Below are 112,767 nucleotides of genomic sequence, written 5' to 3' on the forward strand. Positions count from 1 at the left end.
GAGACATTAGCCAGTACCTGATGCATCACTACAACTGGATCCGACCTCATCAATTTAACGATGGATTGGCCCCAGCGAAAACGGAAGAAAAACTCAAAACCGTGTCCGGGATGAGTTGACCACTACATTGTGACCCCATTGGTAGCGCAAAACTCAACCTTCGAAGTGAAAGCGTTGAAAAGCGCTTGCCTGGCTCCGTTCCAACTCGGGCCCTCTAATCCGATATAGAGACCGACGATCATGCCGGAAAAGCTATCAATGACGACGTACACAACCGGCCGTCCAATGAGCATTCGCCTGGAGTATCCGTTCACGAGATAAATGTCCGCAATGGTGGCATCGATCTCAAACTGATGGCAGGGGCCACGAAGCCAGTCACGGACGGTTCCAGAAAGGGGGCGGCAATCTTTTAGCCACTTACGCATTCCCTTACGGCCACGTTCAGTTTCAACCTCGTCGAAATATTGCTTTCCCCAATAATCGAACTGTCTAAAGGAAGGAATTTCCGATTCGGGTAGCAAACGACCGCCTGATTCTGGATTTTTCGACAGGTCTTTCGCGGTATAGAACCTCCTGAGCATCTCAACATAGGCGTTGGTTATCGTAGAAGTCTTATCCCCGACAAATAACGAGTAGCCGATACGGATACAGCGCTTATCCACTGCATCGATAACCTTGGTCGGTGAAACGGCAATACCTTGATACCTTGGCTTCCTACCCGGGGGCTTTGCGGGATCATACTTGCGCTCAGGAACTCCGACGCCCGCATAGTTTTTCAAGAGCGCATTTCGAACTTGGCCGTTGATCCAGTAACGGTACAGAAGCCGATAGATGCTCTTGCGCTGTATACCGAGCTCAACAGCTCTAGCGCCGACCATTTGACCCATCTCACCAGGAGCGAATATCTGACCTGGATAACCTGAGTCGATCAGGGGTGCGATGATGTTCCACTTTTCATCCCTTTCCCGCTTCTTTTTCTCATCCAAGTCATCCTCTAACACTAAGAGAAACTCAGGCGTAACGACCTTGGCTAGCTTCGTATCACCTGCAATGACGGATCCGCGAAGCTCCTCCAGGCCTAAACCAATCGGTTGGCGGGGCGGATCCGTTAATTGGATCAAAACGACCGCATCGTATCGCTCATTGAGGTACAAGACCCTAACGAAGCCCGGCACGACGGAAAACTCAGTAAGCGGTTCGAAACAATCATTGACTTGGACTTTCATGATAGGCCCTCCGCCGTCAGTGAAATTTTCATTGGTTTCTCAATGATTTCAAATGTTGGTAGTGGTGCAGTCATTTGAATGGGAGTACCAACCAAATCTACCTTGATCGACTTAGCCCATATCAGGTGATGATATAAAGCCCGAGAGTCTTGATAGGAGATAAATAAACGTGCGGCAATCTTTCGCAGAGATTCAGCAGTACTCCACGGGTAGGGACGACAGCTCGCTAAGTGCCCCAGAAAATCTGTGTGTAATGATGGCTCTGCCAAGGCGCGCGGCAGTTGAGCGAACCTCCTGAGTAAGCCTAAATTTTTGATCAAATCGGGGCTGAACATTTCTTCGGTGACAATGGCCCAATCAACGTGTTGGCCAGTCCAGAAACGCTTTTCGATCTCAAATTTTTCCAACGTCCTCCTGGCTTTTTTGCCTTCGAGGTCACTGCGGTATTTGATTGTTCTGGCTACGGATTTAAAGCTGCCATCGGGCTTTTTTATCGTTAATAAAAAATCCGTGGTCATAACGTAAGGAAGCACTGTCTTCGGATACTTCGGGTATCGCACTCCCATAGAGCTCGCGATTGCTTGAGCACTTTCTCGCGGTAGCAGTGGATACTGTTCGCGTATATCCACAACATTTTCCGAAAATTCACATACCAAAAAATAAGCGCGTTCGAGGTCAGAAAAGAGGTGGTGGAGACGATCGATCTTCACACCTTGGATCTTGTGGGAGCGTCCTCTGGAAGGCACGTCTTGGACGCGCAGCCACGGCAGATAACTGGCACCAGCTCCGCTACCGAATCCATTCGAAATATGCCGCTGAATATCTGTCTCAGACGAAAACCTACGACCGCGCAATGCTACCTCCTTCGTCCGCCGGGACCGCCTCTCCTCGCCCTGAAAAATAGTTATAGGAAAAAATCGCCCACCACCTGTTCATGGTACAGCCCTCTTTAGCCTACTCCCGGAGCGTGGCGAAGCGGAGAATCTAGACCGATGGCTCAGCCAAAAAATGGAAACCCCCGTAAATACGGGGGTTTCGGCCTTGTGTCAATCTATGTTACGGCGTGTCAATCTTTATTGTTAAGTGTCAATCTTTATTGTTAGAAGCCACACCCTTTCTCGTTACCGCTAAACATTACTCAACCGTCACCGACTTGGCCAAGTTACGCGGCTGGTCAACGTCCGTGCCCTTGAGCACCGCCACGTAGTACGACAGCAACTGCAGCGGGATGGTGTAGAGGATCGGCGACAGGGTGTCGTGGATGTGCGGCATGTTGATCACGTGGGTGCCTTCGCCGTTGGTCATGCCGGCCTTTTCGTCGGCAAACACGATCAGTTGACCACCACGAGCGCGTACTTCCTGCAGGTTGGACTTGAGCTTTTCCAGCAGTTCATTGTTCGGCGCCACGGTGACCACAGGCATGTCGTCGTCCACCAGGGCCAATGGGCCGTGCTTCAGCTCGCCGGCAGGGTAGGCTTCGGCGTGGATATAGGAGATTTCCTTGAGTTTCAGGGAGCCTTCCATTGCCACTGGGTATTGCGCGCCACGGCCGAGGAACAGGGTGTGGTTCTTGTCGGCAAACAGTTCGGCGACTTTCTCTACGGTGCTGTCCATGGCCAGTGCTTCGCCCAGGCGGGTGGGCAGGCGGCGCAGTTCTTCTACCAGGGTGGCTTCTACACCTGCGGCCAATGTGCCGCGCACCTGGCCAAGGGACAGGGTCAGCAGCAGCAGGCCCACCAATTGTGTGGTGAAGGCCTTGGTGGAGGCTACACCGATTTCGCGGCCGGCCTGGGTCAGCAGGGTCAGGTCGGACTCGCGCACCAGGGAGCTGATGCTGACGTTGCAGATCGCCAGGCTCGCCAGGTATCCCAGTTCCTTGGCATTGCGCAGGGCTGCCAGGGTGTCGGCGGTCTCGCCGGATTGGGAAATGGTGACGAACAGGGTGTCGGGCTGCACCACCACCTTGCGGTAGCGGAACTCACTGGCTACTTCGACCTGGCACGGGATGCCGGCCAGTTCTTCCAGCCAGTAACGGGCGACCATGCCGGCGTGGTAGCTGGTGCCACAGGCGACGATCTGCACATTGCGCACTTTGGCGAACAGCTCGGCGGCTTGCGGGCCGAAGGCGTTAACCAGGACTTGCTTGTCGCCAAGGCGGCCTTCCAGGGTGCGTTGCACCACGGCCGGTTGCTCGTGGATTTCCTTGAGCATGAAGTGGCGGAACTCACCCTTGTCGGCAGCTTCGGCGCCGTCGCGGTACTGCACGGCTTCGCGCTCGACGGAGTTGCCATCGACGTCCCAGATCGCCACGCTTTCACGGCGGATGTCGGCGATATCACCTTCTTCCAGGTACATGAAGCGGTCGGTGACCTGACGCAGGGCCAGTTGATCGGAAGCGAGGAAGTTCTCCCCCAGGCCCAGGCCAATCACCAATGGGCTGCCACTGCGAGCGGCAACCACACGGTCCGGTTGGCTGGCGCTGATCACGGCCAGACCGTAGGCGCCATGCAGTTCCTTGACCGTGGCCTTGAGGGCGGTGGTCAGGTCACTGTGGTCCTTGAGCTTGTGGTTGAGCAGGTGGGCGATGACTTCGGTGTCGGTGTCCGAGGTAAAGACGTAGCCCTGGCCCTTGAGTTGTTCACGCAGCACTTCGTGGTTTTCGATGATGCCGTTGTGCACCACCGCAATATCACCGGAGAAATGTGGGTGTGCATTGCGCTCGCACGGTGCACCGTGGGTCGCCCAGCGGGTGTGGGCGATGCCCAGACGGCCCGCCAGGGGCTCACCGGCCAGGGCCTGTTCCAGTTCGCTGACTTTGCCCGGGCGACGCATGCGCTCCAGCTTGCCCGCGTTGCTGAAGACCGCCACGCCGGCACTGTCGTAGCCACGGTATTCCAGGCGCTTGAGGCCTTCGAGCAAAATGGCGGTAACGTTTCGTTCAGCGACTGCGCCTACAATTCCACACATGGTTTCTCTCCTAGATGACTGCCGCGCAAATCAGCGTAATGCCGCGGGCTTGAATCTGGTCGCGGGCCTCAAGCGGCAGGCGATCATCGGTAATAAGGGTATGGACGCTGCTCCAGGGCAGTTCCAGGTTGGGGATCTTGCGGCCGATCTTGTCGGATTCGACCATCACCACCACTTCACGGGCGACTTCGGCCATCACTCGGCTCAAGCCCAGCAATTCATTGAAGGTGGTGGTACCGCGCTGCAGGTCGATACCGTCAGCGCCTATAAAGAGTTGGTCGAAGTCATAGGAACGCAGCACTTGTTCGGCGACCTGCCCCTGGAACGAGTCCGAGTGCGGGTCCCAGGTGCCGCCGGTCATCAACAGCACCGGCTCATGCTCCAACTCACTCAGGGCACTGGCCACATGCAGGGAGTTGGTCATCACCACCAGGCCGGGCTGATGGCCCAGCTCCGGGATCATCGCGGCGGTGGTGCTGCCGCTGTCGATAATGATCCGTGCGTGTTCACGCAAGCGCTTGACCGCCGCACGGGCGATGGCGCGCTTATGCACAGAAATCGGTTGGGCAGGATCGCCGACCAGTTCCTGGGGCATGGTGATGGCGCCACCGTAGCGACGCAGCAGCAAGCCGTTGCTTTCCAGCGCGGCCAGGTCCTTGCGGATGGTCACTTCGGAGGTTTCGAAACGTTTGGCCAATTCGTCCACGCTCACTTCGCCCTGCTCGTTGAGCAAGGTGAGGATGTTGTGACGTCGTTGTGGTGTATTTCGTTTCGACATGGTGATGATAAGTTTCGTTTCGAAAGATAACGAAGGCAATCAAAACCTATTGACGGGAAATCGTCAAGCGGCGGGTGCACTTTTTTGAAAACAACATAGATCCAATGTGGAAGCGGGCTTGCTCGCGAAGGCGGTGCATCAGATACACGTTCAGTGACTGAAACTCCGTCTTCGCGAGCAAGCCCGCTCCCACAATGGAATGGCGTTGCTAATGAGGTTGTGGATAACTCAGGTCTTTTTGATTTTGACCGGGCGTTTCCAGCCGTCGATGTTGCGTTGGCGGGCGCGGGCTACTGCCAATTGCGACTTATCCACATCCTGGTTGATGGTTGAGCCTGCCGCGGTGTTTGAACCATCGCCAATGGTGACGGGCGCAATCAGTGAATTGTTGGAGCCGATAAAGACGTCCTCACCAATCGTCGTCTGATACTTGTTGGCACCATCGTAATTGCAGGTAATGGCGCCGGCGCCAATGTTGCTGCGGGCCCCAATCACTGCATCGCCGAGGTAGGCCAGGTGCCCTGCCTTCGCATCGTCGCCCATCCGTGCGTTTTTCAGCTCAACAAAGTTACCCACATGGGCCCTGGCGCCCAGCACGCTGCCCGGGCGCAACCGCGCAAATGGCCCCGCATCGCTGGCCTCACCCATCACCGCACCGTCGATATGGCTGTTGGCCTTGACCACCACGCCTTTGCGCAGGGTGCTGTCCTTGATCACGCAGTTCGGGCCAATCACCACGTCGTCTTCGATGATCACGCGGCCCTCGAGGATCACGTTGATATCAATCAGCACGTCACGGCCCACGGTGACTTCGCCCCGTACGTCGAAACGCGCCGGGTCACGCAGCGTCACGCCCTGCGCCATCAGGCGGCGGCCTTCGCGCAGTTGGTAGTGCCGCTCCAGTTCTGCCAGTTGCTTGCGGTCGTTGGCGCCCTGCACTTCCATCGGGTCGTGGGGCTGCTCGGTGGCAACCACCAAGCCATCGCTGACGGCCATTTCAATCACGTCTGTCAGGTAATACTCGCCCTGAACATTGTTGTTCGACAGGCGGCCCATCCAGTCCGCCAGACGATCGGCCGGTACCGCAAGGATGCCGGTGTTGCCTTCAGTAATCGCCCGTTGTGCTTCGCTGGCATCTTTATGTTCGACGATGGCTGCAACCTTGCCGTCGGCATCGCGCACGATACGGCCATAACCGGTCGGGTCGTCCAGCTCGACGGTGAGCAGACCCATCTGGCCCGGTACCACGCGCTTGAGCAGGCGCTGCAGGGTTTCCACTTCGATCAGCGGCACATCCCCGTAGAGGATCAGCACGGTGTCGGCCTTGATGAACGGCACAGCTTGCGCGGTGGCATGACCAGTGCCCAGTTGCTTGTCCTGCAATACGAAATTCAAGTCGTCGGCTGCCAGACGTTCACGCACCGCATCGGCCCCGTGGCCAATCACGACGTGGATACGCTGTGGCTCCAGTTGCCGGGCGCTGTGGATAACATGGCCAAGCATGGAGTTACCCGCAACCGGGTGCAGCACTTTGGGCAGGGCAGAACGCATGCGGGTGCCCTGACCTGCGGCGAGAATGACGATTTCAAGAGACATGAATGGCTACCAATCCTGGGCGGTCCGGCTTCAGACCAAAGAAGTGTTTTGCAAAAAAAGAAAAAGGGTAGCCGAGGCTACCCTTTTTAATCAATCGCGCATGAAGCATGACGGCTTGGCCGCTTACTTCTTGCGGATCTGCTGGAGCGTGCGCAGCTGGGCTGCAGCCTCGGCCAGACGTACAGCAGCAGCGCTGTAGTCGAAGTCCGCACCTTTTTCGTGCAGAGCCTTCTCGGCAGCCTTGACGGCTTCCTGAGCGGAGGCTTCATCCAGGTCGCCAGCACGTTGCACGGTGTCGGCAAGAACCTTGACCATGTTCGGCTGAACTTCGAGGAAACCACCAGAGATGTAGAACACCTCCTTTTCCCCGCCCTGCTTGGTCAGAGTAATCGGACCGGGCTTCAAGCTGGTGATCAGCGGTGCGTGGCCCAAGGCAATACCCAGGTCACCCAACTCGCCGTGTGCAATTACCATCTCTACCAGACCGGAGAAGATTTCCCCTTCCGCGCTGACGATATCGCAATGGACTGTCATAGCCATCTGATTGCCTCAACCTGATGAGCGCCCGTTTCCGGGCGCCTGGATTACAGTTTCTTGGCTTTCTCGATCGCTTCTTCGATGCCACCGACCATGTAGAACGCTTGTTCTGGCAGGTGGTCGTAGTCACCGTTGAGGATGCCTTTGAAGCCAGCAATGGTGTCTTTCAGGGAAACGTATTTACCCGAGGCACCGGTGAAGACTTCAGCCACGAAGAACGGCTGCGACAAGAAGCGCTGGATCTTACGAGCGCGGGATACCAACTGCTTGTCGGTTTCCGACAGTTCGTCCATACCCAGGATCGCAATGATGTCCTTCAGCTCTTTGTAACGCTGCAGCACGTACTGAACGCCGCGAGCGGTGTCGTAGTGCTCCTGGCCGATCACGTTCGGGTCCAGCTGGCGCGAAGTCGAGTCGAGTGGATCGACCGCTGGGTAGATACCCAGGGAAGCGATGTCACGGGACAGTACGACGGTGGCGTCCAAGTGGGCGAAGGTGGTCGCTGGCGACGGGTCAGTCAAGTCATCCGCAGGTACGTATACCGCTTGGATCGACGTGATCGAACCTTCCTTGGTCGAAGTGATACGTTCTTGCAGAACGCCCATCTCTTCAGCCAGGGTCGGCTGGTAACCTACTGCCGAAGGCATACGGCCCAGCAGTGCGGATACTTCAGTACCGGCCAGGGTGTAACGGTAGATGTTGTCGACGAACAGCAGAACGTCGTTACCTTCGTCACGGAACTTCTCGGCCATGGTCAGGCCAGTCAGTGCTACGCGCAGACGGTTACCCGGCGGCTCGTTCATCTGACCGTAGACCAGTGCCACTTTGTCCAGAACGTTGGAGTCCTTCATCTCGTGGTAGAAGTCGTTACCCTCACGAGTACGCTCACCCACACCGGCGAACACGGAATAACCGCTGTGCTCGATGGCGATGTTACGGATCAGTTCCATCATGTTTACGGTCTTGCCTACACCGGCACCACCGAACAGACCGACTTTACCGCCTTTGGCGAACGGGCAAACCAGGTCGATAACCTTGATGCCGGTTTCCAGCAGGTCGTTGCCGCCAGCTTGCTCGGCGAACGAAGGTGCTGGGCGGTGAATGCCCCAACGCTCTTCGGTATCGATCGGGCCAGCTTCGTCAATCGGGTTGCCCAGTACGTCCATGATCCGGCCCAGGGTCGCTTTACCGACCGGTACGGAGATGGCAGCGCCAGTGTCGACAACGTCCAGACCGCGCTTCAAGCCTTCGGTGGAACCCATCGCAATGGTACGAACTACGCCGTCGCCCAGCTGCTGCTGAACTTCCAGAGTAGTTTCCGCGCCTTGTACTTTCAGCGCGTTGTAGATGCTCGGTACGCTGTCGCGTGGGAATTCCACGTCGATAACGGCGCCGATGATTTGAACGATACGTCCGCTACTCATAGCTGGATCCTCTGAATATTTGAACCGTTAAACCGCGGCAGCGCCGCCGACGATTTCCGAGATCTCTTGGGTGATCGCAGCCTGACGCGCCTTGTTGTAGATCAGCTGCAAATCGCTGATCAGATCACCGGCGTTGTCGGTAGCGTTTTTCATCGCGATCATCCGCGCCGCTTGTTCAGCTGCGTTGTTCTCGACCACCGCCTGGTACACCTGCGACTCCACGTAGCGCACCATCAAGCCGTCAAGCAGCTCTTTGGCGTCTGGTTCGTAGAGGTAGTCCCAGTGGTGCTTGAGTTCCTGATCCGGGGTCGCCACCAGTGGAATCAATTGCTCCACGGTTGGCTGCTGGGTCATGGTGTTGATGAACTTGTTGGATACCACGGACAGGCGGTCGATCCGGCCTTCCAGGTACGCATCCAGCATCACCTTCACACTGCCGATCAAGTCATTGATCGACGGCTCTTCACCCAGGTGGCTGATAGCTGCAACGACGTTACCGCCGAAGTTGCGGAAAAAGGCCGCACCCTTGCTACCAACAACACACAGATCAATCTCGACGCCGTTTTCGCGGTTTACCGCCATGTCCTTGACCAGGGCCTTGAACAGGTTGGTATTCAAACCACCGCACAAACCACGGTCACTGCTCACTACCACATAACCTGCACGCTTGACGGCGCGCTCGATCATGAACGGGTGGCGGTATTCCGGGTTGGCGTTGGCCAGATGCCCAATTACCTGGCGGATACGCTCCGCATAAGGACGGCTAGCCGACATGCGCATTTGTGCCTTGCGCATTTTGCTGACCGCCACTTTCTCCATGGCGCTGGTAATTTTTTGCGTGCTTTTGATGCTCGCAATCTTACTGCGAATCTCTTTTGCGCCTGCCATGTAACACCTATCAGGTTAGCAAGCGGGAGCCTTGCGGCTCCCGCTGCGGCTTACCAGGTTTGGGTGGCCTTGAACTTCTCGATACCGGCCTTCAGGCCAGCGTCGATTTCGTCATTGAAGTCACCCTTCACGTTGATCTTGGCCATCAAATCGGCATGATCTCGGTTGAAGTAAGCAATCAGCGCTTGTTCAAAGCTGCCGACCTTGGCGATTTCGACGTCAGTCAGGAACCCACGCTCAGCGGCATACAGCGACAGCGACATGTCAGCGATCGACATTGGCGCGTATTGCTTCTGCTTCATCAGCTCGGTAACGCGCTGACCATGCTCAAGTTGCTTACGGGTCGCTTCGTCCAGGTCAGAAGCGAACTGGGCGAATGCCGCCAGTTCACGGTACTGAGCCAGAGCGGTACGGATACCACCGGAGAGCTTCTTGATGATCTTGGTCTGAGCGGCACCACCCACACGGGATACCGAAACACCGGCGTTCACAGCAGGACGGATCCCGGAGTTGAACATGGCCGATTCCAGGAAGATCTGACCGTCGGTGATGGAAATCACGTTGGTCGGAACGAACGCGGAAACGTCGCCAGCCTGGGTTTCGATGATCGGCAGTGCGGTCAGGGAACCGGTTTTGCCGGTCACTGCGCCGTTGGTGAACTTCTCTACGTACTCTTCGGAAACGCGGGATGCGCGCTCCAGCAGACGGGAGTGGAGATAGAACACGTCGCCTGGGTAGGCTTCACGGCCTGGTGGACGGCGCAGCAGCAGGGAAATCTGGCGGTAAGCCACTGCTTGCTTGGACAGATCGTCATAAACGATCAGCGCGTCTTCACCGCGGTCGCGGAAGAATTCACCCATGGTGCAACCGGAGTACGGTGCCAGGAATTGCAGCGCAGGAGATTCCGAAGCACTGGCAGCCACGATGATCGTGTTGGCCAGGGCGCCGTTTTCTTCCAGCTTGCGAACCACGTTGGCGATGGTCGATTGTTTCTGACCGATCGCTACGTAGACGCAGAAAATGCCGCTGTCTTTCTGGTTGATGATCGCGTCGATCGCCAGAGCGGTCTTACCGATCTGACGGTCACCGATGATCAGCTCACGCTGGCCACGGCCGACTGGGATCATGGCATCGACAGCCTTGTAGCCAGTCTGTACAGGCTGGTCTACCGACTTACGCCAGATCACGCCTGGAGCAACTTTCTCGACCGCGTCGGTCTCGGTGTTGCCCAGTGGACCTTTACCGTCAACAGGGTTACCCAGTGCGTCGACAACGCGACCCAGCAGTTCCTTACCAACCGGAACTTCCAGGATGCGGCCTGTGCACTTGGCGCTCATGCCTTCGGCCAGACTGGTGTACGCGCCCAATACAACGGCACCTACGGAGTCTTGCTCCAGGTTGAGGGCCATACCGTAGACGCCGCCCGGAAACTCGATCATCTCGCCGTACATTACGTCGGCCAGACCGTGAATCCGCACGATGCCGTCAGATACGCTGACGACAGTGCCTTCGTTACGGGCTTGGGAGGTCACATCGAGCTTGTCGATGCGGCCCTTGATAATTTCACTTATTTCGGAAGGATTGAGTTGCTGCATTGCTCTGCTGCCCCTTCAAACTCAAGATTTCAATGCTTCGGCAAGATTCGCGAGTTTGCCGCGAATCGAGCCATCGATAACCAGGTCGCCGGCGCGGATGACAACACCCCCAATAAGGGATGGGTCTTCCGCAACTTGCAGGCGCACTTCCCGGTCGAGTCGTGCACTGAGAACCTTGGCGAGTTTGTCTTGCTGTTCTTGGTTCAATGCAAAAGCACTGGTCACTTCAACGTCTACCGACTTCTCTTGCTCGGCCTTGTACAGGTCGAACAGAGCGGCAATCTCCGGCAAAAGCGGGAGACGGTCGTTTTCGGCAACGACGTGGATGAAGTTCTGCACTTTCACATCAAACTTGTCGCCGCACACGTCAATAAACGTGGCGGCCTTGTCTGCGCTCGTCAGTCGCGGGGCCTTGAGCACGCGCTGCATGGTGTCGTCTTGCGACACTGCTGCAGCCAGGCCGAGCATGGCTGACCAAGAGGCCAGCTGCTGGTGGGCCTGGGCGTGCTCGAAGGCTGCCTTAGCGTAAGGTCGGGCCAACGTGGTCAATTCTGCCATGATCGCCCTCGCTTAAATTTCAGCAGCCAGTTTGTTTACCAGCTCCGCGTGCGCGTTTTGATCGATTGTGGCACCCAGGATCTTCTCAGCACCGCCGACGGCCAGAGCACCCAGTTGGGCACGCAGCGCATCTTTGACACCGTTCAATTCCTGTTCGATCTCGGCCTGAGCCTGAACCTTCACACGGTCAGCGTCGATACGGGCTTTTTCAACAGCCTCTTCAACAATCTGGTTACCGCGTTTCTTGGCTTGCTCAATGATTTCAGCTGCCTGAGCCTTCGCTTCGCGCAGTTGCTGACCCGCTTTATCTTGGGCCAACTCCAGGTCGCGAGCTGCTCGTGCGGCAGCGTCCAGTCCATCCGCGATCTTCTTCTGACGTTCGTGCAAAGCCGCGATGACCGGAGGCCATACGAACTTCATGCAGAAAACAACAAAAATCAAGAACGCTAAGGACTGACCAATAATGGTTGCATTAATGTTCACGCCAATACCTCGCTCGTTCGTTGCACAACACACCAATCACTCGAAAAAACGAGTGATTAACCGGCGAGTTGACCAACGAAGGGGTTCGCGAAGGTGAAGAACAGAGCGATACCAACACCGATCATGGTCACGGCGTCGAGCAGGCCGGCAACGATGAACATTTTAACCTGCAGCATTGGAACCATTTCTGGCTGACGCGCGGCGCCTTCCAGGAACTTGCCGCCCAACAGGCCGAAACCAATGGCAGTACCCAGGGCGCCCAGGCCGATCAACAGTGCAACAGCGATAGCGGTTAGACCAACTACAGTTTCCATCTTTCCTCCCGACTTTTACGTCGTATGGTTTAGGTTTTTTAGATTTTAAAGCGGTAAAACAAATCGTTTCATAGCCCTGGTGGGCCACCTTCCCGTTTCACCGGGAAGGACATCAGACTAGTCGAGACTGGTCTTAATGGTTCTCTTCGTGCGCCATCGACAGGTAGACGATGGTCAGCATCATGAAGATAAACGCCTGCAGGGTGATGATCAGGATGTGGAACACAGCCCACGCCCACTGCAGAACAATGCCCAGGCCGCTAAGCCAGAGCAGGCCGCTGCCGAACATCACAGCGATCAGGATGAACACCAGCTCGCCGGCATACATGTTGCCGAACAGTCGCAGAGCCAGGGAAATCGGCTTGGCGATCAGGGTGACAAATTCCAGCAGGAAGTTCACCGGGATCAGCAGGGCTTGAACGAAGATGTTCTTGCTGCCGAACGGGTGCAGGGTCAGTTCGCCGATGAAGCCGCCGATGCCCTTGATCTTGATGCTGTAGAAAATGATCAACGCGAATACCGACAGGGCCATGCCCAGGGTAGCGTTAGGGTCAGTGGTCGATACCGCGCGGAATGGGATGTGCGGGTCGCCGGAGATCAGGATGGCCAACTGAGGAATCCAGTCGACCGGGATCAGGTCAACGGCGTTCATCAGGAACACCCAGACGAAGATGGTCAGTGCCAGCGGTGCAATCACCGGGCTACGGCCATGGAAGCTGTCTTTCACGCTGCCATCGACGAATTCGACCAATACTTCAACGAAGTTCTGCAAAGCACCTGGCTGACCGGAAGTCGCCTTCTTTGCCGCCATGCGGAAAATCAGGACGAAGATCAGACCCAATGCGACCGACCAGCCCAGAGTATCCAGGTGGAAAGCCCAGAAGCCCATTTCTTTGGCCTCTGCTGCGGAGTGGGCAAAGCCCCAGCCGCCGTTGGGAAGCTGACCGAAGGTCAGGTTCTGCAAGTGGTGCTGGATATAGCCCGAAGCGGTTGTTTCTGCCATGGTTGCCTCAAACGCCCTAAGGTTTCGAAAGTCTTGTTTTCATCAGCAGGGGAGCGAACCAGCTGACCAGTTGGGTCAACACGAAGACGCCGAATACAGCTAGCGGCGCCAATGGCTTCACACCTGCAAAGGTCAGTGCAAACAGCACTGCCGTCAAAATCAGTTTCCCTGCCTCGCCGGCATAAAAGGACCGGACGATAGCCTGGGCTGCCCGGGCGCCGGAAAACCGAAAGGCCCTGTGAGCAAAATACATATTGGGCAGCAAGGCTATCAGGCCTCCGCAGAGTCCTGAATATCCGGCTACGACCCCATGCCAGTACCAAAGCGCCAATGCGGCGATCAGCAAAATGACAAATTGGGCCAATAAAACCGGAAAAACGGCCAAGCGATGGAACGGCAACGTGTTTGGCGTGCGGGTTTCCATCACTCTTGCTCCTCAATGGTCGGCTGCCGGAAATCAATAACTTGGCATAATTTGTGCCGACAAAATGCGCGCAGAGTATAGGGGCGGTTCTGCCCCTATTCAACTGCCAGGTAGTGATTTCCGACTGCGCGCTACATAAGCAAATGTTTCAGCGGATGTGGGAAAGAACGCCCTGAAGCTCATCAAGGGAGTTATATCCGATAACCAATTGCCCTTTACCCTTCTTGCCGTGGCGAATTTGCACCGCAGAGCCCAGCCGCTCGGCCAGGCGCTGCTCCAGGCGCGCGATATCCGGATCAGTTTTGGTGGGTTCGACCGGTGCAGGTTTACCACTGAGCCACTGCCGAACCAGAGCCTCGGTCTGACGAACGGTGAGACCTCGTGCGACAACGTGTCGCGCCCCTTCAACCTGTTGATTTTCCGGCAACCCGAGCAAAGCGCGGGCATGACCCATTTCCAGGTCGCCATGGGACAGCATGGTCTTGATCACTTCCGGAAGCGCGATCAGGCGCAGCAGGTTGGAAACCGTGACACGGGATTTACCCACCGCGTCGGCCACTTCCTGCTGGGTCAGCTTGAATTCCTGCTGCAAACGCTGCAGGGCAATGGCTTCCTCGATCGGATTGAGGTCCTCACGCTGGATATTCTCGATCAGTGCCATGGCGATGGCCGTTTCATCCGGCACATCGCGCACCATCGCCGGGATGGTTTCCTGGCCGGCCTGCTGGCTGGCGCGCCAGCGGCGTTCACCGGCGATGATTTCAAACCGACCGCCGCCAATGGGGCGTACGACAATCGGCTGCATCACGCCCTGGGCCTTGATCGAGTTCGCCAACTCCTCCAGCGCCTGCGGGTCCATGTCTCGGCGCGGCTGGTACTTGCCACGCTGGATCAGGTCCAGGGGCAGGTGCTGCAGCTCACGGGAGTCGGCCTGCACCGCCTGCTCTTCCAGCGAAGTGACAGTCGGACCACTCAGCAGTGCATCCAGTCCACGTCCGAGACCTCGTTTCTTGACGGCCATGGGGATTCCTTAAGTTGGCTGGGCTGCAGCGGTGCGTGAGTTGCGACGTTGGCGACGAACCATCTCGCCGGCCAGCGCCAGGTAGGCAATGGCACCACGCGATGACTTGTCGTACGCCAGCGCGGGCATGCCATAGCTTGGCGCTTCGGCCAGGCGGATGTTACGCGGGATCACTGTGTCGTAAAGCTGGTCGCCAAAGTGTTCCTTGAGTTGCGCCGACACGTCGTTCATCAGGCTCAGGCGCGGGTCATACATGGTCCGCAGCAGGCCTTCGACCTTCAGGTTCGGGTTGAGCAACTCAGCGATACGCTTGATGTTATCCACAAGGTCGCTCAAGCCTTCGAGGGCGAAGTACTCGCACTGCATGGGGATGATCACCCCATCGGCGGCAACCAGTGCGTTGAGCGTCAGCATCGACAGCGACGGCGGGCAGTCGATCAAAATGTAATCGTAATTCTCGCGGATCGGCGCCAGGGCGCTGCGCAGACGGCTTTCTTTCATCTGCATTTCCAGCAGCACCACTTCCGCCGCGGTCAAATCGCGGTTGGCCGGCAGCAACTGATAACCGCCGTGCTCGGAATAGTGCATGGCCTGGGCCAGGTCGCACTCGCCTATCAGCAAGTCGTAGACCGAGTTTTCCAGGCCGTGTTTATCCACACCGCTACCCATGGTGGCGTTGCCCTGTGGATCGAGGTCGATCAACAGCACCCGACGCTTGGTAGCGACCAGGGATGCTGCGAGGTTGATGCAGGTGGTGGTTTTACCCACGCCACCTTTCTGGTTCGCTATCGCGAATACCTTAGCCATTCTTGCTTGTGTTCCCAATCATGCCGTGCGGCGCAGTATCAGCAGATGGCGTTGGCCTTGGCAACCGGGTACGGCCAAGGCGTGTTCGCTATCGAGGTGGAAGTCTGCCGGCAATGCTAACAGCTCGTCGCTTGGATGAACGCCCTTCATTGCCAGCCAACGGGTGTTCAGGTCGCCCAAGTGGCGGGTCCAGTTGCTGAAGTTCTCCATGCTGCTGAAGGCCCTGGAAACAATTCCGTTGAAGGGCAGTTCAGGCGTGAAGGCTTCGACCCGGCTGTGGATAACTTGCAGGTTGTCCAGCTTGAGTTCGAGTTTGACCTGGGTCAGGAAACGGGTTTTCTTGCCGTTGCTGTCCAGGCAGGTCACTTGCGACTCGGGAAACAGGATCGCCAACGGGATGCCTGGCATGCCACCACCACTGCCGACGTCCAGCCAGCGGCCGTTTTCGATAAATGGCATCACGCTCAAGCTGTCGAGCAGATGCCGCGAAACCATTTCATCGGGATCGCGCACCGCAGTGAGGTTGTAGGCCTTGTTCCACTTGATCAACAGGGCCAGGTAGCCCAACAGCAATTCGTGCTGGGCTTCGGTCAAGTGCACACCCAACTGGCGTGCACCTGTGGATAACTCTTCGGCGTGTTGCGAGGTGACCAACGAACTCAAGCGCTTTGCTCCAACTGACGGCCCGCGCCGCGTTTTTTCAAATGAATCATCAACAGCGAAATGGCTGCCGGGGTGACTCCCGGGATACGGGAGGCCTGGCCCAGGGTCTCGGGGCGAGTTATCCCCAGCTTGCTTTGAATCTCTTTCGACAGCCCGGAAATACCGGTGTAGTCGATATCCACAGGCAGCTTGGTGTCTTCACTGGCGCGCAGCCGAGCGATCTCGTCCTGCTGGCGGTCAATGTAACCGGCATATTTGGTCTTGATTTCGACCTGCTCGGCCACCTGTGGATCTTCTGCGCCGCCGCCCGTCACTTCGACCAGACCAGCGTAGTCGATTTCCGGACGGGACAGCAGGTTCAGCAGGTTGTACTCGTGGGTCAGTGGCGTGCCGAATTTTTCGGCAATGGCATCGCCCTGCTCCGTGCCCGGGCGGACCCAGGTACTTTTCAGGCGCTGCTCTTCCAGTTCGATGCTTTCGCGTTTTTTGCAGAACGCTTCCCAGCGCGCGTCATCGACCAGGCCCAGCTCACGACCTTTTTCGGTCAGGCGCAAGTCGGCGTTGTCTTCGCGCAGGATCAGGCGATATTCGGCCCGGGAGGTGAACATCCGGTACGGTTCCTGGGTACCCAGGGTAATCAGGTCGTCGACCAACACCCCGATGTACGCTTCATCGCGACGCGGGCACCAGCTGTCTTTGCCCTGGGCGCGCAATGCGGCGTTGGTCCCGGCCAGCAAACCCTGGGCGCCGGCTTCTTCGTAACCGGTGGTGCCGTTGATTTGCCCGGCGAAGAACAGGCCGCCGATCACCTTGGTTTCCAGGCTGTATTTCAAGTCCCGTGGATCAAAGTAGTCGTACTCGATGGCGTAGCCCGGACGCACGATATGAGCGTTTTCCATGCCGCGAATCGACTGCACGATCTGGATTTGCACGTCGAACGGCAGGGAAGTGGAAATCCCGTTCGGGTACAGCTCGTGGGTCGTCAAACCTTCCGGCTCGATGAAGACCTGGTGGCTTTCCTTGTCGGCAAAGCGGTGGATCTTGTCTTCGATCGACGGGCAGTAACGCGGGCCGATACCTTCGATCACCCCGGAATACATCGGCGAACGATCGAGGTTGGCGGCGATGATTTCGTGGGTACGCGCATTGGTGTGGGTAATCCAGCAGCTCACCTGTTTGGGGTGCTGCTCCTTGGAACCCATGAACGACATTACCGGGATAGGCGTATCCCCGGCCTGTTCGGTCATCACCGAGAAATCCACAGAACGCCCGTCGATACGCGGCGGGGTCCCGGTTTTCAGGCGACCGACACGCAGTGGCAGTTCGCGAAGGCGATGAGCGAGGGCAATCGACGGCGGATCACCGGCGCGACCACCGGAATAGTTCTGCATTCCGATGTGGATAAGTCCACCGAGGAAGGTCCCCGTGGTCAGCACCACGGATTCTGCGAAGAAACGCAGACCCATCTGGGTGACAACACCGCGCACCTGGTCCTGCTCGACGATCAGATCATCCGCTGCCTGTTGAAATATCCACAGGTTGGGTTGGTTTTCCAGGGTTTCGCGTACCGCCGCCTTGTACAAAATGCGGTCGGCTTGTGCCCGAGTAGCACGCACGGCCGGGCCTTTGCGGCTGTTGAGCACGCGAAATTGAATACCACCTTTGTCGGTAGCCATGGCCATCACACCGCCAAGGGCGTCGATTTCCTTGACCAGGTGGCTCTTGCCGATCCCACCAATGGCGGGGTTGCAACTCATGGCACCGAGGGTTTCCACGTTGTGCGTCAGCAATAGGGTTTTGACCCCCATGCGGGCTGACGCCAGTGCTGCCTCGGTACCGGCATGACCGCCGCCGATGACGATCACTTCAAAACGGGAAGGGAAATCCACCACGCACCTCGTGCCTGCTTATGTAGGTAATTAGGAATTGATTGGTTGAGCTGGTTTTAGAGCTTTGGCGGCAAGTATAGGGACTTAGCCCTTCCTAAAGAACCCTTTGCACAAAATTTAACCAGCTGTGGATGAATCACAGACAATAGAAATTAAAAGAGAGAAATTTATTAAATCTTTGTTTTTATGTTTATTTCTACTGAGCCTACTTTCTGTGGATAGATTGCTACAGCCCGTTATTTACGATGTGTACAGAGATTCAAAAGTCTGTGGTTAGGTGGCAAGGAGGCCCTTGGATAAGTGCTTTAAGCCTGTGGATTAAACAGGTGGTTATCCACAGAGGGGTTTTTACTCAGGTTTAGAGCCCTGTTATCAACTGGGCACAGGGGCGGTTATTCACAGGGCTTAATCCACAGAAAAGCTTCAGCAGCGGTAAATTTCGCCCACGGCAAGGCCACCTCGGGGCGAGGTTATTGTCAGAAAATACGCGGGAGTGTCCTGAAACGGACAAAACAGACAGGCACGAATGGCCTGTCTGTGAACAACGAAGGGCTATTTACCGATGCAGAAACTGGAAAAGATCCTGCCGAGCAGGTCATCGGAACTGAATGCCCCGGTAATCTCCCCCAGAAGCTGCTGTGCCTGACGCAAATCCTCGGCCAGAAGCTCTCCTGCCCCTGCCAGGGTCAACTGCGCACGGCCGTGCTCAAGGGCGGCACTGGCATGGCGCAGGGCTTCCAGATGCCTGCGGCGAGCACTGAAGCTGCTTTCCGAGGTCTGTTCGTAGCCCATGCAGGCCTTGAGGTGATCGCGCAGCAGCTCCAGGCCATCACCGGCAGACTTGGCACTGAGGCTGATGGTGACATGGCCATCTTCGCTGACCTCCAGGGCAATCGCCTCACCCGTGAGGTCCGCCTTGTTGCGAATCAGCGTGACTTTGGCCGGATCAGGCCGCTGTTCAAGGAATTCTGGCCACAGGGCAAAAGGATCGACGGCTTCCGGCGCGGTGGCATCCACCACCAGCAGCACCCGATCCGCTTCACCGATAGCCTTGAGCGCCCGTTCTACACCGATTTTTTCCACCTGGTCATCGGTATCACGCAAACCGGCGGTATCGACCACGTGCAGTGGCATGCCATCAATGTGGATATGTTCGCGCAGGATATCCCGGGTAGTACCGGCAATCTCGGTCACAATCGCCGCCTCACGCCCTGCCAGGGCATTGAGCAGGCTGGACTTGCCAGCGTTGGGCCGGCCGGCAATCACCACGGTCATGCCGTCGCGCAGCAGTGCGCCCTGCCCGGCTTCCTTCAAAACTGTGGATAACTCGTCCCGCACTTTGTCCAGCATGGCCAGGACATGGCCATCGGCAAGAAAATCGATTTCTTCTTCCGGGAAATCAATCGCCGCCTCGACATAGATGCGCAAACTGATCAATTGCTCGGTGAGGTTATGCACACGCAGGGAAAACGCCCCCTGCAATGAGCGCAGGGCATTGCGCGCAGCCTGTGCAGAACTGGCCTCGATCAAATCGGCAATCGCCTCAGCCTGGGCCAGGTCGAGCTTGTCATTGAGAAACGCGCGCTCGCTGAATTCACCAGGCCGGGCAAGACGGCAGCCCAACTGCAGGCAACGCTGTAGCAGCATGTCGAGGACGATAGGCCCGCCATGTCCCTGCAGTTCCAGCACATCTTCACCGGTGAACGAGTTTGGGCCCGGGAAATACAGGGCCAGGCCCTCATCCAGTACCTCAAGATCCTCGCCGAAGAAAGGCCCGTAATGCGCATACCGGGGTTTGAGCTCACGGCCACTGATCGCTTTAGCGGCAATGCCGGCAAGCGGCCCGGAAATTCGAACGATACCGACACCGCCCCGGCCCTGAGCGGTGGCGACGGCAGCGATGGTTTCACGAGGAGCGCTCATCAGCGGTTTCCCAGACAAAAGTGACAGAATGCAAAACGCCCCACGAGGGGGCGTCTTGAGTGGTTATCCACAGAGTAAGTTACGCCTCGGCTTTTTTGGCAGCCGCTTCGATCTTACGTGTGATGTACCACTGTTGAGAGATCGACAACACGTTGTTGACCACCCAGTACAGAACCAGACCAGCCGGGAACCACAGGAAGAAGAAGGTGAAGATGATTGGCATCATTTTCATCACCTTGGCCTGCATCGGATCCGGAGGTGTTGGGTTCAGACGCTGCTGGATGAACATGGTGGCGCCCATGATGATCGGCAGGATAAAGAACGGGTCTTTGATCGACAAGTCAGTTATCCACAGCATGAACGGCGCCTGGCGCATTTCCACGCTTTCCAGGAGTACCCAGTACAGCGACAGGAACACCGGCATCTGCACCAGAATCGGCAAGCATCCACCCAGCGGGTTGATCTTCTCTTTCTTGTACAGCTCCATCATGGCTTGCGACATTTTCTGCCGGTCATCGCCATGTTGCTCTTTCAACGCAGCCAGTTTCGGTGCAACGGCACGCATACGGGCCATCGATTTGTAGCTGGCGGCCGACAGCGGGAAGAAAATCCCCTTGATCAGCATGGTCAGGAAGATGATCGACCAGCCCCAGTTACCGACGATGCTGTGGATATGTTGCAGCAACCAGAAGATTGGCTGGGCAATGAACCACAGGATGCCGTAATCCACAGTCAGTTCCAGACCTGGGGATAACTCCTTGAGGACGGCCTGGCTTTTCGGGCCGGCATACAAGGTGGCGCTGGTTTCAGCCTTGGCACCTGGCGCAACGGTCAACGCCGGGCCAGTGAAACCAATGATGTAGTTACCCTGGTTGTCCTTGCGGGTCTGGACCAGGTTGGCTTCGCCCCTGTTCGGGATCCACGCGGTTACAAAGTAGTGTTGCAGCCAGGCTACCCAACCACCTTGTACTGTTTCTTTCAGCGCGCCCTTGTCGATGTCTTTCATCGACACTTTTTTGTACGGCTCGTTACTTGTCCACAGGGCGGCGCCCAGGTAAGTCGCGGTGCCGGTGGCAGTGCTGGAAGACGGATCGGAGCTGCCATCACGCTTGAGCTGGGCAAACAGGTTGCCTGTCCAGGCCTTTTCGCTGGTGTTGTCGATCAGGTAAGTGACTTTCAGATCGTACAAACCGCGCGTGAAGCTGAAGCGCTTGATGTAATTGACGCCGTCGTGACTGAATTTCAGGTCGACGTTCAACTGGTTTTGGCCATCAGCCAGTTGATAAGTCTTCTGTTCGGTCGAATAAACCGGACGACCGGTAGCACGAGCATCAGGACCATCAGTGCCAGTCAGGCCGCTTTGTGCCAGATAAACACGCTCGCCACCATTGTCGAACAACTGGAAAGGAACATCCGGATGGTCTTGGCGACGTGGGTACAGTGGCAATTTCAGCTGGGCGATATCGCCACCCTGTGGATCGATCGCCAGGTCCAGTACATCCGTTTTGACGTGGATGAGGTCTTTATTGGTGATGACCGCGTTATCTACAGGGGTGCTGGTATCGGCATTCGCGCTGGGTACATCGGCACTGGCGGAAGCATTGTTACCCAACGGTGCATCTGCAATAGCAGGAGCAGACTGATTGGTAGCAACATTCTGAGTCGGCAGGGCAGCCTGGCCATAGTCCTGGTTCCATTTCAGAACCATAACGTAGGACACGATTGCCAGGGCGACGATCAGGATCGTGCGTTTAATATCCATGATTACTCGGCCATCGAAGAAGAACGGGAGGTAGGGATAGGCGGAACCGGGTCATAACCACCGGGATTCCACGGATGACAGCGACCTAAACGACGAAAGGTCAGCCAGCCACCGCGCAGAAGGCCATGATTTTCTATGGCTTCATACGCGTAGCAGGAACAACTGGGGTAGAAACGACAGTGGCTGGCCATCAGCGGACTAATGGCATAGCGGTAAAACTGGATCGGAACGAGGGCCAGTTTACGCATCAGTGCTGTCTACCCCTACAGTTTCGGGGCTGACTGCTGGAGTCGGCTTGCTGGTGCGAGCCAAACGTTTCCAGAGCTTGCCGAAATGCTGAATCAATTCGGGGTTTTCTACGTCCCCCAAGCCTTTGCGCGCGACGATAACAATATCCCAACCAACCAGAGTGTCCTGGTGGAGGCGAAACGATTCGCGCATCAGACGCTTGAGGCGATTGCGCTCAACGGAGAGCTTTACGCTCTTCTTGCCGATCACCAACCCGAGACGGGGGTGATCCAGATCGTTGTTACGCGCAAGGAGCAGGAGATTTTTCCCCGGAACCTTGCCGGTGGGGGAGTCAAAGACTGCCTTGAAGTGCCGGGGGGTTAGCAGACGCTTTTCCCGACTGAAGTCCTGACTCACCACCAGTACCGGATTATCAAACTGCCAGACGCGCACGACCTTTGGCGCGGCGACGCGACAGGACAGCACGGCCGTTCTTGGTAGCCATGCGAGCACGGAAACCGTGGGTACGGGCGCGTTTGATGGTGCTTGGTTGGAAAGTACGTTTCATGGCGTGTTACCTGGTTCGTCCACAACGGGCCGGAATGGCCCCCGTTTTAAGAGACCGGGGATTCTAGAGAAAGCAAGCCTCTAGGTCAATTTCCAACCAGCTATTCCTTCAATTAGATATCTGAGGGCATCAAGACCGATTCCGGGCGGTTCGACTTTGACGAGCAATGCCATAGATATAAAAATAAAGAAGGAAGTTATTTAAAGCTTTTCTGTAAAGCTTATAAAAGCTAGGGACGCGATCTTCTGTGGATAACTGACTTGAGGCCATATTCCACGTGCTGTACAGAGAATGACAACACGGGGGAGAAACGGTGCTCTGCCTGTGCTGCGCTGTCGGATAAGCTGTGTGTGGAATGGGTAGTTATCCACAGGCCAGTTACCCACAGACTTTCGCCCCCACTTGTACAACGAGCTTAGGGGCGCTTATCCACAGAGCTTATGCACAGACCATTTGTCGCCTTTTTTACGCTTAAGGCATTGATTCTTGGCGGCCTCTGAGCAAGCTACATGTGGATAAGTGGACCGCTCGCCGCTACAATGGCGGCTGTTTTTGCCTCACCGGCTTTCAACTTAGGGGATATCCGTGTCAGTGGAACTTTGGCAGCAGTGCGTGGAGCTTTTGCGCGATGAGCTGCCTGCCCAGCAATTCAACACCTGGATCCGTCCACTACAGGTCGAAGCCGAAGGCGACGAGTTGCGTGTCTACGCACCCAATCGTTTTGTTCTCGACTGGGTCAACGAGAAGTACCTGAGCCGCGTTCTCGAGTTGTTCGACGAACACGGCAACGGGATGGCTCCAGCACTCTCCTTACTAATAGGCAGCAAACGCAGCTCCGCCCCTCGCGCCGCGCCTAATGCGCCGCTGGCCGCCGCTGCATCGCACGCCCAGGCCGCTGCGGCGCCGGTTAACCACGCCCCCGCCCCCGCTGCGCCCGCCCCGAGCAAATCCGTGGCGCAAAAAAATGCGCCAGTGAGTGAAGAGCCGTCCCGAGACAGCTTTGACCCGATGGCGGGAGCCAGCTCGCAGCAGGCGCCGGTACGCGCCGAACAGCGTACGGTCCAGGTCGAAGGCGCGCTCAAGCACACCAGCTACCTGAACCGCACCTTTACCTTTGAAAACTTCGTCGAAGGTAAATCCAACCAGCTGGCCCGCGCTGCGGCCTGGCAGGTGGCCGACAATCCCAAGCACGGTTACAACCCGCTCTTCCTTTATGGCGGCGTTGGCTTGGGTAAGACGCACTTGATGCACGCTGTGGGTAACCACCTATTAAAGAAGAACCCGAATGCCAAGGTCGTGTACCTGCACTCGGAGCGCTTCGTGGCCGACATGGTCAAGGCGTTGCAACTCAATGCAATCAACGAATTCAAACGCTTCTACCGCTCCGTCGACGCACTGCTGATTGATGACATTCAATTCTTCGCGCGCAAGGAACGTTCCCAGGAAGAGTTTTTCCACACGTTCAACGCCCTGCTTGAAGGTGGCCAGCAGGTCATCCTCACCAGTGACCGGTACCCGAAGGAAATCGAAGGTCTGGAAGAGCGCCTCAAATCGCGCTTCGGCTGGGGCCTGACCGTTGCGGTAGAGCCGCCGGAACTGGAAACCCGGGTCGCGATCCTGATGAAGAAAGCCGATCAGGCGAAAGTCGATCTGCCTCACGACGCGGCGTTCTTCATTGCCCAGCGCATTCGCTCCAACGTGCGTGAGCTCGAAGGCGCGCTCAAGCGGGTCATCGCTCACTCGCACTTCATGGGCCGCGACATCACCATCGAGTTGATTCGCGAATCCCTGAAAGACTTGTTGGCGCTACAAGACAAGCTGGTCAGTGTGGATAACATTCAACGCACGGTGGCCGAGTACTACAAGATCAAGATTTCCGACCTGCTGTCCAAGCGCCGCTCGCGTTCGGTAGCGCGTCCCCGTCAGGTGGCCATGGCGCTCTCCAAGGAGCTGACCAACCACAGCCTGCCGGAAATTGGCGATGTGTTTGGTGGTCGCGACCACACCACGGTCTTGCACGCGTGCCGCAAGATCAACGAACTTAAGGAATCCGACGCGGATATTCGCGAGGACTACAAGAACCTGCTGCGTACACTGACAACGTGATGAACACCAGCGCAGCTTATTAAGGCAAGGGACTAGACCATGCATTTCACCATTCAACGCGAAGCCCTGTTGAAACCCCTGCAACTGGTCGCAGGCGTCGTCGAGCGCCGACAGACCTTGCCGGTACTTTCCAACGTATTGTTGGTTGTCGAAGGCCAGCAGCTGTCGTTGACCGGTACCGACCTGGAAGTCGAACTGGTTGGTCGTGTACAGCTAGAAGAACCCGCCGAGCCCGGTGAGATCACCGTGCCTGCGCGCAAGCTGATGGATATCTGCAAAAGCTTGCCCAACGACGCGCTGATCGACATCAAGGTCGATGAGCAGAAGTTGGTGGTCAAGGCCGGCCGCAGTCGTTTCACCCTGTCGACCTTGCCGGCCAATGACTTCCCGACGGTGGAAGAAGGTCCAGGTTCGCTGACCTGCAGCCTGGAGCAAAGCCGCCTGCGCCGTTTGATCGAGCGCACCAGCTTCGCCATGGCCCAGCAGGACGTGCGTTACTACCTCAACGGCATGCTGCTGGAAGTCTCCGAAGGCATCATCCGTGCTGTGGCCACCGACGGTCACCGCCTGGCAATGTGTTCGATGAAGGCCGATATCGGCCAGCCGGACCGCCACCAGGTGATTGTGCCGCGCAAAGGTATCCTCGAACTGGCGCGCCTGCTCACCGAGCCGGACGGTAACGTCAGCATCGTCCTGGGCCAGCACCATATCCGTGCCACCACGGGCGAGTTCACCTTCACCTCCAAACTGGTAGACGGCAAGTTCCCGGACTACGAGCGCGTGTTGCCCAAGGGTGGCGACAAGCTGGTGATCGGTGATCGCCAGGCGCTGCGTGAAGCGTTCAGCCGTACAGCGATTCTTTCCAACGAGAAGTACCGGGGTATTCGCCTGCAATTGGCCAACGGCCAGCTGAAAATCCAGGCCAACAACCCGGAGCAGGAAGAAGCGGAAGAAGAAGTGGGCGTCGACTACAACGGCGGTTCCCTGGAAATCGGCTTCAACGTGAGCTACCTGCTGGACGTGCTGGGTGTGATGACCACCGAGCAGGTGCGTCTGATCCTGTCGGACTCTAACAGCAGCGCCCTGGTGCAAGAATCCGATAACGACGACTCGGCTTACGTTGTTATGCCGATGCGCCTGTAATCATGCTCAGCAGAAGCTAGATGTCCCTCAGTCGCGTCTCGGTCACCGCGGTGCGCAATCTGCACCCGGTGACCTTCTCCCCCTCCCCCCGCATCAATATCCTCCATGGCGCCAACGGCAGTGGCAAAACCAGCGTGCTGGAAGCCATTCACTTGCTGGGGCTGGCTCGTTCCTTTCGCAGCGCCCGCCTGTTACCCGTGATTCAGTACGAACAATTGGCGTGCACCGTGTTTGGCCAGGTTGAACTGGCGCAAGGCGGGCATAGCAGCCTGGGGATATCCCGTGATCGTCAAGGGGAGTTCCAGATCCGTATAGATGGGCAGAATGCGCGCAGTGCCGCACAACTGGCGGAAATCTTGCCCCTGCAATTGATCAACCCTGACAGCTTCCGCTTGTTGGAAGGTGCACCAAAAATCCGCCGGCAGTTCCTCGATTGGGGAGTGTTCCACGTGGAACCGCGGTTCATGGCCACGTGGCAGCGCCTGCAGAAGGCCCTGCGGCAGCGGAACTCATGGCTGCGGCATGGTACACTTGACGCCGCTTCGCAAGCGGCCTGGGACCGTGAACTGTGCCTGGCCAGCGACGAAATAGATGAATACCGCCGCACTTATATCAAAGCCTTGAAACCAGTCTTTGAACAGACCTTGAGTGAGTTGTTGGAACTCGAGGGCCTGACGCTGAGTTACTACCGTGGTTGGGACAAAGAGCGTGACTTGAGTGCAGTACTCGCCACCTCTTTGCAACGGGATCAGCAAATTGGCCACACCCAGGCAGGACCACAACGGGCTGATTTGCGCCTTAGGTTAGGCGCACATAATGCCGCGGATATCTTGTCCCGTGGCCAGCAGAAGTTGGTGGTGTGCGCGCTGCGTATCGCTCAGGGGCACTTGGTTAGCCAGGCCCGGCGCGGTCAGTGTATTTATCTGGTGGATGACTTGCCGTCCGAATTGGATGAGCAACACCGCCGCGCGCTATGCCGCTTGTTGGAAGACTTACGCTGCCAGGTATTTATTACCTGTGTAGACCACGAATTATTGAGGGAAGGCTGGCAGACGGAAACGCCAGTCGCTTTGTTCCACGTGGAACAAGGCCGTATCACCCAGACCCACGACCATCGGGAGTGAAGGCATGAGCGAAGAAAACACGTACGACTCGACCAGCATTAAAGTGCTGAAAGGTTTGGATGCCGTACGCAAACGTCCCGGTATGTACATTGGCGACACCGATGATGGTAGCGGTCTGCACCACATGGTGTTCGAAGTGGTCGACAACTCCATCGACGAAGCGCTCGCCGGTCATTGCGACGACATCAGTATCATCATCCATCCGGATGAATCCATCACCGTACGCGACAACGGTCGCGGCATTCCGGTAGATGTGCATAAAGAAGAAGGCGTATCGGCAGCAGAGGTCATCATGACCGTGCTGCACGCCGGCGGTAAGTTTGACGACAACTCCTATAAAGTCTCCGGCGGTTTGCACGGTGTAGGTGTGTCGGTGGTAAACGCCCTATCGGAAGAACTGATCCTCACCGTTCGCCGCAGCGGCAAGATCTGGGAACAGACCTACGTGCATGGCGTGCCTCAGGCACCGATGGCAATCGTCGGTGATAGCGAAACCACCGGTACCCAGATTCACTTCAAGCCCTCGGCTGACACGTTCAAAAATATCCACTTCAGCTGGGACATCCTGGCCAAGCGAATTCGTGAACTGTCCTTCCTCAACTCCGGTGTGGGTATCGTCCTCAAGGATGAGCGCAGCGGCAAGGAAGAGCTGTTCAAGTACGAAGGTGGCCTGCGTGCGTTCGTTGAATACCTGAACACCAACAAGACTGCGGTCAACCAGGTGTTCCACTTCAACATCCAGCGTGAAGACGGCATCGGCGTGGAAATCGCCCTGCAGTGGAACGACAGCTTCAACGAGAACCTGTTGTGCTTCACCAACAACATTCCTCAGCGCGATGGCGGTACTCACCTGGTGGGTTTCCGTTCCGCACTGACGCGTAACCTGAACACCTACATCGAAGCTGAAGGCTTGGCGAAGAAGCACAAAGTCGCCACCACCGGTGACGATGCCCGTGAAGGCCTGACCGCGATTATTTCGGTCAAGGTTCCGGATCCGAAGTTCAGCTCCCAGACCAAAGACAAGCTGGTTTCTTCTGAAGTGAAGACCGCCGTCGAACAGGAAATGGGCAAATACTTCTCCGACTTCCTGCTGGAAAACCCCAACGAAGCCAAGCTGGTCGTCGGCAAGATGATCGACGCGGCACGGGCTCGTGAAGCGGCGCGTAAAGCCCGTGAAATGACCCGCCGTAAAGGTGCACTGGATATCGCTGGCCTGCCGGGCAAACTGGCGGACTGCCAGGAGAAGGACCCTGCCCTTTCCGAACTGTACCTGGTGGAAGGTGACTCTGCTGGCGGTTCCGCCAAGCAGGGTCGCAACCGTCGCACCCAGGCCATCCTGCCGTTGAAGGGTAAGATCCTCAACGTTGAGAAAGCCCGTTTCGACAAGATGATTTCCTCTCAGGAAGTCGGCACCTTGATCACCGCCCTGGGCTGTGGCATTGGTCGCGACGAGTACAACATCGACAAGCTGCGCTACCACAACATCATCATCATGACCGATGCTGACGTCGACGGTTCGCACATCCGCACCCTGCTGCTGACCTTCTTCTTCCGTCAGTTGCCGGAGCTGATCGAGCGTGGCTATATCTACATCGCTCAGCCGCCGTTGTACAAAGTGAAAAAGGGCAAGCAAGAGCAATACATCAAAGACGACGACGCCATGGAAGAGTACATGACGCAGTCGGCCCTGGAAGACGCCAGCCTGCACTTGAACGACGAAGCCCCGGGCATCTCCGGTGGGGCGCTGGAGCGCCTGGTAAACGACTTCCGCATGGTGATGAAGACCCTCAAGCGTTTGTCGCGCCTGTACCCTCAGGAGCTGACCGAGCACTTCATCTACCTGCCGGCCGTGAGCCTGGAACAGCTGGGCGATCACGCAGCCATGCAGGATTGGCTGGCCCAGTACGAAGTGCGCCTGCGCACCGTCGAGAAGTCGGGCCTGGTGTACAAAGCCAGCCTGCGTGAAGACCGTGAACGTAATGTCTGGCTGCCAGAGGTCGAACTGATCTCCCACGGTCTGTCGAACTACGTCACCTTCAACCGCGATTTCTTCGGCAGCAATGACTACAAGACTGTGGTTACCCTCGGCGCGCAGTTGAGCACGCTGTTGGACGACGGCGCTTATATTCAGCGTGGCGAACGCAAGAAACAGGTCAAAGAGTTCAAGGAAGCCCTGGACTGGTTGATGGCAGAAAGCACTAAGCGTCACACCATCCAGCGATACAAAGGTCTGGGCGAAATGAACCCGGATCAGCTGTGGGAAACCACCATGGACCCAGCCCAGCGTCGCATGCTGCGTGTGACCATCGAAGACGCCATTGGCGCGGACCAGATCTTCAACACCCTGATGGGTGATGCGGTCGAGCCACGTCGTGACTTCATCGAGAGCAATGCCTTGGCAGTGTCCAACCTGGACTTCTGATAACGCCATTGCGAAACCAAAAAAGGCCAACGTTTAACGTTGGCCTTTTTTATTGCCCAGATTTCGGGCGCTTCCAAAATGCTCCACGTGGAACATCGGCTATGCCGTAGCTGCGGTTACGCTCTCCAACCGGTAGCCATATCCATAGATGGTCAGCAACTGCCAACCCCGCTCTGGCGTAAGCCCCAGCTTGTTCCGCAGCCGATAGATATGGGTATCCAACGGTCGTGAAGACACCATCTCTTCATGGGTCCAGAAGCGTTCGTAGAGGTATTCCCGGGACAGCGGGCGAGCCAGGTTGGCAAACAGACAGCGTGCCAGGCGGTACTCCCGTTCGGTCAGGTTGATGGGACTGCCGGCGCGGGTGACGGTCAGTTCGGCATCGTCGAAGGTCAGGTCATTGAAGATCAACACTTCAGTGGCCGCAGATTTCTGCAGGCCGTGACGACGCAACACTGCACTCACCCGTGCTTTCAGTTCGTTCGGCCGAAATGGCTTACTGACATAGTCATCTGCGCCACTGTTCAACGCCTGGACGATATCGCTCTCGGCATCGCGGCTGGTGAGCATGATCACGGGAGGCGGCGCTTCCATGTGTTCACGGGTCCAGCGCAGGATGGCGATACCACTCAGGTCCGGCAGTTGCCAATCGAGCACCAAGAGGTCGAAGGTTTCCCGACGCAACTGGCGCAGCAGGTCTTCGCCGCGCTCGAAGCAATGCAGCGTCCATGGCTGCTCCGAGGCACTTGGGATTTGTCGCAGTGTCTGTTCCACCCGCCGCAATTCGGCAGGTTCGTCATCCAGTATCGCGACACGCATGGCAGGGTCCTTTCTTCTTGAAGAGTATTGCAACGGTTGAGGAGAGCGTACTGGTTCACCATTGAATCTGAACAATTATGGCCAGTTTCTCATGCCCCTCGCATCTCTCGGTACGCTGATATCAGATAGCCCTAAGGCCGTTAAACATCGTGTACCCAGCTGGAAAGATACCGGCTCAAGCCCCTCAGGAAAAGGATCAATGGCAATCAGGTTTTATGCACTGTCGGGACACGTGAGTCTCGTGCAGAAGGTCAGAGTGTGGGGAAAGATGTTGATACTGGTTGCGGCAACGGGTTTTGGGACGGAAATGGTAGATGCGTGCAGTCCGGCACAGTCTGCGCCACTTGACGAAATTTCAGTGTACGCCGAGCCCGTAGACGGTCTTGGTTACGCGGGGCTCAGAGAGGTGGACGCCCCTCAGGCTTTTCAACACGGAAGTGTGCTCGACCAGGACCAACGTTGGATCTTCTGAATCTGAACAAATATTGCGCTACCGCCCTATGCACCACTCTTGTAGGTAAATTCTCTTTCGCTGAGTGACACACAGGGAGGGCGTGCGCGGGAAGCGCGCTCGATACAGGGACGTATTATCTGTAGACCGTGGTTCGCTACGGGCTGCTGTCGGAGGGATGTGAGGGACAGTATTTCTTCGATGTACATCCGGTTCGGCATCGTCGATCCGGCAGACACAGGGATGTGTCACCCTTCCTATTGCCTCATCCCTTCTACTACGGCTTTTCTACTACGGCTTTCGAGTTCGATGCGTCATCGGGTATCGTAGGCAAGCTTCAAGGTCCTGCCGCCGCAAGACGCTTTCTGAACGTACAGTCTGACGGACTTTTAGAACTAGAACCTTGATGAGTGCCATGACCCTCTTTCCTCGCCACTATTCCCTTTCTTCCCTGCTGGGCTCAAGCCTGGCCCTGGCGCTGGTTATCAACAGCCCGCAAATTCTGGCCAAGCCTGCACCTGTGCGTGCGCCCTACATTGATGACAACCTGATGTGCCGGGCACAACCGCTGCCGGCAGTGGTCCAGCACCTCAACGGTGAAGCCTGGAAGCTGGATGCCAAGGGCCGCCCCAGTGTGCTGGAAGAAGGCATGCTGATTGATGAACAGGAAAGCGTAAAAACCTCGCCGTCGGCGTTTGTCAGCCTGTTGCTGGGCGATGGTTCGCGGATTGTCCTGCCTTCCAGCTCGGAGGTGCGTTTGCACCTGGTGGAAGAACAGGCGATTCCCCAGGTGATCCTGCAACAAGGCCAGGTCGAGGCCTACGTGCTCAAGCGTACCAGCGACTATGACCGTTTTCAGATCGTGACACCCGTCGGCGTGCTCGGCGTGCGCGGCACGCATTTTCGTGTGCGTAACGACGATCAGCAATCGGTTGTAGAGGTGCTCAACGGCCAAGTGGCCGCCAGCCGCACCGAGCCGCTGCCCGTGGGCCGACAGGCCAAGAAAAAACCGCAGACGGGCCCGATTGAAGGTGAACTGAAGGTCGGTGCCCGACAAGGGGTTTTGCTCAAGCAGCAGGGCGAGTTGAAGACCATCGACCTATTGCCCGCCCCGCGTCTGATGGGCCAGGACGGCCAGAAAGGCGATGCGCCGGTCTGGACATTGTTCCTGCACCCGCAACCGGGTGCCCAGCGCTACCGTGCGCAAGTGGCCACCGATAAAACGTTCATGAATATCAAGCAGGAAAACTTCTCCAGTGAACCGCGCTTGAGCTTCACTGGACTCAAGGCCTCGTTTTATCACGTGCGCGTGTCGGCCTTTGATGAACAAGGACTGGAAGGAGAGGCAGGCGTTTATGACATCTTCTATTACCCCCCTGCCACCCGTGTGCAGTAGTACGCGGTGAAGTGGTGGCGCCGGGCTGAACAACGTCAGCCGACCCAGGCCCAACGCCTGTTCAACGGGTTGGTCCGGGAATGGCTGTGGATCAGCCTGCTGCTGCTACCAATGACGGCCCTGCTGTCCCTGAGTCCTGGGCTTTCCTTCAATAACCCGCTGTATGACAGCCTGCGGCGTCTGACGCCGTTGCCGGTGGACTCACGCATTCTGCTGGTGACCATTGATGACATGAGTCTCAAGGCGCTTGGCCAATGGCCGTGGTCGCGCCACCTGCATGCTGACCTGATTGACCGACTGAGTGCCGCCAAACCCGCCGGGATCCTGCTCGATGTGATCTTCAGCGAACCTGCGCGCGAGCCTGCCAATGATCAACGCCTGGCCCAGGCCATCTGCAATGCCGGCAATGTCCTGCTGCCGTTGATTCGCGAAGGCACGCCGCGCCTGGGGCAACCCCTCACGCAAATCCTCCCCGTGCAGCCCCTGCGTGATTGTGCCAGGGGGGTCGGCCATATCAACGTGGAAGCTGATAGCGACGGCATTGTGCGCAGCCTTTACTTGCGTGAGGGGCCGCCGGGGCAATTGGTCCCGCAGTTGGCGTGGCTGGCCTTCGAGCTGACTGGCCAGCCTGCGGATATGCCGGGGCTGTCAGTATCTTCTGATGCAACCGATTGGCAGCGGGACAACGCCATCCGCATTCCGTTTATCGCCGCCGACCATGGCTTTCCCAGCGTGCCGTACGTCAGCGTTCTGCGTGGCGAGGTCCCGGCTCAATTGCTGCGTGATCGGATCATCCTGGTGGGAGCGACCGCGCCGGGCATGGGCGATCGCTATGTGACGCCGCTTTCGGCCAGTGTCGGCACCACACCGGGCGTCGAGATCCAGGCCAATATCCTCAACGGGCTGCTGCAGGATCGCAGCATTACCGTCTTGCCTGGCTGGTTGGCCACCCTGCTGTCCACCTCGTGGGTGGCCTTACTGTTGGGCCTGCTGTTGTTGCGCCCGCGTTATGCCCTGTGGCTGACCCTGGGCTGCATGGGAGGTGCCCTCCTCGCTTCCTGGGGCATGTTGCGCCTGGGGCTCTGGTGGTCGCCAGCGGCCACGCTGATCGGCATGCTGCTGGGCTATCTGGTCTGGAACTGGCGCCGCCTGAGCGTAATCCTTGCCTACTTCGGCTGGGAACTGGCGCGCCTCGACAGCGAGCCCAAGGTGCTGCCGGAACGTCGTCGTGCCGCCGTCAGCAAGGGGGACGTGTTGCAGGGTCGTATCGTGGCCCTGGAGCAAGCCGTCAGCCGTACCCGCGATACCCGGCGTTTTATGGCCGATGGCCTGGAATGCCTGCCCGTGGCTACGCTGATTACCGATCCCGCAGGGGAGATCCTGCTGGCCAATCGGATCGCCCGTGATGTGTTTGGCAACGAGCTGATTGCCGAGAACCTGCTGGAGCAATTGACGGCATTGGGCTATCCACCGCTGCAGGGGCAGGTACGCCCGCCGCTGTCGGCCCTGGAAATTGTCGAGTTCCGCGATATTCAGCAACGCAGCCTGCGCCTGGAACTGGCCCCGCTGTTACCCGCTGACGGTGATGTGGCGCTGGGTTGGCTGTTGAGCCTGACCGACCTGAGTATCGAACGCGACGCCCAGCAGCAGCGCGAAACCCTGCTGCGGTTTCTCTCCCACGACTTGCGTGCACCCCATTCGGCAATCCTCGCGTTGCTGGATGTGCAGCGTCATGAAGCCTCAGACGTTGCGCTGGTATTTACCCAGATCGAACAGCAAGTGCGACGGGCATTGAATTTGACCGAATCGTTCGTTCAATTGGCCAAGGCCGAGTCCGATGGTTATCAGTTGGAGCCCAGCCTGTTTGCCATGTTGGTGCTCGACGCGTTTGACCAGGTGGTGCTGCTGGCCCAATTGAAAAATATCCAATTGGTTCATGACCTGGACGCGGCCGGTGAGGAAATGGTCCTGGCGGATCAATCGTTACTCACCCGTGCCTTGTTCAACCTGATGGAGAATGCGATCAAGTACAGCCCAGCCGGCACCACGGTGACGGTGCGCCTCGAACGCAACGAGCAATGGCTGACCTGTCACATCCAGGATCAGGGCTCCGGTATCGCGGCCGAGGAGCTTCCTGAACTGTTCAGCCAATACCGGCGGTTTGTTTCGGCTCAGGGCAGCGAAGGGTTGGGGTTGGGACTGAGCATGGTCAAGGCGGTAGTGGACCGCCATGGCGGCCGGATCGACTGTGAGAGTGTGGTCGGTCAAGGCACGGTTTTCAGTCTGCGACTGCCGTTGTGGGAAGAGTCAAACGGCTGTGCATAAAAAACCGGCCACGAGGGCCGGTCTTCAACGGTCGAAAAAACTTATGCACGTTTTTCGGTGTTTTATTAGCTTAAGAAATATGTAATAAAATCATAGGCCTACAAGCTAAAAAACGCACTTTGCCAACAAACCGTACACAGGTTATCCACAGAACGTCAGGTCACCGGCTGGTCTTCTGCAACCGGCACTGGCGGCAGCGAACCCATGGCCCGTTGCTGCGCTTCATTCCAGGCGGCAGCGCGGTCATTGAGTGCCGCGATTGCACGCGGTCCTTCCCCTTCGGCATACATCGGTTCGCCGATCACCACGGTGATGGTGCCTTTACGCTTGGCCCAGCCTTCCTTGGGCCAGAACTTGCCGGCATTGTGAGCAATCGGCAGCACTGGCAGGTTGGCGTTGACCGCCAATGCCGTACCGCCCCGGGAGAACTTGCCTACAGTGCCAAAGGGCACGCGGGTGCCTTCCGGGAAGATCAGTACCCACACCCCATCCTTGAGCAGCTCGTCACCCTTCTTCGCCACATGCTTGAGCGCGGCCTTGGGGTTGTCGCGGTCGATGGCAATCGGTCGCAGCATGGCCATGGCCCAGCCAAAGAACGGTACGAACAGCAACTCACGCTTGAGCACCTGGCTCAGGGGCGAGAAATACGCAGAAAGGAAGAACGTCTCCCAAGTGCTCTGGTGGTTCGACAGGATCACGCAGGGCTGGTCCGGGACATTCTCGGCACCCTTGACCTCGAAACGGATGCCCAGAAACACCTTGCTCAGCCACAACGCACAGCGGCACCAATAGACGTTGATAAAGCGATAGCGCGCCTTGAACGGCAAAAAGGGCGCAATAAAAAAGCTCAGGGTGCACCAGAGAAACGAACTGGTGCCCAGCAGCAGGTAAAAGAAGAAGGTTCTGATGGCCTGCAAAATCGACATGGCAGCATTTACCGTTGCGGGACAACGCCCGCCTGTTAAAAGTGCACTCCCGAACAATCCTTGGTCAGGAAGTCGAGGGCGACTAGTTGTTGATAAGTTCTGCGGCAACCGCCGCCAGATCGTCAAAAATCAAGGTGCCTACCGGCAGGTTTTTCGCCTGGGTCTTGTCGCCTTTCCCGGTCTTTACCAAAACTGGCTGAGAGTCGACGGCTTTGGCCGCCTCCAGGTCACCGAGACTGTCCCCGACGAACCATATCCCAGCCAGGGGCACCTTGTAATGTTCTGAAATGATTTTCAACATGCCAGGCTTGGGTTTGCGGCAATCGCAGCCCTCATCCGGCCCGTGGGGGCAGTACACCACCAGCCCCACCTCACCGCCCTGCTCCGCCACCAACGCGCGCAGGCGCGCATGCATGGCGTCCAGGGTGGCGATGTCGTAGTAGCCGCGGGCAATGCCGGACTGGTTGGTAGCAATGGCTACCGTCCAGCCGGCCTTGCTCAACTGCGCGATGGCCTCGATCGAGCCGGGCAGTGGGATCCACTCCTCCACCGACTTGATGTAGGCGTCGGAGTCGTAGTTGATCACCCCGTCCCGATCGAGAATCAGCAGTTTCAACATGATCAGCTCAGCGTCGAAATGTCAGCGATATTGACGAACAAGCCGCGCAGGCGCGCCAGCATGGCGTAGCGGTTTTTCCGCACGCTGGCATCTTCGGCATTGATCATCACCGCTTCGAAGAACGCATCCACCGGCTCACGCAAGGTAGCCAGGCGCGCCAGTGCTTCGGCGTAGTTGCGCTCGGCGATCAGCGGCTTCACGGCGTTTTCTGCCTTGGCGATAGCCGAGTTCAGCGAGAACTCCTTGGCATCGGCAAACAGGCCAGGGTCGACATCCGCATTGCCCAGGCCTTCGGCCTTGCTCAGCAGGTTCGACACGCGCTTGTTCACGGCAGCCAGGGCGTCGGCTTCCGGCAGCTTGCGGAACGCTTGTACGGCTTGCACACGCTGGTCGAAGTCCAGTGCCGAGCCGGGTTGCAGGGCACGTACCGACAGGTAGACGGAAACGTCCACGCCTTCGTCTTCATAGCGCGCACGCAGGCGGTCGAATACGAACTCCAGCACTTGCTCGGCCAGGCCGGCTTGCTTGACCTTGCTACCAAACTGGCCGACGGCAAATACCACGGCCTGGGTCAGGTCGAGGTCCAACTGCTTGTCGATCAGGATGCGCAGCACGCCCAGGGCCGCACGGCGCAGGGCATACGGGTCTTTGCTGCCGGTCGGCAACATGCCGATGCCGAAGATACCGACCAGGGTGTCCAGCTTGTCAGCGATGGCCACCGCGGCACCGGTCAGGGTGGTCGGCAGATCGGCGCCAGCACCGCGCGGCATGTACTGCTCGTTCAGGGCCAGGGCGACGTCTTCAGGCTCGCCGTCATTGAGCGCGTAGTAGTAACCGGCAACGCCTTGCATTTCCGGGAACTCGCCGACCATCTCGGTAGCCAGGTCGCATTTGCACAGCAGGCCCGCACGTGCCGCCAGGGTAGCGTCGCCGCCAATGCGTGGCGCGATATAGGCCGCCAGCTTGGAAACCCGCACAGCCTTGTCGTATACGCTGCCCAGCTTCTCTTGGAACACCACGTTCTGCAGGCGCAGGTTGAAGTCTTCGAGCTTCTGCTTCTTGTCTTGCTTGAAGAAGAACTCGGCGTCAGTCAGGCGCGGGCGCACGACTTTCTCGTTACCGGCGATGATCTGCTGCGGGTCCTTGCTCTCGATGTTGGCCACGGTGATAAAGCGCGGCAGCAACTTGCCGTCCACATCCAGCAGGCAGAAATACTTCTGGTTGTCCTGCATGGTGGTGATCAGGGCTTCTTGCGGCACATCGAGGAAGCGCTCTTCGAACGAGCACACCAGCGGTACCGGCCATTCAACCAGCGCGGTCACTTCGTCGAGCAGGCTTGGCGGCACGATGGCCGTGCCTTCCTGCAGGCGGGCCAGCTCTTCGGTGCGCTTGCTGATCAGCTCGCGACGCTCGTTGGCATCCGCCAGCACATAGGCTGCACGCAGGTCGTTGAGGTAGTTGGCCGGCGAAGTGATGCGCACGTTTTCCGGGTGGTGGAAGCGGTGGCCACGGGAATCGCGGCCGGCCTTCTGGGCCAGGATAGTGCAGTCGATGACTTGATCACCGAGCAGCATCACCAACCATTGGGTCGGACGTACGAATTCTTCCTTGCGTGCACCCCAGCGCATGCGCTTGGGGATCGGCAGGTCATTGAGGGAATCTTCAACGATGGTCGGCAACAGGCTGGCGGTTGGCTTGCCCTTGATGACCTGGCTGAAACGCAGTTTCGGGCCGCTCTGGTCGATCTCGCTCAGCTCGACGCCACACTTCTTGGCAAAACCAAGGGCTGCCTGGGTCGGGTTGCCTTCGGCATCGAAAGCGGCCTGGCGTGGCGGGCCGTCGAGGTTGATGTTGCGGTCCGGCTGCTGGGTTTCCAGCGCGGTCAGCAATACCGCCAGGCGACGTGGCGCGGCGTAGACCTTCTTGGCTTCAAACTTCAGGCCGGCAGTCTGCAGGCCTTTTTCGATACCGGCCAAAAATGCATCGGCCAGGGTGTTCAGGGCCTTGGGTGGCAGCTCTTCGGTGCCCAGTTCAACCAGGAAATCTTGAGCACTCATTGTGCAGCCTCCAGCTTAGCCAACACTTCATCACGCAGGTCCGGGGTTGCCATCGGGAAGCCCAGCTTGGCGCGAGCCAGCAGGTAGGCTTGGGCGACGGAACGCGCCAGGGTGCGTACACGCAGGATGTATTGCTGGCGCGCGGTTACCGAGATGGCACGGCGGGCGTCCAGCAGGTTGAAGGTGTGGGATGCCTTCAGGACCATTTCGTAGCTCGGCAACGGCAGCGGCTGATCCAGTTCGATCAGGCGCTTGGCTTCGCTTTCGTAGAAGTCGAACAGTTCGAACAGCTTCTCGACGTTGGCGTGTTCGAAGTTGTAGGTCGACTGCTCCACTTCGTTCTGGTGGAACACATCGCCGTAGGTCACTTTGCCGAACGGGCCGTCAGCCCACACCAGGTCGTAGACCGAGTCCACGCCTTGCAGGTACATGGCCAGGCGCTCGAGACCATAAGTGATCTCGCCGGTCACCGGGTAGCACTCGATGCCGCCCGCTTGCTGGAAGTAAGTGAACTGCGTGACTTCCATGCCGTTGAGCCAGACTTCCCAGCCCAGGCCCCAGGCGCCGAGCGTTGGCGACTCCCAGTTGTCTTCGACGAAACGAATGTCGTGGACCAGCGGGTCCAGGCCGACATGTTTCAGCGAGCCCAGGTACAGCTCCTGGAAGTTGTCCGGGTTTGGCTTGAGGACGACCTGGAACTGATAGTAGTGCTGCAGGCGGTTGGGGTTTTCGCCGTAGCGGCCGTCAGTCGGGCGACGACTGGGCTGCACATAAGCGGCGTTCCAGGTTTCCGGGCCGATGGCCCGCAGGAATGTTGCGGTGTGGAAAGTGCCGGCGCCTACTTCCATATCGTAGGGCTGAAGTACCACACAACCTTGCTCGGCCCAGTATTGCTGGAGGGCGAGGATCAAGTCTTGGAAGGTACGCACGGCTGGCGTAGGCTGGCTCACAAAATTCACCTGTTACTTGGGCTGCGATTTAAAGGGCGGGAGTATACCCGATTCGGCCCCGCCACCACTCCCTGGAGCCTTATGCCACGCTGCTTTTGGTGTTCTGAAGATCCGCTGTACATGGCTTATCACGATCAAGAGTGGGGAACGCCGCTGCGCGATGCGCAGGGTTTGTTCGAGTTGCTTTTGCTCGAAGGGTTCCAGGCGGGCCTGTCCTGGATCACCGTTTTACGCAAACGCGAGCATTATCGAAAGGTCTTGTTCGGTTTTGATCCAAAGCGCCTGGCGCAGTTGAGCGATGCCGAGATCGAGCAGTTGATGCTCGACCCAGGCATTGTGCGCAACCGCTTGAAACTCAATGCCACCCGGCGCAATGCCGCGGCCTGGCTGGCGCTGGAGGATCCGGTGGGGTTGCTCTGGTCGTTTGTCGGCGGCGTGCCCAAGGTCAATCATTTCAAGGATCGCAGCCAGGTCCCGGCGATTACGCCAGAGGCCGAAGCCATGAGCAAAGCCCTCAAGAAAGCCGGTTTTACGTTCGTCGGCCCGACCATCTGCTACGCGTTCATGCAGGCCTCAGGCATGGTCATGGACCACACCCAGGACTGCGACCGTTACGCGGACTTGGTCAACGCCGGTTAGAATGGCCGCTTTGCGCACCACACACGATCAGGAGTGACCTGTGGAAAAGTTAAAAGGCGCCTTGCTGGTAGGCGCTCTGCGATTGTTTGCCCTGCTGCCCTGGCGCGCTGTGCAAGCCGTGGGCTCGGCGATTGGCTGGATCATGTGGAAAACCCCCAACCGCTCCCGCGACACGGTGCGGATCAACCTCTCCAAGTGTTTCCCGGACATGGACCCGGCCGAGCGTGAGCGCCTGGTGGGCCAGAGCCTGATGGATATCGGCAAGTCCCTGACCGAAAGCGCCTGCGCCTGGATCTGGCCGGCCCAGCGCTCCATCGACCTGGTGCGCGAAGTCGAAGGCCTGGAAGTGCTGCAGCAAGCCTTGGCCTCGGGTAAAGGCGTGGTCGGCATCACCAGCCACCTGGGCAACTGGGAAGTGTTGAACCACTTCTATTGCAGCCAGTGCAAACCGATCATTTTCTACCGCCCGCCCAAGCTCAAGGCAGTGGATGACCTGCTGCGCAAGCAACGCGTGCAACTGGGCAACCGAGTGGCGGCGTCGACCAAGGAAGGCATCCTCAGCGTGATCAAGGAAGTGCGCAAGGGCGGCCAGGTGGGGATTCCTGCAGATCCGGAGCCGGCGGAATCGGCCGGGATTTTCGTACCGTTCTTCGCCACCCAGGCGCTGACCAGCAAGTTCGTGCCGAACATGCTCGCCGGCCATAAGGCAGTGGGTGTGTTCCTGCATGCCCTGCGGCTGCCGGACGGCTCGGGCTACAAAGTGATCCTGGAAGCGGCGCCGGAAGACATGTACAGCACCGACACGGCCACCTCTTGCGCGGCGATGAGCAAGGTGGTGGAGCGTTATGTCGGCGCCTACCCGAGCCAGTACATGTGGAGCATGAAGCGCTTCAAGAAACGCCCGCCGGGCGAGGCGCGTTGGTACTGATTCGCGACTGACTCAAGGTCGATGCAAAACCAATGTGGGAGCGGGCTTGCTCGCGAATGCGGTGTATCAGCTACACACTCAGTGACTGAGACTCTGCATTCGCGAGCAAGCCCGCTCCCACATTTGTGATCTCCATTCAGGCTTGGCGGTCGAGTTTCTTCAGGAACACCGTCATCTCTTTCTCGGCCTGCTTGTCGCCGTGGGCCTGGGCCGCTGTAATCCCCTGCTCCCATGCCTGGCGTGCTGCGCTTTTATCGCCCAGCGCAGCGTGTGCCTTGCCCAGCAGCTTCCACGCCGCCGAATACTTCGGGTCAAACCCGACGCACCTCTGCAAATGCTCGGCCGCCTTGGCGTTGTCTTTCAGGTCCAGGTAACCCTTGCCCAAGCCAAAGCGCAGCAGCGAGTTATCCACACCCTTGGCGAGCATTTTTTCCAGGGATTCGAGCATGTCGGTCTCTCCGTCAGATCAGAAAAAGCTCAACCCCACGTGGAACAGCTTCTCCACATCGCGGATATGTTTTTTATCCACCAGGAACAGAATCACATGGTCACCCGTGGCGATTACCGTGTCGTCATGGGCGATGATCACTTCTTCATCGCGGATGATCGCGCCAATGGTGGTGCCCGGTGGCAAGCCGATATCGCGAATCGCCCGGCCGATCACCTTGCTCGACTTGGAGTCACCATGGGCAATCGCCTCGATGGCTTCCGCCGCGCCGCGGCGCAATGAGTGCACGCTGACGATATCGCCGCGCCGCACGTGGGCCAGCAAGGTGCCGATGGTGGCCAGTTGTGGGCTGATGGCAATGTCGATGTCGCCGCCCTGGATCAGGTCCACATAGGCCGGGTTGTTGATGATGGTCATCACCTTCTTCGCCCCCAGCCGCTTGGCCAGCAGCGATGACATGATGTTGGCCTCGTCATCGTTGGTCAGGGCCAGGAAGATATCCGCGTCGGCGATATTTTCTTCCATCAGCAGGTCACGATCCGACGCGCTGCCTTGCAGCACCACGGTGCTGTCGAGGGTATCGGACAAGTAGCGGCAGCGCGCGGCGTTCATCTCGATGATCTTCACCTGGTAGCGGCTTTCGATGGCCTCGGCCAGGCGTTCGCCAATCTGCCCGCCGCCGGCGATGACAATGCGCTTGTAGCTCTCGTCGAGCCGGCGCATTTCGCTCATCACGGCACGGATATTGGCCTTGGCGGCGATGAAGAAGACTTCGTCGTCGGCTTCGATCACCGTGTCGCCCTGGGGCAGGATCGGCCGGTCGCGGCGGAAAATCGCGGCTACGCGGGTTTCCACATTCGGCATATGTTCGCGCAGCTGGCGCAGTTGCTGGCCCACCAGCGGCCCGCCGTAGTAGGCCTTGACCGCCACCAGTTGCGCCTTGCCTTCGGCAAAGTCGATCACCTGCAGCGCACCGGGGATTTCGATCAGGCGCTTGATGTAGTGGGTGACCACCTGCTCCGGGCTGATCAGCACGTCCACCGGAATCGCGTCGTTGTCGAACAGCCCGGCGCGGGTCAGGTAGGCCGCTTCACGCACCCGGGCGATCTTGGTCGGGGTGTGGAACAGGGTGTGAGCGACCTGGCAGGCGACCATGTTGGTCTCGTCACTGTTGGTCACCGCCACCAGCATGTCGGCATCGTCGGCACCGGCCTGACGCAACACAGTGGGGAACGAGGCGCGGCCCTGGACCGTGCGGATATCCAGGCGGTCACCCAGGCCACGCAGGCGTTCGGCGTCGGTGTCGACCACAGTAATGTCGTTGGCTTCACTGGCCAGGTGCTCGGCCAGCGTACCGCCGACCTGCCCTGCGCCGAGGATGATGATCTTCATCCGGTCACTCCCTTAAAAATCATTCAACCGCGAGCAGCGGCAATCTTGATCAGCTTGGCGTAATAGAAGCCATCGTGCCCGCCTTCCTGCGCGAGCAACTGGCGACCGTGGGGCTGCTTGATGCCGGCGGTGGTGGCAATGTCCAACTCCCGCGCGCCGCTGGTGCGGGCGAGGAAGGCTTCGATCACTTCGGTGTTTTCGGTCGGCAACGTCGAGCAGGTGGCGTAGAGCAGGATGCCACCGACCTCCAGCGTCGGCCACAACGCGTCCAGCAACTCGCCTTGCAGCACAGCCAGGGCGGCGATATCGTCGGGTTGGCGGGTCAGCTTGATATCCGGATGGCGGCGGATCACGCCGGTGGCGGAACATGGCGCGTCCAGCAGGATGCGCTGGAACGGCTTGCCATCCCACCAGGTGGCGGTGTCGCGCCCATCGGCGGCAATCAGCTCGGCGTCCAGGCCCAGGCGCGCAAGGTTTTCGCGCACGCGTACCAGGCGCTTGGCTTCCAGGTCGACGGCGACGACGCCGGCCAGGCCGGGCTCGACTTCCATGATGTGACAGGTCTTGCCGCCCGGCGCGCAGCAGGCGTCCAGCACCCGTTGGCCCGGCGCCAGGTCAAGCAGGTCGGCTGCCAGTTGCGCGGCTTCGTCCTGCACACTGATCCAGCCTTCGGCAAAGCCTGGCAGGCTGCGCACATCGCCTGCGGTCTCCAGCACGATACCGTCCTGGCTGAACACACAGGCGCTGGCATTGATGCCGGCCTCTGCCAGTAATTGGAGATAGGCATCGCGGCTGTGATGGCGGCGATTGACCCGCAGAATCATTGGCGGGTGGGCATTGTTGGCAGCGCAGATGGCTTCCCACTGCTCTGGCCAGAACGCCTTGAGGGATTTTTGCAGCCAGCGCGGGTGCGCAGTGCGCACTACCGGGTCGTGTTCGAGCTCGGCCAGCAACCCCTCGCTTTCGCGCTGGGCGCGGCGCAGCACGGCATTGAGCAAGGCCTTGGCCCAGGGCTTTTTCAGCTTGTCGGCGCAGCCTACGGTTTCGCCGATGGCGGCGTGGGCCGGCACCCGGCTATAGAGCAATTGGTACAGCCCCACCAGCAGCAACGCCTCGACGTCGGCATCGGCGGCCTTGAACGGCTTTTGCAGCAGCTTGGCCGCCAGCGCCGACAGACGCGGCTGCCAGCGGGCGGTGCCAAAGGCCAGGTCCTGGGTGAAGCCGCGATCACGGTCTTCGACTTTATCCAGTTGCACCGGCAACGAGCTGTTCAGGGAAGCCTTGCCGCTGAGCACGGCGGCCAGGGCCTTGGCGGCGGCCAAACGCGGGTTCATCAAGCGTCCACTCCGAGGATGATGCCGGGGGCAAATTTCTCACGACGGCTGTTGAACAAATCACTGAAGTTCAGCGCCTTGCCACCGGGCAATTGCAGACGGGTCAGACACAGTGCCTGTTCGCCGCAGGCCACCAGCAGGCCTTCCTTGCTGGCGCCGATGATTTCACCGGGGGCGCCGCTGCCTTCGGCCAGGGCGGCGGCGAGGACTTTCAAGGCTTCGCCATTGAGGGTGCTGTGGCAGATCGGCCACGGGTTGAAGGCGCGTACCAGGCGCTCCAGCTCCACGGCCGGGCGGCTCCAGTCGATGCGTGCTTCGTCCTTGTTCAGCTTGTGGGCGTAGGTGGCGAGGCTGTCGTCCTGCACTTCACCCTGCAAGGTGCCAGCAGCGAGACCGGCAATCGCCTCTACCACCGCAGGCGGGCCCATCTCCGCCAGGCGGTCGTGCAGGCTGCCGCCGGTGTCCTGTGCGGTGATGGGCGTGGTGACCTTGAGCAGCATCGGGCCGGTGTCCAGGCCGGCTTCCATGCGCATCACGGTCACGCCGCTTTCGGCGTCACCGGCTTGCACCGCGCGCTGGATCGGCGCCGCACCGCGCCAGCGCGGCAGCAGCGAGGCATGGCTGTTGATGCAGCCCAGGCGCGGGATATCCAGCACCGCCTGGGGGAGGATCAGGCCGTAGGCCACCACCACCAGCAGGTCCGGCTGCAGCGCGGCCAGTTCAGCCTGGGCCTCGGCATTGCGCAGGGTTGGCGGTTGCAGCACGACAATGCCGTGTTCCAGGGCAAGCTGCTTGACCGGGCTGGGCATCAGTTTTTGCCCACGGCCGGCCGGGCGATCCGGCTGGGTGTACACCGCGACGATTTCATAAGGGCTGGCAAGCAGGGCCTTGAGGTGTTCGGCGGCAAATTCAGGGGTGCCGGCAAAAACGATGCGCAGTGGCTCGGTCATGGGAAACGTCTCACAAAAGAAAAAGGCTTGCCGGAGCAAGCCTTTGAAAGAAGGGAATCAAGCTTGCTGGCGATGCTTCTTTTCCAGTTTCTTCTTGATCCGGTCGCGTTTGAGCGTGGACAGGTAATCGACAAACAGCTTGCCGTTGAGGTGGTCGCACTCATGCTGGATGCACACCGCCAACAGGCCTTCGGCAATCAGCTCGAAGGGTTTGCCATCGCGGTCCAGGGCCTTGATCTTGACGCGCAGCGGGCGCTCGACGTTCTCGTAGAACTCCGGCACCGACAGGCAGCCTTCCTGGTATTCGCCCATCTCGTCGGTCAGCGGCTCGAACTCCGGGTTGATGTACACCCTCGGTTCGCTGCGGTCTTCGGACAGGTCCATGACCACCACGCGCAAGTGCACGTTGACCTGGGTGGCGGCGAGGCCGATGCCCGGTGCTTCATACATTGTTTCAAACATGTCATCGACCAACTGACGAACCTTGTCGTCCACTACGGCCACCGGTTTGGCGATAGTGCGCAGGCGCGAGTCCGGGAATTCGAGGATGTTCAAAATAGCCATAAGCGTAATTGCTGCACATGTGAGGTAAAGGCAAATCGGCGTCGGGACACCCGCACGGCCGGTGTGAAACGCTCGCAGGCCGCGAAGGCCAGGCATTTCACGCGAACCCACATAATAAAGGAGATTGCCCCCATGAGGAAATCGCTACTCGTCTTCAAAACAGGCGGCCCGGTTGGGCGGCAATAACCAGTTGCAATAATTAGCCTGCTAAAGAAGTTACCAACAGAGTTATCCACAGCTTGTTCCTGATCAAGGATGATCATATGTCAGTCATTCATACTCCGAATATTTCCCCTGCCGAGCTCGAAGCCCGCCTGCGTTTGCACCGTATGCCGGAGCTGGGGCCAAGGCGTTTTAAAACATTGATCGAGGCCTTTGGCTGCGCCTCAAAAGCCATCGGCGCGCCAGCCAGTGCCTGGCGCTCCCTGGGGTTGCCGGCGGCCTGCGCCGAAGCCCGGCGCAGTGCGCAAGTGCGCGATGGCGCCAGCGCCGCATTGGCCTGGCTAGAGCGCCCGGCCCAGCATTTGTTGATGTGGGACCAGCCCGACTACCCAGCCTTGCTGGCCGAACTGGACGATGCGCCGCCGTTATTATTCGTGGCCGGCACGCCCACGATCCTGGAAAAACCGCAGTTGGCCATGGTCGGCAGCCGACGCGCTTCGCGCCCCGGAATGGACACGGCGGCAGCCTTTTCCCGCAGCCTGGCGAGCGCCGGTTTTGTCATCACCAGTGGGTTGGCCCTGGGAATTGATGGGGCGGCCCACCAGGCGGCATTAGATGTCGGGGGGCAGACTATCGGGGTGCTGGGCACCGGCCTGGAAAATTTTTATCCACAGCGCCACCGCCGGCTCGCCGAGGCAATGATTGCCCAGGGCAGCGCGGTGGTTTCCGAGTTTCCGCTGGACGCCGGGCCTCAGGCTGGAAACTTCCCACGACGCAACCGCATTATCAGTGGTCTGTCCCTGGGCGTGCTGGTGGTGGAAGCCAGCGTTGCCAGTGGCTCGCTGATTACTGCGAGGCTGGCCGCCGAGCAGGGGCGCGAGGTGTATGCGATACCGGGTTCGATTCATCATCCGGGGGCCCGGGGCTGCCATCAGTTGATCCGTGACGGTGCGGTGTTGGTGGAAACCATCGAACACATTCTTGAAGGGTTGCGCGGCTGGCAGGCGTTGTCGCGGCCCGCGCCGGTGGCGGTGACCCACCCGCTGGTGGCGCTGCTGCACGCGGCGCCCCAGACCAGTGAAAGTTTGGCCATTGCCAGCGGGCAAAGCCTGTCCCAGGTGTTGGTGAGCCTTACCGAACTGGAGCTGGAGGGCCGGGTGATCTGTGAAAGCGGCCGCTGGCTCGCGCGCAGTTAGGTTTTGTTACGAAGATCGGTAAACTGCGCAGAGCTTTAGTCCGGAGAGTGAGTAATGGTCAACAGGTGGCGTGTGCAACAAGCCGCACGAGAAGTTCGCGCTGGCGCGGTGATTGCCTATCCGACCGAGGCCGTGTGGGGCCTGGGCTGCGACCCGTGGAACGAAGAAGCGGTAGATCGCCTGCTGGCGATCAAGGGCCGCTCGGTGGATAAGGGCTTGATCCTGGTCGCCGACAATATCCGGCAATTCGATTTTCTATTCGAAGACTTCCCGGACACCTGGATCGACCGCATGGCCAGTACCTGGCCGGGGCCCAACACCTGGTTGGTCCCCCACCAGGATCTGCTGCCGGAATGGATTACCGGTAAGCACGACACGGTAGCGTTGCGGGTCACTGATCACCCGCTGGTGCGGGATTTGTGTTCGCTGGTGGGGCCACTGATCTCCACCTCGGCCAACCCCCAGGGCCGGCCGGCGGCGCGCACGCGGATCCGGGTAGAGCAGTATTTCCGGGGGCAGGTAGACCTGGTGCTGGGTGGGCGCCTGGGTGGGCGCAAGAACCCTAGTTTGATTCGGGATCTGGCGACGGGCGAGGTTCGGCGCCCGTCCTGAGACCCAGGCGTGGCTATCGCGAGCAAGCTCGCTCCCACATTCGACCGATTTCCAGCATGGGAATGCGCTCGAATGTGGGAGCGGACTTGCCCGCGATAGCGGTCTGCCAAACCATCGAGATCCTATGGCAACAAAATGGTCGACCCCGTCGTCCGCCGCCCCGACAACTCCACCTGCGCCTTCGCCGCATCCGCCAGGGAATACCGCTGGTTGATATCAATGCGCACCTTGCCGCTTTCGATCATGCCAAATAGATCGTCAGCCATGGCCTGCAGGTTCTGTGGTGTATTGGCGTAGGTCGCCAGTGTTGGCCGGGTGACATACAGCGAGCCTTTGGCGGCCAGAATCCCCAGGTTCACCCCCTCCACCGCGCCCGACGCATTGCCGAAACTCACCAGCAGGCCACGGGGCGCGACGCTGTCCAGCGAGGCGAGCCAGGTGTCCTTGCCGACGCCGTCGTACACCACCGGGCACTTCTTGCCGTCGGTCAGTTCCAGCACCCGTTGTGGGACATTTTCCTGGCTGTAGTCGATGGTTTCCCAGGCGCCGAGGGATTTGGCCAGGGCGGCTTTTTCCGGCGAACTGACCGTTCCGATCAGCTTCACGCCCAGGGCCTTGGCCCATTGGCAAGCCAGGGAGCCGACGCCACCGGCAGCGGCGTGGAACAGGATGGTTTCGCCGCCTTTCAACTCATAGGTCTGGCGCAGCAGGTACTGCACGGTCAGGCCCTTGAGCATGGCGCCGGCGGCTTGCTCGAAGCTGATGGCGTCCGGCAGGTGCACCAGGTTGGCCGCCGGCAACACATGCAGCTCGCTGTACGCACCCAGAGGGCCGCTGCCGTAGGCCACGCGGTCGCCGACCTTGAACTGGCTGACTTCGCTGCCCACCGCATCCACCACGCCCGCGCCTTCTGCGCCCAGGCCCGAGGGTAGGGCCGGCGGTGCGTACAAGCCGCTGCGGTAATAGGTGTCGATGAAGTTCAGGCCAATGGCCTTGTTCCGCACCCGGACCTGCTGTGGGCCTGGTTCCGCTGGCGTGTAGTCCACATACTCAAGTACTTCGGGGCCGCCATGGGCGCTGAACTGGATACGTTTGGCCATCTGCTCTCTCCTCAAGTCTGTTTCGCCAAAGGCTCCTATCGGACTCTTATGCTTGATCTTCGTCAACTGTGGCAGCGCCCGGCGCGGTGGTATCCTGTGCGCCCTTTGCCGCCGACGCCCAATGGCCTCGCGTAGCTTTGCCCGATTCAAGGTGATGCCATGACTACCCGCACCGAGGCTGTAAAAGCCTACCTGCTCGACCTGCAAGACCGCATTTGCAGCGCCCTGGAAACCTTCGAGGCCGATACGCGCTTTATCGAAGACGCCTGGACGCGCCCAGCCGGCGGCGGTGGCCGCACGCGGGTAATCGAGAACGGGAGCGTGATCGAAAAAGGCGGCGTTAACTTTTCCCACGTGTTCGGCAGCGGCCTGCCACCGTCCGCCAGTGCCCACCGCCCGGAGCTCGCCGGTCGCGGTTTTGAGGCCCTCGGCGTGTCCCTGGTGATCCACCCGCATAACCCCCATGTGCCGACGTCCCACGCCAACGTGCGATTTTTCATCGCCGAGAAAGAAGGCGAAGAGCCGGTGTGGTGGTTCGGTGGCGGCTTCGACCTGACGCCCTACTACGCCAACGAAGAAGACTGCATCCACTGGCACCGCGTGGCCGAGCAGGCCTGTGCGCCATTTGGCGCGGACGTTTACCCGCGCTACAAGGCCTGGTGCGACAGCTACTTCCACATCAAGCACCGCAACGAGCCCCGGGGCATTGGCGGCCTGTTCTTCGATGACTTGAACGAGTGGGACTTCGACACCTGCTTCGCCTTTATCCGCGCCATTGGCGACGCCTACAGCGACGCTTACCTGCCGATCGTCCAGCGTCGCCAGGCGATGGCCTACACCGAGGAGCAGCGCCAGTTCCAGGAATTCCGCCGTGGGCGCTACGTGGAATTCAACCTGGTCTACGACCGTGGCACGCTGTTCGGCCTGCAATCGGGCGGGCGTACCGAGTCGATCCTGATGTCGCTGCCACCGCAAGTGCGCTGGAGCTATGACTGGAAGGCCATTGCCGGCAGCGAAGAAGCGCGCCTGACCGACTACTTCCTGCAAGACCGTGACTGGCTCGGCCTTGCTGCGCCCAAGGCGGCCAGCTGATGGATCGTTATGTGGTGTTCGGCAACCCCATCGGCCACAGCAAGTCGCCGCTGATTCATCGCCTGTTTGCCGAGCAGACCGGCGAGGCGCTGGACTACAACACGCTGCTGGCGCCGCTCGAGGATTTCACCGGCTGTGCCCGTGAATTTTTCCTGCAAGGGCGCGGTGCCAACGTCACCGTGCCATTCAAGGAAGAGGCCTACCGCCTGGCCAACGCCCTGACCGAGCGTGCGCAGCGCGCAGGCGCGGTGAACACCCTGAGCAAGCTGGCCGATGGCAGTCTGTTGGGCGACAACACCGATGGCGCCGGCCTGGTGCGCGACTTGACCGTCAACGCCGGCCTGAGCCTGGCGGGCAAGCGCATCCTGCTGCTCGGTGCCGGCGGCGCGGTACGCGGCGCCCTGGAACCACTGCTGGCGCAACAGCCGGCCTCGCTGGTTATCGCCAACCGCACCGTGGAAAAAGCCGAGCGGCTGGCCGAACTGTTCGATGACCTGGGGCCGGTGTCTGCCAGCGGTTTCGATTGGCTGAGTGAACCGGTGGACCTGATCATCAACGCCACTTCGGCCAGCCTGTCAGGCGATGTACCGCCGATTGCCGGCAGCCTGGTCGAACCGGGCAAGACCTTTTGCTACGACATGATGTACGCCAAGCAGCCGACCGCATTCTGCCGCTGGGCCACTGAACACGGTGCGGCGGTGGCAATGGATGGCTTGGGCATGCTGGTGGAGCAGGCGGCGGAAGCCTTCTACCTGTGGCGCGGGGTGCGGCCGGATTCGGCGCCGGTGCTGGCTGAACTGCGCAAACAACTGGCGGCTAACTGATTCTAATGTGGGAGCTGGCCAGCCAGCTCCTACAGTTTTTGACCGTGTTCAGTCTTCGAAAAGGATCGGGCACTTGTCGGCCCCTTCCAGCTTCCTCAACTCCTCCACCACTTGCGGCCGCGCCCGGCGCAACGTCAGGCTGCGCCCCAGGCCCCGCAATCGCCGCGCCTCCTGGTGCAGCATCTCCACCCCGGAATAGTCGATAAAGTTGATCTGCTGCGCCTCGATCACCACCCGCAGGCCTTGCAGGCGCTGCAAGCGCACTTGCAGGTAATGGCTGGCGCCAAAGAAGATCGAGCCACCGACCCGCAGCACATCGTCCTCCCCATCGCGCCATTGCTGGACCCGTGGCTGCGAGGTGCGCTTGAGGTAGAAGAACAACGATGCCAGCACGCCGGCATAGATTGCCGTTTGCAGCTCCAGCAGCAAGGTAGCCAGGCAGGTCAGGCCCATCACCACACACTCGGCACGGCTGACCCGCCACAGTGCGCGGATGCCACGATGGTCCACCAGGCCCCAGCAGATCAGCAGAATGCTGGCGGCCATACTCGGGATAGGGATATGCGCAATCAACGCCGCGCCAAACAGCGCAAACAGTGCCACCCATAACGCCGAAAACACCCCCGCCAGCGGCGAACAGGCGCCCGCCTCGTAACTCAGGCCCGAGCGGGTGAAGGAACCAGCCGACAGGTAGCCGGAGAAAAATCCGCCGACGATATTGGATAACCCCTGGGCGCGTACTTCCTGATTGGCATCGAGCAGTTGTTGCGAGCGCGCCGACAGCGAGCGGGCAATCGACAGGCTGGTCACCAACCCCAGCATGCCCACCGCCACGGCACTGGGTAGCAGGCGCAGGATCATGTCCAGGTCCAGCGGCAACGGGCTGAACGGCGGCAGTTGGCCAACAAATGAGCTGACCCGCGCCACATGCCCGAACATCGCCGGCCACGCCCACGTCGCCAGGCTGCCCAGGGCCAGGGCAATCAACAAGTTCGGCCAGCGCGGTACGCAGTATTTAAGCAGCGCTCCCACCAGCAAGGTGCCCAGGCCAAGGGCCAGTGACGGGCGATCCCACTCGCCGCCGTGGTCGATCAGCGCCAGCAGGCTGTTGATCGCCGTGGCCTGGCTGGGCAGGTCGAGCCCCAGCAGGTTTGGCAACTGGCCCAGGGCGATGACCACTGCCGCGCCGAGGGTGAAGCCGAGGACGACGGAATGGGAGACGAAATTGACCAGCGCACCAAAGCGCAATATGCCCAATAGCCATTGGAATACGCCGGCAAGCAAGGTCAGTAACAGAATCAGGGTGATGTAGTCCTGCGAGCCCGGCACCGCCAGCGGACTGATGCTGGCGTAGAGCACGATGGAAATCGCCGCCGTCGGACCGCAGATCAAATGCCAGGACGAACCCCACAGGCAGGCAATCAGCACCGGGATGATTGCCGCATACAAGCCGTATTCGGGGGGCAGGCCGGCGATCAGGGCGTAGGCGATGGATTGCGGCAAGGCCAGCACCGCGCCGCTGAGGCCGACCAACGCATCCCGGCCGACGCTGGCGCGGGTCTGGCGCGGCAGCCAGCGCAGGAAGGGGAAGAGTGTATGGGGCCGGGGCATTGGGCAGCTCAGGTCAAAAAAGTTTGAGTCAGGGTATCAGCACAAACACTGCCCTGTGGGCGCTGGCTTGTGTGGGCGCTGCTAAAGCCTGGCCTTGACCGCCGCCAATGCCTCCTGGCCATCCAGTGTTTTGACTCCCTCCAGCCACTGCTCCAGCACCGCCGGATTGGCCTTGATCCATGCCTTCGCCGCGTCGGCATTGCTGACCTTGTTGTTCGCTACCTCGGCCATGATGCTGTTCTCCATGTCCTGGGTAAACGTCAGGTTGGTCAGCAGTTTCGCCACATTCGGGCAGGCTTGTGCATAACCCTTGCGAGTCAGGGTGTACACGCTGCCGGTGTCGCCGAAGTATTTTTCGCCGCCCTTGAGGTAGCGCATCTTCAACTGCACGTTCATCGGGTGGGGCGTCCAGCCGAGGAAGGTGACGAAACGCTCGCGCTTCACCGCCCTGGACACCTCGGCGAGCATCGCCTGCTCACTGGATTCGATCAGCTTCCACTGGCCGAGGTCGAAGTCGTTTTTCTTGATGATCTCTTGCAGCGACAGGTTGGCCGGCGCGCCGGAGCCGATGCCGTAGATCTTCTTGTCGAACTTGTCGGCGAATTTATTCAGGTCGGCAAAGTCACGCACGCCGGCCTCCCACACATAGTCCGGCACCGCGAGGGTGAACTCGGTGCCTTCGAGGTTTTTCGCCAGTTGCACCACGTCGCCATTGGCCACGAACTTGTCGTAGAAGCCCTGCTGCGCCGGCATCCAGTTCCCCATAAACACATCCACCTGGCCGTCCTTGAGCCCGCCAAAGGTGATCGGCACCGCCAGGGTATCGACCTTGGCCTTGTAACCCATGCCGCTCAGTAAAAAACCAGTGATGGCGTTGGTGGCGGCAATGTCGCTCCAGCCGGGGTCGGCCATTTTTACCGTCTCGCAACGGGCGTCGGCGTACACCTGGCTAGCACTCAATAACAGTACGGTACTCACGGCTGTGGATAACTTTTTCATGGCCTTCCCCTCACTGGATTTATTGGTTTTGGCAGGGTTGTGGATAACGTGCCTTGCGCTCCAGATCGTCGAGGTCGATATGGTTGCGCATGTACTGCTGGCTGGCGTCTACCAGCGGCTGGTGATCCCAGCTCTTGAGTTTGCCCAGCGTCAGCGCCTCGTATACCAGGCGCCGGCGGCGCTGGCTGGCGAGCACTTGCTGGTGGATCGCGGGCATGTCCCATTTGGCTCGCGCCTCGACCAGGAAGGCGTCGAACAGCGCACGGTGGGCCGGCGACTGGCTGAGTTCTTCCTGCTCACGGGGGTCGTTGTGTACATCGAACAGCAGGCAAGGATCGTCCTCGCTGTAGATGAATTTGTAGGCGCCCCGGCGAATCATCATCAGCGGGCCGATGGTGCCTTCGGCCATGTATTCGCCGAACACCTCGTCATGCCCGCCCTGCCCTTGCAAGTGCGGGACCAGCGAGCGGCCATCCAGGGGCAGGCTGGCGTCGAGCTCACCGCCGGCCAGCTCCACCAGGGTCGGCAACAGGTCGGCAGTGGACACCGCCGCACTCACCCGCCCGGCCTGGAATTGCCCCGGCGCACAGACCAGCAGCGGCACCCGCGCGGCCATTTCAAACCAGTGCATTTTGTACCAGAGCCCGCGCTCGCCGAGCATGTCGCCGTGGTCGCCGGAGAACACAATGATGGTGTCCTCGGCCAGGCCAGTGTCCTGCAGGGTTTGCAGGAGTTTGCCGACATTGCTGTCGATGTAGCTGCAGGCACCGAAGTAGGCGCGCCGTGCATCGCGGATCTTATCCACAGGCAGCGGTTTGTCCCACAGGTCGTAGACCTTGAGCAGGCGCTGGGAATGGGGGTCCAGCTCGGTCTGGGCCGGGGTTGTAGGCATTGGGATGTCACTGTCGTCGTACAGCTCCCAGAACGGCTTGGGAATGGTGTACGGGTCATGGGGGTGGGTCATGGACACCGTGAGGCAGAACGGCTGGTCGCCGTCCTCGCGAATATGGTCGAACAGGTACTGCTGGGCCTTGAACACCACCTCTTCGTCGAAATCCAGCTGGTTGGTACGCACACACGGGCCGGCTTGCAGCACCGACGACATATTGTGATACCAGGTGGGGCGCACGTCGGGCTCATCCCAGTTCACCGCCCAGCCGTAGTCGGCGGGGTAGATATCGCTGGTGAGGCGCTCTTCATAGCCGTGCAACTGGTCGGGCCCGCAGAAATGCATCTTGCCCGACAGCGCCGTGCGATAGCCGAGGCGGCGCAGGTAGTGGGCGTAAGTCGGGACGTCGGCGGGGAAATCCGCCGCGTTGTCGTAGGCGCCGATCTTGCTCGGCAACTGGCCGCTGACCAGGGTAAAGCGCGACGGCGCGCACAGCGGGCTGTTGCAGTATGCAGCGTCGAACACCACGCCCTGGGCGGCGAGGCGGCTCAGGTTGGGCAGTTTGATCGGCGAAGGACCGTAGAACGGAAGCAACGGCGCGGCCATTTGATCGGCCATGATGAAAAGAATGTTCTTGCGCTTCATGGTCTCTCGGCATTCCATAGTCAGTGTTTATGCGATTGAGCATGCAGGCCATGGAAACCGTGGTAAAGCCCATGAAAAGCAATGTCTAGGATAAGCACCGCTTATGTATAAAGCCCTGGGTAACCTGTCGCTGGATCTGTTGCGGGCCTTTGAAGCCGCCGCCCGTCATCGCAGCTTCACCGCGGCGGCCATGGAGCTGGGCACCACCCAGCCGGCTGTCAGCCAGCAGATCAAGCGCCTGGAAGAACAACTGGCGGTGCGCCTGTTTGATCGCATCTACCGTGGCATCGAACTGACGGACGCGGGCATGCTGCTGTTCGAACATGTTCAGGCCGGGTTGCAGAGCATTGATACGGGCCTGGGCGCGATCACAGAGCAGGACCAGCATGAAGTGTTGCAAGTGGCGACAGACTTCGCCTTTGCTGCCTACTGGCTGATGCCACGTCTGCATCGCTTTCACGAAGCCAACCCACAGGTGGATGTGAGCCTGGTCACCAGCGAGCGCAACCACGCGACCTTGCGCAGTGATATTGATGTGGCGGTATTGTTTGGCGATGGACGTTTTCGCCAGGGCCACAGCCAGTGGTTGTTCAACGAGGAAGTGTTCCCGGTGTGCAGCCCGCAACTGCTCAAGGGCCGCACTGCACCACTGTCGCTACAAAGCCTGCAGGAACTGCCGCTGTTGCACCTGCGCCAGGAAAACAACAGCCAGTGGTTCGACTGGAACGGGGTGTTTCGCGAACTGGGGATCACCGCCGCACCAACCCCGGGGCCGCTGCGTTTCGACAATTACACCCTGCTGATCCAGGCGGCGATTGCCGGCCAGGGCGTGGCCATCGGCTGGCGCCATCTGGTGGATAACCTGCTGGAGCAGAAGTGGTTGTGCCGGCCGATAGGCGACACGGTGATCTCGCGCTTTGGATATTACGTGGTGTTGCCCCAGCGCAAACGCCGCGGGCAGCTGATCGAACGGTTTGTCGAGTGGCTGGCGGCGGAGCAGGCCAGCAGCGCGCAGCCCCTGGCCGGGCTGGCCCTGCCGTCGATTGCGGTCTAGGATCGGCCGATCAACGAGTCCGGAGCCTGTCATGCAACGTATCAAGGGCTACCACGCCCATATCTACTTCGACGCCAGTACGATCGACCAGGCGCGCACGCTGTGTGAAGACGCGGCGGCCATCTTCCCGCTGCGCATGGGGCGCATGCATGAGCGCCCGGTGGGCCCGCACCCGGATTGGAGCTGCCAGCTGGCGTTCGACCCGCAGTACATCGGCGTGGCGCTGCCGTGGCTGGCGCTCAATCGCAATGGGTTGGTGGTGTTTCTGCACCCGGATACCGGCGATGACCTGAAGGACCACACCGACTACGCGATCTGGATGGGGGCCATGCGCCCGTTGGATCTGTCGATTTTTTAACCAGTTGCTGTCAGCTGAATCCTCACGTTCCTGTGCGATGAAAAGTACGGGGGCGTGGGGATTTTCTTTATCTTGTTCCACTATATGGGATTGATATTTATATATTGAGATATTTCAAGCCTTAGGTTTATAGTCGGCCATCTGTCACATTCCAGGTGAAGCGATGCCGGCGCAATTGATCGCGCTCGATTGGGGTACCAGTTCCCTTCGTGCTTATAAGCTCGGCCCCGGTGGCCAGGTCCTCGAACAGCGCTCGCTGGCGTCGGGGATCATGCATTTGCCCTGCGAACCACGGTTGATTGCCGGCGTTCACTGCTGCGATGGGTTTGAACTGGCGTTTGATGACGTCTGTGGCGACTGGCTGGCTGCCCAGCCCGATCTGCCGGTGATTGCCTGCGGCATGGTCGGCAGCGCCCAGGGCTGGGGCGAAGCGGCCTATCGCAAGACGCCGGTCGACGTCGCCAGCCTCGGCCAGGCCCTGCACAAGGTACGCAGCCTGCGCGGTGTCGATGTGCATATCGTGCCCGGCGTGATCGAGCAGGTCGGCTTGCCCAACGTGATGCGCGGCGAAGAAACCCAGGTGCTCGGCGTGCTGCAAAGCCTGCCAGCCTGCGCTGAGTTATTGATCGGCCTGCCCGGCAGCCATTCCAAATGGGTCGAGGTGGTCGAAGGCCGCATCACCCACTTTGACACCTTCATGACCGGTGAACTGTTCGCGGTGCTGAGCACGCACAGCATTCTGGGGCGTACGCAAAAGAGCGCCGGGCAGTTCCAGGCCCAAGCGTTTGACCGAGGCGTGCACGTGGCGCTTTCAGAGGATGGCCAGCGTGGGGTGCTGTCGACCCTGTTCAGCGCGCGCACCCTCGGGTTGACCGCTGAACTGACCCCTGAGCAGCAACCCGACTACCTGTCCGGCCTGCTGATCGGCCATGAACTGGCCGGCTTGCCCGACCGTGCACGCACCCCGCCGATCATCCTGGTCGGCGCCAACGCCCTCTGCGCCCGTTACCAGCGCGCCCTCGCCCTGTGTGGTTTCAGCCACGTCAGCCTCGCGCAAGAAGCAACTCAGCGCGGCCTGTGGCAACTGGCACTGGCCGCCGGGCTCATTCAACCTGCAATCGAGGCCTGACATGCTCAAGCAAGCACTCACTCAAAACGGTTTGATCGCGATCCTGCGGGGCCTGCGCCCGGATGAGGCCGCAGCTGTCGGCCAGGTGCTGTACCAGGCCGGGTTCCGGGTGATCGAAGTGCCGCTCAACTCGCCCGATCCCTACACCAGCATCCGCACCCTGCGTGAGACGTTGCCCGCCGATTGCCTGATCGGTGCCGGCACCGTGCTGACGCCCGAGCAGGTGGAGCGGGTGAAGGCGGCGGGTGGCCAGGTGATCGTTATGCCCCACAGTGATGCCAAGGTGCTGCGCGCCGCAAAAGCCGCGGGCCTGTACCTGTCGCCCGGGGTCGCGACGCCCACCGAAGCTTTCGCCGCCCTGGCCGAAGGTGCCGATGTGCTGAAGCTGTTCCCGGCCGAGCAAATGGGCCCGGCGGTGGTCAAGGCCTGGCTGGCGGTGCTGCCGGCCGGCACGGTCCTGCTGCCGGTGGGCGGGATTACCCCGGACAACATGCAAGTGTTCGTCGACGCCGGGGTCAAGGGCTTTGGCCTGGGCTCCGGGCTGTTCAAGCCCGGCATGAGTGTCGAGCAGGTGGCGAGCCGTGCCCAGGCGTATGTCGCTGCCTGGAACGCCTTGAACTGAGTGTGCCTGGCGCCCAGGCGCTGCATCCGACAAGAGAGATAAGCAGATGAAAATCACCAAACTGACCACCTTTATCGTGCCGCCGCGCTGGTGCTTCCTCAAAGTGGAAACCGACCAGGGCGTGACCGGTTGGGGCGAGCCCGTGGTTGAAGGCCGCGCCCACACCGTGGCAGCCGCGGTCGAGGAGCTGTCCGACTATTTGATCGGCAAAGACCCACGCAATATCGAAGATATCTGGACCGTGCTGTATCGCGGCGGCTTCTACCGGGGCGGTGCGATTCATATGAGCGCCCTGGCCAGCATCGACCAGGCGTTGTGGGACATCAAGGGCAAGGCCCTCGGGGTGTCGGTCAGCGACCTGCTGGGCGGCCAGGTGCGGGACAAGATCCGTGTCTATTCGTGGATCGGCGGCGACCGCCCGGCTGACACCGCCCGTGCGGCCAAGGAAGCCGTGGCCCGTGGGTTTACGGCGGTGAAGATGAATGGCACCGAGGAGCTGCAGTTTCTCGACACCTTCGACAAGGTCGACCAGGCCCTGGCCAACGTCGCCGCCGTGCGCGATGCGGTCGGCCCGAATGTTGGCATCGGCGTGGACTTCCATGGCCGCGTGCACAAGCCCATGGCCAAGGTGCTGATGAAAGAGCTGGACCCGTACAAGTTGATGTTTATCGAAGAACCGGTGCTCAGCGAAAACTACGAAGCGCTCAAGGAGCTGGCGCCCCTGACCAGCACTCCGATTGCCTTGGGTGAGCGGCTGTTCTCACGCTGGGATTTCAAGCGCGTGCTCAGCGAAGGCTACGTCGACATCATCCAGCCGGATGCGTCCCATGCCGGCGGCATCACCGAAACCCGCAAGATCGCCAACATGGCCGAAGCCTACGACGTGGCCCTGGTCCTGCACTGCCCGCTGGGGCCGATTGCCCTGGCGGCGTGCCTGCAGCTGGACGCGGTTTGCTACAACGCGTTTATCCAGGAGCAAAGCCTGGGCATTCACTACAACGAGAGCAATGACCTGCTCGACTACGTGCGCGATCCGGGGGTTTTCGATTACGACCAAGGCTTCGTGAAGATCCCCAACGGGCCGGGCCTGGGGATTGAGATCAACGAGGAATACGTGATCGAGCGCGCGGCCATTGGTCACCGCTGGCGCAACCCGATCTGGCGGCATGCCGATGGCAGCTTTGCCGAGTGGTGATTTTCACCTGATGGCACGTGGTCAGTGTGGGAGATGGCTTGCCTGCGATAGCAATCTTGAATGTTCCGCCGCCATCGCAGGCAAGCCAGCTCCCACTTTCAACCCGGTAGCCGTTAACCGACCTCAATAAACATAATAAGAGGCTCCCCCATGCACCCTGAAACCCTCACCGGGCAGGCGTCTTTAGTCACGCCCAGCCGCAAGCGTTACTTCATCATGGTCCTGCTGTTTATCACGGTGGTGATCAACTACCTGGACCGCAGCAACCTGTCGATTGCCGCGCCAGCCCTGACCAGTGAGCTGGGCATCGACCCGGTGCATGTCGGGCTGATTTTTTCGGCGTTCGGCTGGACCTATGCCGCCATGCAAATCCCCGGCGGCTGGCTGGTGGACCGGGTGCCGCCGCGCATTCTGTACACCGCCGCCCTGCTGTTGTGGTCGATTGCCACGGTGATGCTGGGCTTTGCTGCGAGCTTTATCGCGTTGTTCGTGTTGCGCATGGCGGTGGGTGCCCTGGAAGCGCCGGCTTATCCGATCAACAGCCGGGTCGTCACCAGTTGGTTTCCCGAGCGTGAGCGTGCCACGGCCATTGGTTTCTACACGTCCGGGCAGTTCGTCGGGCTGGCGTTCCTCACCCCGGTGCTGGCCTGGTTGCAGCACCACTATGGCTGGCACATGGTGTTTATCAGCACCGGCGCGGTGGGCATCCTCTGGGCGCTGGTGTGGTACGCGGTGTACCGCGAGCCGCGGGACTTCAAAGGGGTCAATAGCGCAGAAATCGAGCTGATCCGCGCAGGCGGCGGCCTGGTGGACCTGGACGCACAAACTGCCAAGCGCAAGGCGCCCTTCAGTTGGGTCGACCTGGGGATCGTGCTGAGCAAGCGCAAGCTGTGGGGCATCTACCTGGGCCAGTTCTGCCTGAACTCGACCCTGTGGTTTTTCCTGACATGGTTCCCGACCTACCTGGTGAAATATCGCGGCATGGACTTCATCAAGTCCGGCCTGCTCGCCTCGCTACCCTTCCTCGCGGCCTTTGTCGGGGTGTTGTGTTCCGGGCTGTTTTCCGACTGGCTGATCCGCCGTGGCACCTCGGTGGGATTTGCGCGCAAGTTGCCGATCATCAGCGGCCTGCTGATTTCCACGGCAATCATTGGCGCCAACTTCGTCGATTCGACGCCACTGGTGATTGCGTTCCTGGCGGTGGCGTTTTTCGGCAACGGCCTGGCGTCGATCACCTGGTCGCTGGTCTCGACCCTGGCGCCGGCGCGGCTGTTGGGGCTGACTGGGGGGGTGTTCAATTTCATCGGCAACCTGGCGGCGATTACCACGCCGATCGTCATTGGCTTTCTGGCCACGGGCGATTCGTTTGCGCCGGCGATTACCTACATTGCGGTGCTGGCGCTGCTGGGGGCGCTGTCCTACATACTGCTGGTGGGCAAGGTCGAGCGCATCGAGCTCAAGGAATAGATACCTATCCGCTAGGGGCCTGTGGCGAGGGAGCTTGCTCCCGTTGGGGCGCGAAGCGGCCCTAAAATGGGACTGCTACGCAGTCCAACGGGAGCAAGCTCCCTCGCCACAACAGCCCGATTGCCCAGAGCAAGAATCTTACTTGCGAGCGTTACGCACACCTTCCGACAGCGCTGCACACAGGCTCAACACCCCGTCAATCGCTTGCTGGTCGTTGCTGGCGTTGGCGATGTGGTCGATCAGCGCCGACCCCACCACTACACCGTCCGCCAGGCGGGCGATGGCGGCGGCTTGTTCCGGGGTGCGGATGCCGAAGCCGATGCTGATCGGCAGGTCGGTATGCCGGCGCAGGCGGCCGACGGCTTCTTCCACGTGCTCCAGGGTGGCGGCACCGGCACCGGTCACACCGGCCACCGACACGTAGTACACAAACCCGGAGCTGCCGTTGAGCACGGTGGGCAGGCGCACATCGTCAGTGGTTGGCGTGGTCAGGCGGATAAAGTCGATGCCCGCGGCCTGGGCCGGGTCGCACAGTTCGCTGTTATGTTCCGGTGGCATATCGACCACGATCAGGCCATCGACGCCGGCCTCTTTTGCGTCACTGATAAACCGTGGCACGCCGTACATGTGGATCGGGTTGAAGTAGCCCATCAGCACCAGCGGTGTATCAGTGTTGCCCTTGCGGAACTCGCGCACCATCTGCAGGGTTTTCGCCAGGTTCTGCTTGGCGCCCAACGCACGGATATTGGCCAGCTGGATCGCCGGGCCATCGGCCATGGGGTCGGTGAAAGGCATGCCCAGCTCGATCACATCGGCGCCGGCTGCCGGCAAGCCCTTGAGGATCGCCAGGGAAGTGTCATACCCCGGGTCGCCAGCGGTAACGAAGGTCACCAGGGCGGCGCGGTTTTGTTCCTTGAGTTGCGCAAAGCGGGTTTGCAGGCGGCTCATCAGTGTTTCTCCTGCTTGGCGGTTTCCATATGGTGCATAACGGTCTGCATGTCCTTGTCGCCACGGCCTGACAGGTTGACCACCATCAGGTGATCCTTGGGCAGGGGCGGGGCGCGCTTGAACACTTCGGCCAGGGCGTGGGCGCTTTCCAGTGCCGGAATAATCCCTTCCAGGCGGCAGCATTTGTGGAAGGCGTCGAGGGCTTCGTCGTCGGTTACCGAGGTGTACTGGACGCGGCCAATGTCGTGCAACCATGCGTGCTCAGGGCCGATGCCGGGGTAATCGAGGCCCGCAGAGATCGAGTGGGCGTCGATGATCTGGCCGTCGTCGTCCTGCAACAGGAAGGTACGGTTGCCGTGCAGCACACCCGGTACGCCGCCATTGAGGCTGGCCGCGTGCTTGCCGGTTTCGATGCCGTAGCCGGCGGCTTCAACACCAATGATCTCCACGCTGGTGTCATCGAGGAACGGGTGGAACAGGCCCATGGCATTCGAGCCACCGCCGATGCACGCCACCAGGCTGTCCGGCAGGCGGCCTTCCTGGGCTTGCAACTGGGTGCGGGTTTCCTTGCCGATCACCGCCTGGAAGTCGCGCACCATCGCAGGGTACGGGTGCGGGCCGGCCACGGTGCCGATCAGGTAGAAGGTGCTGTCGACGTTGGTTACCCAGTCGCGCAGGGCTTCGTTCATCGCGTCCTTGAGGGTGCCGGTGCCGGCGACCACTGGGATCACTTCGGCACCCAGCAGCTTCATGCGAAACACGTTGGCCTGCTGGCGCTCGATATCGGTGGTGCCCATGTAGATCACGCATTGCAGGCCAAACCGCGCGGCGACGGTGGCGGTGGCTACGCCGTGCATGCCGGCGCCGGTCTCGGCGATGATGCGTTTTTTGCCCATGCGCCGCGCCAGCAGGATCTGGCCGATGCAGTTATTGATCTTGTGCGCGCCGGTGTGGTTCAGCTCTTCACGCTTGAGGTAGATCTTGGCGCCGCCGCAGAACTCGGTCAGGCGCTCGGCGAAATACAGCGGGCTTGGGCGTCCGACGTAGTCGCGCTGGAAGTAGGCCAGTTCTTCGTTGAAGGCCGGATCGACTTTGGCCGCTTCGTATTCGCGGGCCAGGTCGAGGATCAACGGCATCAGGGTTTCTGCCACGTAGCGGCCGCCGAACGCGCCAAACAGGCCGTTGGCATCAGGGCCGTTGCGTAAATCGGTCTGGGACTGAGTCATGGTGCGCTCCAGGGTGAAGAGGTGGGAGAGGCAATGACGGCCACTCTACCCCTGACGCTGTACCGTGAAAACCGATAAGATCGCCGCAACCTGTCAGGAAAACTCACAGATGAGCCGAGACCTTCCACCCCTTAACGCCCTGCGTGCGTTCGAAGCCACTGCCCGCCTCAACAGCGTCAGTCAGGCTGCCGAGCAATTGCATGTGACCCACGGTGCCGTCAGCCGACAACTGAAAGTGTTGGAAGAACACCTTGGGGTGAGTCTTTTCGTCAAGGATGGGCGTGGTATTAAACTCACAGATGCCGGGGTGCGGCTGCGCGATGCCAGCTTCGAGGCGTTCGAGCGCCTGCGGGATGTGTGCGGGGAACTGACCCAGAGCAGCGCTGATGCGCCGTTTGTTCTCGGCTGTTCCGGCAGTTTGCTGGCGCGCTGGTTTATTCCACGGCTGGGGCGCTTGAATGCGGATTTGCCGGATTTGCGCCTGCATCTATCAGCGGGCGAAGGTGATCTTGACCCCAGACGGCCGGGCTTGGATGCCTTGCTGGTGTTTGCCGAGCCGCCGTGGCCGGCCGATATGCAGGTGTACGAGTTGGTCAGCGAGCGGATCGGCCCGGTGATGAGCCCGCACTTTGCCCATTACCAGGCCCTGCGCCAGGCGCCCGCCCAGGCCTTGCTGGGTGAAGCCCTGTTGCACACCACCTCGCGCCCGCAAGCCTGGCCCAATTGGGCGCAGCACCATGGCATCGACGCCAGCGCGCTTAAGTACGGCCAGGGTTTTGAGCATTTGTATTATTTGCTGGAGGCGGCCGTAGCGGGCCTGGGGGTGGCGATCGCACCGCAACCGCTGGTGGCGGAGGACGTGCGTGCCGGTCGCCTGGTTGCGCCGTGGGGTTTTAGTCAAACCCCGGCGCAACTGGCGTTGTGGCTACCCAAGCGCGCCGCGGATGGGCGCGCCCGGCAGTTGGCGCAATGGCTCAAGGCTGAGCTTGCGCGCCAACCGGTTTAGTCACCGCGTTTGCACAGCAGGTAGGCCGCCAGCAGGCCCAGTGCGCCAACGGCAACGCCGGCGGTGGTCCAAGGGTGCTCCTGGGCATAGTCACGGGTGGCAACCCCGGTTTCGCGGATTTTCACTTTGCTTTCTTCGTAGGCATCGCTGATCAGATGGCGGGAGTGCTTGAGGGCATTCTCGGCATTGCTTTTCAGGGCCTTGAGGGTTTTGCGCGACTCGTCGGATGCATCGTCCTTGAGGCTCTCAAGGGATTTGAGCAGGCTCGAAATCTCGGCTTCCATGCTTTCCAATGACGCTTTGCGTAAAGAGGTGTTGGCCATGTGGGCTCTCCTGGAGTGAATGAGTAACGTGTGTTGATTCCGACTGCGGGGGTTTCAGAAAGTGCAGTAAATCTGAACTTTCAGGTGAGAAGAGTCGCCAGAAGCAGTACGAAGAATCACTGCTAGGCTGTATTCATCGACCCAGGAGAGCACTCATGACTGATCATCACACCTACAAAAAAGTCGAACTGGTGGGCTCGTCCCCAACCAGCATCGAGGACGCCATCAACAATGCCCTGGCCGAGGCCAACAAGAGCATCAAGCACCTGGAGTGGTTTGAGGTCACCGAAACCCGTGGCCACATCAAGGACGGCAAGGCCGCGCACTTCCAAGTGACCCTCAAGGTGGGCTTCCGTATTGCCAATAGTTGATCGGCACGGTTGAACTTGCACGCTGGCCGATTGCCATAACCTGCGCTACACCCTTTGGGCGCCGATACCCTGCGTGTCGGCGTACATTTTTTGATCAGCGCAAGGAAAGTAACGGATGAAAAAGTTTCTGTTAGCGGTAGGTTTGTTGAGCCTGGCAGGTACAGCCCTGGCGGCTGGCAAACCTTGTGGCGAGCTGAAAAGCGAAATCGACGCCAAGATCCAGGCCAATGGCGCTTCCGGGTACACCCTGGAAATTGTCGATAAAGGCAGCGCAACCAACGGCGAAGTGGTCGGCAGTTGCGAAGGTGGTACCAAGGAAATCGTCTACAACCGCGGGTGATCCCGTGGTAGCAACCAACTGTGGGCGTTGTCGAGCCTCGCCAAGGCTCGACAACGCCCACAGGGGTTTTAGCCCTTCATCACTTGTGCCAGCAGCTCGTAGGAATGAATCCGATCAGCATGCTCGTACAGGTCGCAGGTAAAGATCAGCTCATCGGCACCGGTCTGCTCGATCAACACCTCCAGCTTGGCGCGAATCTTCGCCGGGCTCCCCACCATTGCCAGGCCTAGAAAACTACCTACCGCGTCTTTCTCATGGGGCAGCCACAGGCCGTCCATGCTGTCGACTGGCGGGCGCTGGACCAGGCTTTGCCCACGCATCAGCGCGAGGATCCGTTGGTAGACCGACGTGGCCAGGTAATCGGCCTGTTCATCGGTATCGGCGGCCACCAGCGGCACCCCGAGCATCACATAAGGCTTGTCGAGCACCGCCGAAGGCTTGAAGTGATTGCGATAGACGCGAATCGCCTCATGCATCATGCGCGGTGCGAAATGGGAGGCGAAGGCGTAGGGTAAACCGCGCTCGCCGGCCAGTTGGGCGCTGAACAGGCTGGAGCCGAGCAGCCAGATCGGGACGTTGGTGCCGGTGCCCGGCATGGCGATCACCCGTTGGTCGGGGGTACGCGGGCCCAGGTAGGCCATCAACTCGGCCACATCTTCCGGGAAGTCATCGGCGCTGCCGGAGCGCTCGCGGCGCAAGGCGCGGGCGGTCATCTGGTCGGAGCCGGGTGCGCGGCCCAGGCCCAGGTCGATCCGGCCGGGGTAGAGGCTCTCCAGGGTGCCGAACTGTTCAGCGATTACCAGTGGCGCATGGTTGGGCAGCATCACGCCGCCTGCGCCGACCCGGATGGTCGAGGTGCCGCCGGCCAGGTAGCCCAGCAGCACCGAGGTCGCGGAGCTGGCGATGCCATCCATATTGTGGTGCTCGGCTACCCAGAAACGTGTATAGCCGAGCTTTTCCACGTGCTGGGCCAGGTCCAGGGAATTGCGCAGCGACTGCGCCGGGCTGCCATTGGCGCGCACCGGCACCAGGTCGAGGGTTGAGAACTTTACATCGGACAGTGGTTTCATAAACCTGCTTCTCCATAGGGGCGCAGGCTTGTGACGAACCAAAACCTGCCGCTTCATGTGCATGTTCTATGCAATGTGGGCATATACCCGAGATTCAATAGTGGGCATGAAATTTCCTACTAATCCACTTGGTTTTTCCGACGGGGTGAACTTTGCCAGAGGTTCTATCCTCAGAACCATACTGATGCACAACCACTGCTTGGGAGATCGCTATGAGTATCGTGAAAAAAGCCTCCGCACACTGGGAAGGCGACCTGAAAACCGGTCTGGGCTCTATCTCGACCGAAACCGGCGTACTGCGCGAAGCCCCCTACGGCTTCAAGGCACGTTTCGAAGGCGGCAAGGGCACTAACCCTGAAGAACTGATCGGCGCGGCCCATGCCGGTTGTTTCTCCATGGCCTTTTCCATGATTCTCGGTGATGCCGGGCTCAAGGCCGACAGTATCGACACCCAGGCCGAAGTGACCCTGGACCAGGTGGACGGTGGTTTTGCGATCACGGCGGTTCACCTGATCCTCAAGGCCAAGATTCCCGGCGCGAGCCAGGCGCAGTTCGATGAACTGAGCAAGAAGGCCAAGGAAGGATGCCCAGTGTCCAAGGTGCTGAATGCCACCATCACCCTGGATGGCACCCTCGTCAGCTGACCCAGCGCAGGTCTAATGTGGGAGCGGGCTTGCTCGCCCCCACATTTTGTTCTGCGTTAAATCAGAACTCGCGTTTCGCAAATGTGGTCTCATACCCATGCAGCCTTTGGCGCACACCCGTGCGCAGCGCATTTAGGGAGCTTCACACATGAAACGTTTTGCCTTGGCGATTATCTGCGGTGTTTTGGCCACATCGGCAATGGCCGCGCCGAAAGACTGTGAAGAGCTCAGGAAAGAGATTGAAGTCGGCCTACAGGCCAAGGCAATCCCGTCCTACACCCTGGAAATCATCACCGCCGAAGAAGCCAAGAATCATGACGAAGCCATGATCGTCGGCTCCTGCGAAAACGGCACCAAGCGCATCATCTACCAGCGCAACGATGACTGATCAGGGAATGCAGTTGATGCTGCGTTCCTCGGCCAGCAACTGACGCTGGGCGTCATACAGCCGGATGTTCGGGGTAAAGCCCAGCGAACGCCCTTCCAGGCGGTAGCGTTGGCCGGCCTGGAACTGGTCGTATTGCAGGGTGATAAAACAGGTGCGCTCCTGGGGCTGGTTCAGCCCGCCACCCAGGCCCGCCCCGGCATACACTTCAAAATCAAAACGCACCATCAACTCATGGCTGCCCGCTGGCACCTGGAAGTAGCGCCCATCGTCCAGGGCCTTGCCGTCCAGGCGTTGCGCCATGACCAGCTTGGCGCCCGGCGTCGGGGTGGCGAAATCGACCCAGGCCTGTTGCGGGTCGGCGGGCGGGATTGGCGCGGAGGCACAGGCGCTGAGAAAAATCGCCGCCAAGGGAAGCAGGAGCTGACGCATAGTGGGCACTCAACCGTAGGAATGGTATGAGCATAACCCCTGCCGGCCAGTTAGTCTGGCGGGCCAATGACTCTGGAGCGGTTTGACATGGTGTGGCGTTTCTTGGCGGGGCTGACGTGCCTGTGGCTCGGCGGTTGCTCCAGTGTCAGCTACTACAGCCAGCTGGCCAGCGGCCAATGGCAGTTACTGCAGGCGCGGCAGCCGGTGGCCGAAGTGATTGCCGATCCGACGCGCCCGCAAGTGTTGCGTGAGCATTTGGCGCACTCCCAGAAGGCGCGCACCTTCGCCAGCCAACAGTTGCACCTGCCGGACAATCAGAGCTATCGCCTGTATGCCGATATCGGCCGGCCGTATGTCGTCTGGAATGTCTTCGCTACATCAGAATTTTCCTTGTTACCCCAGAACCATTGCTTCCCGATTGCCGGATGTGTGGCCTACCGTGGTTATTACACTCAGGGTGCGGCGCGGGGCGAGGCGGCGTTGTTGCAACTGCGTGGCATGGATGTGTCGATTGGCGGGGTCGAGGCCTATTCCACCCTCGGCTGGTTCGATGACCCGATCATGAGTTCGATGATGCGCTGGGGTGAAGAGCGCCTGGCCACGGTGATTTTTCACGAGCTGGCGCACCAGCGCTTTTATGTGAAGGACGACACCGAGTTCAATGAGTCGTTTGCCACCTTCGTCGAGCAGGAAGGCACCCGGCAATGGCGCGCGGCCCGTGGCCTGGCGCCTGCGAGCGAATCGAGCTTGAAGCAGCGCGACCAGTTTATCCAGTTGATCCTCAACACCCGCAGCCGCTTGGAGCGCCTGTATGCGCAGCCGTTGGCCGCCGATGCCATGCGCCAGGCCAAGGCCGCCGAGTTCGAGCGCTTGCGCAGTGATTATCGGCAGATGCGCGACAGCCAGTGGGGCGGCGACAAGCGTTATGACGCCTGGATCAATCAGCCGATGAACAATGCGCGGTTGTTGCCGTTTGGGCTGTATGACCAGTGGGTGCCGGCGTTTGCGGCATTGTTCCGCCGCGAGGGTGGGGATTGGCTGAGGTTCTACGGTGCCGTGGAGCAGTTGGGGCGCTTGCCGGTGGAGCAGCGCAAATTGGCGTTGCGGCAGTTGGAGGGGCGTGACCTTTAGGGCCCCATCGCAGGCAAGCCACTGCCACATGTTGATGTGTGAACACCGTCCAATGTGGGAGCGGGCTTGCCCGCGATAGCGGTCTCAAGCCCGCTGCAAAAACGCCTGATGCATCTCGTCCAGCGTCTCAAAATGCCAGCGCGGCGCTTCAGCACTCAACTCTGCAAAACTGCCAAACCCATACCCCACCGCCGCTGCATCCAGGCCATTGCTACGTGCGCCGATCAGGTCGTGCTTACGGTCGCCGATCATCAAGGTACTGGCCGGGTCCAGCCCTTCCACGTGCATCAAGTGGGCGATCAGTTCGACCTTGTTGGTGCGCGTGCCGTCCAGCTCACTGCCGTAGATCACCTTGAAGTGCTTGGCGAAATCGAAATGCCGGGCGATCTCCCGGGCAAATTCCCACGGCTTGGAGGTGGCCACATACAGCTGGCGCCCCTGGCCATTCAACGCTTCCAGCAATGGCATGACCCCGTCGAACACCCGGTTTTCATAGAGCCCGGTGACCTTGAAGCGTTCGCGATAGAAATTCACCGCCTGCCACGCCCGGGCCTCGTCGAAATCGTAGAACTGCATAAAGGCCTGCAGCAACGGCGGGCCGATAAAGTGTTCGAGCTTGGTCAGGTCCGGCTCATCAATGCCCAGCTTGGCCAAGGCGTATTGGATCGAGCGGGTGATGCCTTCCCGTGGGTCGGTCAGGGTGCCGTCCAGGTCAAATAGAACCGTCTGGTAATCCAGGGTCATTGGTCGAATCCCTCTGCCAGGTGCAGGTCCTTGAGCTTCACGTAGTTCGCGGCGCTATAGGTGAAAAAGGCGCGTTCCTTGTCAGAAAGCGCGCGAACTTGTTTAACCGGGCTGCCCACATACAAAAAACCGCTTTCAAGTTTCTTGCCCGGCGGCACCAGGCTGCCGGCACCGATGATCACATCGTCTTCAACCACCGCGCCGTCCATCACAATGCTGCCCATGCCGATCAGGATGCGACTGCCGACGGTGCAGCCATGCAGCATCACCTTGTGGGCGATGGTCACGTCGTCACCGATCAGCAGCGGGAAACCGTCAGGATTGAAAGGGCCGGCGTGGGTAATGTGCAGCACGCAGCCATCCTGCACGCTGGTGCGCGCGCCGATGCGGATACGGTGCATGTCGCCGCGAATCACCGTCAGCGGCCAGACCGAGCTGTCGGCGCCGATTTCGACATCGCCGATCACCACCGCCGAAGCATCGACGAAAGCCCCGGCGCCGAGGGTTGGCGTGTGATTCTGATAGGTGCGAAGGGTCACGATAGCCTCTCTCTGTTTGGTTGATAGCTGCGGTGGACGTTGATTGTAATTAAGATGGCCCCATCTTTGTCTTACCTGTTTCTTCAGCCAAGGTGCCAACCGTGAGCGCGAACAACCCTCTTTTGCAGTCCTACGACCTGCCGCCGTTCTCGGCGATCCGTGCCGAGCACGTCCAACCGGCCATCGAACAGATCCTGGCCGACAACCGCGTCGCCATCGAAGGCATCCTGCAAAGCCAGGGAAAAAATCCGACCTGGGCCGGCCTGGTCCTGGCCATGGATGAACTCAACGACCGCCTGGGCGCGGCCTGGAGCCCGGTCAGCCACCTCAATGCCGTGTGCAACAGCGCCGAACTGCGCGAAGCCTATGAGGCCTGCCTGCCGGCATTGAGCGCCTATTCCACCGAGATGGGCCAGAACCGCGAGCTGTTCCAGGCCTTCGAAGCCCTGGCCAACAGCCCGGAAGCGGCCGGTTTCGACGTGGCGCAAAAAACCATTCTGGAGCACGCGCTGCGCGACTTCCGCCTGTCGGGTATCGACCTGCCGCCTGAGCAGCAGAAGCGCTATGCCGAGGTGCAGAGCAAACTCTCCGAACTGGGCAGCAAGTTCTCCAACCAATTGCTCGACGCCACCCAGGCCTGGACCAAGCACGTCACCGACGAAGCCACCCTGGCCGGCCTGACCGACTCAGCCAAAGCGCAAATGGCTGCTGCGGCCCAGGCCAAAGGCCTCGACGGCTGGCTGATCAGCCTGGAGTTCCCCAGCTACTACGCGGTGATGACCTACGCCCACGACCGCGCCCTACGTGAAGAAATCTACGCGGCCTACTGCACCCGCGCGTCGGACCAGGGCCCGAATGCCGGTCAGAACGATAACGGCCCGGTGATGGAACAGATCCTCGACCTGCGTCAGGAATTGGCCCAACTGCTTGGCTTCGCCTCTTTCTCCGAACTGAGCCTGGCCACCAAAATGGCCGAATCCAGCGACCAGGTACTGAGTTTCCTGCGTGACCTGGCCAAGCGCAGCAAGCCATTTGCCACCCAGGACCTGCAGCAGCTCAAGGCCTACGCTGCCGAACAAGGCTGCGCCGACCTGCAAAGCTGGGACAGCGGTTTCTACGGTGAAAAACTGCGTGAACAGCGCTACAGCGTGTCCCAGGAAGCCCTGCGGGCCTACTTCCCGATCGACAAAGTGCTGGGCGGGCTGTTTGCCATCGTCCAGCGCCTGTACGGCATCGAGATCGCCGAGCAGAAGGGCTTCGATACCTGGCACCCGGATGTCCGCCTGTTCGAAATCAAGGAAAACGGCCAGCACGTCGGCCGCTTCTTCTTCGACCTGTATGCCCGCGCCAACAAGCGTGGCGGTGCCTGGATGGACGGCGCCCGTGATCGTCGGCGTACCGCCGAGGGTGTGCTGCAAAGCCCGGTGGCCAACCTGGTGTGCAACTTCACCCCGGCCGACAGCGGCAAGCCTGCCCTGCTGACCCACGATGAAGTCACCACCCTGTTCCACGAATTCGGTCACGGCCTGCACCACCTGCTGACCCGCGTCGAACACGCGGGCGTGTCCGGTATCAACGGTGTGGCCTGGGATGCGGTGGAGTTGCCGAGCCAGTTTATGGAGAACTGGTGCTGGGAGCCGGAAGGCCTGGCGCTGATTTCCGGTCACTATGAAAGTGGCGAAGCATTGCCCCAGGACCTGCTGCAAAAAATGCTCGCGGCGAAGAACTTCCAGTCCGGCCTGATGATGGTGCGCCAACTGGAATTCTCGCTGTTCGACTTTGAGCTGCACGCTACCCACGGCGATGGCCGCAGCGTGGCGCAGGTGCTCGAAGGCGTGCGCGACGAGGTGTCGGTGATGCGTCCTCCGGCCTACAACCGCTTCCCCAACAGCTTCGCGCATATCTTCGCCGGCGGTTACGCGGCGGGGTACTACAGCTACAAGTGGGCCGAGGTGTTGTCGGCGGATGCCTTCTCCAAGTTCGAAGAAGACGGCGTGCTCAATGCCGAGACTGGCCGGGCGTTCCGCGAGGCGATCCTGGCCCGTGGCGGTTCCCAGGCGCCGATGGTGCTGTTCGTCGACTTCCGCGGACGCGCACCGTCGATTGACGCACTCTTGCGCCACAGCGGCCTGAGTGAGGACGCAGCAGCATGAGTGACGGGCCTGTGATCACCAAAAAGCAATTTATCGCCGGGGCCGTGTGCCCGGCGTGCAGCGAGCCGGACAAGTTGAAGATGTGGACCGAAGACAATGTGCCCCATCGCGAATGCGTGGCCTGCGGCTATACCGACACGCTCAACGACCAGGGTTTGTCGGTGCCCAAGGAATTGGGCACGCGGGTCAATACCTCGGCGTTGAAAGCGCCGGCGGACCCCAAGGTGCAGGCGGTGCAGTTCTTCCCTAATCCGAAGCTGAAAAAAGACTGACGGGCCTTACTCCGTCCAACCTGTGGGAACAGGCTCATGTAGGAGCTGGCTTGCCTGCGATGCAGACGCCTCGGTGTATCAGTGACACCGAGGTGATGCTATCGCAGGCAAGCCAGCTCCTACATGAGCCTGCTCCCACATTTTTTTGCGCGCATTTCTCGATTTTCCTGGCTGAAACGGTTCTCTCATTCCTTAGCCTGCTATCATTTGTAACCATTGATTACATTCAAAACGACAAGCCGCTCCATGAAGCGACTGCTCAAACCCGTGACCACATGATGAGGTGCCACCATGTCTGATCAAGATCGAGACAACCCCCGGCGTGACTTTTTGCGCAAATCCTTGACCTTGATCCCGGTGGTCACGGTTGCCAGCACTGGCCTTGGCGGCTCGATGCTGATGGCCACGCCCGAACCTGCCCAGGCCAGCCCGGCCAGCCCGGCCAGTGCGCCCGCCAGCGAAAAGGCCTACGAGCCGAGCTACTTCACCGCTGAGGAGTGGGCCTTTATCAACGCCGCCGTCGCGCGTTTGATCCCTGCTGATGCCCAAGGCCCAGGCGCTTTGGAAGCCGGCGCGCCGGAATATATCGACCGGCAGATGAACACCCCCTACGCCAGTGGCGCCCTGTGGTTTATGCAAGGCCCGTTCAATGCCGACGCCCCGCCCGAGATGGGCTGGCAGAGCAAACTGGTGCCCAAGGAGATCTATCGCCTGGGTATTGCCGCCACGGATTCCTGGTCGAAAGCGTTCAACGGTAAAACATTTGCTGGGCAAGACAGCGCTACCCAGGATGATTTGCTGCGTCGCCTGGAGGCGGGCGGTGCCGAAACCGGCGAGCATTTCGCGGCGGTCCCGCCGAAGATTTTCTTCAATTTGTTGCTGCAAAACACCAAGGAAGGGTTCTTCTGCGACCCGATCCACGGCGGCAACAAAGGCATGGTCGGCTGGACCATGATCGGCTTCCCCGGCGCCCGCGCCGATTTCATGGATTGGGTTGAACGCAACGAGCAATACCCCTTCCCGGCTGTTTCCATCCGCGGCGAGAGGGCATAAACGTGGCGACCATCATGAAGAAAGTGGATGCGGTTATCGTCGGCTTCGGCTGGACAGGCGCGATCATGGCCAAGGAACTGACCGAAGCCGGCTTGCACGTGGTAGCGCTGGAGCGCGGCCCGATGCAGGACACCTACCCGGACGGTAATTACCCACAGGTGATCGACGAACTGACCTACAGCGTGCGCAAAAAGCTGTTCCAGGACATCTCCAAGGAAACCGTGACCATTCGCCATAGCGTGAATGACATTGCCCTGCCCAACCGTCAGTTGGGCGCCTTCCTGCCGGGTAACGGCGTAGGCGGCGCGGGCCTGCACTGGTCGGGTGTGCATTTCCGGGTGGACCCCATCGAATTGCGCATGCGCAGCCACTACGAAGAGCGCTACGGCAAAAATTTCATTCCCAAGGACATGACCATCCAGGACTTCGGCGTCAGCTACGAAGAGCTGGAGCCGTTCTTTGACTACGCCGAAAAAGTCTTCGGCACCTCCGGCCAGGCCTGGACCGTCAAAGGCCAACTGGTGGGTGAAGGCAAGGGCGGCAACCCTTATGCGCCGGATCGCTCCAGCCATTTCCCACTAGAGTCGCAGAAAAACACCTACTCGGCGCAGCTGTTCCAGAAAGCTGCCGCCGATGTGGGCTATAAGCCCTATAACCTACCTTCGGCCAATACCTCGGGGCCCTACACCAACCCCTATGGCGCGCAGATGGGGCCGTGCAACTTCTGTGGTTTTTGCAGCGGGTATGTCTGCTACATGTACTCCAAGGCATCGCCCAACGTGAACATCCTGCCGGCCCTGCGCCAGGTGCCGAACTTTGAGCTGCGGCCAAATTCCCACGTGCTCAAGGTCAATCTCGACAGCACCAAGCGTAAAGCCACTGGCGTGACCTATATCGACGCCCAGGGCCGGGAGATCGAGCAACCGGCGGACCTGGTGATTCTTGGCGCCTTCCAGTTCCATAACGTGCGCCTGATGCTGCTCTCGGGCATCGGCAAGCCCTACGACCCGATCACGGGCGAAGGGGTGGTGGGCAAGAACTTCGCCTACCAGAACATGGCCACCATCAAGGCCTACTTCGACAAAGACGTGCATACCAACAACTTCATCGGCGCTGGCGGCAATGGCGTGGCGGTGGACGATTTCAACGCCGATAACTTCGACCATGGTCCCCATGGCTTCGTCGGCGGCTCGCCGATGTGGGTCAACCAGGCGGGCAGCCGGCCGATTGCCGGCACCTCCAACCCGCCGGGCACGCCGGCCTGGGGCAGTGCGTGGAAGCGCGCCACCGCCGATTACTACACCCACCAGGTGTCGATGGACGCCCACGGCGCCCATCAATCCTACCGGGGCAACTACCTCGATCTGGATCCGGTTTACCGTGATGCCTACGGCCTGCCGCTGCTGCGCATGACCTTCGACTGGCAGGAAAACGACATCAAGATGAACCGCTTCATGGTCGAAAAAATGGGCAAGATCGCCGAAGCGATGAACCCCAAGGCGATTGCCGTGCTCGGCAAGAAGGTCGGCGATCACTTCAACACCGCGTCCTACCAGACCACCCACCTCAACGGTGGCGCGATCATGGGGACCGACCCGAAGACCAGCGCGTTGAACCGCTACCTGCAGTGCTGGGATGTGCACAACGTGTTTGTCCCAGGTGCATCTGCTTTCCCACAAGGCCTGGGCTACAACCCTACGGGCCTGGTGGCGGCGCTGACCTATTGGTCGGCCCGGGCGATTCGCGAGCAGTACCTGAAAAACCCCGGCCCGCTGGTTCAGGCATAAGGAGCGACGACCATGAAAGCATTTGTTATCGCGACCCTGGCCCTGTTCAGCAGTTGCTCGGTGAGCGCGGCTGAAACTGATCTGATCAAACAAGGCGAATACCTGGCCCGCGCCGGTGACTGCGTGGCCTGCCACACCGCCAAGGGCGGCAAGCCGTTTGCCGGTGGCCTGCCGATGGAAACCCCGATCGGCGTGATCTACTCCACCAACATCACCCCGGACAAAACCGGCCTGGGGGACTACAGCTTTGAAGACTTCGACAAGGCCGTGCGCCATGGCGTCGCCATAAGTGGTAGTACCCTTTACCCGGCGATGCCCTACCCGTCTTACGCTCGCGTCAGCGAAACCGATATGCAGGCGCTGTATGCGTACTTCATGAAAGGGGTGGAGCCGGTCGCCCAGCCGAACCAGGACAGCGACATTCCCTGGCCCTTGAGCATGCGCTGGCCCCTGGCCGCATGGCGCTGGATGTTCGCACCCGAGGTGGCGGACTACCAGGCCCCGGCCGATGCCGACCCGATAATCAGCCGTGGCGCCTACCTGGTGGAAGGTCTCGGCCACTGTGGCGCCTGCCACACCCCGCGCGCTCTGACCATGCAGGAAAAGGCCCTGAGCGCGTCTGAAGGTTCTGCGTTCCTGTCGGGCAGTGCGCCGCTGGAAGGCTGGATCGCCAAAAGCCTGCGCGGTGACCACAAGGATGGCCTGGGCAGTTGGAGCGAAGAGCAACTGGTGCAGTTTCTCAAGACCGGCCGCAGTGATCGCAGTGCGGTGTTTGGCGGCATGAGCGACGTTGTAGTCCACAGCATGCAGTACATGTCTGAAGACGACCTGACCGCTATCGCCCGTTACCTCAAGAGCCTGCCGGCAGTCGACCCCAAGGATCAGCCGCACCAATACGACAAGCAGGTGGCCGAGGCGCTGTGGAAGGGCGATGACAGTCGGCCGGGCGCGGCGGTGTACATCGACAACTGCGCGGCCTGCCATCGTACCGATGGTCATGGCTATACCCGGGTGTTCCCGGCGCTGGCGGGCAATCCGGTGTTGCAGACGGCGGATGCCACATCGTTGATCAACATTGTGTTGAATGGCGGAACCCTGCCGGCCACTCACGCCGCGCCTTCCACCTTCACCATGCCGGCCTTTGCCTGGCGCCTGTCGGATCAGGAAGTGGCGGATGTGGTGAGTTTTATCCGTGGCAGCTGGGGTAACCAGGGCGCGCCGGTGAAGGCTGGCGACGTGGCCGACCTGCGCAAAAGCGATAAACACACCACCTCGGGCGACGATCTGGGGCAAGTGACGAGTCACTGATTCAGCCTTTGCCGCCCAACGGCACTGGTCAGAGACGCTGCGCCTCGATACTGTATATAAAAACAGTATCGAGGCGCTTGTATGTCCACTCCTCTGCCGCCGCGCGGGCGAGGCACCGCCACCAACCTGCACAATCGCTTTGCGCCCACGGTCAGTGTGGCCGAGGACGACGGTTGGTATCAGGAAGTACCGCCGACCCAGGGCACCGAAGTGCGCATCGAGACGGCGAAGACCATCATCACCCGCAACACCTCGCCGGACCTGCCGTTCGACCGCTCCATCAACCCTTACAGGGGGTGTGAGCACGGTTGTATCTATTGTTATGCGCGGCCCAGCCATGCCTATTGGGACATGTCCCCGGGCCTGGACTTTGAAACGAAGCTGATCGCCAAGAGCAACGCCGCCCAGGTGCTGGAGCAACAATTGTCCAAGCCCGGCTATGTGTGTGCGCCGATCAATTTGGGCTCCAATACGGACCCGTATCAACCGATCGAACGTGAATACCAGATCACCCGGCAAACCCTGGAGGTGCTGCTGCGCTATCGCCACCCGGTGACTATCGTGACCAAGGGGTCGTTGATCCTGCGTGACCTTGACCTGCTCACGGAGCTGGCCCGCCAGCGGCTGGTGGCGGTGATGATCAGCCTCACCAGCCTGGACGATGAACTCAAGCGCATCCTCGAGCCCCGTGCGGCGGCGCCCAAGGCGCGGCTGCGGGCGATCCGGGTAATGCGCGAGGCGGGTATCCCGGTGGGTGTGCTGTGTTCGCCAATGATTCCGATGATCAACGACAGTGAACTGGAAAGCCTGCTGGCCGAAGCCCATGCCGCCGGGGCGCAGAGCGCGGCCTATATGATGCTGCGCCTGCCCCTTGAAGTAGCGCCGCTGTTCGAGGAATGGCTGGCGGCCCATTATCCGCAGCGAGCGGCCCATGTGATGAGCCTGGTCCGCCAGGTACGTGGCGGGGAAGTCTATGACAGCCGCTTCGGCGTGCGCATGCGCGGTGAGGGGCCGTTTGCCGATTTGCTGGCGCAACGATTTGCCAAGGCGATCAAGCGCTTGGGGCTCAATCGTCGGGAAGGGTTTAATCTTGATTGCAGTGCATTCTGTCCGCCCGGCAGGCAGCTGGCTTTGTTGTAGACTGATACAAAAGCGCGTGTTGCCCGGCCAGGGTGGTCGCGTTTTGACATCACTGAAACCCGCGAGATAGAGCGGTTGATTCAGTTTGAGTTAAGTTTCGGCAGGTACCTTGTTCATCAAGTGACTGGTGGGTCGGCGGCACTGGCTGGGTGGTTTCCATGTGTTGTTTCCCGGTGATCGCGCGTCGACCTCAACTACAAGACTCTCCTGCCCCAACCACGAGGATGAATCATGAGTGACAAGGATAAACAGCCGTTGGCTGCGTCGGCTTCAGCCCCTCACGAGGCGGAGTCCGCCGATGCAGCGCTGCAGCACATTGTTGATGGTTTTTTGCATTTCCATAATGAGGTCTTCCCCCAGCAGGAAGAGCTCTTCAAGAAGCTCGCCACGGCCCAGAGCCCACGGGCGATGTTTATCACCTGTGCCGACTCGCGCATTGTTCCGGAACTGATCACCCAGAGCTCCCCGGGCGATCTGTTCGTGACCCGTAACGTAGGTAACGTCGTGCCGCCTTATGGGCAGATGAACGGCGGTGTGTCCACGGCCATCGAGTACGCGGTGCTGGCGCTGGGCGTGCAGCACATTATTGTCTGCGGCCACTCCGATTGTGGCGCCATGCGGGCAGTGCTCAACCCCCAGAGCCTGGAAAAAATGCCCACGGTCAAAGCCTGGCTGCGCCACGCCGAAGTCGCCAAGACCATGGTCCAGGACAACTGTGATTGCGCCAACGAAGGCGAAAGCATGCAGGTGCTGACCGAAGAAAACGTCATCGCCCAGTTGCAACACTTGCGCACCCACCCCTCCGTGGCATCGCGCATGGCCAACGGTCATTTGTTTATCCATGGCTGGATCTACAACATCGAGACCAGTGAAATCAAAGCCTACGACGCGGATCAGGCCACATTCCGGCCGTTGAGCGGTTCCGGACCGATCCCTTCGGCGACGCCCAAAGCGCGCTTCTAAAACAATCCCCTGCCGGGTAATGCGATGGCTGCCATGGATGCAGCCAGGCCTTGCCACGCCCGGCGAATGCCTCGGGAGAGTCATCATGCGTGCAGCTCAATTAAAAACAGTGCTGCCACGGGAGCTGTTGGCTTCGGTGGTGGTGTTTCTGGTGGCCTTGCCCTTGTGTATGGGGATCGCCATTGCCTCGGGCATGCCCCCGGCCAAGGGCCTGCTTACCGGGATCATTGGTGGCCTGGTGGTGGGCTGGCTGGCCGGTTCGCCCCTGCAAGTCAGCGGGCCGGCGGCCGGCTTGGCGGTGTTGGTGTTCGAACTGGTGCGCCAGCACGGCATGCTGATGCTCGGGCCGATCCTGTTGTTGGCCGGCTTCCTGCAACTGGTGGCCGGGCGCCTGCGCCTGGGCTGCTGGTTCCGGGTGACGGCGCCGGCGGTGGTCTACGGCATGCTGGCGGGGATCGGAGTGTTGATTGTCCTGTCGCAGGTCCATGTGATGCTCGATGGGGCGCCCAAACCCTCCGGGCTGGATAACCTCGCCGGCTTTCCCGCCGCAGTGGCCCAGGCCATTCCCAGCCTGGGTGGCGGGCTCGGTTGGCAAGCCGGTCTGCTGGGCCTGGCGACCATGCTGGTGATGTGGTTGTGGGACCGGTTTCGCCCGCAAAAACTGCGTTTTGTGCCGGGGGCATTGCTCGGCGTGGGCCTGGCGACCGCGACCAGCCTGGCGCTGGCCTTGCAGGTCAAGCGCGTTGAGGTGCCAGAAAACCTTGCCGACGCAATTGATTGGCTGCGCCCCAGCGACCTGTTGAACCTGGCCGACCCCAACCTGTTGATCGCGGCCTTCGCGGTGGCCTTTATTGCCAGTGCCGAAACTCTGCTCTCGGCGGCAGCAGTGGACCGCATGCATAACGGCCAACGCTCGGACTTCGATAAGGAGTTATCCGCCCAGGGTGTAGGCAACATGCTGTGCGGTCTGGTGGGCGCATTGCCCATGACTGGTGTGATTGTGCGCAGCTCGGCCAACGTCCAGGCGGGGGCGACCACGCGTTTGTCGGCGATGTTCCACGGTCTCTGGCTGCTGGCCTTTGTGTTGCTGCTGTCGAGCGTGCTGCAGAGCATTCCGGTGGCGAGCCTGGCGGGTGTGCTGGTGTACACCGGGATCAAGCTGGTGGACCTCAAGGCGTTCCGTGGCCTGGGGCGCTATGGCCGGATGCCGATGTTCACCTACGCGGCCACGGCCCTGGCGATCATCTTTACCGACTTGCTGACGGGCGTGCTGGTGGGCTTCGGTCTGACCCTGGTGAAACTGGCGTGGAAGGCATCACGCTTGAAAGTCAGCCTGGTCGACCTGCCCGAGGACGGTGAAATGGAGTTGCGACTGGTGGGGGCGGCGACCTTTCTCAAGGTGCCTGCATTGACCCAGGTGCTGGCGACCGTGCCGGCGGGGACCACCGTGCATGTGCCGCTCAATAACCTGAGCTACGTGGACCATTCGTGTCTGGAGTTGCTGGAGGAATGGGGGCGGGCCAATGCGGCGAAGGGTTCGAAGTTGGTGATCGAGGCGCGGGGGTTGAAGCGTCGATTGGAAGGGCGGATACGTACCACGACGCGGATTGGTTCGGCCCCGTCAGTGGGCTGACGAAACCGGATAAAAAAATGTGGGCGCGGCGGTGCGACGATTCGACTTGCCCGCTCCCACATTTGTTCTATACCTGGCAGGAAAACTCAGGCCGGCTGATCCAGCTCCAACTCCACACCCAACTGGCGCGACAGGCACGGCCAGCGTTTCCACGCGGCTTCCGTTGCCGGGCTCTTGAGCTGCTCGCGATAGGCCTCGACGGACTCCAGGGCGAAGCTCTCTTCATTGAGCATTTCATCCACCGCCAGGTGCACGGCTTCGTCCAGCTGATTGGCGAAATCTTCGCCGATCAACTGGTGGGCAATCACATTGGCAACGGTGGTGTCCGCCGGAATCAAGGGCTGGCCGAAATGCTTGATATACAGATCGTTGACTTCTTCCACCAGCCGATGGGCCAGGTAGGCCTCGTCCAGTAGGCCGTTCAGGCCTTCATGGGCGGCCAGGATCGCGGGTGGCTGCAGAAAGAAGTGCTCGGCAATTTTCAGCACCGGCTTGATCTGGCTTTCAATTCCGGCTTCCCGGGCCACGTCGTTGGCGGCATCCAGCAGGTCTGGGACCTGGGCGATGTAGGCGCTGACGAAACGTGTCATCACCGCGTTACGATCACCCTCGGCCAGGGAAATGGCCGAGTGCAGGTGCGGTAACTGTGCGTCCAGTTGTTTAGCCAACAGGCCGGTGGATGCTTCGTGTTGATGGGCACGGGAAATCTGCTCGCGCAATGCGGCGGTGTTCATGAAAGCTCCAGTAATACGGGCGTAGGAAAGGGGATTGCATAAGGTAGCTCGTTTATACGAGCCCCTAAGATGCATTTGTCATAATTATTTCATGGTTATGCATCGCTGTTATATCGAATCGCCATCGTTCGTCGGATAGGCCTTCAATCTGCGGGCTGGCCAGCGCCGTTCGTCTCTTTTCACTGATTTGCCCCCTCACATTGCGGGGTCGCAGTCGCTGTCTATACTCGGGGATGTACGCAATTAGCTGATGACGCCCGACTGCATTAGGCAGGCAAGGCTTGGCGGATGTAAGCAGTTTGGAAGCCGCCCCCTTGGCCGCAGGTGCAAACCGGCGGGATAACAAGAACGATAAGGGGAACCCGCAATGACGCGACATCCACATGTTTGGATGGGCTTACTCTTGTGGTCAGTATTCAGCCAGGCGCAGGCCGCCTGGACGGTGAATATGGCACCAGGGGCCACGGAAGTCAGTCACGCCGTATTCGACCTGCACATGACCATCTTCTGGATCTGTGTGGTGATCGGCATCATCGTGTTTGGCGCCATGTTCTGGTCGATGATTATGCATCGACGTTCCACGGGCCAAGTGGCGGCCAAGTTCCACGAAAGTACGACGGTGGAAATTCTCTGGACCGTGGTGCCCTTGCTGATCCTCGTCGCCATGGCCATTCCGGCGACCAAGACCCTGATCAACATCTACGACAGCAGTGAGTCGGATATCGATATCCAGGTCACCGGCTATCAGTGGAAGTGGCACTACAAATACCTGGGCCAGGACGTCGAGTTCTTCAGCAACCTGGCCACCCCCGCCGAGCAGATCCATAACCAGGCCACCAAGGGCGAACACTACCTGCTGGAAGTCGACCAGCCGCTGGTGCTGCCAGTGGGCGCCAAGGTGCGCTTCTTGGTGACTGCCGCCGACGTGATCCACTCCTGGTGGGTGCCGGCGTTTGCGGTCAAGCGCGATGCCATCCCCGGTTTCGTCAACGAGGCCTGGACCCGGGTCGAGAAGCCCGGCATCTACCGTGGCCAGTGCGCGGAGCTGTGCGGCAAAGACCACGGTTTCATGCCCATCGTGGTCGAGGTCAAGTCCAAGGCCGACTACGCCACCTGGCTCGGCGAGCGCAAGGAGGAAGCTGCCAAGCTCAAGGAGCTGACCTCCAAAGAGTGGACACTCGAAGAGCTGGTGGCCCGTGGCGACAAGGTCTACCACACCACTTGCGTGGCCTGTCACCAGGCCGAAGGCCAGGGCCTGCCGCCGATGTTCCCGGCGCTCAAAGGCTCGAAGATCGCCACTGGACCGGCGGCAGACCACCTGAGCATCGTCTACCACGGCAAGCCCGGTACGGCGATGGCGGCCTTCGGCAAGCAACTGTCGGAAGTCGATATTGCAGCGGTCGTGACTTACGAGCGTAACGCCTGGGGCAACAACAAAGGCGACATGGTCACGCCTAAAGACGTGCTGGCCATCAAACAGGCGGAAAGCAAATGAACCTCTTCATTGCGTATGCCCTGAACCGCCCCGCCCATCCGCTTGCAGGAGAACGGTCATGAGCACTGTGATTGATGACCACGGTCATGCCGCTGACCACGCCCACGGTCCCGCCAAGGGCTTGATGCGCTGGGTGCTGACCACCAACCACAAAGATATCGGGACCATGTACCTGTGGTTCAGCTTCGCCATGTTCCTGCTGGGTGGTTCGTTCGCCATGGTGATCCGCGCCGAGCTGTTCCAGCCGGGCCTGCAGATCGTCGAGCCGGCGTTCTTCAACCAGATGACCACCATGCATGGCCTGATCATGGTGTTTGGCGCGGTGATGCCGGCGTTTGTCGGCCTGGCCAACTGGATGATCCCGCTGATGATCGGCGCGCCGGACATGGCCCTACCGCGCATGAACAACTTCAGCTTCTGGCTGCTGCCGGCGGCGTTCCTGCTGCTGGTCTCGACGTTGTTCAGCCCGGGCGGTGGGCCGAACTTTGGCTGGACCTTCTACGCCCCGCTCTCTACCACTTACGCCCCGGAAAGCGTGACGTTCTTTATCTTTGCCATCCACCTGATGGGCATCAGCTCGATCATGGGCGCGATCAACGTGGTCGCGACCATCCTCAACCTGCGCGCACCCGGCATGACGCTGATGAAGATGCCGCTGTTTGTCTGGACCTGGCTGATCACCGCCTTCCTGCTGATCGCAGTGATGCCGGTACTGGCCGGTTGCGTGACCATGATGCTGATGGATATCCACTTCGGCACCAGCTTCTTCAGCGCCGCTGGCGGCGGTGACCCGGTGCTGTTCCAGCATGTGTTCTGGTTCTTCGGCCATCCCGAGGTGTACATCATGATCCTGCCGGCCTTCGGTGCCGTCAGCTCGATCATCCCGACCTTCTCGCGCAAGCCGCTGTTTGGCTACACCTCGATGGTCTACGCCACGGCGAGTATCGCGTTCCTGTCGTTTATCGTGTGGGCGCACCATATGTTCGTGGTGGGCATTCCGTTGGTGGGCGAGTTGTTCTTCATGTACGCCACCCTGCTGATCGCGGTGCCCACCGGGGTCAAGGTGTTCAACTGGGTCAGCACCATGTGGCAAGGCTCGCTGACCTTTGAGACACCGATGCTGTTTGCCGTGGCCTTTGTGATCCTGTTCACCATCGGTGGCTTTTCCGGGCTGATGCTGGCCATTGCCCCGGCGGACTTCCAGTACCACGACACCTACTTTGTGGTGGCGCATTTCCATTACGTACTGGTGCCCGGCGCAATCTTCGGGATCTTCGCCTCGGCCTACTACTGGCTGCCGAAATGGACCGGCCACATGTACGACGAAACCCTGGGCAAGCTGCACTTCTGGCTGTCGTTCGTGGGGATGAACATGGCGTTCTTCCCCATGCACTTCGTGGGGCTGGCCGGCATGCCGCGGCGGGTGCCGGACTACAACCTGCAGTTCGCCGACTTCAACATGGTGTCGTCGATTGGCGCCTTTATGTTCGGTGCCACGCAGATTTTCTTCCTGTTTATCGTGATCAAGTGCATCCGTGGCGGCCAGCCGGCACCGGCCAAGCCGTGGGATGGCGCCGAAGGGCTGGAGTGGAGCATTCCTTCACCGGCGCCCTACCACACCTTCACCACGCCGCCGGAGGTCAAATGAACCCGGTCATGAAAACACTCCCGATCCCCTGTGGGAGCGGGCTTGCCCGCGATGGCGGCCTCAAGACCCCTGCAGAGCTTGAGGGCCTCATCGCGAAGCCAGCTCGCCCAGGTGGGCGTCATGGCTGACTCCGTACCTCTCAACCGCCTGGTCACGCGCCTGCTCATCCTGGTGCTGGCGATGTTCGCCTTCGGCTTTGCCCTGGTGCCGATCTACGACGTGATGTGCAAAGCGTTTGGCATCAACGGCAAGACCGCCGGGCAGTACGAAGGCTCGCAGGTGGTCGACCCCTCGCGCCAGATACGGGTGCAGTTCCTGTCAACCAATGCCATCGATATGGTCTGGGAATTCCACTCCAGGGCCGACGAAATCGTGGTCCATCCCGGTGCGGTCAACGAGATGGTGTTCGTGGCCTTCAACCCCACCGACAAGCCGATGACAGCCCAGGCGATCCCGAGTATCTCCCCGGCCGAAGCGGCGATGTACTTCCACAAGACCGAGTGTTTTTGCTTCACCCAGCAAGTGCTGCAGCCGGGAGAGCGCATCGAGATGCCGGTGCGCTTCATTGTCGACCGCGACATGCCCAAGGATGTGAAGCATTTGACCCTGGCGTACACGCTGTTCGATATCACTGCGCGCCAACCGCCCGTGGCTGTCCATACCGGCGGCTAGGCGTGCCTGCGGGCTCGATTAGGAGAACGGATACATGTCGACTCATGATACGTACTACGTACCAGCGCAAAGCAAATGGCCAATAATTGCCACGTTTGGGCTGTTGATCACCGTGTATGGCCTGGGTGTGTGGTTCAACGACCTTAAGGCGGCACGCCCGGAATCCCACGGCCCGCTGATCTTTTTCGTTGGCAGCCTGCTGCTGGCCTACATGATGTTTGGCTGGTTTGGCGCGGTGATCAAAGAAAGCCGCGCCGGCTTGTACAGCGCGCAGATGGACCGCTCGTTCCGCTGGGGCATGACCTGGTTCATCTTTTCCGAGGTGATGTTTTTCATCGCGTTCTTTGGCGCGCTGTTCTATGTGCGGCATCTGTCGGCGCCGTGGCTCGCCGGTGAGGGCTCCAAGGGCATTGCCCATATGCTGTGGCCCAACTTCGAGTTCGCCTGGCCGCTGCTCAACAACCCGGATCCCAAGCTGTTCCCGGCGCCGGAAGGCACCATCAGCCCGTGGGGCCTGCCGTTGGTCAACACCATCTTGTTGGTGAGCTCCAGCGTGACCATCACCATCGCCCACCACGCCCTGCGCAAGGGCCATCGCGGCGCGCTGAAGATCTGGCTGGCGATTACCGTGTTGTTGGGGGTGGCGTTCCTCGGCTTCCAGGCCGAGGAATATATCCACGCCTATAAAGAGCTGGGCCTGACGCTGGGGTCCGGGGTGTATGGCGCGACGTTCTTCATGCTCACCGGCTTTCACGGCGCCCACGTGACCATCGGCACGATCATTTTGTTCGTGATGCTGATGCGCATCCTCAAGGGGCATTTCAATGCCGAGCACCAGTTCGGTTTCGAAGCGGCCAGTTGGTATTGGCACTTTGTCGACGTGGTGTGGATCGGGTTGTTTTTCTTCGTCTACGTGCTGTAGCGGCTTACCAGGGGGCGTGGGAAACCAGCTGGCCGCTGAAGAACCCCCAGGTGATCAGCGCCAGGGTGATCACGGCCAGCACCACACGCACGGTCAAGGCGGTGACGAGGCGATTGGAGTGGCCTTCGTCCTTGACCAGAAAGAACAAGCCACTGAACAGGCTCACAACGGTAGCGATCAGCATCAGGGCAATAGCGGCTTTGAGCATGGTCAGGCTCCAGGGCTCTTTATTTTGAGGGGCGGGCAATGAGATTCAGTATAGCCAGCGCAGCATCGACCTTCGCGGTAACGCCATGAAACGCTTTCGCCCCGGGATTGCACCGACCCTGGTGGTGCTGGTGTTGCTGCCGTTGATGGTGTTCCTGGGTTTTTGGCAGTTGTCCCGTGGCCAGGAAAAACAGGCGCTGCTCCAGAGTTACGCCGAGCGCCGGGCGGCGCAGCCTATCAGCGTTGCGCAACTGGCGGCGGTGGCTGATCCGGCCTTTCGCCGGGTGCAGTTGCGCGGGGAGTTCGATGCCGGGCACAGCGTGCTGCTGGATAACCGCATGCGCGACGGCAAGGCCGGCGTCGAGTTGCTGCAACCCTTTCATGACCAGGCCAGCGGCCAGTGGCTGTTGCTCAATCGCGGCTGGCTGCCGTGGCCGGATCGGCGTACGCCGCCAGCTTTCACCACCCCCGACCAACCTTTGAATATCAACGCCTGGGTGTATGTCGCCCCCGGCGAGACGTTCCAGCTACACGCCGACCCGGCAGCCGCGCAATGGCCGCGCCTGCTGACGGCGCTGCACCCGCAGGCGCTGTGGGCCGAGCTGGAGCGCAGCGGGTTTGCCTTTGAACTACGGGCCGAAGCGGGCCCGGCGACCTATGAAACCCAATGGCCGGTGGTGGCCATGGGGCCGGAAAAACACGTGGGGTATGCCGTGCAGTGGTTCGCCATGGCGCTGGCGCTGCTGGGCCTTTACCTCTACCTCGGCTGGCACAACGCAAGGGAGAAGCACCATGGGAGCGGCCATGAATCCACTCAACATGTCTGACACGCCAGCGGCGCCCAATCGCAGCAAGGGGCGCTGGCAACTGATCCTGATCCTGCTGATGGTGATCGGCCCGATGGTGCTGGCGACCCTGATGTACAAGTGGCAGTTCTGGGTGCCGGATAACCGCAGTGATCATGGCGAGATGATCGGCAACGGCCAGACCCGCGCCGATATCGGCGTACAGGCTGACGAGGAGCGCTGGCAATTGCTGGTGACCGCACCCGCGGCCTGCGCCGCCGAATGCCAGCAGTTGGTCTACCTCGCGCGCCAACTGCAGATCGGCCTGGGGCGTGATGCGTCCCGTGCCAGCCATGCCCTGGCCAGTGCGCAGCCGGTCAGCGCCGCGTACGAGGCCAAGCTCAAAGCCGAATACCCGCAATTGCGGCGCTTGCCCCTGGACCTGCCGACCTTCAAGCAAAACGCCGCCGCGCCGGGCGATGCGCAACTGTGGATCGTTGACCCCCACGGCAACCTGGTGCTGCGCTATGACGCGCGGGTCAAGGGCAAGGATCTGCTCAACGACCTGCGCCATCTGCTGAAACTGTCGAATATCGGATAAGGGCATCGTCATGGCCAAACCTGGATTTCGCCTCGCGCTGTTTGCCACCCTGCTGGCGCTGATTGTGGTGCTGCTGGGCGCCTACACGCGCCTGACCCATGCCGGCCTCGGTTGCCCGGACTGGCCGGGTTGCTATGGCTTTATCAGCGTGCCGAAAAGCGAGGCCCAGTTGGCCCATGCCGAGTTGCACTTCCCGGACACGCCGGTGGAGGCCGACAAAGGCTGGAACGAGATGGTCCATCGCTATGCGGCGGGCACCCTGGGGTTGTTGATCGCGCTGTTGGCCACCCGCGCCTGGACCCATCGCCGGCATCCGGGGCAGCCGTTGAAGCTGCCGCTGTTCCTGCTGGTTGTGGTGTTTGCCCAGGCAGCCTTTGGCATGTGGACGGTGACGCTCAAGCTCTGGCCGCAGGTGGTCACTGGGCATTTGCTGGGAGGCTTCGCGACGTTAAGCCTGTTGTTTCTGTTGACCCTGCGTCTGTCCGGGGTGTTGCCGGCGCTGATCGTGCCCCGGCGTTTGCAGTATTGGGCCACCGCCGGCCTGGTGCTGGTGATCGGGCAGATCGCCCTCGGTGGCTGGGTCAGTTCCAACTATGCGGCGGTGGCCTGTATCGACTTGCCGACCTGCCATGGCGAGTGGTGGCCGGCGGCGGATTTTGCCAATGGCTTTCACCTGACCCAGCATATCGGCCCCAACTACCTGGGCGGGCAACTGGACAGTGATGCGCGTACGGCGATTCACCTGACCCATCGCCTGGGCGCGCTGGTGGTGACTGTGGCGCTGCTGGGCCTGGCCTGGCAGCTCAAGGCGGTGGGCATGACCCGCCTGGCGGGCCTGCTGCTGGTCGCCCTGGCCGTGCAGATCGGCCTGGGCCTGAGCAATGTGTACTTTCATTTGCCGCTGCCGGTGGCGGTCGCCCATAACGCCGGCGGAGCAGCGTTGCTGCTGACCCTGGTGCTGGTCAATTACCACGCCCGTACCAGCCTGGTGCGGGTCCGCCATCAAGTGCCGTTCGGTTGGCGCTTCAGCCCGCGCAAGCACGTGTCGGGTCTGATTACCCTTAAAGGAGAGATGCCATGGCGACCTTGATTGGCGAGCGTCACAGCCAGGCGATCTGGCGCGACTACCTGGAGCTGACCAAGCCCAAGGTGGTGGTGCTGATGTTGATCACCTCGCTGGTGGGTATGTTTCTCGCCACCCGCGCCGGGGTGCCGTGGACGGTGCTGATCTTCGGCAACCTGGGGATTGCCCTGTGTGCCGGCGGCGCGGCGGCGGTCAACCATGTGGTGGACCGGCGCATCGACGCGCTGATGGCGCGCACCCATAAGCGGCCGCTGGCGGAAGGCCGGGTGTCGCCGGCCGCCGCGCTGACATTTGCCCTGGCGCTGGCGGTGGCCGGGCTGGGCTTGTTGCTGGCGTTTACCAACCCACTGGCGGCCTGGCTGACCTTGGCCTCGCTGCTGGGCTATGCGGTGATCTACACCGGTTTTCTCAAGCGGGCGACGCCGCAGAACATCGTGATCGGCGGCCTGGCCGGCGCGGCGCCGCCGTTGCTCGGTTGGGTGGCGGTCACCGGGCATGTGAGTGCCGAGCCGTTGTTGCTGGTGCTGATTATCTTCGCCTGGACCCCGCCGCACTTCTGGGCCCTGGCCATCCATCGCAAGGAGGAGTACGCCAAGGCCGATATCCCGATGCTGCCGGTGACCCACGGCGAGCACTACACCAAGGTGCATATCCTGCTCTACACCTTCGCGCTGCTGGCGGTGAGCCTGATGCCTTATGTGATCCATATGAGCGGGCTGTTGTACCTGGGGTGTGCGCTGGTTCTGGGTGCGCGCTTTCTGCAATGGGCCTGGGTGCTGTACCGTGGCAGTCGGCCGCACGCGGCGATCAATACCTTCAAGTACTCTATCTGGTACCTGTTTTTGCTATTTATCGCCCTGCTCGTAGACCACTACTTATTGTTGAACCTATGACTCGAACTCAAAAAACTGTCTTTATCCTGGTGGCCCTGGTGGCGTTGATCATGGGCCTGACCGTCAACAAAGTGCTGTCTGGCAAGGGCCAGGGCGACCCCACGGCATTGATCGACGCGGGCATTATCCTGCTGCCGCAAAGCCGCCAGCTGCCGCCTGTGACCATGACCAACCAGGACGGCCAGCCGGTGCTGGTCAATGAGTTGAAGGGCAAGTGGAGCGTGCTGTTCTTTGGCTACACCTTCTGCCCGGACATTTGCCCGACCACCCTCGCCCAGTTGCGGCAAATCAAGAGCGAGCTGCCCAAGGACGTGGTGGATAAGCTGCAGGTGATCCTGGTCAGCGTTGACCCGCATCGCGATACCCCGACGCAGCTCAAGCAATACCTGAGCTATTTCGATCCGCAATTTGCAGGCCTGACCGGGGCGAATGTGGAAGAGGTGCAGAAGGTCTCGAATGCCGTGAGCATTCCGTTTATTCCGGCGGATACCAGCAAGCCGAACTACACCGTCGACCATAGCGGCAACCTGGCGTTGATCGGCCCGGACGGCACCCAGCGCGGGTTTATTCGTGCGCCGTTGAACAACCAGAAGCTGGTGGCGCAGTTGCCGGGGTTGTTGCAGCGCAACTGAGCCGAACGGCTATTTTGCTGACCATACAAAACAAATGTGGGAGCGGGCTTGCTCGCGATAGCATCACCGCGGTGTAACTGATACACCGCGGCGCCTGCATCGCGAGCAAGCCCGCTCCCACATAAAGCTGCTCCCACATTCTGATCTGCGGTGTGTTGGAGACCGATCAGAACGCCGGCAGGATCGCGCCTTTGTACTTCTCGTTGATGAATTTCTTCACTTCCGGGGTCTTCAGGGCTTTGACCAGCTTCTGCACCGCGTCCGAATCCTTGTTGTCCTCGCGGGTCACCAGGATGTTGACGTAAGGCGAGTCGTTGCCTTCGATCGCCAGGGCATCCTTGGAAGGGTCCAGCTTGGCTTCCAGGGCGTAGTTGGTGTTGATCAGCGCCAGGTCGACCTGGGTCAGCACGCGCGGCAGGGTGGCGGCTTCCAGTTCGCGGAATTTCAGACCTTTTTCGTTGCCGGTGATGTCCTTGATGGTCGACAGGATATCGGTCGGGTTCTTCAAGGTGATCAGGCCCTGGTTGGCCAGCAGCAACAGCGCGCGGCCGCCGTTGGTGGCGTCGTTAGGGATCACTACATTGGCACCGTTCGGCAGCTCGGCCAGGGTCTTGTACTTGCTGGAGTACGCGCCCAGTGGCTCCAGGTGCACGCCGGCGACGCTGACCAAGTGGGTGCCCTTGGCCTTGTTGAACTCATCCAGGTACGGCTGGTGCTGGAAGAAGTTGGCGTCCAGGCGCTTCTCGGCCACTTGTACGTTCGGCTGCACGTAGTCGGTGAACACCTTGACCTTCAGGTCCACGCCTTGCGCGGCCAGGGCCGGCTTCACGAATTCAAGGATTTCCGCGTGCGGCACCGGTGTGGCGGCGACCGTAAGGGTCTCGGCGGCGTGGGCGGAAAACGCGGCAACCGCGGCGAAAGCAACCAGTAGTTTTTTCATCCAACAAGCTCCTTGTTCGGGCATCTGCCGGCGGGGGCCGGCAATCGCCTTTATTTTCGAGAGTAGTGTGTCACCAGCTTATCGCCGATGGTTTGCAGAATCTGCACCAGCACAATCAACATCACCACGGTCACGACCATGACGTCATCCTGGAAGCGCTGGTAGCCATAACGGATCGCCAGGTCGCCCAGACCGCCGGCCCCCACCACACCCGCCATGGCGGTGTAGCCCACCAGGGCAATGGCGGTCACGGTGATTGCAGCAATGATGCCCGGCTTTGCCTCGGGCAGCAGCGCCTTGGTGATGATCTGCCGTGTGGTGGCGCCCATGGCCTGGGTCGCCTCGATGATGCCGCGATCGACCTCGCGCAGGGCGGTTTCCACCAGCCGTGCGAAGAACGTCGAAGCGCCTACCACCAGCGGTGGAATCGCACCGGCCACGCCCAGCGAAGTGCCGGTGAGGAACACCGTGGTGGGGATCATCACGATCAGCAGAATGATAAACGGCAGAGAGCGGATGGCGTTGACCACGAATGCCAGGGCGGCATAAGTGGTTTTCTGCTCCAGCAACTGCCGTGGGCTGAAAAGAAACAGCAGGATGCCCAGTGGCAGGCCGACCAGGACGGTGAAAAACAGCGAGGTGCTGAGCATCAGCATGGTGTCGCTGGTGGCAACCCAGATATCAGCCCAGTCGACGTTGTCGAAGTAATGCAGTAGCACGTCCATTAACGCAGGACCTCCATATGCACATCGGCTGCGGTAAAGCGCGCGAACGCCGCTTCCATGTCACCGCCGGTGATGGCCAGGGTCAGTTGCCCGTAAGGGGTATCTTTGATGTGGTCGATACGGCCGGCGAGGATGCTGTAGTCCACACCCGTTTCGCGGGCGACGGTACCCAGCAGTGGCGCGTAGGTCGCTTCGCCCTGGAACGTCAGGCGCACGATGCGGCCTGGCACATGGGCGAACACATCACGCTGCTCGCCTTCATCGACCTGCTCGGCTTCCTGCACAAAACGCTTGGTGGTCGGGTGCTTGGGGTGCAGGAACACGTCGGCCACCGGGCCTTGCTCGACAATCACCCCGGCGTCCATCACGGCCACCTGGTCGCAGACACGGCGGATCACGTCCATTTCATGGGTGATCAGCACGATGGTCAGCTTCAACTCGCGGTTGATCTCGGCCAGCAGTTGCAGGACCGAGGCGGTGGTCTGCGGGTCGAGGGCACTGGTGGCTTCGTCGCACAGCAGGATTTTCGGTTTGGTGGCCAGGGCGCGGGCGATACCGACGCGCTGCTTCTGGCCGCCGGACAACTGCGCGGGGTACTTCTTGGCATGGTCTGCGAGGCCGACCCGGTCCAGCAGCTCGGCCACGCGCGCATCAATCTCGCGGCGCGACAGTTCGCCCGCCAGGGTCAGTGGCAGCGCGACGTTGTCGGCGACGGTCTTGGAGGCCAGCAGGTTGAAGTGCTGGAAGATCATCCCGACCTGCTGCCGGAAACGGCGCAGGCCGTTGGCATCCAGGGCGGTGACTTCTTCGTCATCGACCTTGATCTGGCCGCCCGAAGGCTCTTCCAGACGATTGATCAGGCGCAGCAGGGTACTTTTTCCCGCGCCGGAATGGCCAATGAGGCCAAACACCTGGCCGTTCTCGACGCGCAGGCTGGTGGGGTGCAGTGCGGGAATATCCTTGCCGGCGACCCGGTAGGTTTTATGGACGTTATGAAACTCGATCACGTAGCGAACCTTGTGGGGCGCATTGAAAAGGGATCAGCGGTTAGCCGGGCGCGCATTTTAGCCTGTCCGTATAGCGTTTCTTAGCATTTATTTCGTATTCAACCAGCGATTTGGCAATAACGCGATCAAAGGTCATAAAAAAGGAACGGTAAAAAATCCCGTCAGTCACTACTTAAGCAACTCGATTTCCCGGGTGCCGTGCCCGGGGTTTTGCTCACACGAGCCAGGGACCGCTCTGGCCTACGCAAACGAGGAGTTTTGTCTGATGAGTACCAAAAAACCCGCTACGCCGCCCAAGAGCGAGCTTGCAGGCACCGATACCCTGGACCGTGGCAACACCAATGCCAAGCTGCAAAGCCTGGAAAAATTCCGTTCCGACGCCACAGGCCAGGCGCTGCGCACCAATCAGGGGGTGAAAATCTCCGATAACCAGAACACCCTGAAAGCTGGCGCCCGGGGGCCTTCGCTGCTGGAAGATTTCATCATGCGTGAAAAAATCACGCACTTTGACCATGAACGTATCCCGGAGCGCATCGTGCACGCCCGCGGCACTGGCGCCCATGGCTACTTCCAGACCTATGAAAACCATTCGGAGCTGACCAAGGCGGGTTTCCTGCGTGACCCAGGCCGTAAAACCCCGGTGTTCACGCGTTTTTCCACAGTGCAGGGCCCGCGTGGTTCAGGCGATACGGTGCGTGACGTGCGCGGCTTTGCCGTGAAGTTCTTCACCGACGAAGGCAACTTCGACCTGGTGGGCAACAACATGCCGGTATTTTTCATTCAGGACGCGATCAAGTTTCCTGACTTCGTGCATGCGGTAAAGCCTGAGCCGCACAACGAAATTCCTACCGGCGGCTCGGCTCACGATACGTTCTGGGATTTTGTCTCGCTGCAGCCGGAATCGGCGCACATGGTGATCTGGGCGATGTCCGACCGCGCCATTCCAAAAAGCCTGCGCAGCATGCAGGGTTTTGGGGTGCACACGTTCCGCATGGTGAATGCCGAGGGTCAATCCAACTTCGTCAAATTCCACTGGCGCCCGACAGCGGGTACCTGCTCCCTGGTGTGGGACGAAGCGCAAAAATTGGCCGGTAAAGATACCGACTACCACCGTCGCGATCTGTGGGATGCGATCGAGATGGGCGATTACCCGGAGTGGGAACTGGGCGTACAGGTGATTCCGGAAGATAAGGAGCACGCGTTCGACTTCGATATCCTCGACCCGACCAAGTTGATTCCGGAAGAGTTGGTGCCCATCACCCCGCTGGGCAAGATGGTGCTCAATCGCAACCCGGACAACTTCTTCGCTGAAGTCGAACAGGTCGCGTTCTGCCCAGGCCATATCGTGCCGGGTATCGACTTCTCCAATGACCCGCTGCTGCAAGGTCGGTTGTTTTCCTACACCGACACACAGATCAGCCGTCTAGGTGGCCCGAACTTTCACCAGTTGCCGATCAATCAGCCGCTGACGCCCCTGCATAACAACCAGCGCGATGCCATGCACCGCAGCACCGTCGATAAAGGCCGCGCGTCCTATGAGCCGAACTCTATTGATGGCGGCTGGCCGAAAGAAACCCCGCCGGCAGCACAGGACGGCGGTTTCGAGTCGTACCCGGAGCGCATCGACGCGCACAAGATCCGTGAGCGCAGTGAATCGTTCAGCGACCATTTTTCCCAGGCACGCCTGTTCTTCAACAGCATGAGCAAGCACGAGCAGGAGCACATCATCGCGGCCTACAGCTTTGAGCTGGGCAAGGTCGAGCGTGAGTTTATCCGCGCGCGTCAGGTCAATGAGATCCTCGCCAATATCGACCTGAGCCTGGCCAAGCGCGTGGCCGAGAACCTGGGCCTGCCGGCGCCGAAAAAAGGCACCGTGCCGGTGCGCAATACTGCACCGGAGCGTTCGCCGGCCTTGAGCCAGGCCAACCTGCTGTCGGGGGATATCAAGACGCGCAAGGTGGCGATCCTGGCGGCCAATGGTGTGGATGGTGCCGCGATTGCCGCGCTGAAAAAGGCGCTGGCCGCAGAAGGCGCCCATGCCAAGTTACTCGGGCCGACCTCGGCGCCGGTGACCACCGCCGATGGCAAGAGCCTGGCGGTGGACGCCTCGATGGAAGGCCTGCCGTCAGTCGCGTTTGATGCGGTGTTTGTGCCGGGTGGGGCGAAGTCGATCCAGGCGTTGAGCGGCGACGGCGTGGCGTTGCATTACCTGCTGGAGGCGTACAAGCATTTGAAGGCGATTGCCTTGGCGGGTGAGGCGAAGCAGTTGCTGGCGGTGTTGAAGCTGGAGGCGGATGCGGGACTGATTGTCGGCGGGGATGCCAAGGCGTTGAAGGCGTTTATTGCGGCGATTGCCCAGCATCGGGTCTGGGAACGGGAGCCTAGGGCCAAGGCGGTTCCGGCTTAAGTCATTGGTTGCTTGATAGGGCGCCATCGCGGGCAAGTCGAATCTTCGCACTGCCCGCGATTGGCTTCAGTCGGCTTTACGCGGAATCAACACAACCTGCGCCGGAATATGCCTGAGGATCTGCCGATGAATCTTCAGGTCGTACCCTGAATCAATCCGCTTTACCCGTTTAGTCAGCAGCGTGCTCAACCACGGGTAATCCTCGGTGCGCGGCACCTGGATGCTCACATCACACTGGTAATTCACCACATCGGTGGCGATGGCATCCAGTTGATGGCGCAATTCCTGGATATCCGTGAGGTTCAGCGCCACCGTGGTGCTTTCGGCGGTGGGGTCGATGACCTTGGCTGGCGGCTTGGCTTCGGCAGCTTTCAGGGCGGCTTCGGCTTTATCCAGCTCGGCTTTGCGCGCGTGGGCGATGGCGTTGTTGACCCCACCGGTCAGCGCGGGAGCCTTGGGCATCAACGCCCGGGCGCGGCTCAAGGCCGTCGCGGCGGCGTTGACATCGCCTTTCTGCAGGACGATCTGGCTGCGCTGCAAATAGGCCTCGGCCAGTTGGCGCTGATACGGCTCGAGTGCCGGGTCGTCGGGCGATTGGGCCTGCAACGCGGCGAGTTGGTCCTCGGCGGTGGCCAGCTCACTGCTGGCCAGGTTTTGTTCCAGCTGTGCAATGGCCACAGCGCGCGCATCCGGCACCTCGGGGGCGACGGGCGGGGTGCTTTGGCAGGCGCCCAGCAGCAGGGAAAATGCGGCAAGGAGCAGATAACGGGAGGTGAACGGCTTCATTCCTGCGACTCTCTAATTGCGCAAAAAGCGAGCAAGTCTACACCCCTCGACGGGGCAGGACAAAACTCAGCAGAAACAGTGCGGCGGCCGTGACCACAATCGACGGCCCGGCCGGGGTGTCCTTGAACCAGGACAGTGCCAGGCCACCACACACGGCAAGCATCCCCAGCAAACTGGCGCCAACCGCCATCTGTTCCGGCGAGCGTGCATGACGCTGGGCGGCGGCGGCGGGGATGATCAATAGCGACGTGATCAACAATACGCCGACTATCTTCATTGCGACAGCAATCACCACCGCGATCAGCAACATCAGGGTCATGCGCAGCGCTGGTACGGGCAGGCCTTCGACAGTGGCCAGCTGTTCGTGGACGGTAATTGCCAGCAGCGGTCGCCACAGGGCTACCAGCAGAATCAGCACCGCAGCGCTGCCGCCGAGAATCCAGGCGAGGTCCGTGGGGCTGATGGCCAGCAGGTCGCCGAACAGATAGGCCATCAGGTCGATGCGCACTTCATGCATAAAGCTCAGCACCACCAGGCCCAGGGACAGGGTGCTCGGCGCAAGGATCCCCAGCAGCGTGTCCGATGCCAGTGGCTGGCGCTGTTGCAGGGTCACCAGCAGCACCGCCAGCAGCAGGCAGCCGACGGTCACGGCAATGGTCGGGCTGACGTCCAGCAAAAAGCCCAGGGCCACGCCGAGCAAGGCGGCGTGGGACAAGGTGTCGCCAAAGTAGGCCATGCGTCGCCAGACCACGAACGAACCCAGCGGGCCCGCCACCAGCGCCAGAGCCAAGCCTGCAAGCAGGGCATAGAGCAGAAAATCAGCCATGCTTGCAGCCATCTCCGTGGACGTGGGTATGAGGGGCAGTCGGATCGGCGACCACGGCGCCATGCAGGTCGTGGGCATGGTCGTGACGGTGGTGGTAGATCGCCAGGCTCTGGGCGTTTTTGCCGAACAGCTCGACGAACGCCGGGTCGCCGCTGACCTGCTCCGGGTGGCCGGAGCAGCAGACGTGGCGATTGAGGCAGACTACTTGGTCGGTGGTGCTCATCACCAGGTGCAGGTCATGGGACACCATCAGCACGCCGCAGCCATGCCGGTCGCGCAGGCGGGTGATCAGGCTGTAGAGCTCGGCCTGGCCGGCGACGTCGACGCCCTGCACCGGTTCATCGAGCACCAGCAATTCGGGTTCGCGCAGCAGGGCGCGGGCCAGCAGCACGCGCTGCATTTCGCCGCCGGAGATGCTTTGGACCGGGCTGTCGATGACCTGCTCGGCACCCACTTCCTTGAGCGCAGCCTGGGCGCGAGTGCGGTCCACGCCCGGTACCAGGCGCAGGAAACGCAGCACCGAGAGCGGCAAGGTCGGATCGACGTGCAGTTTTTGCGGCATGTAGCCGATGCGCAGCTTGGGCTTGCGCCAGACACTGCCGCTGTCGGGCTTGAGCAGCCCCAGTACCGCGCGTACCAGGGTGGTCTTGCCGGCGCCGTTAGGGCCGATCAGGGTGACGATCTGCCCCGGCTCGACGCTCAGGTCAATGTTGTCCAGCACGTTCTGGTCGGCGAACGTGACGCCGACCTGTTCCAGGCGGATCAGCGCAGTGCTCATCAAGCCCCCTGGCAGCCCGAGCAGATGCCAACCACTTCGACGGTCTGCCCTTCGACTCGGAAGCCGACATCGCCGGCACTCTTGATAATCGCGTCGCTGATGCTTTTTTGTTCAAGCTCGATGGCGGCGTGGCATTCGCGGCAGATCAGGAACTGGCCCTGATGCGCGTGTTCCGGGTGGTTGCAGCCGACAAACGCGTTCAACGAGGCGATGCGGTGCACCAGGCCATTTTCCAGCAGGAAGTCCAGCGCACGGTACACCGTGGGCGGCGCGGCGCGGCGACCGTCCTGCTCGCTGAGCACGCCGAGAATGTCGTAGGCACCCAGTGGCTTGTGGCTCTGCCACACCAGTTCCAGCACCCGCCGACGCAGGGCGGTCAGGCGCAGGCCTTGGCGTGCGCACAGGGCATCGGCCTCCGACAGTGCGTTGTGCACGCAGTGAGAGTGGTCGTGGGGACGGCTGGCAAGCGGTGTTTTAGGCATGAGCGGCGACAGATATTTGTGAGAGACGTTATTATGTTACCCGTTCCTGCTGACTTGAGTGCTTATCGTGTCCCGACTTTTTGCCGTTTTTGTCGTATTTGTCACCAGTTTATTGATTGCCGGGGCTGCCCAGGCCGAGGTTCGGGTGCTCACCAGCATCAAACCCTTACAGCTGATTGCCGCCGCTGTGCAGGACGGCGTGGCGGTTCCAGAGGTGTTGCTGCCTCCGGGAGCCTCGCCGCATAACTACGCATTGCGCCCATCCGACGTACGGCGTGTGCAATCGGTGGATCTGCTGTATTGGATCGGTCCGGACATGGAAGGCTTCCTGCCACGGGTCCTCAAGGGTCGCAACTTGCCCACAGTGGCCGTGCAGGAACTGCCGGGCCTGAAGCTGCGGCATTTCGCCGAAGATCATCACTCCCATGGCGAAGAAGCCGACGATCATGATCACGATCATCGCCCCGGCAGCCTGGATGCCCACTTGTGGTTGTCGCCGGTGAATGCGCGGGTGATTGCGGCCAGGATGGCGGCGGACTTGAGTGCGGCTGACCCCGCCAACGCAGAGCGCTACCAGAGCAACCTGCAAGCCTTCAACGGACGCCTGGATGCCTTGGACCTGCGTTTGAAAGCGCGCCTGACGGGGATCGCCGGCAAGCCTTACTTCGTGTTCCACGAAGCCTTCGACTACTTTGAAGATGCCTACGGCCTCAAGCACACCGGCGTGTTCAGCGTGGCCGCCGAGGTACAACCCGGCGCCCAGCATGTGGCGGCGATGCGCACCCGCTTGCAGGAAGTGGGCAAGACCTGCGTGTTCAGCGAGCCACCCTTGCGCCCGCGCCTGGCCGAGACCCTGGTGGCTGGCCTGCCGGTGAAACTGGCGGAGTTGGATGCCCTGGGCGGCTACACCCCGGCCACGGGCCAGGGGTATGAGCAGTTGCTGGAGAAACTGGGTAACGATTTGGCAGGGTGCCTGGAGTCGTTGTAACCGACGACATAGAACCCCTGTGGGAGCAGGCTTGTGTGGGAGCGGGCTTGCCCGCGATAGCGGTGTATCAGGCGCTGATAGGCGACTGACACGCCCTCATCGCGGGCAAGCCCGCTCCCACAGCGTCAGAGGGCGAACGGCAGTTGGAGAGTGGCCTGCTGGCGCTGCTCCAGTCGTTGCTGGAACTCCACTGGATCGTGAATCAGCACGTCCTGCCCGGCAAATGACTCGGCAGCAATCAGCCGTGACAGCCAAAACCGCACACACGCCACGCGCAACATGGTCGGCCACAGCTCGGCTTCCTTGGCGCTGAACGGCCGCAGTGCCGCGTAGGCGCCCAGCAGTGCGCGGGCGCGATGGCCGTCGATCACCCCGGCGGCGTCCGAGCACCAGTCATTCAGGGCAATCGCCACGTCGTACAGCATCGGCCCGGAGCACGCGTTGTAGAAGTCGATCAACCCAGTCAGGTGGGTGCCTTCGAACATCGCGTTGTCGCGAAACAGGTCGGCGTGGAGGTTGGCGCGGGGCAGCGTGAGGATCTGTTCCTTGTGTTGCTGGATTTCATCCAGTGCCGTTTGCAACAGCTGCTGCTGGTGGGCGTCGAGGTGCGAAATCAGCTGCGCGCCCTCCTCGAGCATCCAATCCAACCCACGATCGGTCTTGCGCTCCAGCACCTTGTCGCCCTGGGTGGCCAGGTGCAAGTGGCCGAGCAACTCGCCTACTTGCACGCAATGCTGGGCGTTGGCGTCCTGGATGTGCTTGCCCGCCAGGCGCGGTTGCAGCAGCGCCGGCTTGCCTGCCAATTCGCGCAGGGCCACGCCGTCGGTGGTGCGCAGGGCGTAAGGCACGGGCAGGTCGGCGTCGTGGAGTACGTCGAGCAGTTCGATGAAGAACGGCATTTCGTCCACGGGGCCGCGTTCAACCAGTGTCAGGACAAATTCGCCCTGTTCCAGGCTGATAAAGAAGTTGGTGTTTTCGCTACCAGCGGCAATCCCCTGGAAATCGAGCAGGCGGCCGAGCCCGTAAGGGGCGAGAAAGGTTTCCAGCTCGGGCCGAGCCAGGGGGGTGAACACAGACATGGTTAAAACTGCCAGTACGGGCGCCGCGGGCCGCAGCGCCGATTAAAATTAAGAAATCATTTCCATTCGAAGATCTTCCATGACGGGATCAGCATATCCGGCTGGTCCGAGCGGATGAAGTTCGCATCGGTTCCGTCCGCGCGCACCAGAAAATACGGTTTGCCGCCCTTGGGCGTTACCTTGATTGCGTACAGGAAGCCGTTTTGGCGGAATTCCTGGATGGTCTTGTCGCCTTCCGTGCGAATGGTGACTTCCGGATCGCCCGAAGGAGCATCGTCTGCCGCTATGGCAGCCATCGGAGCGAGTGCAATCAGGCCGGTCAACAGCAGGCGATTGAATGTGCGCATGATAACCTTGTCCCTTTGTTGTCAATGGTCCGGCTATTCTAGCGCCAGACCCGCCGAAAAGGTTGATCCTGCTCATGAGCCAAGCCCCCCTCGTCCTGGTGGACGGTTCTTCATATCTGTACCGCGCCTTCCACGCGCTGCCGCCGCTGACTACATCCAAAGGCCTACCGACCGGTGCGGTCAAGGGCGTGTTGAACATGCTCAAAAGCCTGCGCAAGCAGTACCCGGACAGCCCGTTCGCGGTAGTGTTCGACGCCAAGGGCGGGACATTTCGCGATGACATGTACGCCGAATACAAGGCCAACCGCCCGAGCATGCCCGATGACATGCGCGTGCAGATCGAGCCGCTGCACCAGAGCGTGATCGCCCTGGGCTTCCCGCTGCTGTGTGTCGAAGGTGTCGAGGCCGACGACGTGATCGGCACCCTGGCCCGCAGCAGTGCGGCTGCCGACCGCCCGGTGGTGATCTCCACGGGTGACAAGGACATGGCGCAGTTGGTCGATGGGCACATTACCTTGGTCAACACCATGACCGGTAGTGCCATGGATGTGGACGGCGTAAAGGAGAAATTTGGTGTCGCTCCCGAGCAGATCATCGACTATCTGGCGCTGATGGGTGATTCCTCCGACAACATCCCGGGTGTTCCCGGTATCGGTCCTAAGACCGCTTCGGGACTGCTGGTCGGTGTGAACGGCGGATTGAAAGAGCTTTACGAGCAGCTCGATATTGTCCCGAGCTTGCCGATCCGTGGGGCCAAGACCCTGCCGGCCAAGCTGGAAGAGCACAAAGAGATGGCGTTCCTGTCCTACCAGTTGGCGACCATCAAGGTCGACGTGCCCCTGGATGTTGGCCTGGAAGACTTGCACCTGATCGAGCCGGATCGCGAGAAGCTGCTTGAGCTGTACACCCTGCTGGAGTTCAAGAGCTGGATCGATGAGCTTCAGCGTGATGCCAAGCGGGTCGAGCTCAAGGCTGCCGCTGACGTTGCACCGGCTCAGGTTGCAGTTGCGGCCCAAGCGCCTGTGGCCCCGGTCGAAGCGCAGTACGAGACCATCCTCGACCAGGCTCGCTTTGACGTCTGGCTGAAAAAACTCAATGACGCGAAGTTGTTTGCCTTTGATACCGAAACCACCGGTGTCGACGCCCAGCAGGCGCAACTGGTGGGGGTTTCATTTGCGGTGCAGGCCAATGAAGCGGCCTACATCCCGCTCACCCATTCCTACATCGGCGTGCCCGAGCAACTGGACCGCGATACGGTGTTGTTGGCTCTCAAGCCGCTGCTGGAAGACCCTAACAAGCTCAAGGTCGGTCAGCACGCCAAGTTCGACATGAATATCCTGGCCAATTGCGCCATTGGCGGCGACCCGGCGCACGGCATCACCGTGCGCGGCATCGCCTTCGACACCATGCTCGAATCCTACGTGCTGAACTCCACCGCGACCCGGCACGACATGGACAGCCTGGCGAAGAAGTACCTGGAGCATGACACCGTCAGCTTCCAGGACATCGCCGGCAAAGGCGCCAAACAGCTGACCTTCGACCAGATTGCCCTGGAGCAGGCCGGTCCCTACGCTGCTGAAGATGCCGATGTGACCCTGCGCCTGCACCTGGCCCTGTACGAACAACTCTGCGCCCTGCCGAGCCTGGCCAGTGTGCTGACGGATATCGAGATGCCATTGGTGCCGGTACTGGCGCGGATCGAGCGCCAGGGTGCCCTGGTAGATGCCGCGCTGCTCGGCGTGCAGAGCATCGAGCTGGGCAACAAGATGGTGGAACTGGAGCGTCAGGCGTATGAGATCGCCGGCGAGGAGTTCAACCTGGGTTCGCCCAAGCAATTGGGGGCAATCCTCTACGAAAAACTCGGGCTGCCGGTGTTGAAGAAGACTGGCAAGGGCCAGGCCTCTACCGCCGAGGAAGTGCTGGCCAAGCTGGCCGAAGATGACTATCCATTGCCTAAGGTGCTGATGCAGTACCGCAGCATGAGCAAACTCAAAAGCACCTACACCGACCGTTTGCCCGAGCAGATCAACCCGCGTACGGGGCGGATCCACACCTCTTATCATCAGGCCGTGGCCGCTACCGGGCGTTTGTCGTCCAGTGATCCGAACCTGCAGAACATCCCGGTGCGCACTGCCGAAGGCCGGCGGATCCGCCAGGCGTTCGTTGCGCCCAAGGGCTACAAGCTGCTGGCGGCGGACTACTCGCAGATCGAGCTGCGGATCATGGCGCACCTGTCCAAGGACGAGGGCTTGCTCAACGCCTTCCGCGACAACCTGGATGTACACACGGCCACGGCGGCCGAGGTGTTCAAGGTCGAGCTGGGTGAGGTCACGTCCGACCAGCGCCGTAGCGCCAAGGCGATCAACTTCGGCCTGATCTACGGCATGGGCGCGCAGAAGCTGGGCAAGGATATTGGCGTCGATACCAAGACGGCCAAGGCCTACATCGATGTGTACTTTGCCCGCTACCCAGGGGTGCGCGAGTACATGGAGCGCACCCGTGCCCAGGCATCCGACCAGGGCTATGTGGAAACCCTGTTCGGGCGCCGCCTGTATCTGCCGGATATCCACTCCAACAAGCCCCAGGAGCGCGCGGGCGCAGAGCGTACCGCGATCAACGCGCCGATGCAGGGCACTGCCGCCGATATCATCAAGAAAGCCATGGTCAAGGTCGACAACTGGCTGACGGAGTCGGGGTTGGACGCCAAGGTCATCCTGCAGGTACACGATGAATTGGTACTGGAGGTCCGCGAAGACCTGGTGGCTGAGGTCAGCGAGAAGATTCGCGAGCACATGAGCGGTGCGGCGAGCCTGGATGTGCCACTGCTGGTGGAAGTCGGGGTGGGCGATAACTGGGACCAGGCGCACTGATCATCTGGCAGTGCTGCGGCATGACGTCGCAGCACTGCCTATAGATCGGAAAGCTCCGAGAGTTATTTCCAATAGTTTTTCCGGGCGCCGGAACTTAAGCCATGAAAAGTCACTCAGAGTTACTGAATGGGTGGTGAAGCCCTTCAATGCTCCTATGTTGTGTTAAGTGTTGGCAGATATCTGGACCCCGCCCTAGCGGTCCGGAACTTGGACCCCGAACTTCCCCTCCCCATACGAAGTCCGGGGTTTTTTTTGCCTGCAGAAAAGTTACTCGGCGATTTCCGCGCCCTTGTCCGCCAGCTCCATCCAGCCTGCCAGCACGGTATAGGCGTCTTCCAGGCCCATGCGCTTGGGCGCCGAGAACAGCTGGATAGTGATCGCATCACCCCAACCCTTACGGATTTCGGCCTGCACTTTGAGCAAGGTGTTCTTGGCTGCGCCGTAGGTCAATTTGTCGGCCTTGGTCAGCAAAATATGCATTGGCATGCCACTGGCGACCGCCCAATCGAGCATCAACAGGTCGAAATCGGTCATTGGATGACGGATATCCATCATCAGGATCAGCCCTTTCAGACTTTCGCGGCCACCCAGATAGGCTTCCAGGTGACGCTGCCAGTGCAGCTTCAATGGGATAGGTACTTTTGCGTAACCGTAGCCCGGCAGGTCGACCAGACGCCGATCATCGTCTAGCTTGAAGAAGTTGAGCAGCTGTGTGCGGCCCGGGGTTTTCGAGGTGCGAGCCAGGCTGGCATGGGTCAGGGTGTTGAGCGCGCTGGACTTACCGGCGTTGGAGCGCCCGGCGAAGGCCACTTCAAAGCCTTCGTCGTCGGGGCATTGGTCGACTTTGGCGGCGCTGAGCATGAACGTGGACTGTTGGCACAGACCGAGGATGGGGTTCTTGAGTTGCATGGGATTTCCGATGTGGGCGGTGCCGGGAATGGGTGCGGCAAGTAGTGTCGTTCCCGTTTCAGTGGCGCCAGTATATAATGCCGCAGATTTTGTGTGTGCTTTGTCCCAGCGAAGGATGAAGTTCACGGGAGCGATAGACCTTTATTGCGCATTAGAACGCAAAACGCTTCCAAACCCTGAAAAGGTCGACGTATGACCCAGTGGCTGCTAGCTGTCGGTGTCCTGATACCACTTTACAGTGCGCAGGCTACACAGGATCCGGAAGCTGTGTACAACCGCGTTTGTGCGGCTTGTCATGCCGGGCAGTTGCCAATGGCCCCCAAGCGGGGTGACCAGGCAGCCTGGGCGCCGAGGCTGGCGCAAGGCATGGATACGCTGGTGCAGCATGTGACCCAGGGTTTCAAGGCGATGCCGCCGCGTGGTTTGTGCATGGAATGCCGTGCCGAGGATTACCAGGCCATCATTGTTTTGATGAGCGAGTAGACCCGGTCCATAACTCTATAACCTTTAGCCGTAATTGGATTAGCTGATGAACAAATTGATCGTGAGTCTGCTGTTGACCTTGGGCATCACTGGTGTTGCCCATGCTGCAGGTGACGCTACTGCTGGCCAGACAAAGGCCGCCGTATGTGGTGCCTGCCATGGAGCGGATGGCAACAGTCCGTTACCCAACTTTCCAAAACTGGCGGGCCAGGGTGAGAAATACCTGACCAAGCAGATGCACGACATCAAGGACGGCAAGCGAACGGTATTGGAAATGACCGGCATGCTGACCAATCTCAACGATCAGGACCTGTCGGATATCGCGGCGTATTTCGCCAGCCAGGCAGGCAGCGTGGGGGCGGCGGATCCAAAACTGGTCGAACGTGGTGAAAAGCTGTTCCGTGGCGGCGACCTCGACAAAGGCCTGCCGGCCTGTACCGGCTGCCACTCTCCGGATGGCTCGGGTAACGCCGCAGCAGGCTTCCCGCACCTGGGTGGCCAGCACGCCCAGTACATTGCCAAGCAACTGACTGATTTCCGCAAGGAAGAAGCCGGCCGTGCCAACGATGGCGATGCAATGACCATGCGTACGATTGCGCGCAAACTGAGTGACGAAGACATTGCAGCGGTAGCCAGCTACATCCAGGGCCTGCACAAGTAAGGTGCGCAAGACCGGGGGTACATCAGCGGTAACGTTAACGCTCGATTAATCCGTCGATGCAAGCATAAAAAGGGTGGCTGAGGCCGCCCTTTTTTGTGGCCGCTACCGTTACACTAACGAACTCATGCCCGTGTAGACCTGTCATAAAAAAGGTCGCGCGAGGCGACTTTATTTGTCCAGGAGTAAAGCATGCGTAAATTGATCCTCAGCGCCGCTCTCGTCACTGCCAGCCTGTTCGGCATGACCGCCCAAGCCGCCGATGTGCCGCTTGAAGCGGGCAAGACTTATGTTGAATTGGCCAATCCGGTGCCGGTTTCCGTGCCGGGCAAGATCGAAGTCGTAGAGCTGTTCTGGTATGGCTGCCCGCATTGCTACTCTTTTGAGCCGACCATCAACCCTTGGGCCGAGAAGCTGCCTTCGGACGTGAACTTCAAGCGCCTCCCGGCCATGTTCGGCGGCCCTTGGGATGCCCACGGCCAGATGTTCCTGACCCTGGAAGCCATGGGTGTGGAGCATAAGGTCCACAACGCGGTGTTCGAGGCAATCCAGAAACAAGGCAAGCGCCTGACCAAGCCTGAGGAAATGGCTGACTTCCTCGCCACCCAGGGCGTGGACAAGGACAAGTTCCTGACCACCTTTAATTCCTTTGCCATCAAGGGCCAGATCAAACAGGCCAAGGATCTTGCGCAGAAGTACGGCGTGCAAGGCGTTCCAACCCTGATCGTCAACGGCAAGTACCGCTTTGACCTGGGCTCCACAGGTGGTCCTGAAGCGACCCTCAACGTTGCCGACCAGTTGATCGCCAAAGAGCGCGCAGCCAAGTAAGGGGCTCGCCATGCGTCGCTGGGGTACTGAACGAGTGGTTGGCCTGCATGATCCGCAGGTCAACGAACACCACCTGACGTCCACCGGCCTGCCGGCGGATAGCCGGCTGCGCTTACTGAGCTTCAATATCCAGGTAGGCATCAGTACCGAAAAGTACCGCCACTACCTGACCCGGGGCTGGCAGCATCTGCTGCCCCACAACGGTCGGGCCGGCAATCTGCAGAAGATTGGCGACCTGCTGGGCGATTTCGACCTGGTGGCCCTGCAGGAGGCCGACGGTGGCAGCCTGCGTTCAGGCTACGTCAATCAGGTCGAACACCTGGCCCAGCTCGGTGCTTTCCCCTACTGGTACCAACAACTCAATCGCAACCTCGGCCGACTGGGCCAGCACAGCAATGGCGTGCTCAGCCGGTTGAAGCCCTCGGTGATCGAAGACCATCCACTGCCGGGCCCGAAAGGGCGCGGGGCGATTCTGGTGCGCTTCGGCGAAGGGCCCGAGGCGCTGGTGGTGGTCATGATGCACCTGGCGCTGGGGGCGCGTACCCGGACCCTGCAGTTGGCCTACATCCGTGAGCTGATTGGCGATTACAAACACCAGGTGCTGATGGGGGACATGAACACCCACGCCAGCGACCTGTTGCAGAATTCTCCGCTGCGCGACCTCGGGCTGCTGGCGCCGCAGGTCGAAGCCACGTTCCCCAGTTGGCGTCCGCAACGCTGTCTAGATCACATTCTGTTAAGCCCGACCCTGACGCTGGAACGCGTGCAGGTGCTGGCGCAGCCCATTTCCGATCACCTGCCGGTCGCGGTAGAGATTCGTCTGCCGGGTTCGCTCACGGCTGATGCATTACCCGCGTTGAGCCCCGGCCCTCGCGGACCCCTTGCATGAGCGACGACGCCCAGCGCTGGAAAGAAAAATACCTGTTAAGCATCGAGCAACAAGAAAAGCTCGAACGTCGTTGGGCTGCGCGCCTCGACTTGCTGCGTCGTGGGCTGGTGCGCAGCACGCTGGCGGCCGAAGGCACGGATCGGGCCGTGGACCAGTGTATGAAAGAGATGCGCGATGTGGTGCGCACCGATGACATGGACGCCGCGCTCGCCGCCTTGTTGCCACGCCTGGAAAAGGCCGTGCTGGACTCCGAGCAACGCCGTGAAACGCGGGTGGATCAGATCAGTACGGCGCTGACCGCCTTGGTCTCGCAATTACAGGCCCTGCCCTTGCCCCGGGAAGTCAGTCGCCCGCTGAAGAGCTTTGCCAAGCAGTTGGATAGCCGAGTCGGCCAGGCGCGGGAAATTCCCCTGCTGCTCAGTGAGTTGAGCGGTCTGCAAGGGCAGGCCCTGAGTAATCTTGAGTCGGATGACGAACCTGCTCGTCCAGGTTTGTTGCAGCGCCTGTTTGGTGGCAAGGAGGCGGGTACAGAGGTTGCGCCGGTTGAGCCCGCTGTTTCTCCGCCTTCCCGGCAACCCCCTGCGGTAGCACCAAGCCCGGCCACCCCGGTGGTTGAGGATGCGCCCGAGCTGGCCCAGGCCCTGCGTGCCTTCGCGCCACAAGCCCAGGCCCCGCAGCAGCCGGTACTTGAAGTTGCACCTGCGCCTGCGCCTGCACCTCAGCCTGTGGCGCCTCGGGTTGATGTGGATGAGCGTGTGGCATCAGTGCCCGAGGTTGGCGCTCCTCGCTTATCACCCGTCGAGACGCTCGCGGTCGCCATCGAAACCCCGGAACCGCCCCGACCTGTCGAAGTGAGCCTTGCCCCGCTGCCTGAACGGGCTGTCGCTGCGGCGGTAGTTGCGCCCGAGGTCCTGCCCCTGGTGCCGCAACCGACCGAGATCGGCAGTCTGTCATTGCCGCCTGTGCTGGACGACGAATCGGCGGAAGTTGATCCTGAGGCGCTGTACGCCCTGCCCGATTCGCCCGAGCCGTCCTACAGCTCTGTCGCCAAACATATCGAAGACACCCTGCTCGGCCTGCTGGGCGACCTCGCTCTGCCCGAGCGGCACCGGCCCCAGGCGCAAGCCATGCGCGAACGCCTGGCCCAAGGGCTGAATTGGTACGAACTGCTACCGATCCTCGATGACCTGGCGGTATTGATGCTGGCCATCACCGATAGCGGCCAGCATGAGTTCGAGGCCTACCTCAAGCATCTCAACGAGCGGCTGGAAGCCTTCCAGAGCAACCTGCAGGCGGCCAGCGACGGGCACGCCGACAGCCGCAGCGCCGCGCGCGAGATGGATACGCAAATCCGTGAACAGATGGATGGCTTGCAAAGCAGTGTCCAGGAAGCGGCCGACCTCGATGACCTCAAGCAAGTGCTGGAAAGTCATCTTGAGGGGCTGTTGGGTGCCATGGACGAGCATCAAAAGCAGCGTGACCAGCGTGAACATGAAGTCGCCGCGCGGTTGCAGGGTTTGGCCGAGCGGGTGGCGAGTATGGAGCAGGAGGCCCAGGGCTATCGGGACCACCTTGAGGTGCAGCGCCAGAAAGCCTTGATCGACCCGCTCACTGGATTGCCCAATCGTGCGGCCTGGAGCGAGCGCCTGGAGTACGAGGTCAATACCTGGCATCAACAGGGCAACAGCCTGTCGTTGGCGATGCTCGACCTCGACCACTTCAAGCGCATCAATGACAGCTACGGCCATCTGGCGGGCGACAAGGTGCTGAAAATCATCGCCACTGTATTGAGCAAGCACCTGCGCCCGACGGACTTTATCGCACGGTTTGGCGGTGAGGAGTTTGTGCTGCTGATGCCGGATTCGGCGTTGGGCGGTGCGCTGGAACTCGGCGAACGCCTGCGGGCGGCCATCGAGGCGTGCCCGTTTCACTTCAAGGGCGAGCGGGTGACCATTACGATGTCCATCGGCATGGCGCAGTTCCAGCCCGGCGAGCGCAGCGACCTGGCACTCAAGCGCGCGGACGAGGCGTTGTATCGAGCCAAGGCGGCCGGACGTAACCAGGTGCAGGCGGCCTGAAAATTTGTTCGATTTTGTATTGCCGGCCGCTGGCCGGCAAACCGTACGTTACACTGTTGCATTATCGTCTTTAGCGTACTGTCTGTTGCCATGAAATTTCTAGTTACTGCTCTACTGTTCCTCACCCTCGCCGGTTGTGCGAGTGGCCCGCGGCTGGATACCAGCCACCCATCGGTGAACTTCGATCATCGTATCCAGTTCGTCGTCCTGCACTACACCGCTACCAACCTTCAAAGCTCGCTGGCGCTATTGACCAAAGGCCAGGTCAGCAGCCATTACCTGATTGGCGATGATGCCCGCGCAACCATCTATAAGCTGGTGGATGAAGACAAGCGCTCCTGGCACGCCGGAGAAAGTGAGTGGATGGGGCGTACCTGGCTCAACTCCAGCTCCATTGGCATCGAGATCGTCAATCCGGGTTATCGCGACACGCCAACAGGTCGGGTCTGGTATCCGTACTCCGAGGCGCAGGTCCAGTCCCTGGTGACCTTGCTCAAGGACATCAGCCAGCGCAACCGGATCAACCCGCGATTCATTATTGGTCATAGCGATATCGCGCCTGGCCGCAAACTCGATCCGGGTCCATTGTTCCCGTGGAAGCGCCTGGCTGATGAAGGTCTGGGGATCTGGCCCGAGGCCCAGGCGGTTGCGCGGTATCAGGCCGAGTACGCCGGGCAGTTGCCGAGCATTACCTGGTTCCAGGAAGAGTTGGCACGCTTGGGGTATGCCACGCCGCAGACCGGTGAATTGGATGTGGCGACACGGCGTGTACTGGCCGCCTTCCAGATGCGCTTCCGGCCGGCGTTGTTCGACGGTACGCCGGATGCGCAAAGTGCAGCGATCCTGCGGGCACTGAACCACCGCTAAGGTCTTTAAGCGCTGCGCGCAATTGAGGTGGGAGCCGTCGAGCTCCCACCTTTGATCGTTGCAGCCTTTGAGTAGCGCGCTGACTGATAGTTAAAGCGGCAACGCCATATAGAACTGCGTGCCCTGCCCCGGCCGGGAATAGACCCCCATCCTGCCGCCGTGCAGTTGCACGATCTCCTTGCACAGCGCCAGCCCCAGGCCGGCGCCGCCTTTCTTGCGGCCTACCTGGACAAAAGGTTCGAAAATCCTGCCCTGCTGGCCATAGGCGATGCCTTCGCCGTTGTCCTCCACGCTGATGATCAGCCGTTCGCCATGGCGCCGCGCTTGCAAGCGAATCTGCCCGCCTTCGCTGGTATGGCGCAGGGCATTGCCCAGCAGATTGTCGAGGACTCGCTCCAATTGCGCCCGGTCGGCGTGTAGCCTGGGTAGTTGCGCCTGTGCCTCTATCACCAGGTCGATGTTTTGCGCATTCGCCAGTTCGGCAAAACGCGCGCGGGCATGTTCGAGCAGATCGTTGGTGTCGCAGGGCGCCAGGGTGAGTTTTTGCAGGCCGTTCTGATAGCGGGAAAAGTTAAGCAAGTCGTTGATCAGTTGCATCAAGCGCTGCATTTCTTCATTGACCGTATTCAGCAGGTCGGCTTCGCGCGACTCGGCGGGGAACTTCGCCCGTTCCTGGAACAGCCCGAATGCCATGTGCATACCGGTGACCGGCGTGCGCAGTTCATGGGAGGCCCGCAGCACGAACTCGCTGCGCACCCGCTCGAAGGCCCGTTGCTCGGTAACGTCATGCAATACCATCACCGCGCCGAGGATGTGCCCCTGGTGGTGGCTGACCGGCGTCATGCTGTAGGTCAGCAGGCGTGATTCGCCTTCGACTTCCACTTCCAGGTCGTCAGGTGCGCGCTCCAGGTTGCCGCCGCGCAGCACCAGATGCAGTTGCTCATCCAGTTCCGGGCGCTGTAACGCTTCGCCCAGGCCCTCTCCCAGGCGGGTCTCGTCCCAACCCAACTGGCGCTGGGCGACCGGGTTGAGGTGTTCAAGACGGCCTTGGCGGTCGATCATCAGCAAACCGTCGTCGATGCTGTCGAGCACGGCCTGCAAGCGTTGCTGGCCGGCGAGCAATTCATCGACGTTCGTGGCCTGATGCTGACGCAGGGCTTCGGCCATGATGCCAAAGCGCCGGGTCAACAGGTTCATTTCTGCAGCTGAAGAAATAGGCAGCGTGACATCGAAATTGCCTTGGCCGATTTTATCGGCAGCCTTGGCCAGCGCCTCGATCGGCCCGCCAAAGCGCCGGGCGATGCCATGGGCGGTGATGAACCCGATGATCAGCACTGCCAGCCCCACCAGCCCGAGCAGGCCGGCGATCCACAAGGCTCGCTCACGCGATTGCCGCACGGTGTCGCTGATGTTTTCCAGTGCGGTTTTGTGTTCGCTGATCAGCCCATTGCGCAAGGCGTTGAAGCTGGCGGTAAGTTTTGCGTTATTGCGCAGGGACGGCGGCGTACTTTCATTTTCGTCGAAGGCTTCGATAAACCTCAGGTAATCGGCCTTGGCCTGAGTGAGACCGCCGATCCTGTCCACACTTTTCTCATGGGCGATGCCTTGGTCCAGCAGCTTGAAATACTCCTGCTTGGATGTATTCAGCGCGACCGGGTCCGGGGTGTCGTTGAGCATCAGGATCAACTGGTCGCCCAGGGTCTGGCGCAGCTTGAGTCCCAGGTCCAGGGTAATGAAGTTGCTGCGGATCAGGGACTCCTGGGTCTTGGCCATTTGCATGACACTCACCAGCCCCAGCAGCAACCCAAGCAGGGCCACGGTGATCAGCGCAGAGATACTCAGGAACAGCCGCGTGCGCAGTTTCATCGCCAACTTCATAAGGTGCAGCTCACAGGTTGTATTGCTTGCGTTTGCGATACAGCGTCGATGCATCAATGCCCAGGGTCTTGGCCGCCTGGTCCAGGGTATCGCTGGTGGCCAGGACGGCGCCGATATGGGCCTTTTCCAATTCATCCAGGCTCAACGCCGCACCAATACGCGGGGAGTTGTTGGTCGGTTGCTCGGCCATCCCCAGATGGCTGATTTCGACTTTCTCCTGGGCGCAGATGATGCTCGCGCGTTCTACGACGTTGCGCAGTTCGCGGATATTGCCCGGCCAACGGTAGTTGAGCAGGACTTCACGGGCCTCATCGCTGAAGCCGCGAGCCGGCCGCGCATACTCTTTGACGAAGCGCGCCAGGAAGCGGTCGGCAAGGGCGAGGATATCTTCGCTGCGCTCGCGCAGGGGCGGCAGATGCAAGGTGATGACGTTCAGCCGATACAGTAAGTCTTCGCGAAAACGCCCATCGCGCACCATGTCTTCAAGATTCAGGTTGGTCGCTGCCAGGATGCGCACATCGGCGCGCCGAGTGACTGGGTCGCCGACCCGTTCATATTCCTTGTCCTGGATGAAACGCAGCAACTTGGGTTGCAAAGTCAGGGGAAAGTCGCCGATCTCGTCGAGAAACAGTGTGCCGCCGTCCGCCTGGTTGACCCGCCCCAAGGTGCTTTCGCTGGCGCCGGTAAAGGCCCCGCGACTGTGGCCGAACAGCTCACTTTCCATCAATTCGGCGGTCAGGGATGGGCAGTTGATCGTGACGCAGGATTTTTTCGCCCTTTTACTCCAGCCATGAATGGCCCTGGCCAGCTCACCTTTACCCGTACCGGATTCACCGAGGATCAGGATATTGGCATCGGTGCCGGCCACTTGGCGGGCGGTTTCGAGCACCACCATCATCGACGGGCTATGGGAGTCGAGGCCATCCTTGGGCTGGCGTACTTCGCCTTCCAGCGCTTCGAGGCGTGCCGACAGCTGGCGCACTTCCAGTTGCTTGGCGGTGGCCAGGCGCAATTGGTCCGGGCTGCACGGCTTGACCAGGTAATCGGCCGCGCCCGCCTGGATCGCATCCACGGCAGTATCGACGGCTGAGTGGGCGGTGACGATCACCACGCGCATCCAGGGCGCCTGGATCCGCATTTGCGCCAGCACATCCAGGCCGTTGTCTTCGCCCAGGCGCAGGTCCAGAAAGCACAGGTCGAACACCTGGCGCTGCAACAGGGCATCGGCCTGGGCCGCGCTGTTGGCGGTGGCGACGGTATAGCCTTCATCTTCCAGGCAGTAGCGGAAGGTGCGGAGGATCGCGGACTCGTCGTCCACTAAAAGAATGCGGCCTTGAAGTTCCTTGGCTGATTCCATCTGTCCCGCGCTCCTTAAATTAAGAATGATTGATTTTGGTTAGTCCCGGAATAATCGGGCAAGTTGCATGGTTTATTCTGATTGATTCAAGGCCCTATCGCGCAGCTATCTAAGACCCTTCCTACTTATATGCCTGGGCAGTGGGTTTTTGACCCTTCTTGATGCTTCGGCAGCCCCACAGCCCGTTCTGATCCCTTGATCCGACCAACGACCATCGTGCATTTCGCACGGTGAGGATAGGC

108 protein-coding genes and 1 pseudogene are annotated in these 112,767 nt (G+C 60.3%); 50 read left to right on the top strand and 59 right to left on the bottom strand.

Annotated elements, in window-relative coordinates:
- Positions 1 to 131: 131 nt before the first annotated feature.
- The 23 genes and pseudogenes from HBR94_RS20390 to rpmH all read right to left on the bottom strand — a co-directional run.
- Positions 132 to 1,226: pseudogene (locus HBR94_RS20390) on the bottom strand (transposase); the annotation flags it as partial.
- A complete protein-coding gene (locus HBR94_RS20395) occupies positions 1,223 to 2,080 on the bottom strand; it encodes a TnsA endonuclease N-terminal domain-containing protein (protein ID WP_019334867.1) in 858 nt (285 codons plus the stop codon). The pseudogene HBR94_RS20390 and the gene HBR94_RS20395, both read right to left, overlap by 4 nt.
- A gap of 280 nt (positions 2,081 to 2,360) precedes the next feature.
- Positions 2,361 to 4,193 (bottom strand): glutamine--fructose-6-phosphate transaminase (isomerizing), encoded by a 1,833-nt coding sequence (glmS, locus tag HBR94_RS20400; protein ID WP_115129334.1) that lies wholly within the window; start codon positions 4,191 to 4,193, stop codon positions 2,361 to 2,363.
- A 10-nt stretch (positions 4,194 to 4,203) separates the two neighbouring features.
- Positions 4,204 to 4,971: a DeoR family transcriptional regulator gene (locus HBR94_RS20405; RefSeq protein WP_029290123.1), complete on the bottom strand. Its 768-nt coding sequence runs from the start codon at positions 4,969 to 4,971 to the stop codon at positions 4,204 to 4,206.
- Positions 4,972 to 5,199: 228 nt separating this feature from the next.
- Entirely contained in the window at positions 5,200 to 6,567 is a 1,368-nt protein-coding gene (gene glmU, locus HBR94_RS20410; protein WP_170045457.1) for a bifunctional UDP-N-acetylglucosamine diphosphorylase/glucosamine-1-phosphate N-acetyltransferase GlmU, read from the bottom strand.
- Positions 6,568 to 6,690: 123 nt separating this feature from the next.
- Positions 6,691 to 7,107: a F0F1 ATP synthase subunit epsilon gene (locus HBR94_RS20415; RefSeq protein ID WP_057439300.1), complete on the bottom strand. Its 417-nt coding sequence runs from the start codon at positions 7,105 to 7,107 to the stop codon at positions 6,691 to 6,693.
- A gap of 44 nt (positions 7,108 to 7,151) precedes the next feature.
- Positions 7,152 to 8,528 carry a F0F1 ATP synthase subunit beta gene (gene atpD / locus HBR94_RS20420; RefSeq protein WP_015886645.1) on the bottom strand — a complete coding sequence of 459 codons (1,377 nt, stop codon included), beginning with the start codon at positions 8,526 to 8,528 and terminating at the stop codon, positions 7,152 to 7,154.
- 27 nt (positions 8,529 to 8,555) lie between these two features.
- The gene (atpG, locus tag HBR94_RS20425; RefSeq protein WP_057439299.1) at positions 8,556 to 9,416 is read right to left on the bottom strand and encodes a F0F1 ATP synthase subunit gamma; all 861 of its coding nucleotides are present in this window, start codon (positions 9,414 to 9,416) and stop codon (positions 8,556 to 8,558) included.
- A 50-nt stretch (positions 9,417 to 9,466) separates the two neighbouring features.
- Positions 9,467 to 11,011, bottom strand: coding sequence for a F0F1 ATP synthase subunit alpha (atpA, locus tag HBR94_RS20430; protein WP_029290137.1), 1,545 nt, complete (start codon positions 11,009 to 11,011; stop codon positions 9,467 to 9,469).
- Between the two features lie 21 nt (positions 11,012 to 11,032).
- Positions 11,033 to 11,569 carry a F0F1 ATP synthase subunit delta gene (locus HBR94_RS20435; protein ID WP_057439298.1) on the bottom strand — a complete coding sequence of 179 codons (537 nt, stop codon included), beginning with the start codon at positions 11,567 to 11,569 and terminating at the stop codon, positions 11,033 to 11,035.
- Positions 11,570 to 11,581: 12 nt separating this feature from the next.
- A complete protein-coding gene (locus tag HBR94_RS20440) occupies positions 11,582 to 12,052 on the bottom strand; it encodes a F0F1 ATP synthase subunit B (protein ID WP_008439543.1) in 471 nt (156 codons plus the stop codon).
- Positions 12,053 to 12,108: 56 nt separating this feature from the next.
- Entirely contained in the window at positions 12,109 to 12,366 is a 258-nt protein-coding gene (atpE, locus tag HBR94_RS20445) for a F0F1 ATP synthase subunit C (RefSeq protein ID WP_002555987.1), read from the bottom strand.
- A 133-nt stretch (positions 12,367 to 12,499) separates the two neighbouring features.
- A complete protein-coding gene (atpB, locus tag HBR94_RS20450) occupies positions 12,500 to 13,369 on the bottom strand; it encodes a F0F1 ATP synthase subunit A (protein WP_049710820.1) in 870 nt (289 codons plus the stop codon).
- 16 nt (positions 13,370 to 13,385) lie between these two features.
- Entirely contained in the window at positions 13,386 to 13,793 is a 408-nt protein-coding gene (locus HBR94_RS20455; RefSeq protein WP_010565865.1) for a F0F1 ATP synthase subunit I, read from the bottom strand.
- 148 nt (positions 13,794 to 13,941) lie between these two features.
- Positions 13,942 to 14,814, bottom strand: a complete 873-nt coding sequence (locus HBR94_RS20460) for a ParB/RepB/Spo0J family partition protein (RefSeq protein WP_057439295.1) — start codon at positions 14,812 to 14,814, stop codon at positions 13,942 to 13,944.
- Positions 14,815 to 14,823: 9 nt separating this feature from the next.
- The gene (locus HBR94_RS20465) at positions 14,824 to 15,621 is read right to left on the bottom strand and encodes a ParA family protein (protein ID WP_005792605.1); all 798 of its coding nucleotides are present in this window, start codon (positions 15,619 to 15,621) and stop codon (positions 14,824 to 14,826) included.
- Positions 15,622 to 15,639: 18 nt separating this feature from the next.
- Positions 15,640 to 16,284, bottom strand: a complete 645-nt coding sequence (gene rsmG, locus HBR94_RS20470) for a 16S rRNA (guanine(527)-N(7))-methyltransferase RsmG (protein ID WP_170045458.1) — start codon at positions 16,282 to 16,284, stop codon at positions 15,640 to 15,642.
- The gene (mnmG, locus tag HBR94_RS20475; protein ID WP_115129449.1) at positions 16,281 to 18,173 is read right to left on the bottom strand and encodes a tRNA uridine-5-carboxymethylaminomethyl(34) synthesis enzyme MnmG; all 1,893 of its coding nucleotides are present in this window, start codon (positions 18,171 to 18,173) and stop codon (positions 16,281 to 16,283) included. The genes rsmG and mnmG overlap by 4 nt, the downstream gene beginning before the upstream one ends.
- Before the next feature lie 552 nt (positions 18,174 to 18,725).
- Complete coding sequence (gene mnmE / locus HBR94_RS20480; RefSeq protein WP_057439293.1) at positions 18,726 to 20,096, bottom strand: tRNA uridine-5-carboxymethylaminomethyl(34) synthesis GTPase MnmE; 1,371 nt, start codon at positions 20,094 to 20,096, stop codon at positions 18,726 to 18,728.
- A gap of 79 nt (positions 20,097 to 20,175) precedes the next feature.
- On the bottom strand, positions 20,176 to 21,858 hold the full coding sequence (yidC, locus tag HBR94_RS20485; RefSeq protein WP_057439292.1) for a membrane protein insertase YidC: 1,683 nt from the start codon (positions 21,856 to 21,858) through the stop codon (positions 20,176 to 20,178).
- Positions 21,859 to 21,860: 2 nt separating this feature from the next.
- Positions 21,861 to 22,106, bottom strand: a complete 246-nt coding sequence (gene yidD / locus HBR94_RS20490) for a membrane protein insertion efficiency factor YidD (RefSeq protein ID WP_010465488.1) — start codon at positions 22,104 to 22,106, stop codon at positions 21,861 to 21,863.
- On the bottom strand, positions 22,099 to 22,503 hold the full coding sequence (gene rnpA, locus HBR94_RS20495) for a ribonuclease P protein component (protein WP_029290189.1): 405 nt from the start codon (positions 22,501 to 22,503) through the stop codon (positions 22,099 to 22,101). Before rnpA ends, yidD begins: the two co-directional genes overlap by 8 nt.
- A gap of 16 nt (positions 22,504 to 22,519) precedes the next feature.
- A complete protein-coding gene (gene rpmH / locus HBR94_RS20500; protein WP_003213577.1) occupies positions 22,520 to 22,654 on the bottom strand; it encodes a 50S ribosomal protein L34 in 135 nt (44 codons plus the stop codon).
- 585 nt (positions 22,655 to 23,239) lie between these two features.
- On the opposite strand from rpmH, the gene dnaA reads away from it, so the two are divergent.
- The 4 genes from dnaA to gyrB are packed head-to-tail and all read left to right on the top strand — an operon-like array spanning position 23,240 to position 29,449.
- Complete coding sequence (dnaA, locus tag HBR94_RS20505) at positions 23,240 to 24,760, top strand: chromosomal replication initiator protein DnaA (RefSeq protein WP_120734385.1); 1,521 nt, start codon at positions 23,240 to 23,242, stop codon at positions 24,758 to 24,760.
- Between the two features lie 39 nt (positions 24,761 to 24,799).
- Complete coding sequence (gene dnaN / locus HBR94_RS20510) at positions 24,800 to 25,903, top strand: DNA polymerase III subunit beta (protein ID WP_057439291.1); 1,104 nt, start codon at positions 24,800 to 24,802, stop codon at positions 25,901 to 25,903.
- Between the two features lie 20 nt (positions 25,904 to 25,923).
- Positions 25,924 to 27,027, top strand: coding sequence for a DNA replication/repair protein RecF (gene recF, locus HBR94_RS20515; protein ID WP_029290195.1), 1,104 nt, complete (start codon positions 25,924 to 25,926; stop codon positions 27,025 to 27,027).
- A gap of 4 nt (positions 27,028 to 27,031) precedes the next feature.
- Positions 27,032 to 29,449, top strand: a complete 2,418-nt coding sequence (gyrB, locus tag HBR94_RS20520; RefSeq protein ID WP_057957871.1) for a DNA topoisomerase (ATP-hydrolyzing) subunit B — start codon at positions 27,032 to 27,034, stop codon at positions 29,447 to 29,449.
- Between the two features lie 99 nt (positions 29,450 to 29,548).
- On the opposite strand, the gene HBR94_RS20525 is transcribed toward gyrB, so the two are convergent.
- On the bottom strand, positions 29,549 to 30,268 hold the full coding sequence (locus HBR94_RS20525) for a response regulator transcription factor (RefSeq protein WP_057439289.1): 720 nt from the start codon (positions 30,266 to 30,268) through the stop codon (positions 29,549 to 29,551).
- An 857-nt stretch (positions 30,269 to 31,125) separates the two neighbouring features.
- Between HBR94_RS20525 and HBR94_RS20530 the strand changes: the two genes are divergently transcribed.
- Positions 31,126 to 32,115 (top strand): FecR domain-containing protein, encoded by a 990-nt coding sequence (locus tag HBR94_RS20530; protein WP_057439287.1) that lies wholly within the window; start codon positions 31,126 to 31,128, stop codon positions 32,113 to 32,115.
- Between the two features lie 6 nt (positions 32,116 to 32,121).
- A complete protein-coding gene (locus HBR94_RS20535; protein WP_057957874.1) occupies positions 32,122 to 34,440 on the top strand; it encodes a CHASE2 domain-containing protein in 2,319 nt (772 codons plus the stop codon).
- Positions 34,441 to 34,595: 155 nt separating this feature from the next.
- Here the strand turns inward: HBR94_RS20535 and HBR94_RS20540 are convergent, their stop codons facing one another.
- The 4 genes from HBR94_RS20540 to glyQ form a co-directional block, all read right to left on the bottom strand.
- A complete protein-coding gene (locus tag HBR94_RS20540) occupies positions 34,596 to 35,366 on the bottom strand; it encodes a lysophospholipid acyltransferase family protein (protein WP_057957875.1) in 771 nt (256 codons plus the stop codon).
- Positions 35,367 to 35,448: 82 nt separating this feature from the next.
- Positions 35,449 to 35,988, bottom strand: coding sequence for a D-glycero-beta-D-manno-heptose 1,7-bisphosphate 7-phosphatase (gene gmhB / locus HBR94_RS20545; RefSeq protein WP_169960480.1), 540 nt, complete (start codon positions 35,986 to 35,988; stop codon positions 35,449 to 35,451).
- Complete coding sequence (glyS, locus tag HBR94_RS20550; RefSeq protein WP_170045459.1) at positions 35,988 to 38,042, bottom strand: glycine--tRNA ligase subunit beta; 2,055 nt, start codon at positions 38,040 to 38,042, stop codon at positions 35,988 to 35,990. The genes gmhB and glyS overlap by 1 nt, the downstream gene beginning before the upstream one ends.
- On the bottom strand, positions 38,039 to 38,992 hold the full coding sequence (glyQ, locus tag HBR94_RS20555; RefSeq protein ID WP_003213601.1) for a glycine--tRNA ligase subunit alpha: 954 nt from the start codon (positions 38,990 to 38,992) through the stop codon (positions 38,039 to 38,041). The genes glyS and glyQ overlap by 4 nt, the downstream gene beginning before the upstream one ends.
- Before the next feature lie 81 nt (positions 38,993 to 39,073).
- Between glyQ and tag the strand changes: the two genes are divergently transcribed.
- Both tag and HBR94_RS20565 read left to right on the top strand, forming a co-directional pair.
- A complete protein-coding gene (gene tag, locus HBR94_RS20560) occupies positions 39,074 to 39,631 on the top strand; it encodes a DNA-3-methyladenine glycosylase I (protein ID WP_057439285.1) in 558 nt (185 codons plus the stop codon).
- A 40-nt stretch (positions 39,632 to 39,671) separates the two neighbouring features.
- Entirely contained in the window at positions 39,672 to 40,559 is an 888-nt protein-coding gene (locus HBR94_RS20565; protein ID WP_057439284.1) for a lysophospholipid acyltransferase, read from the top strand.
- A 136-nt stretch (positions 40,560 to 40,695) separates the two neighbouring features.
- Here HBR94_RS20565 and HBR94_RS20570 read toward each other — a convergent pair whose 3' ends face one another.
- The 6 genes from HBR94_RS20570 to HBR94_RS20595 are packed head-to-tail and all read right to left on the bottom strand — an operon-like array spanning position 40,696 to position 45,510.
- Positions 40,696 to 41,007 carry a hypothetical protein gene (locus HBR94_RS20570; RefSeq protein ID WP_057439283.1) on the bottom strand — a complete coding sequence of 104 codons (312 nt, stop codon included), beginning with the start codon at positions 41,005 to 41,007 and terminating at the stop codon, positions 40,696 to 40,698.
- An 18-nt stretch (positions 41,008 to 41,025) separates the two neighbouring features.
- Complete coding sequence (gene trkA / locus HBR94_RS20575; protein ID WP_057957876.1) at positions 41,026 to 42,399, bottom strand: Trk system potassium transporter TrkA; 1,374 nt, start codon at positions 42,397 to 42,399, stop codon at positions 41,026 to 41,028.
- Positions 42,400 to 42,422: 23 nt separating this feature from the next.
- Positions 42,423 to 43,733, bottom strand: a complete 1,311-nt coding sequence (gene rsmB / locus HBR94_RS20580) for a 16S rRNA (cytosine(967)-C(5))-methyltransferase RsmB (RefSeq protein WP_170045460.1) — start codon at positions 43,731 to 43,733, stop codon at positions 42,423 to 42,425.
- Positions 43,733 to 44,683 (bottom strand): methionyl-tRNA formyltransferase, encoded by a 951-nt coding sequence (gene fmt, locus HBR94_RS20585; protein ID WP_057957878.1) that lies wholly within the window; start codon positions 44,681 to 44,683, stop codon positions 43,733 to 43,735. The genes rsmB and fmt overlap by 1 nt, the downstream gene beginning before the upstream one ends.
- A gap of 57 nt (positions 44,684 to 44,740) precedes the next feature.
- Entirely contained in the window at positions 44,741 to 45,247 is a 507-nt protein-coding gene (gene def, locus HBR94_RS20590; RefSeq protein ID WP_005783383.1) for a peptide deformylase, read from the bottom strand.
- Positions 45,235 to 45,510: a hypothetical protein gene (locus tag HBR94_RS20595; RefSeq protein WP_128593095.1), complete on the bottom strand. Its 276-nt coding sequence runs from the start codon at positions 45,508 to 45,510 to the stop codon at positions 45,235 to 45,237. The genes def and HBR94_RS20595 overlap by 13 nt, the downstream gene beginning before the upstream one ends.
- Here HBR94_RS20595 and dprA point away from each other — a divergent pair, their 5' ends adjacent.
- Together dprA and HBR94_RS20605 are read left to right on the top strand one after the other, a co-directional pair.
- Positions 45,511 to 46,605, top strand: a complete 1,095-nt coding sequence (gene dprA / locus HBR94_RS20600) for a DNA-processing protein DprA (protein WP_170045461.1) — start codon at positions 45,511 to 45,513, stop codon at positions 46,603 to 46,605.
- Positions 46,606 to 46,659: 54 nt separating this feature from the next.
- Positions 46,660 to 47,217 (top strand): L-threonylcarbamoyladenylate synthase, encoded by a 558-nt coding sequence (locus HBR94_RS20605; RefSeq protein ID WP_057957880.1) that lies wholly within the window; start codon positions 46,660 to 46,662, stop codon positions 47,215 to 47,217.
- A gap of 122 nt (positions 47,218 to 47,339) precedes the next feature.
- On the opposite strand, the gene HBR94_RS20610 is transcribed toward HBR94_RS20605, so the two are convergent.
- Positions 47,340 to 48,317, bottom strand: coding sequence for an NADPH:quinone reductase (locus HBR94_RS20610; RefSeq protein WP_057439281.1), 978 nt, complete (start codon positions 48,315 to 48,317; stop codon positions 47,340 to 47,342).
- Between the two features lie 159 nt (positions 48,318 to 48,476).
- Here HBR94_RS20610 and hemF point away from each other — a divergent pair, with 159 nt between their 5' ends.
- Entirely contained in the window at positions 48,477 to 49,409 is a 933-nt protein-coding gene (hemF, locus tag HBR94_RS20615) for an oxygen-dependent coproporphyrinogen oxidase (protein ID WP_170045462.1), read from the top strand.
- Complete coding sequence (gene aroE / locus HBR94_RS20620) at positions 49,409 to 50,233, top strand: shikimate dehydrogenase (protein WP_170045463.1); 825 nt, start codon at positions 49,409 to 49,411, stop codon at positions 50,231 to 50,233. The genes hemF and aroE overlap by 1 nt, the downstream gene beginning before the upstream one ends.
- Positions 50,234 to 50,281: 48 nt before the next feature.
- On the opposite strand, the gene HBR94_RS20625 is transcribed toward aroE, so the two are convergent.
- The 3 genes from HBR94_RS20625 to betC form a co-directional block, all read right to left on the bottom strand.
- The gene (locus tag HBR94_RS20625) at positions 50,282 to 51,844 is read right to left on the bottom strand and encodes a SulP family inorganic anion transporter (protein WP_170045464.1); all 1,563 of its coding nucleotides are present in this window, start codon (positions 51,842 to 51,844) and stop codon (positions 50,282 to 50,284) included.
- An 81-nt stretch (positions 51,845 to 51,925) separates the two neighbouring features.
- Complete coding sequence (gene choX, locus HBR94_RS20630; protein WP_057957883.1) at positions 51,926 to 52,843, bottom strand: choline ABC transporter substrate-binding protein; 918 nt, start codon at positions 52,841 to 52,843, stop codon at positions 51,926 to 51,928.
- Positions 52,844 to 52,862: 19 nt separating this feature from the next.
- Complete coding sequence (gene betC / locus HBR94_RS20635; RefSeq protein ID WP_170045465.1) at positions 52,863 to 54,377, bottom strand: choline-sulfatase; 1,515 nt, start codon at positions 54,375 to 54,377, stop codon at positions 52,863 to 52,865.
- A gap of 103 nt (positions 54,378 to 54,480) precedes the next feature.
- Here betC and HBR94_RS20640 point away from each other — a divergent pair, with 103 nt between their 5' ends.
- From HBR94_RS20640 to HBR94_RS20665, 6 genes are all read left to right on the top strand, one after another.
- Entirely contained in the window at positions 54,481 to 55,431 is a 951-nt protein-coding gene (locus HBR94_RS20640) for a LysR family transcriptional regulator (RefSeq protein WP_115127083.1), read from the top strand.
- Positions 55,432 to 55,462: 31 nt separating this feature from the next.
- Positions 55,463 to 55,789 (top strand): DOPA 4,5-dioxygenase family protein, encoded by a 327-nt coding sequence (locus HBR94_RS20645; protein ID WP_057444830.1) that lies wholly within the window; start codon positions 55,463 to 55,465, stop codon positions 55,787 to 55,789.
- Positions 55,790 to 55,952: 163 nt separating this feature from the next.
- Positions 55,953 to 56,918, top strand: a complete 966-nt coding sequence (locus HBR94_RS20650; RefSeq protein ID WP_120731123.1) for a 2-dehydro-3-deoxygalactonokinase — start codon at positions 55,953 to 55,955, stop codon at positions 56,916 to 56,918.
- A gap of 1 nt (position 56,919) precedes the next feature.
- Positions 56,920 to 57,540: a 2-dehydro-3-deoxy-6-phosphogalactonate aldolase gene (locus HBR94_RS20655; protein ID WP_057957886.1), complete on the top strand. Its 621-nt coding sequence runs from the start codon at positions 56,920 to 56,922 to the stop codon at positions 57,538 to 57,540.
- A 46-nt stretch (positions 57,541 to 57,586) separates the two neighbouring features.
- Complete coding sequence (gene dgoD / locus HBR94_RS20660) at positions 57,587 to 58,735, top strand: galactonate dehydratase (protein WP_170045466.1); 1,149 nt, start codon at positions 57,587 to 57,589, stop codon at positions 58,733 to 58,735.
- Between the two features lie 150 nt (positions 58,736 to 58,885).
- Positions 58,886 to 60,202 carry an MFS transporter gene (locus HBR94_RS20665; protein ID WP_057957887.1) on the top strand — a complete coding sequence of 439 codons (1,317 nt, stop codon included), beginning with the start codon at positions 58,886 to 58,888 and terminating at the stop codon, positions 60,200 to 60,202.
- A gap of 138 nt (positions 60,203 to 60,340) precedes the next feature.
- Here HBR94_RS20665 and trpA read toward each other — a convergent pair whose 3' ends face one another.
- Entirely contained in the window at positions 60,341 to 61,150 is an 810-nt protein-coding gene (trpA, locus tag HBR94_RS20670; protein WP_057439273.1) for a tryptophan synthase subunit alpha, read from the bottom strand.
- Positions 61,150 to 62,376, bottom strand: coding sequence for a tryptophan synthase subunit beta (trpB, locus tag HBR94_RS20675; protein ID WP_170045467.1), 1,227 nt, complete (start codon positions 62,374 to 62,376; stop codon positions 61,150 to 61,152). The genes trpA and trpB overlap by 1 nt, the downstream gene beginning before the upstream one ends.
- A 109-nt stretch (positions 62,377 to 62,485) precedes the next feature.
- On the opposite strand from trpB, the gene HBR94_RS20680 reads away from it, so the two are divergent.
- A complete protein-coding gene (locus HBR94_RS20680) occupies positions 62,486 to 63,382 on the top strand; it encodes a LysR family transcriptional regulator (protein ID WP_057439271.1) in 897 nt (298 codons plus the stop codon).
- Here HBR94_RS20680 and HBR94_RS20685 read toward each other — a convergent pair.
- On the bottom strand, positions 63,379 to 63,705 hold the full coding sequence (locus tag HBR94_RS20685) for a DUF883 family protein (protein ID WP_003170746.1): 327 nt from the start codon (positions 63,703 to 63,705) through the stop codon (positions 63,379 to 63,381). The two genes, HBR94_RS20680 and HBR94_RS20685, sit on opposite strands and share 4 nt — an antisense overlap.
- A gap of 155 nt (positions 63,706 to 63,860) precedes the next feature.
- Between HBR94_RS20685 and HBR94_RS20690 the strand changes: the two genes are divergently transcribed.
- Complete coding sequence (locus HBR94_RS20690) at positions 63,861 to 64,076, top strand: dodecin (protein WP_057439270.1); 216 nt, start codon at positions 63,861 to 63,863, stop codon at positions 64,074 to 64,076.
- Positions 64,077 to 64,191: 115 nt separating this feature from the next.
- Positions 64,192 to 64,416 carry a DUF1161 domain-containing protein gene (locus HBR94_RS20695; protein ID WP_057439269.1) on the top strand — a complete coding sequence of 75 codons (225 nt, stop codon included), beginning with the start codon at positions 64,192 to 64,194 and terminating at the stop codon, positions 64,414 to 64,416.
- 68 nt (positions 64,417 to 64,484) lie between these two features.
- Here the strand turns inward: HBR94_RS20695 and HBR94_RS20700 are convergent, their stop codons facing one another.
- Positions 64,485 to 65,486, bottom strand: a complete 1,002-nt coding sequence (locus HBR94_RS20700) for an LLM class flavin-dependent oxidoreductase (protein ID WP_057439268.1) — start codon at positions 65,484 to 65,486, stop codon at positions 64,485 to 64,487.
- Between the two features lie 212 nt (positions 65,487 to 65,698).
- Here HBR94_RS20700 and HBR94_RS20705 point away from each other — a divergent pair, with 212 nt between their 5' ends.
- The gene (locus HBR94_RS20705) at positions 65,699 to 66,130 is read left to right on the top strand and encodes an OsmC family protein (RefSeq protein ID WP_010168580.1); all 432 of its coding nucleotides are present in this window, start codon (positions 65,699 to 65,701) and stop codon (positions 66,128 to 66,130) included.
- Between the two features lie 148 nt (positions 66,131 to 66,278).
- Positions 66,279 to 66,518 carry a DUF1161 domain-containing protein gene (locus tag HBR94_RS20710; protein ID WP_057439267.1) on the top strand — a complete coding sequence of 80 codons (240 nt, stop codon included), beginning with the start codon at positions 66,279 to 66,281 and terminating at the stop codon, positions 66,516 to 66,518.
- Here the strand turns inward: HBR94_RS20710 and HBR94_RS20715 are convergent, their stop codons facing one another.
- Positions 66,519 to 66,947: a hypothetical protein gene (locus tag HBR94_RS20715; protein WP_057439266.1), complete on the bottom strand. Its 429-nt coding sequence runs from the start codon at positions 66,945 to 66,947 to the stop codon at positions 66,519 to 66,521. It lies immediately after the preceding gene.
- 87 nt (positions 66,948 to 67,034) lie between these two features.
- Between HBR94_RS20715 and HBR94_RS20720 the strand changes: the two genes are divergently transcribed.
- On the top strand, positions 67,035 to 68,078 hold the full coding sequence (locus HBR94_RS20720) for an aminopeptidase (protein WP_170045468.1): 1,044 nt from the start codon (positions 67,035 to 67,037) through the stop codon (positions 68,076 to 68,078).
- Positions 68,079 to 68,162: 84 nt separating this feature from the next.
- Here HBR94_RS20720 and HBR94_RS20725 read toward each other — a convergent pair whose 3' ends face one another.
- Positions 68,163 to 68,822, bottom strand: coding sequence for an HAD family hydrolase (locus HBR94_RS20725; protein ID WP_170045469.1), 660 nt, complete (start codon positions 68,820 to 68,822; stop codon positions 68,163 to 68,165).
- Positions 68,819 to 69,361, bottom strand: a complete 543-nt coding sequence (locus tag HBR94_RS20730; protein WP_057439265.1) for a gamma carbonic anhydrase family protein — start codon at positions 69,359 to 69,361, stop codon at positions 68,819 to 68,821. The genes HBR94_RS20725 and HBR94_RS20730 overlap by 4 nt, the downstream gene beginning before the upstream one ends.
- Before the next feature lie 101 nt (positions 69,362 to 69,462).
- Here HBR94_RS20730 and prlC point away from each other — a divergent pair, with 101 nt between their 5' ends.
- The 8 genes from prlC (at position 69,463) to HBR94_RS20770 (ending at position 79,670) form a co-directional block, all read left to right on the top strand.
- A complete protein-coding gene (gene prlC, locus HBR94_RS20735) occupies positions 69,463 to 71,514 on the top strand; it encodes an oligopeptidase A (RefSeq protein WP_057439264.1) in 2,052 nt (683 codons plus the stop codon).
- The gene (locus HBR94_RS20740; RefSeq protein ID WP_057439263.1) at positions 71,511 to 71,786 is read left to right on the top strand and encodes a YheV family putative zinc ribbon protein; all 276 of its coding nucleotides are present in this window, start codon (positions 71,511 to 71,513) and stop codon (positions 71,784 to 71,786) included. The genes prlC and HBR94_RS20740 overlap by 4 nt, the downstream gene beginning before the upstream one ends.
- 291 nt (positions 71,787 to 72,077) lie before the next feature.
- Complete coding sequence (locus tag HBR94_RS20745) at positions 72,078 to 72,839, top strand: gluconate 2-dehydrogenase subunit 3 family protein (protein ID WP_128593088.1); 762 nt, start codon at positions 72,078 to 72,080, stop codon at positions 72,837 to 72,839.
- Positions 72,840 to 72,841: 2 nt separating this feature from the next.
- Positions 72,842 to 74,626: a GMC family oxidoreductase gene (locus HBR94_RS20750; protein ID WP_115127087.1), complete on the top strand. Its 1,785-nt coding sequence runs from the start codon at positions 72,842 to 72,844 to the stop codon at positions 74,624 to 74,626.
- 12 nt (positions 74,627 to 74,638) lie between these two features.
- Complete coding sequence (locus HBR94_RS20755; RefSeq protein ID WP_169960463.1) at positions 74,639 to 75,934, top strand: cytochrome c; 1,296 nt, start codon at positions 74,639 to 74,641, stop codon at positions 75,932 to 75,934.
- Between the two features lie 81 nt (positions 75,935 to 76,015).
- Complete coding sequence (locus HBR94_RS20760; protein ID WP_057957894.1) at positions 76,016 to 77,074, top strand: PA0069 family radical SAM protein; 1,059 nt, start codon at positions 76,016 to 76,018, stop codon at positions 77,072 to 77,074.
- 231 nt (positions 77,075 to 77,305) lie between these two features.
- The gene (locus HBR94_RS20765; protein ID WP_057957895.1) at positions 77,306 to 78,037 is read left to right on the top strand and encodes a carbonic anhydrase; all 732 of its coding nucleotides are present in this window, start codon (positions 77,306 to 77,308) and stop codon (positions 78,035 to 78,037) included.
- An 85-nt stretch (positions 78,038 to 78,122) separates the two neighbouring features.
- Positions 78,123 to 79,670, top strand: a complete 1,548-nt coding sequence (locus tag HBR94_RS20770) for a SulP family inorganic anion transporter (RefSeq protein ID WP_115127089.1) — start codon at positions 78,123 to 78,125, stop codon at positions 79,668 to 79,670.
- An 86-nt stretch (positions 79,671 to 79,756) separates the two neighbouring features.
- On the opposite strand, the gene HBR94_RS20775 is transcribed toward HBR94_RS20770, so the two are convergent.
- Complete coding sequence (locus HBR94_RS20775; protein WP_057957897.1) at positions 79,757 to 80,404, bottom strand: hypothetical protein; 648 nt, start codon at positions 80,402 to 80,404, stop codon at positions 79,757 to 79,759.
- 367 nt (positions 80,405 to 80,771) lie between these two features.
- Here HBR94_RS20775 and coxB point away from each other — a divergent pair, with 367 nt between their 5' ends.
- From coxB to HBR94_RS20795, 4 genes are all read left to right on the top strand, one after another.
- Positions 80,772 to 81,899 (top strand): cytochrome c oxidase subunit II, encoded by a 1,128-nt coding sequence (gene coxB, locus HBR94_RS20780; RefSeq protein WP_170045470.1) that lies wholly within the window; start codon positions 80,772 to 80,774, stop codon positions 81,897 to 81,899.
- Between the two features lie 58 nt (positions 81,900 to 81,957).
- The gene (gene ctaD, locus HBR94_RS20785; protein WP_057439258.1) at positions 81,958 to 83,547 is read left to right on the top strand and encodes a cytochrome c oxidase subunit I; all 1,590 of its coding nucleotides are present in this window, start codon (positions 81,958 to 81,960) and stop codon (positions 83,545 to 83,547) included.
- 120 nt (positions 83,548 to 83,667) lie between these two features.
- On the top strand, positions 83,668 to 84,219 hold the full coding sequence (locus HBR94_RS20790; RefSeq protein WP_057439257.1) for a cytochrome c oxidase assembly protein: 552 nt from the start codon (positions 83,668 to 83,670) through the stop codon (positions 84,217 to 84,219).
- A 34-nt stretch (positions 84,220 to 84,253) separates the two neighbouring features.
- Positions 84,254 to 85,141, top strand: a complete 888-nt coding sequence (locus HBR94_RS20795; protein ID WP_128593085.1) for a cytochrome c oxidase subunit 3 — start codon at positions 84,254 to 84,256, stop codon at positions 85,139 to 85,141.
- Between the two features lie 4 nt (positions 85,142 to 85,145).
- Here HBR94_RS20795 and HBR94_RS20800 read toward each other — a convergent pair whose 3' ends face one another.
- Positions 85,146 to 85,349, bottom strand: a complete 204-nt coding sequence (locus tag HBR94_RS20800) for a twin transmembrane helix small protein (RefSeq protein WP_017528731.1) — start codon at positions 85,347 to 85,349, stop codon at positions 85,146 to 85,148.
- 85 nt (positions 85,350 to 85,434) lie between these two features.
- On the opposite strand from HBR94_RS20800, the gene HBR94_RS20805 reads away from it, so the two are divergent.
- Genes HBR94_RS20805 through HBR94_RS20825 form a run of 5 tightly spaced genes read left to right on the top strand, consistent with a single transcriptional unit; the run spans position 85,435 to position 89,343 of the window.
- Positions 85,435 to 86,175: an SURF1 family protein gene (locus HBR94_RS20805; protein WP_170045471.1), complete on the top strand. Its 741-nt coding sequence runs from the start codon at positions 85,435 to 85,437 to the stop codon at positions 86,173 to 86,175.
- Positions 86,141 to 86,734 carry a hypothetical protein gene (locus HBR94_RS20810; protein ID WP_057444848.1) on the top strand — a complete coding sequence of 198 codons (594 nt, stop codon included), beginning with the start codon at positions 86,141 to 86,143 and terminating at the stop codon, positions 86,732 to 86,734. Before HBR94_RS20805 ends, HBR94_RS20810 begins: the two co-directional genes overlap by 35 nt.
- A gap of 10 nt (positions 86,735 to 86,744) precedes the next feature.
- A complete protein-coding gene (locus tag HBR94_RS20815) occupies positions 86,745 to 87,824 on the top strand; it encodes a COX15/CtaA family protein (protein WP_128593083.1) in 1,080 nt (359 codons plus the stop codon).
- Positions 87,812 to 88,711: a heme o synthase gene (gene cyoE / locus HBR94_RS20820; RefSeq protein ID WP_057444836.1), complete on the top strand. Its 900-nt coding sequence runs from the start codon at positions 87,812 to 87,814 to the stop codon at positions 88,709 to 88,711. Before HBR94_RS20815 ends, cyoE begins: the two co-directional genes overlap by 13 nt.
- Positions 88,708 to 89,343, top strand: a complete 636-nt coding sequence (locus HBR94_RS20825) for an SCO family protein (RefSeq protein WP_057439255.1) — start codon at positions 88,708 to 88,710, stop codon at positions 89,341 to 89,343. Before cyoE ends, HBR94_RS20825 begins: the two co-directional genes overlap by 4 nt.
- 166 nt (positions 89,344 to 89,509) lie before the next feature.
- Here the strand turns inward: HBR94_RS20825 and HBR94_RS20830 are convergent, their stop codons facing one another.
- The 3 genes from HBR94_RS20830 to HBR94_RS20840 are packed head-to-tail and all read right to left on the bottom strand — an operon-like array spanning position 89,510 to position 92,015.
- The gene (locus tag HBR94_RS20830) at positions 89,510 to 90,283 is read right to left on the bottom strand and encodes a MetQ/NlpA family ABC transporter substrate-binding protein (RefSeq protein ID WP_057444837.1); all 774 of its coding nucleotides are present in this window, start codon (positions 90,281 to 90,283) and stop codon (positions 89,510 to 89,512) included.
- Positions 90,284 to 90,333: 50 nt separating this feature from the next.
- Positions 90,334 to 91,008: a methionine ABC transporter permease gene (locus tag HBR94_RS20835; protein WP_029290333.1), complete on the bottom strand. Its 675-nt coding sequence runs from the start codon at positions 91,006 to 91,008 to the stop codon at positions 90,334 to 90,336.
- Positions 91,008 to 92,015, bottom strand: a complete 1,008-nt coding sequence (locus HBR94_RS20840) for a methionine ABC transporter ATP-binding protein (protein WP_057439253.1) — start codon at positions 92,013 to 92,015, stop codon at positions 91,008 to 91,010. Before HBR94_RS20840 ends, HBR94_RS20835 begins: the two co-directional genes overlap by 1 nt.
- Before the next feature lie 235 nt (positions 92,016 to 92,250).
- Between HBR94_RS20840 and katE the strand changes: the two genes are divergently transcribed.
- A complete protein-coding gene (katE, locus tag HBR94_RS20845) occupies positions 92,251 to 94,422 on the top strand; it encodes a catalase HPII (RefSeq protein WP_262383410.1) in 2,172 nt (723 codons plus the stop codon).
- A gap of 66 nt (positions 94,423 to 94,488) precedes the next feature.
- On the opposite strand, the gene HBR94_RS20850 is transcribed toward katE, so the two are convergent.
- The 4 genes from HBR94_RS20850 to HBR94_RS20865 are packed head-to-tail and all read right to left on the bottom strand — an operon-like array spanning position 94,489 to position 97,306.
- Positions 94,489 to 95,208: a PA5502 family lipoprotein gene (locus HBR94_RS20850; protein WP_120731142.1), complete on the bottom strand. Its 720-nt coding sequence runs from the start codon at positions 95,206 to 95,208 to the stop codon at positions 94,489 to 94,491.
- Positions 95,209 to 95,245: 37 nt separating this feature from the next.
- A complete protein-coding gene (gene znuB / locus HBR94_RS20855; protein ID WP_029290341.1) occupies positions 95,246 to 96,034 on the bottom strand; it encodes a zinc ABC transporter permease subunit ZnuB in 789 nt (262 codons plus the stop codon).
- Positions 96,027 to 96,812 (bottom strand): zinc ABC transporter ATP-binding protein ZnuC, encoded by a 786-nt coding sequence (gene znuC / locus HBR94_RS20860; RefSeq protein ID WP_057444838.1) that lies wholly within the window; start codon positions 96,810 to 96,812, stop codon positions 96,027 to 96,029. Before znuC ends, znuB begins: the two co-directional genes overlap by 8 nt.
- A complete protein-coding gene (locus HBR94_RS20865; protein ID WP_169851371.1) occupies positions 96,812 to 97,306 on the bottom strand; it encodes a Fur family transcriptional regulator in 495 nt (164 codons plus the stop codon). Before HBR94_RS20865 ends, znuC begins: the two co-directional genes overlap by 1 nt.
- Positions 97,307 to 97,352: 46 nt before the next feature.
- Between HBR94_RS20865 and HBR94_RS20870 the strand changes: the two genes are divergently transcribed.
- The gene (locus HBR94_RS20870) at positions 97,353 to 98,282 is read left to right on the top strand and encodes a zinc ABC transporter substrate-binding protein ZnuA (RefSeq protein WP_057439251.1); all 930 of its coding nucleotides are present in this window, start codon (positions 97,353 to 97,355) and stop codon (positions 98,280 to 98,282) included.
- Positions 98,283 to 98,407: 125 nt separating this feature from the next.
- Here the strand turns inward: HBR94_RS20870 and HBR94_RS20875 are convergent, their stop codons facing one another.
- Both HBR94_RS20875 and HBR94_RS20880 read right to left on the bottom strand, forming a co-directional pair.
- Positions 98,408 to 99,361, bottom strand: coding sequence for a homoserine kinase (locus tag HBR94_RS20875; RefSeq protein WP_057439250.1), 954 nt, complete (start codon positions 99,359 to 99,361; stop codon positions 98,408 to 98,410).
- Positions 99,362 to 99,417: 56 nt separating this feature from the next.
- Complete coding sequence (locus tag HBR94_RS20880) at positions 99,418 to 99,708, bottom strand: DUF2782 domain-containing protein (RefSeq protein WP_169960467.1); 291 nt, start codon at positions 99,706 to 99,708, stop codon at positions 99,418 to 99,420.
- Between the two features lie 74 nt (positions 99,709 to 99,782).
- On the opposite strand from HBR94_RS20880, the gene polA reads away from it, so the two are divergent.
- Entirely contained in the window at positions 99,783 to 102,578 is a 2,796-nt protein-coding gene (gene polA / locus HBR94_RS20885; protein WP_169960468.1) for a DNA polymerase I, read from the top strand.
- A 267-nt stretch (positions 102,579 to 102,845) separates the two neighbouring features.
- Here the strand turns inward: polA and yihA are convergent, their stop codons facing one another.
- Positions 102,846 to 103,487, bottom strand: coding sequence for a ribosome biogenesis GTP-binding protein YihA/YsxC (gene yihA / locus HBR94_RS20890; RefSeq protein ID WP_032862650.1), 642 nt, complete (start codon positions 103,485 to 103,487; stop codon positions 102,846 to 102,848).
- 192 nt (positions 103,488 to 103,679) lie between these two features.
- Here yihA and HBR94_RS20895 point away from each other — a divergent pair, with 192 nt between their 5' ends.
- The 6 genes from HBR94_RS20895 (at position 103,680) to HBR94_RS20920 (ending at position 109,290) form a co-directional block, all read left to right on the top strand.
- Positions 103,680 to 103,970 (top strand): c-type cytochrome, encoded by a 291-nt coding sequence (locus tag HBR94_RS20895; protein ID WP_057439249.1) that lies wholly within the window; start codon positions 103,680 to 103,682, stop codon positions 103,968 to 103,970.
- 46 nt (positions 103,971 to 104,016) lie between these two features.
- Entirely contained in the window at positions 104,017 to 104,631 is a 615-nt protein-coding gene (locus tag HBR94_RS20900) for a cytochrome c4 (RefSeq protein WP_057439248.1), read from the top strand.
- Between the two features lie 189 nt (positions 104,632 to 104,820).
- Entirely contained in the window at positions 104,821 to 105,456 is a 636-nt protein-coding gene (dsbA, locus tag HBR94_RS20905) for a thiol:disulfide interchange protein DsbA (RefSeq protein ID WP_057439247.1), read from the top strand.
- Between the two features lie 10 nt (positions 105,457 to 105,466).
- Positions 105,467 to 106,345 carry an endonuclease/exonuclease/phosphatase family protein gene (locus HBR94_RS20910; protein ID WP_057439246.1) on the top strand — a complete coding sequence of 293 codons (879 nt, stop codon included), beginning with the start codon at positions 105,467 to 105,469 and terminating at the stop codon, positions 106,343 to 106,345.
- The gene (locus HBR94_RS20915) at positions 106,342 to 108,423 is read left to right on the top strand and encodes a diguanylate cyclase (RefSeq protein ID WP_170045472.1); all 2,082 of its coding nucleotides are present in this window, start codon (positions 106,342 to 106,344) and stop codon (positions 108,421 to 108,423) included. The genes HBR94_RS20910 and HBR94_RS20915 overlap by 4 nt, the downstream gene beginning before the upstream one ends.
- A gap of 90 nt (positions 108,424 to 108,513) precedes the next feature.
- Positions 108,514 to 109,290: an N-acetylmuramoyl-L-alanine amidase gene (locus HBR94_RS20920; RefSeq protein ID WP_057957907.1), complete on the top strand. Its 777-nt coding sequence runs from the start codon at positions 108,514 to 108,516 to the stop codon at positions 109,288 to 109,290.
- A gap of 90 nt (positions 109,291 to 109,380) precedes the next feature.
- Here HBR94_RS20920 and HBR94_RS20925 read toward each other — a convergent pair whose 3' ends face one another.
- On the bottom strand, positions 109,381 to 111,168 hold the full coding sequence (locus HBR94_RS20925; protein ID WP_120731148.1) for a KinB sensor domain-containing domain: 1,788 nt from the start codon (positions 111,166 to 111,168) through the stop codon (positions 109,381 to 109,383).
- Between the two features lie 10 nt (positions 111,169 to 111,178).
- Positions 111,179 to 112,525, bottom strand: coding sequence for a sigma-54-dependent response regulator transcription factor AlgB (gene algB, locus HBR94_RS20930; RefSeq protein ID WP_170045473.1), 1,347 nt, complete (start codon positions 112,523 to 112,525; stop codon positions 111,179 to 111,181).
- Positions 112,526 to 112,767 lie beyond the last annotated feature (242 nt).

It is taken from the genome of Pseudomonas sp. WS 5412 (assembly GCF_012985615.1).
In the GTDB taxonomy this organism is placed as follows: Bacteria; Pseudomonadota; Gammaproteobacteria; order Pseudomonadales; family Pseudomonadaceae; genus Aquipseudomonas; species Aquipseudomonas shahriarae.

Bases quoted from the DNA above. Each gene is read 5' to 3' on its own strand.
- trpB (WP_170045467.1), bottom strand. From the start codon at position 62,376: ATGACTCAGTCCCAGACCGATTTACGCAACGGCCCTGATGCCAACGGC.
- HBR94_RS20790 (WP_057439257.1), top strand. From the start codon at position 83,668: ATGGCTGACTCCGTACCTCTCAACCGCCTGGTCACGCGCCTGCTCATC.
- HBR94_RS20680 (WP_057439271.1), top strand. From the start codon at position 62,486: ATGAGCCGAGACCTTCCACCCCTTAACGCCCTGCGTGCGTTCGAAGCC.
- HBR94_RS20775 (WP_057957897.1), bottom strand. From the start codon at position 80,404: ATGAACACCGCCGCATTGCGCGAGCAGATTTCCCGTGCCCATCAACAC.
- HBR94_RS20465 (WP_005792605.1), bottom strand. From the start codon at position 15,621: ATGGCTAAGGTATTCGCGATAGCGAACCAGAAAGGTGGCGTGGGTAAA.
- HBR94_RS20700 (WP_057439268.1), bottom strand. From the start codon at position 65,486: ATGAAACCACTGTCCGATGTAAAGTTCTCAACCCTCGACCTGGTGCCG.
- algB (WP_170045473.1), bottom strand. From the start codon at position 112,525: ATGGAATCAGCCAAGGAACTTCAAGGCCGCATTCTTTTAGTGGACGAC.
- HBR94_RS20875 (WP_057439250.1), bottom strand. From the start codon at position 99,361: ATGTCTGTGTTCACCCCCCTGGCTCGGCCCGAGCTGGAAACCTTTCTC.
- HBR94_RS20525 (WP_057439289.1), bottom strand. From the start codon at position 30,268: ATGCGTGTCGCGATACTGGATGACGAACCTGCCGAATTGCGGCGGGTG.
- yidD (WP_010465488.1), bottom strand. From the start codon at position 22,106: ATGCGTAAACTGGCCCTCGTTCCGATCCAGTTTTACCGCTATGCCATT.
- dgoD (WP_170045466.1), top strand. From the start codon at position 57,587: ATGAAAATCACCAAACTGACCACCTTTATCGTGCCGCCGCGCTGGTGC.
- HBR94_RS20910 (WP_057439246.1), top strand. From the start codon at position 105,467: ATGCGTCGCTGGGGTACTGAACGAGTGGTTGGCCTGCATGATCCGCAG.
- fmt (WP_057957878.1), bottom strand. From the start codon at position 44,683: ATGACCGAGCCACTGCGCATCGTTTTTGCCGGCACCCCTGAATTTGCC.
- HBR94_RS20760 (WP_057957894.1), top strand. From the start codon at position 76,016: ATGTCCACTCCTCTGCCGCCGCGCGGGCGAGGCACCGCCACCAACCTG.
- HBR94_RS20720 (WP_170045468.1), top strand. From the start codon at position 67,035: ATGGTGTGGCGTTTCTTGGCGGGGCTGACGTGCCTGTGGCTCGGCGGT.
- HBR94_RS20530 (WP_057439287.1), top strand. From the start codon at position 31,126: ATGAGTGCCATGACCCTCTTTCCTCGCCACTATTCCCTTTCTTCCCTG.
- trpA (WP_057439273.1), bottom strand. From the start codon at position 61,150: ATGAGCCGCCTGCAAACCCGCTTTGCGCAACTCAAGGAACAAAACCGC.
- HBR94_RS20690 (WP_057439270.1), top strand. From the start codon at position 63,861: ATGACTGATCATCACACCTACAAAAAAGTCGAACTGGTGGGCTCGTCC.
- HBR94_RS20850 (WP_120731142.1), bottom strand. From the start codon at position 95,208: ATGAAGCCGTTCACCTCCCGTTATCTGCTCCTTGCCGCATTTTCCCTG.
- HBR94_RS20710 (WP_057439267.1), top strand. From the start codon at position 66,279: ATGAAACGTTTTGCCTTGGCGATTATCTGCGGTGTTTTGGCCACATCG.
- HBR94_RS20825 (WP_057439255.1), top strand. From the start codon at position 88,708: ATGACTCGAACTCAAAAAACTGTCTTTATCCTGGTGGCCCTGGTGGCG.
- tag (WP_057439285.1), top strand. From the start codon at position 39,074: ATGCCACGCTGCTTTTGGTGTTCTGAAGATCCGCTGTACATGGCTTAT.
- ctaD (WP_057439258.1), top strand. From the start codon at position 81,958: ATGAGCACTGTGATTGATGACCACGGTCATGCCGCTGACCACGCCCAC.
- rsmB (WP_170045460.1), bottom strand. From the start codon at position 43,733: ATGAACCCGCGTTTGGCCGCCGCCAAGGCCCTGGCCGCCGTGCTCAGC.
- betC (WP_170045465.1), bottom strand. From the start codon at position 54,377: ATGAAGCGCAAGAACATTCTTTTCATCATGGCCGATCAAATGGCCGCG.
- atpG (WP_057439299.1), bottom strand. From the start codon at position 9,416: ATGGCAGGCGCAAAAGAGATTCGCAGTAAGATTGCGAGCATCAAAAGC.
- recF (WP_029290195.1), top strand. From the start codon at position 25,924: ATGTCCCTCAGTCGCGTCTCGGTCACCGCGGTGCGCAATCTGCACCCG.
- trkA (WP_057957876.1), bottom strand. From the start codon at position 42,399: ATGAAGATCATCATCCTCGGCGCAGGGCAGGTCGGCGGTACGCTGGCC.
- HBR94_RS20810 (WP_057444848.1), top strand. From the start codon at position 86,141: ATGGGAGCGGCCATGAATCCACTCAACATGTCTGACACGCCAGCGGCG.
- HBR94_RS20805 (WP_170045471.1), top strand. From the start codon at position 85,435: ATGAAACGCTTTCGCCCCGGGATTGCACCGACCCTGGTGGTGCTGGTG.
- dnaN (WP_057439291.1), top strand. From the start codon at position 24,800: ATGCATTTCACCATTCAACGCGAAGCCCTGTTGAAACCCCTGCAACTG.
- HBR94_RS20925 (WP_120731148.1), bottom strand. From the start codon at position 111,168: ATGAAGTTGGCGATGAAACTGCGCACGCGGCTGTTCCTGAGTATCTCT.
- hemF (WP_170045462.1), top strand. From the start codon at position 48,477: ATGACTACCCGCACCGAGGCTGTAAAAGCCTACCTGCTCGACCTGCAA.
- HBR94_RS20835 (WP_029290333.1), bottom strand. From the start codon at position 91,008: ATGGACGTGCTACTGCATTACTTCGACAACGTCGACTGGGCTGATATC.
- rpmH (WP_003213577.1), bottom strand. From the start codon at position 22,654: ATGAAACGTACTTTCCAACCAAGCACCATCAAACGCGCCCGTACCCAC.
- HBR94_RS20640 (WP_115127083.1), top strand. From the start codon at position 54,481: ATGTATAAAGCCCTGGGTAACCTGTCGCTGGATCTGTTGCGGGCCTTT.
- HBR94_RS20595 (WP_128593095.1), bottom strand. From the start codon at position 45,510: ATGATCATCCTTGATCAGGAACAAGCTGTGGATAACTCTGTTGGTAAC.
- HBR94_RS20405 (WP_029290123.1), bottom strand. From the start codon at position 4,971: ATGTCGAAACGAAATACACCACAACGACGTCACAACATCCTCACCTTG.
- dsbA (WP_057439247.1), top strand. From the start codon at position 104,821: ATGCGTAAATTGATCCTCAGCGCCGCTCTCGTCACTGCCAGCCTGTTC.
- mnmE (WP_057439293.1), bottom strand. From the start codon at position 20,096: ATGAGCGCTCCTCGTGAAACCATCGCTGCCGTCGCCACCGCTCAGGGC.
- cyoE (WP_057444836.1), top strand. From the start codon at position 87,812: ATGGCGACCTTGATTGGCGAGCGTCACAGCCAGGCGATCTGGCGCGAC.
- HBR94_RS20725 (WP_170045469.1), bottom strand. From the start codon at position 68,822: ATGACCCTGGATTACCAGACGGTTCTATTTGACCTGGACGGCACCCTG.
- HBR94_RS20610 (WP_057439281.1), bottom strand. From the start codon at position 48,317: ATGGCCAAACGTATCCAGTTCAGCGCCCATGGCGGCCCCGAAGTACTT.
- choX (WP_057957883.1), bottom strand. From the start codon at position 52,843: ATGAAAAAGTTATCCACAGCCGTGAGTACCGTACTGTTATTGAGTGCT.
- yihA (WP_032862650.1), bottom strand. From the start codon at position 103,487: ATGCAACTCAAGAACCCCATCCTCGGTCTGTGCCAACAGTCCACGTTC.
- dprA (WP_170045461.1), top strand. From the start codon at position 45,511: ATGTCAGTCATTCATACTCCGAATATTTCCCCTGCCGAGCTCGAAGCC.
- HBR94_RS20695 (WP_057439269.1), top strand. From the start codon at position 64,192: ATGAAAAAGTTTCTGTTAGCGGTAGGTTTGTTGAGCCTGGCAGGTACA.
- HBR94_RS20920 (WP_057957907.1), top strand. From the start codon at position 108,514: ATGAAATTTCTAGTTACTGCTCTACTGTTCCTCACCCTCGCCGGTTGT.
- HBR94_RS20895 (WP_057439249.1), top strand. From the start codon at position 103,680: ATGACCCAGTGGCTGCTAGCTGTCGGTGTCCTGATACCACTTTACAGT.
- HBR94_RS20650 (WP_120731123.1), top strand. From the start codon at position 55,953: ATGCCGGCGCAATTGATCGCGCTCGATTGGGGTACCAGTTCCCTTCGT.
- HBR94_RS20540 (WP_057957875.1), bottom strand. From the start codon at position 35,366: ATGTCGATTTTGCAGGCCATCAGAACCTTCTTCTTTTACCTGCTGCTG.
- def (WP_005783383.1), bottom strand. From the start codon at position 45,247: ATGGCTATTTTGAACATCCTCGAATTCCCGGACTCGCGCCTGCGCACT.
- atpD (WP_015886645.1), bottom strand. From the start codon at position 8,528: ATGAGTAGCGGACGTATCGTTCAAATCATCGGCGCCGTTATCGACGTG.
- HBR94_RS20880 (WP_169960467.1), bottom strand. From the start codon at position 99,708: ATGCGCACATTCAATCGCCTGCTGTTGACCGGCCTGATTGCACTCGCT.
- glmU (WP_170045457.1), bottom strand. From the start codon at position 6,567: ATGTCTCTTGAAATCGTCATTCTCGCCGCAGGTCAGGGCACCCGCATG.
- HBR94_RS20455 (WP_010565865.1), bottom strand. From the start codon at position 13,793: ATGGAAACCCGCACGCCAAACACGTTGCCGTTCCATCGCTTGGCCGTT.
- HBR94_RS20915 (WP_170045472.1), top strand. From the start codon at position 106,342: ATGAGCGACGACGCCCAGCGCTGGAAAGAAAAATACCTGTTAAGCATC.
- coxB (WP_170045470.1), top strand. From the start codon at position 80,772: ATGACGCGACATCCACATGTTTGGATGGGCTTACTCTTGTGGTCAGTA.
- HBR94_RS20765 (WP_057957895.1), top strand. From the start codon at position 77,306: ATGAGTGACAAGGATAAACAGCCGTTGGCTGCGTCGGCTTCAGCCCCT.
- atpE (WP_002555987.1), bottom strand. From the start codon at position 12,366: ATGGAAACTGTAGTTGGTCTAACCGCTATCGCTGTTGCACTGTTGATC.
- HBR94_RS20770 (WP_115127089.1), top strand. From the start codon at position 78,123: ATGCGTGCAGCTCAATTAAAAACAGTGCTGCCACGGGAGCTGTTGGCT.
- HBR94_RS20685 (WP_003170746.1), bottom strand. From the start codon at position 63,705: ATGGCCAACACCTCTTTACGCAAAGCGTCATTGGAAAGCATGGAAGCC.
- HBR94_RS20665 (WP_057957887.1), top strand. From the start codon at position 58,886: ATGCACCCTGAAACCCTCACCGGGCAGGCGTCTTTAGTCACGCCCAGC.
- znuB (WP_029290341.1), bottom strand. From the start codon at position 96,034: ATGGCTGATTTTCTGCTCTATGCCCTGCTTGCAGGCTTGGCTCTGGCG.
- HBR94_RS20645 (WP_057444830.1), top strand. From the start codon at position 55,463: ATGCAACGTATCAAGGGCTACCACGCCCATATCTACTTCGACGCCAGT.
- aroE (WP_170045463.1), top strand. From the start codon at position 49,409: ATGGATCGTTATGTGGTGTTCGGCAACCCCATCGGCCACAGCAAGTCG.
- HBR94_RS20745 (WP_128593088.1), top strand. From the start codon at position 72,078: ATGTCTGATCAAGATCGAGACAACCCCCGGCGTGACTTTTTGCGCAAA.
- HBR94_RS20655 (WP_057957886.1), top strand. From the start codon at position 56,920: ATGCTCAAGCAAGCACTCACTCAAAACGGTTTGATCGCGATCCTGCGG.
- HBR94_RS20815 (WP_128593083.1), top strand. From the start codon at position 86,745: ATGGCCAAACCTGGATTTCGCCTCGCGCTGTTTGCCACCCTGCTGGCG.
- HBR94_RS20740 (WP_057439263.1), top strand. From the start codon at position 71,511: ATGAGTGACGGGCCTGTGATCACCAAAAAGCAATTTATCGCCGGGGCC.
- HBR94_RS20415 (WP_057439300.1), bottom strand. From the start codon at position 7,107: ATGGCTATGACAGTCCATTGCGATATCGTCAGCGCGGAAGGGGAAATC.
- HBR94_RS20755 (WP_169960463.1), top strand. From the start codon at position 74,639: ATGAAAGCATTTGTTATCGCGACCCTGGCCCTGTTCAGCAGTTGCTCG.
- HBR94_RS20830 (WP_057444837.1), bottom strand. From the start codon at position 90,283: ATGAAAAAACTACTGGTTGCTTTCGCCGCGGTTGCCGCGTTTTCCGCC.
- HBR94_RS20715 (WP_057439266.1), bottom strand. From the start codon at position 66,947: ATGCGTCAGCTCCTGCTTCCCTTGGCGGCGATTTTTCTCAGCGCCTGT.
- HBR94_RS20570 (WP_057439283.1), bottom strand. From the start codon at position 41,007: ATGCTCGAATCCCTGGAAAAAATGCTCGCCAAGGGTGTGGATAACTCG.
- glmS (WP_115129334.1), bottom strand. From the start codon at position 4,193: ATGTGTGGAATTGTAGGCGCAGTCGCTGAACGAAACGTTACCGCCATT.
- HBR94_RS20705 (WP_010168580.1), top strand. From the start codon at position 65,699: ATGAGTATCGTGAAAAAAGCCTCCGCACACTGGGAAGGCGACCTGAAA.
- polA (WP_169960468.1), top strand. From the start codon at position 99,783: ATGAGCCAAGCCCCCCTCGTCCTGGTGGACGGTTCTTCATATCTGTAC.
- atpA (WP_029290137.1), bottom strand. From the start codon at position 11,011: ATGCAGCAACTCAATCCTTCCGAAATAAGTGAAATTATCAAGGGCCGC.
- gyrB (WP_057957871.1), top strand. From the start codon at position 27,032: ATGAGCGAAGAAAACACGTACGACTCGACCAGCATTAAAGTGCTGAAA.
- HBR94_RS20605 (WP_057957880.1), top strand. From the start codon at position 46,660: ATGGTCAACAGGTGGCGTGTGCAACAAGCCGCACGAGAAGTTCGCGCT.
- HBR94_RS20900 (WP_057439248.1), top strand. From the start codon at position 104,017: ATGAACAAATTGATCGTGAGTCTGCTGTTGACCTTGGGCATCACTGGT.
- atpB (WP_049710820.1), bottom strand. From the start codon at position 13,369: ATGGCAGAAACAACCGCTTCGGGCTATATCCAGCACCACTTGCAGAAC.
- HBR94_RS20625 (WP_170045464.1), bottom strand. From the start codon at position 51,844: ATGCCCCGGCCCCATACACTCTTCCCCTTCCTGCGCTGGCTGCCGCGC.
- HBR94_RS20460 (WP_057439295.1), bottom strand. From the start codon at position 14,814: ATGGCCGTCAAGAAACGAGGTCTCGGACGTGGACTGGATGCACTGCTG.
- glyS (WP_170045459.1), bottom strand. From the start codon at position 38,042: ATGAGTGCTCAAGATTTCCTGGTTGAACTGGGCACCGAAGAGCTGCCA.
- znuC (WP_057444838.1), bottom strand. From the start codon at position 96,812: ATGAGCACTGCGCTGATCCGCCTGGAACAGGTCGGCGTCACGTTCGCC.
- HBR94_RS20795 (WP_128593085.1), top strand. From the start codon at position 84,254: ATGTCGACTCATGATACGTACTACGTACCAGCGCAAAGCAAATGGCCA.
- yidC (WP_057439292.1), bottom strand. From the start codon at position 21,858: ATGGATATTAAACGCACGATCCTGATCGTCGCCCTGGCAATCGTGTCC.
- HBR94_RS20435 (WP_057439298.1), bottom strand. From the start codon at position 11,569: ATGGCAGAATTGACCACGTTGGCCCGACCTTACGCTAAGGCAGCCTTC.
- HBR94_RS20800 (WP_017528731.1), bottom strand. From the start codon at position 85,349: ATGCTCAAAGCCGCTATTGCCCTGATGCTGATCGCTACCGTTGTGAGC.